This window comes from Actinotignum timonense, assembly GCF_900155575.1.
Taxonomy (GTDB): domain Bacteria; phylum Actinomycetota; class Actinomycetes; order Actinomycetales; family Actinomycetaceae; genus Actinotignum; species Actinotignum timonense.
In genome coordinates this window covers 1860037-1975379 of the sequence record NZ_LT706966.1, presented here as the reverse complement: position 1 = coordinate 1975379, position 115343 = coordinate 1860037, and the positions used below count along the sequence as shown (strand labels likewise).

The following is a 115343-nucleotide window of genomic DNA, read 5'->3' as shown; positions in this document are numbered from 1 at the left end:
GGCAGCAGCACCGTGTCATGATTGCCCGCGCGCTGGTGCGCCGCCCCGATCTGCTGGTTCTTGACGAACCGCTGGCCGGGATCGATGCCCGCGCCCGCGCCGACCTGGCCGAAATCCTCACCCGCCTGCACGGCTCGGGTCTTACTCTCGTCATGGTGCTCCACGAACGCGGGGAACTCGCCCACCTGGTGGGTCGCGATATTCAAGTATCCGATGGCTACGTGCACGGGGGAGTGGCGCAATGATCGCAGATATTCTTTCCTCGCCCCTCATGATGCGCTCGCTGCTGGTGGCGGTGCTCGTGGGGCTGGCCGCGCCGATAGTGGGCAGCTACCTCGTCCAACGCGGCATGGCCCTCATGGGCGACGGCATCGGCCACGTGGCCCTCACCGGGGTGGCCCTCGGCTGGCTGACCGGCACCTGGTTGCACGGGCAACCCGAACGTTTCGCGGTACCCGGCGCCCTTATTATCGCGGTGCTCGGCGCGCTCATTATCGAATGGGTGCGCTCCTCGGGAATCACCTCGGGAGATACCGCGCTCGCGATTCTGTTTTACGGCGGTATTGCGTGCGGGGTACTGCTTATTTCCCTCGCGGGTGGTACGACGGCGAACCTCAACTACTACCTCTTTGGCTCGGTTACCACGGTCACGGGGCAGGACGTGTGGTACACCGTGGCCCTCACCGTGGTTATCCTCGCGGTGGGTATCGGGCTGCGCGGCCCGCTCTTCTCCGTGACCAATGATGAAGACTTCGCGCGGGCCTCGGGCCTGCCGGTACGGGCTTTTAACATCCTCATCGCGGTCACGGCGGCCCTCACGGTGGCGGTCTCCATGCGGGTGGTGGGAATTCTGCTGGTCTCGGCCATGATGATCGTGCCGGTGGCCACCGCCCAACTGGTGTGCTCCTCCCTGGCGCACACCCAGCGCCTGGCCATGGGGCTCGGATGCGGGGCTGCACTTGTCGGATTGGTCATTACCCGCTATGTTTCTGCCTCTCCCGGGGCTATGATCGCGGTGATTCTCATTGCCGGGTACGCAGTTGTGGCAATCATGTCCACACTGGTACGGCGCAACCACAGGAGGGTTCATGAACGCGTCTAAACCGCGGGTAACTGCCCAGCGGATCGCCATTTCGAAGATGGTGGAGACGATCCCGGAATTCGTTTCCGCCCAGGAGCTCCACGAAAAACTTTCCCGGGAAGGCCGGCGCATCGGCCTGGCCACCGTGTACCGCACCTTGCAGGCGATGGCGGACGAGGGGATTCTTGACACTATGCAGGAGGGCACCGAAACCCTCTACCGCTATTGCGAAACCGAAGAGCACCACCATCACCTCATGTGCCGGCGCTGCGGGAAAACCGTGGAAATCGCGCTGGAAGGGGCCGAAGATTGGGTGCGTTCCATCGCCACCGCGAACGGCTTCTCGGATGTGGATCACACCCTTGAACTCATCGGGGTCTGCGCCGATTGCGCCGGGCAGCATAACGGCCGGAACCGGGAAGGAATGGGCCGCTAAGCATGGATTCCTTCTCATTCCTGGCCGGGCGTTCCTTCGCCTTCGTCTATCTTTTCCTCTTCCTCGTGGTGTCCTTGCGTTCCAGCGCTACTTTCTGGTTGGGCCGCTATGCCGCCTACCTGGTGGCCCGGCAGCGCGAGCCGCGCAACCGCCTCGCCCACCGGGCCTGGGCCTGGGCGCATGACGAGCGCGTGATCGCGGCCTCGCAGCGGGTGGCGCGGCGCGGCTGGCCCCTCGTCACCCTGTGCTTCTTCACCATCGGGGTGCAAACCGTCATCCTTATCGGTGCTGGGCTCACCCGCATGAGCGGCTGGCGTTTCACCCTGGCCGCGCTGCCCGGCTGGCTGGGCTGGGCGGCGATCTACTCCACGGTGGGCATGCTCGCCCTGCGAGCGGTCTGGGCCGCTATTTTCGGTAACCCGTGGGGAATTGCCGCAGTGGTCGTACTGGGCGTCGTCGTCGCATATTTCCTTTTCGTTTTCCGCACCGGCCGGGACCGCGCGGAAACGGGCGCGGCGGTAGACTAGACGGGCCACGCATCATCCGGATGCGCGCAATAGAAAGGAACAACGTTGGCTAAGCCTGCTCCCTCCCGTCTCGATAACGTTATTTCTTTGGCCAAGCGCCGCGGTTTCGTATTTCCCGCCGGGGAAATCTACGGCGGCACCCGCTCGGCCTGGGATTACGGCCCGCTGGGAACCGAGCTGAAAGAAAATATTAAGCGCCAGTGGTGGCGCTACATGGTGCAAAGTCGCGATAACGTTGTGGGTATCGACTCCTCCATTATTTTGCCGCGGGAAGTGTGGGTTGCTTCCGGGCACGTCGGCGTGTTCAACGATCCGCTTATCGAATGCCTCAACTGCCACAAGCGCCTGCGCATGGACCAGCTCCAGGAAGCGCTGGCCGCCAAGAAGCATATTGACGACCCGGATTCCATTCCCACCGCGGAGCTGGGTTGCCCGCATTGCGGCGTGAAGGGCCAATGGACCGAGCCGCGCGATTTTAATATGATGCTGAAAACCACCCTCGGCCCGGTGGAAGACGAATCCGGCCTGCACTACCTGCGCCCGGAAACCGCCCAGGGTATTTTCGTGAATTTCGCGAATGTGCAAACCACCTCGCGCAAGAAGCCGCCCTTCGGCATCGGCCAGATCGGCAAGTCGTTCCGCAACGAAATCACCCCCGGAAACTTCATTTTCCGCACCCGCGAATTCGAGCAGATGGAACTGGAGTTCTTCGTCAAGCCGGGGGAGGATGAAGAATGGCACCAGTACTGGATTGACCAGCGTCTGGATTGGTACAAGGACCTGGGGATTAACCCGGAGCACCTGCGCCTGTACGAACATCCCAAGGAAAAGCTCTCCCACTACTCCAAGCGCACCGTGGATATCGAGTACAAATTCGGTTTCCAGGGTTCGGATTGGGGCGAACTGGAAGGCATCGCCAACCGTACCGATTTCGACCTCACCACCCATATCAAGCATTCGGGCAAGGATCTGTCCTACTTCGACCAGGCCAGCGGGGAGCGCTACGTTCCCTACGTGATTGAGCCCTCGGCCGGGCTGACCCGCTCGCTCATGGCATTCCTCGTGGATGCTTACGTGGAGGATGAAGCCCCCAATACCAAGGGCGGGGTGGATAAGCGTACCGTGCTGCGCTTGGATCCGCGCCTGGCACCCGTCAAGGCCGCGGTGCTCCCGCTCTCGCGTAACGAGAAGCTCACGCCCCTGGCGGCGGATCTTGCCGCGCGCTTGCGGGCCTCGTGGAATGTTGATTTCGACGACGCAGGAGCGGTCGGGCGCCGCTACCGCCGCCAGGATGAAATTGGCACCCCGTACTGCGTGACCGTGGACTTCGACACCCTCGAAGACCAGGCGGTGACGGTCCGCGACCGTGACACCATGGAGCAGGTCCGGATCCCGCTGGAGAAGGTGGAGGGCTTCCTGGCCCAGAAACTGGTGGGCTGCTAGAGGCTCGCTACCCGCACGCGCAAGGCACCGCGCGGCTGGGCGAGGGCAACCACATCGCCGTCGCTCAGCGCGCTGCCGCGCCGGGTTTCCACCTGGCCGTTCACGCTAATATCGCCCGCTTCAATAAGCTCGCGGGCTTCGGCACCGGAGGCGGCCAGCGATGCTAATTTCACGAACTGGCCGAGCTTAATCGGCAAACGAACCTCAATGCTGGGGATATCGGCTTCGGTCACGATGGTCCTTTCACGCGGGCGGAGTGCTGCCTTCTACTTTAGCGCGGCGCTGCTAGCATAATGACCATGCCCGCGGCCGGGCGCGGAGGGAGAACACGTATGGATGCACTGCCGGTGATCTTCGGTAATGAGGTGGAAGCCTATAGTTTCGCGCGGCTGTTCCACGAGACCTACGGGGTGACCTCGCTCGTCGTCGCCGAATACCCGCGCGGGCATATTAATAATTCTTCCATCCTCTCGGTGCGCTACTGCGAACGCCATATTATGGAGGACGAAGAAAAATTCGTGGCGCTGCTCAATTCCCTGGCCGCGGAGTTCGCGGATCGCCGCCTCATCTGCCTCGTCAATGTTGATGAGGGCGTGGATGTTATTGTGCGCAACCGGGATCGCCTCGCCTCCAACTGGTTCTTCCCCTTCGCCGCGCCGGACGTCGTGGACCTCGCCAATTCGAAAGAGGCGATGGCGCAGGTGTACGAAAAGGTGGGGGAGGCGGCCCCGCGGCGCGCCGTCGTACATCTTTCCCAACCCGAGACCTGGGACGCGGCGCTCGCTACGCTGCCCTTCCCCATCGTCGTCAAACCCGCGCGCGCGGATAACCCTACCTCGCTGTACGCCACGGGCCTGAAAAAGGTGGAGGTATTCGACGACGCCGCGCCGGCCCGCGCGAAATTTGCCACGCTTGCCGGCCGCCAGGTCGATATTGACCTCATCGCTCAAGAACTTATTCCGGGAGATGACACCACCCAGTGGGTTGTCAATGGGTATATCGATTCGCGCGGGCACCTGAGCGCTATTGGCTCGGGGAGGGTGCTGCTCGGGCTGCATGAGCCTTCGCTCATCGGCAACGCCGGGATTATTCTCACCGATCCGGAGGGGTTCCTCACCGACCGCGCCGAGCGGATTGTGCGCGAGGTGGGCCTGCGCGGCTTCTTCTCCATGGACGTGAAAATTGATCCGCGTACCGGCAGGGCCTATTGGCTGGACCTCAATCCGCGGGCCGGGCGCGGGCACTACTACCTTAAAGTGGGCGGGGTGAATCTGGCGCGCGCCCTGGTGGCGGATATGGCCGGGGAAACCGCGCCGCTCCAGCGGGTCAACCGCGCCGGGATTTTCGCGATTATTCCCGCCTGGCTGGCGGGGCGCCACTACCTGCGCGATCCGCAGCTGGCCGAGCAGGTGCGGCGGGTGCGGAGGCACGGCCCGGTGATCAACCCGATCGCCTACAGCAAGGACCGCCACCCCAAGCGCACCCTGTTCCGGATGCTCTCCGATATTCGCGCGGTACAGAAAATGCGGCGCTTCTATCCGCATCCCACCGAATCTGGATTCTAAGGCTAAGCTCGAAGCATGCGTTTCTTCCCCCCGCGCCGCCCTAGCGGACGGCATTTTGTGGCCGCTGACCGTGCGGACGCCCGCCCGGATCTAGCGGAATCGGCGGCCGCCGGCCCCGAGTCCGAAACTTCCGCCAGCTCGAGCGAGAATACCGCGAGCGAAAAAAGCGCGAGCGCCGCGCGGGCCTCCATCATTATGTTCTTCGGCACGCTCGTCTCGCGTATCCTCGGCCTGGTGCGCTCCCCGATTCTGCTTGGCGCGGTGGTGGGCCTGACCTCGCCGGCCGGCAACGCTTTCGGGATTGCCAATAAACTCCCCAATCTTATTTACATGATTATTGTGGGGGGCCTGGTCAATGCGGTGCTGGTGCCGGCCATTGTGCGGGCCACCAAACGGGGGGAAAAAGAAGGCGCTGCCTTTNACCGCGAGCGAAAAAAGCGCGAGCGCCGCGCGGGCCTCCATCATTATGTTCTTCGGCACGCTCGTCTCGCGTATCCTCGGCCTGGTGCGCTCCCCGATTCTGCTTGGCGCGGTGGTGGGCCTGACCTCGCCGGCCGGCAACGCTTTCGGGATTGCCAATAAACTCCCCAATCTTATTTACATGATTATTGTGGGGGGCCTGGTCAATGCGGTGCTGGTGCCGGCCATTGTGCGGGCCACCAAACGGGGGGAAAAAGAAGGCGCTGCCTTTATTAACAAGCTCCTCACCGTGGCGATTGTGGGGCTGGGTGCGGTGACCGTGCTCATCACCCTGGCGGCTCCCGCCGTGGTCAAGGTCATGGCCGCCACCATGTCCGAGGACTGGTATCGCCTCACGGTGGCCTGGGCCTACTGGTGCCTGCCCCAAATTTTCTTCTACGGCATGTACACCGTGATCGGGCAGATCCTCAACGCCCGCGAAAACTTCGGGCCCTATATGTGGGCGCCGGCTCTCAATAACGTTGTGGCGGTGCTCGGGATGCTCGCCATCCTCGCGCTGTTCGGTTCGGCAACCCCGGAAGACGCCCTGGAAGCGGGGCGCTGGACCGCCTCGCGGGTGGGCTGGCTCGGCGGTATTTCCACCCTGGGGATCGTCGCCCAAGCCCTCATCCTCATCTGGCCGCTGCGCCGCCTGGGTATCCATTTCCGTTTTGATTTCCGGTGGCGCAATTCCGGGCTGGGAGCGGCCGGCCGGGCTTCGTGGTGGATGCTCCTCATGATGGTCACCTCCATTATTCCGACGGCGCTCATCTCCAATGCCGCCGCCGGGGCCTCTGACCGGGCCATTCGCATGGGGATGAACTCCGAGTACGTGGCGGGCAATTTCGCCTACGACACCGCCTACACGATCTACTCCCTGCCCACCTCACTCTTCGTGGTTTCCATCGCCACCGCGGTCTTCACCCGCATCTCGCGGGCCGCGGCAGACGGAGACCAGGACCGGATGCGCCGCGACGTCTCCCGCACCCTACGCATCGTCTCCACCATCATGTTCCTGGCCGCCATCGGCCTCATGGTTTTCGCGGTGCCCGTCTCCCGCCTCTTCGCTATTACTTCGAGCGCGGAGCAGGCCGTCACCCTCGGGAAAGTGGTGGCCTCCATGGCCCTCGGGCTTTTCGGCATCGGCGCGGTGAGCGTGCTCGACCGCGTCTACTACGCCTTCGAGGACACCCGCGGCGCCTTCCTCATTAGCTTGCCGTTCCAGGGAGCCTCCTGCGTGCTCACGGTTTTCTGCGCGCTACTCCCGCCCCAGCACGTGGTGTGGGCGGTGGGTATCGTGGGCTCACTCGCCAATATTTTTGCGGTCATCGTGATGCTGTGGCACCTCTCGCCGCGGATGGGTGGGGTCGACGGCGCAGTCCTGGCTTCCTTCCATCTCAAACTCTTGGGGATTTCCGGCTTGGCAGCCGCGGCCGGCTACGGGGCGGCCCGCCTGGTGGGCCCCGTCTTCAGCCCCATGAGCCCCGCGCAAGCACTCCTGGCCCTCATCGTGGGGGGAAGCGTCATGGTGCTGGTCTACGTGGGTGGCATGAAGCTGGCAAAAATGGAAGAAATCGACGTGCTCTTCCGCCCCGTGGGTAGGATCCTGGCCCGCCTACGCCGCCGCTAATCAGCTTAGTGGCAGCTAGCCGGGCTGCGCCGGCGGCGCAGCCCCGTCGTCGTACCCGGTGCGGCCCGGTAGCGTGCCGGAACCGCTAGATCAAAGCGCCCGTGAGCTTAGCTTCCGGGCGCAAGGCCAGTGCGAAAGTGCCGATGAATTCCTCCACGTTCCCGTTGAGCTTGCGCTTGTACTCGAGCACCGGGTAATCGGGGCCGGTGGCGTCGAAAATACCTGAAATTCCGAGGGTGTTGTAGGTAGAAATATCGTGGGCGGCCGCCCAGCGCAGCAGGGTCGATTCCACTGGATAATCACGGTTATAGGTGGTGAAATCCTTGTTGAAGCCGCGGAGCAGCTGCACCAGCTCATCACCCCAGCGGAAAGCCAGAACCCCGGCAAAAGGCACATTATTGCCGTAACGCTGCGCCAAATCGCGGGCCTCGGTTTCCTGCTTGAGGAGGGAAGCGCGCTGGCTGCCGAGCTCCTTGAGGGCGCCTTCCTTTTTGCGGGTGCGCGGCTCGGTGGAATTCTGCGCGATCTGCTCATCGAGGCGGGCAATATTCGCGGTGATCTCCTCCAGGTAGGTGGCCGGATGCGCGTAGGCAATCGCGAGGAAAGCGCGCTCGGGGCCCAGCTTCTCCATCATCCCGGTATACAGCTGCGCGGAATAATCCGAGATTTCAGCCATCTCGGTGCGTTCGCGCGAGGATTCATAAAGCTGGTGGAAGGTATCCCACAGCTCGACCCCGCCGGTATGCACCTCCACGCCGTAGCGCCCCACGTGCTTGACCTGGCGGCGCATCGTTTTCGTGAGGGAATCAGCGATCTCCTCGAAAGTCTTCCCGGCAATATCTTTCGTATAAATAAAATGAATATCGGCCGGGTCATTGGGGTCCACGGGAATATGCTGGAACCCGGCCGCGCGCAGCTGCTCGGTCACCCGCGCCCCCAGGGGCGAATCCGCAATTTTCGTGGTGTCCTCATAGAAAGCGGCGGGCACATTAGGGGTGATGCGCAGCGCAATCACCCGCTTCTTGGTGGCAAGATACGCGGCGAGCTGCGCGAAAAAGAACTCCACCAGCTCGGTATCCTCCCAATCCAGGGTGGGGCCATTGGTAATAATGGCGCGGGTGAACAGCTTTTTCCACGGCTGGTAGGTAATAAGGCCGACGCCGCGCACCTGCGCGCCCTCACGCACCCCCACATAATCAACGGCATCGCCTTGCTCGGTGCGCCACTGGCCGTATTCGGGAAGCTGGGCGAGGAAAAGCCGCGGGCTGTGGCGGGTTGCGGAAGCGTATTCCTCGGTGGTCAAGGTGGTGAAATGCATGTATACAGTCTAGCGATTGAGTATCGCGGCGGCGGGAGGAAACACCGGTTCCCAGGTGTGGTGGTACGGCGCGGGCGCCCCGTCCCGCCGCGCCGTCTCCCGCCGTACGCACCGTACCCGCGCCGCCACGCCTCGTGGCACCAGGGCGCGCGCTTCTCCCACGGGCGGCGGCGGGCCGGTAGCCTGAAGGCGTGCATCATCATTCAGATATTGAGGTCCCGGCGCGAGTGCGCCGCAAGGTCGGGCGCGTACTTGCCGCTATTGTTGTTCCCCTCGCGCTTCTCACCGCGATTGCGCTGGTGGTGCTGTGGCCGCGCGGGGAGTCCCCGGTGGGCTCTATTCCGCTGAATTCCCCGGGCGTGCAGATGGTGAGCGGGCCGATTACCTCGGTGGGGCAGACGGATGCCCAGGGCCAGACCCCGGTGGAGATGGAGGTTGAGGGCGTGCCGGTTCCCGTGCACGTCCCCGCCGAGGTGGTGGCCTCCGGGCTGGAAGTGGGCGACGTAATCGAAGCCCGTTTCAACCCGGCTATGGTCACCTCGGGCACCGCCCATATTTTCGTTGATTTTGAGCGCGGGATGCCTCTGGCGTTGCTCGCCGGACTGTACGTGCTGGTCATTGTGGCGGTGGCACGTTGGAAGGGGCTGGCGGCGCTCGCGGGCCTAGGGGTGTCCCTCCTGGTGGTCGGCTTCTTTATTATTCCGGCGCTGGCCGGCGGCGGGAATGCTTTCGCGGTGGTGCTCACCGGGGCTTCGGCGATGATGTTCGCCTCGATTTATTTGGCTCACGGTATTTCTATCCGCACCACCACCGCGATTATCGGCACTTTCCTCGGGCTTCTTATCACCACGGCGGTGGCGGTGTGGGCGGTGGGCGCCCAAAACTTGAGCGGTACGGGCGGGGAACAAACCGCGATGCTGTCTTGGAGCCTGGGCGGTATCAATATGCGCACGCTGCTGCTGGCGGGGATTATTCTGGCCGGGCTGGGGGCCCTCAATGATGTCACTATTACCCAGGTTTCCACCATTTGGGAGTTGCATGCCGAATCTCCGAGTACGCCGCGCCGCCGCCTCATCAGCCGCGGGATGGCCATCGGGCGTGACCATATTGCCTCGACCGTTTACACGCTGGCTTTTGCCTACGTGGGGGCCTCGCTGCCCCTTCTTATTCTTGCCTCGATTTACCAGCGGTCGTTCCTTGACCTCATGCAGGTGGAGCAGATAGCGGAGGAGATCACCCGCACCCTGGCCGCTTCCGTTGGCTTGGTCTTGGCGATTCCTTTGACGACGGCGGTAGCCGCGCTCCTCGCCCCCGTGGCACCGGGGCGGGATCGGGTGAGCGCCTAGCTCGTGGCTTGAGTGGTTAGATCTGAATGCCCCTTCAGAAGCGCCAATTCTTGAGCAGTTAGTTCTGTACCGGTATCGCGTGGGGTAGCTGCAGTAACGTCCGGTGTTTCCACGGGAATAATTCCTACTGCATGAATTTCTTCTACCAATGTTTGGTAGTCAGTTCTTCCCGTCAGGAGTGCTATAGCCGCTGGGCCGATAGCACCCCAGCGGTACCCCTCAAGGGTCCGGGCAAGGAGATGTTGGGGTGCGCGTGGCTGTTGCGAAAGTGCGCTTAGAAGCCGGTATTCAGAAAGCCACCCGAATTTCGTGGCAAGTGCAACTGCGGGGATGGCCCTCCATTCCTGGCAGGTGGCCTGGTCAATAGCGTCTACGTCGCGAAGTTGGATTGCCGCCACAGCAGGTGTCACAAGATAGTTTTGGACTACATCGGATAGTAAGGCCGCGCTAGGTTTTTTGTCGCGTGCTACAGCAGTAGCTGCATCCAAGGGGAGTAGCAGGTGCCGCGCAAAGGCATCCGCTTGAATCTCTTGCGGAGCACGTTTTCCCCACTCTTGCGTTGTGGTGAGTTTACGATCAAGATGCCCCAACTTAAGATGCCCTAGTTCATGAGCGAGCATAAAACGTAACTGCAAGGGGTCATCGGCGCAGCCTACTGCAATTAGTTGCCTCTGCTTCAAGCTCATTATCATTCCGTGGCCCGGTGCAGGGGTATTGACAAAGGCGACACCTATGTTCATATCGTGTTCAACGAGACGGGTCACACTGAGAATCGGAGCGCACCCTAAATCGTATTCCCGGCGGAATTGAGTTGCTGTTTTCCGGGCAATTTCTTCGTTAGTCATGCCATCTCCGGAATCCCGATGTCATCAAGGCGCTGAGCTAAACCAAGCGCGTAAACAAGGTAGTCAGCCAGAGCTTCGGAGCTCGCCGCGTCAGTACAGTCGGCGTAGGTTACTGTGTTGCGAATGGTAGGAGTTCCTTGCAGGTCATCAACAAGAACCCCGCAAGCATCCGCAATAAGGGTTAGTTCGATGAGTGCCACCGGTCGTACCCCTGTTTCAATCCGGTGGATAGTGGGCTGGGATAAGCCTGAACTTGCAGCTAGATCACGTTGTGACATCCCCACGCGCGTGCGTGCAGCGACGATACGCTCGCCAATGAGGGCTTCGCTAGTATTCACGGTGAATCACGCTCCTTATATTTTGATTCTACCCGAACCACGGAATGTTGGACCCGGGTGGTCCGATGGAAAGTCAAAGGAGTATTCTTTGGGGTAAGCAAACCATCAGACCTGTCTTTACAACTGCATTTCTCCCTGCTAGCATGAAACAAAAGATGAGGGGGAATGCTTGACCTGGAATGTGGCGTTACCCCCGCTCACGCGGGGAAAGCGGCCTATCTAGGCAATCCATCAGACCTTGATCTACCCACGCCTTGGCGTGGAAACCGCTTACTAAAATCCTAGTCGATGGAGACGAATATGGCAGACCAACACACATCGGAACCTCAGCCGATTTTCCTAACGAAAGTGCCGGTTCATTCACTCCTCTCACGCGTCGCTTTGCACAAACCACAAAACGGGTGGTCAATTAAAGACCCACAGGTCCGCCACCGCGCCATTATGGCACTCTTCCCACAAATTAATGCGGAGCGCCCCCGAGCGGAGATGGGTATCCTCTTCCGCTTAGACCACGTTCCGGGAGATGCCCCATTCTTCCTCATCCAATCCCGCGAACCTGTTCCACAACTCAACCTCCCTCATGAAGCCACGATGAAAAAGGTAGCGTTGCAGGAGCTACCTTCTGGAATCTCGGTGACCTTCCGCATAGCAGTGAACGCAATTCAACGTATCGGTTCCGGCGGCACACGGTCGATTCCGCTTGAGGGGGAAGAACCCATTCCCGGAGTTCCAAGCCTCTCTGAATGGCTGAGCGCAAAACTAAGCCCGGCGCTAACGAATATAGAGATAATTGACTCGCGGCGCGAAGTTCTCACCACTGGTTCTGGGAAAAATAAACGAGCTGTCCAGGTCGATACAATCGACGGAGCTGCAACCGTGGGCGACGGCGCAGCACTACTCACAGCCCAAACCAACGGGGTAGGGCGTGCAAAAAGTTATGGCTGTGGCCTCCTCTCCGTCCAGGTACTCTCATGACGGGCACACATCCCAGCGTATGGGCCAAGCAGCGCGGCATGGAAAAGCCCTACCCGCTTCTCGCCCACTTGCTGGATACCGCAACCACTGCCGGTGTGCTCTACGAGGTTTGGTTACGGCCAGGCCTGCGTGAAGTGCTCGGAGCTGCCGGGAAACGGGAAATAGTGGAATGGGTAGCCGGATCGCACGACATCGGAAAAGCCTGCCCAGTATTCCAGTATCAGCCAACACAGCGAGAGCCTCAATGGAATGAGATTCGGGCTGCCCTGTGTGCCGACGAGCCCCAGCTTGGTGATATCGCCAAGTGGTGTCGAGACTTTTGTGAGGACTACAGGCCTGACATCTACCACCACCAGAAAATATCAGCACTCCTGCTTCACCGAAACAGGATCAAGCCAGATGCAGACGCAGCGCTGTCGTGGGAATATCTCCCGGCACTCGGTCACCATGGCCGCTTCGAGACTCCATCTTGGAATGATCGAGAAACTAAAGACTTTTTCGAAGACATGGAAGAAACCGGCTGGCTTGCCCTGGCCGATGATCTCCTCACCTGCTTAGAAGAAGGCATCGGCATAACCCGGGCTGATTTTCCGGCCGAGCTTTCACCAACCGCAACAATCTTACTCTCCGGCCTCACCGTGCTAGCCGACCGCATTGCCTCGGGAACCGAATGGGTGACCGCCCAACAGGAACTCCTCGCGGCCGGCAAACTCGCCCTTGATAATCCAGCCGGGTGGATCACCGCGTGCCGCTCCCGTGCTCGCGCACGCATCGAAGAAACCGTCGGGGTGTACCACGGCTGGGAATCCGCAGAGCAAAGCCAACGGGCAATCCTCGGCAACCGCACGCCCCGCCCACTCCAAGAGGAAGCCACCCGGGTAGGTGGCGGACTGTGGAATGTTATGGCGCCCACCGGCGTGGGCAAAACCGAAGCGGCCCTACTCCGGCACGCCACCGCGAACGAACGCCTTATTTTCCTGCTTCCCACCCAGGCAACCTCGAATGCGCTCATGCGGCGTATCCAGCGCTACTACGCAGGTACTCCCAATGTGGCTTCGCTCGCGCATTCCCTCGCCTCCACCGAAGATTTTTATAATCAACCGGTCACCATGGGGAATGATTGCAGTGAAGTCCCGAGCAAAGCCAGCATTACCTACGTGGAGCACGGAGCTAGCACGGCAGGACTTTTCCCCACCGAATTCGTTAGCTCCGGAAGCTCCCGCCTCCTGGCACCCGTATGCGTCGGCACTGTAGACCAGGCACTCCTGGGCGCCCTACCTGCAAAATGGACACACCTGCGGCTCCTCGCCCTGGCCAATGCCCACGTTGTTGTGGATGAGGTTCATACGCTCGATCAGTATCAGAGCGGTCTCCTCAGCAACCTTCTGCTCTGGCTGCGCGCCACGAACACCCGGGTCACTTTCCTTTCCGCCACCCTCGCCAGCGATCAACGCGCCACTTACGTCAAGTCCTACACCGGCCAGCCCCCGGAAAGCGAAGCGCACTTCCCCCTCCTGGAAAACCTGGATACCAACGGAACCCAGTTGCGGAGTATTCGCCCCGACGGCCCGCCCCGCACCCTCGTGATTGACCGCAGTACCGAAAAGTACTGTCAGCTCACCACCGCCCACCGCGATTGGGTGCGCGAACAGCGCCGGCGTTACCCCCAGGCCCGCATCGGAGTCATTTGCAATACGGTTGCGCGCGCTCAGGAGCTCACCCGAGCTCTCTCCGCCGAGGGCAACGTTGTTATCCTCCATTCCCGCATGACAGCTGAGCATCGTCGTCGTAACGCTGAACTCCTCGAACGCGAAATCGGATCGGGCAGCGCGGGCGCCGCGCTCACGGTTATCGGAACTCAAGCAATCGAGGCATCGCTGGACATCGACCTCGACCTGCTCCGCACCGAGCTATGCCCGGCCGCATCCCTCATTCAGCGTGCCGGGCGCCTGTGGCGTTCCGCCGATCCGAACCGCGCCACCCGAGTGCCGGGACTGAGCGGGCCGCGAGTGTCCGTCGTCGCTATTAATGGCAGCGAGGGGCAACAGCTACCGTACCTGGCAAGCGAACTGGCCCGGGTGGAGAAATGGCTCAAGGAGCACAATACTATCCGAATCCCGGAGGATTGCCAGGAATTTGTGGATACCGGGACCCTGCTGCTGGCGGATATCGCGGAGGATAATACGGGCGAACTCAATGAATTCGCAAAGAAAGCGCTGGCGGCAATCCGTGCCCGAAACGCTGGTTACGATATGAAACGTTGCCTGAACGAAGACTCTCGGGTGAAATCTTTCGCCGCCATGACCCAGAGCCCGCAAAGTTCTGAGGACGAGCAATCAACCAGACTCATCGAAGTAGAAACTACCCGCCTGATTGTATGCGGCGATCCGGATATTATCCCCGGCGCGTGGACCGGGGACCCTGAAGATTTGATGAAGCTACGCGGCAGTGATCACGAAGGTATACGCCGCGCCTTGCGCGCATCTGTTCCGGTCACCGTCACCGATCGTGCGAAAACACTGTTTACGGATGCGGCATCGCTTGAAAATGCGCCGTCGCTACTCTGCCGCTACCACGTTTTAAACGACGGCGCAGCTCATTACGACCCGCTCATCGGGCTCGTTTTGCAGGGTAGCACTCCGGATCCCAATTGCTCTGGCACGCCGGTACCACCCGCCACCGGGAAGGAGTGAACATGGCTTACTCAGATGAGGCTCTGGCCTTCCGCACTATCAAGGCGAGCGAGCAGGTGCGCCTCGAGGACCGGGTTTCTTTCCTCTATCTCGAATACGCGCAAATTCGCCAATCACGCACGGGCGTGGTGGCCTACGATGCCGGCCGGGAAGGAAAGAGCGGGTCCTTGGAAGGAACCCGCGCCCGGGCAATCCAACTCCCCGTCGCCGGGTTAGCAGTGCTTACTTTGGGGCCCGGCACCTCGATTTCGAGCGCGGCGCTCACTTCCTGTGCCCGTGCCGGAACCACCGTTCTTATCACCGGTGGGGGCGGAGTACCGCTCTATACCCACGCCACGCCGCTGACCTCGAGTGCGCGGTGGGCCATTGCGCAAGCTCGGTTGGTGAGTAACGAAGCCCGGCAGCGCGAAGCTGCGCTCGTGCTCTACAAAAAGCAGCTCGGTGTGGAGAATGCGCCTGGTAGTTCTATCGCGACGATGCGAGGGCTGGAGGGGCAGTTCATGCGCAATACCTACCGCACCATGGCCATGAAATACGGGACCGGTCGCTTCACGCGAGATACTTCCTCGGACGATCCGGTCAATGCCGGCCTCAACTTAGCGAACTCAATCCTCTACGGGTGCGCAGCTTCCGTGTGTGCGGCGCTGGGAATCAACCCGGCGCTGGGGATTATTCACCGCGGTGATGCGCGTTCCTTACTATTTGACCTCGCGGATCTGTACAAACCAAGCGTAACGATTCCCCTAGTTTTCGCGGCGGCGCGTGAAGAAGACCCCATGACGGCGGTCCGCAAAGCCGTGCGGAGAGCTATCGTGGACCACCAGGTCCTTCCCGATATGCTCGCCACCATCATGGACATCCTCCAGCCTTTCCTGCCCGCACGCGACGACGACCGGCTTATCTCCGGAAATAACGTCGAAGTTTCCGGCCATATCCAGTACGGATAGGAGAGCGGGATGTTCGTTGTTGTTAATGCGGTCGCTATCCCGGATCACCTGCGTGGATACTTGAGCAGATTTCTTTCCGAGGTGACCACCGGATTGTACGTGGGAGTTGTTTCCGCGCGAGTGCGGGACAATTTGTGGGAACGCGCCGTATCCGCCGCGGGTACCGGCAGCCTCACTCTTATTTATAACGACGCCGCCCGTGAGCAAGGCTTCGCTCTGCGCAGCACGGGAACCGGCAGTCGCCCAGTCCTTGATCTGGACGGCATGCTGCTTATCGGGACGGGTGCGGAGGATGCGTCTGGGTAGGATGGAGGTGACATGCCAGTATCTTGTGAAGACATGAAGGAGGGATTGAGATAAATTTGAGAGGTGGGAGCTGACATGGTTGCAATATCCGGTGCATTCTCATATCCCGGACAGAGCCACGAATCTGGAACTCTGTTCCACTGTTATTTCCGGGTCCGCCGCCGATAAACGACCAGGTCAGGCAGTCTGTTCCCCGCGCGCATGGGGGTATTTCCGCCGTGAACGCGCTCTCCTCAGCTCTCAAGGGCTGTTCCCCGCGCGCATGGGGGTATTTCCGACTAACGAAAGGTATACATAATGTTTCACACCTGTTCCCCGCGCGCATGGGGGTATTTCTGCCTACGGGCCGCTACTTTGCGCGCACGGCAACTGTTCCCCGCGCGCATGGGGGTATTTCCCTGAATCCAGGTCCCCTGCGTCTTCGCGTACTCTGTTCCCCGCGCGCATGGGGGTATTTCCGCATCGGCGGGTCGCCGCGTGAAAGTGAATCGCTGTTCCCCGCGCGCATGGGGGTATTTCCTGGTGCGCGCGCTCTTGTTAGGCAGTAGGGAACTGTTCCCCGCGCGCATGGGGGTATTTCATAGCAACTCTCAGCTTTGGAATAATTGACTGCACTGTTCCCCGCGCGCATGGGGGTATTTCCGTGCAGCCGCTCCACGTGGCGGGCACGCTCACCTGTTCCCCGCGCGCATGGGGGTATTTCCCTGCATGCAACGCACGCGCATTAATTACGCGGCTGTTCCCCGCGCGCATGGGGGTATTTCCGCTCGAGGTGGTGAGCTGGCCGTTGGCGTCGCCTGTTCCCCGCGCGCATGGGGGTATTTCCGCTCGAGGTGGTGAGCTGGCCGTTGGCGTCGCCTGTTCCCCGCGCGCATGGGGGTATTTCCCCTGAGAAAGGAGAAATAATGTCTACACGTAACTGTTCCCCGCGCGCATGGGGGTATTTCCAACCGGACGCGGCTCGTCGCTGACCGCGAGGCCTGTTCCCCGCGCGCATGGGGGTATTTCCAAATACGAGGATCAATGTAACGAGGCTTGCTGCTGTTCCCCGCGCGCATGGGGGTATTTCTAACGTAGCGCAGTGACGGGGCCAGTAAGTCACGCTGTTCCCCGCGCGCATGGGGGTATTTCCGCATGCGACTGCGTATCGGGTTTTCGTGGACCCTGTTCCCCGCGCGCGTGGGGGTATTTCCGCGTGAAAGAATCCGCGGCCGGCCTGGTGGAACTGTTCCCCGCGCGCATGGGGGTATTTCCCCCTATCCCGAATTACATCCTATGCGACCGGTCTGTTCCCCGCGCGCATGGGGGTATTTCCCCCTATCCCGAATTACATCCTATGCGACCGGTCTGTTCCCCGCGCGCATGGGGGTATTTCCTCGGAAGGCTTCGTGACCATCAACGGCAACCGCTGTTCCCCGCGCGCATGGGGGTATTTCCGCTCAGTAAGTCGTGTGTTTCGCTCCAGCATCGCTGTTCCCCGCGCGCATGGGGGTATTTCCGCATCGGCGGGTGGCCGCGTGAAAGTGAATCGCTGTTCCCCGCGCGCATGGGGGTATTTCCCCCCAGCGCCGCCGGTGGGTGAGGCTGGGAGTCTGTTCCCCGCGCGCATGGGGGTATTTCCATACGCAAACCGCCCGGCGCATTCGCGATCTCCTGTTCCCCGCGCGCATGGGGGTATTTCCCCGGAATGTCTTGCGAATAGAATATTCCGGCCCTGTTCCCCGCGCGCATGGGGGTATTTCCGCCAAGCAAGCTCCCCTGCGTTCACTGCGATGCTGTTCCCCGCGCGCATGGGGGTAATTGTCAAGCGCAAGTTAAAACTGCACGCCTAGCGCAATACGAATTGCACGCCTAGCGCAAGGAAATGCACCCCCAGCGCAACTAAAACTGCACGTCCTCACCGAACAGGAAATCTCGTCCGGCGCCCGAATGCCCCTACCGGTACCATCACTCAACGCCGCCTTCGGCGGGCGTCGGTACCAGCCGGCACCCCCCAAGTCCTCCCAAACCACCCCGAAACCCTGTTTCTGATACCCGCAGGGCGGGCGTAGCCCTCCACTCAACGTTCGCCGGCAATTGTTCTCCGCGCGAGTGGAGGTAATTCCATTGAGCGGCAGTCCCTAGAGTTCGTGAAATACTCATCCCCGCGCAGGTGGGGTGGTAATTTCTATCGACGAAGACTGTCTATGAGGTGAGACAAAGCCAATGGTGGAACCACGGGCACCGGCGGGATAATACGGGAGCGTGGCATTGGTGACATGCTGCACCTAGCGGCGTCCGATTTCTCGGCAGCTACCGTTGGTTTCTGCCAGGGCACAGAAAGTTTCACGATAGTCACCGTAGGTAAACTCTAGATTTCCCGAAACCGCCAAACCTTTAAGGCGCAGTATTTCCTTGTGTGGCTTAACAATTCAAGCCCCTCGATATCCTATGTAAGTGAAAACCAGGAAACCGAAGCAGGGACAAATAACTATTTATTCACCTTTGCCGTATTCGGCATAGCAGTTAACAATGAAGGGTAAGTGGGTCGATCTTCGGAAAGTGTAAGTCTCACATAACCAATTTTCCCGTGTTTTCGCTGTATATGCGCTGGTAGGGGAGGTGGCTGCGCCGTCGTTCCACAAGCCTGGGACTTAGTTCCTTGAATAACTATGTTGGAACTACGTAAAAATGAAACAAGCAGCCGCGCGAAAACAAGAAAACACGCCTTTTCGCGGCCGGAATGCGGCGATGATGATGTCTCGCGCCCCGGTATGGCTGAGCCGATGGAGGGAGGACATGATGCGTATACGCAAAATTGGCGCGATGGCCGGCGCACTTGTGCTGGCTTTGCTTGCGGGGGGGGGGGTGCTTACTCGCAGGCTCAACCGGCCGATAGTCCGGCCGCGCGGGTAGAGTGCCCGGCCAAGGAACACCCGGATTTCATCACCCTGGAGCTGTGGGGCACGCAGTTCACGCGCGATGCCGAGGGTAATCTACTAACGGACGCGCCGAAGGAAACGATCAAGTACGCGGTCTTCAAGGTCTACCAGGATCGTAGTGAACAGACTTGGATCAATCCGCGTTACGAGGCGTATAAGGGTGAATTCGAGGTTATCAATTACCCCTCAACCGTTGATGACTGGAATTTCACCTTCAGCGTCCCCAAGTACGAGCTTGCGGGCACCTGGACGGACAACGAAGTTGATTACAATATCACCGAAATTCCCACGCCCGGGTACCGCAGTGATGTGGGCATGAATCCGGATGGCACCCTCAAGTTCACGAATACCCTGGCCACCGATGTTTCGGCAACGAAGGCCTGGCAGGATAACGATAATGCCAAGCAGACCCGCCCGGAGAACATCACTTTCGTTCTGCTCGGTGATGGCAAGGAAGTCGCCCGTAAGACTGTTGGTGAAGCGGAAGGTTGGACGGCCACCTTCGCTGAAGTGGATAAATGCGCGGATGGCTATCTCATCAATTACGAGATCGCGGAAGTTGCCGTTGAAGGGTATAAGTCGGCCGTGACGGGCAATATGACGGATGGCTTCGTGGTGACGAACTCAATCGTGCCGCCGCCTCCGACCCCGACTCCCACGCCTACGGAGTCGGAGACCCCGGAGCCCACTCCGACGCCCACGGAATCCGAGACTCCGGAACCGACGCCCTCGTGTTCGGAAACTCCGGAGCCTACCCCGACTCCCTCGGATACGCCAACCCCAACTCCCACGGAAACGCCGACGCCTACGCCCCCGGTGACGACGCCTCCAGCACCACCAACACCCACGCCGACCGTGCCGGCAACCCAGCCGCCGACGCCGCCGGCCACAACGCCGCCGACGCCGCCGGCCACAACGCCGCCGGCAACCACGCCGCCGGTTCCCTCGCAAACTCCTACTCCCACAACCACGCCCACGCCGCGCGAGCGGCTCGTGAAAACGGGAACGTCCATGGCCGGCCCGGCCGTAACGCTGGCGGGCCTCGCGTGCCTGGCAGCGGGAGGAGTGATGGTGGTACGACGGCGCAGCTAAGCACCGCGTACTCAACGCATTAATGTGACTCATCGTGGGGCGGCGACGCCAATAAGTCGCCGCCCCACTCCCATACACCCGCGAATCCCCGCGCACTCCCGCGCGCCCCCACGCGCACCTACGCAACCTCCCGCGCGCGCCCCACTCCCATACACCCGCAAGGTCTCTTCACAAATGTACATTTAAGTGCCATAGTGGCTTGGTGATGGGGGCACAGGTGCCCCGTTCAGTCTCGCTCACCGCGGCGCCCGCCGCACCGATGACTGAAAAAACAATCACGTTTCATCAATAACTACAAAGGAGTAACCGTATGTCGATTCGCGTTGCCATTGTGGGAGTAGGTAATTGTGCGTCCTCGCTGGTGCAGGGCGTCACTTACTACCACGGCGCATCTGAAAGCGAAACGGTCCCGGGCCTTATGCACGTGGTATTTGGCGATTACCATATCCGCGATATCGAGTTCGTGGCGGCCTTCGACGTCGATGCCAAGAAAGTCGGCACCGACCTGGCCACCGCGATTAACGCCAGTGAAAATAACACAATTAAAATCTGCGATGTGGCACCTACCGGGGTGGAGGTGCTGCGCGGCCCCACGCTCGATGGCCTGGGGGAGTACTACCGCGCCACCATTACCGAATCCGATGCCGAGCCCGTTGATGTGGTGGCTGCGCTCAAGGAAGCGCGGGCCGATGTGCTGGTCTCGTACCTCCCGGTCGGCTCCGAAGAAGCCGCGAAGTTCTACGCGCAGGCCGCCCTCGATGCCGGCGTCGCCATGATTAATTGCATGCCGGTCTTCATTGCCTCCAACCCGGAGTGGGCCCAGAAGTTCACGGACGCGGGTGTGCCGATTGTGGGCGATGATATTAAGAGCCAAATCGGCGCCACCATTACCCACCGGGTGCTCGCCCGCCTCTTCGAGGAGCGCGGGATTTCCCTCGACCACACCTACCAGCTCAACGTGGGCGGCAATATGGACTTCAAGAACATGTTGCAGCGCTCGCGCCTGGAGTCGAAGAAAATCTCCAAAACCCAGGCGGTCACCAGCAATATCACCCAGCAGCTCGACCCGCACGATATCCACGTGGGCCCCTCCGATTGGGTGCCCTGGCTCGAGGACCGCAAATTCGCCTTCGTGCGCCTGGAAGGCCGCAATTTCGGCGATATTCCGGTCAAGCTGGAATACAAGCTTGAGGTCTGGGATTCCCCGAATTCAGCCGGGGTGGTCATCGACGCAATCCGCGCCGCCAAGATCGCCCTCGACCGCGGCATCGGTGGCCCGCTGCTGTCCGCCAGCGCCTATTTCATGAAGTCGCCGGCGCAGCAGCGCCCCGATGAAGAGGCCCGCGCCGCGGTGGAAGCCTTCATCCGCGGGGAAGTGGAGCGCTAAGCCCGGCTAGATGGCGCTAAGCCCGGCCCGCTATCGAGCCGGGCCCGCCTCAGCGCCCCCCGGCATCCCGTGCATCCGCACCATCTCAACAAATGTGGCGGCCGTTTCCCCTACCAGGAACGGCCGCCACGTTGTTTACAGTAGTGCAACAATTTTCGCACAGCTCGCGTCCGCGCAGGTAGGTACGACGCCGCAGCTCACCGGCCTACAGCCGCTCGCGCCATCACCGTTTCTTTAATGATTTGCCGCCGCGGCATCCGCCTGAGCGCCAGCTTCCGCATCTGGCTTTTCCGCATCCGCCACCTTCATAACATTCCAGCCTTGCTTAATAAGCACAGCCTGGAGGGGGAGCCGGCCATAAGCAACCGCCTTGAGCGGCCAGGGCTTCTTCCGCCACTGGTAGGCCATGTTGATATTCGCCGGGAAAACGGCGAGGAACAGCGCGATGGCCGCCGCGCCGCCGAGCTTGCGGGTGCGGTGGTGCGCAATAAGCCCGGCCGTCACCAATTCCGCCACACCGGAGGCCAGCGTATAGGCACGCGCCTCCCCGGGAAGTTGGGGCGGGATGATGGAATCGAAGGGCTCGGGAGCGATGAAGTGCAGGGCTCCCATGCCGGTGAGGAGGCCGGTAAGAAGCTGGGGATCTTTGCGTGACATAACTTGATCGTAGACCTGGTATGAGGCTGTATTCAATTATTTCGCGACCGGTTCTCACGGATGGGCACCACATACCGCCGCGAATTTGTCGCTAGACAACCATGGACACGTCGCGTACTTTTTGTCAATTTTCGTGTGGTGCTCATAACATAAAGTTCTTTACTAATCGGTGAAAATTCATTTCAAATCAACGATGTAGGTCAAGGGTCCTAGAAGTCGCCATGCTACGTTGATGCGAAAAAATGCGGGGGGGGGGGTGCCATTTTCGGGGATTTTTAGCGCCATAGTACGCCAATTTTCCAAGTGTAAAGATTTGCAAAAAATTTTCAGGCTGGGAGCCGTCTGGGAACTTTGGCGGAGATGAATCACGTTTCACCTTACTGGACAGTAGGTAGTTCCTCCCGTAGCTTGTTAAGGCGATTGATAACTATTAGTTATATGGCGGGCTGATCAACCACTTCCGGTGATCAATTCTTCGTGTAATGGACAGGATGAGCGTGAATTTTCGGGCGATACCGGCAACGGTTGCAACGATCGTGGCCGCACTCATGACCAGCCATGCCACGGGTCTCCCATTTTCGGGTACCCCGGCGCCTCATCCCACCCCTGGTATCGCCACCGCTCAAGATGCCAGCGATCAGCCCACCTCGGAAGCTACGGAACCCGGCACCGCCGCCGCGGATCCTGCACAGCCTAATCTCGCCAGCCCGGCTGCGCCGTCGGCCTCCACTGAAACAGGCGCCACCGAAGAAAACGCGACCGAAGAAGGCAGCGCAGGCGCAACAGAAGGCAACCAAGAAACCACCCCGGCACCGGATACCGATCCGAATGCCGCGGGCGCAACCGATACCACCACTCCGCTGGACCGGGCGCAGAAGAGCTGGCGCGAACAGCTTGGAATCCTGGAACAGCCGGAAGGCACCCCGCGGGATGGCTCGGCCAGCCCGCTCGCCGCGCCGCCGAGCCGCTTCGCGCCGCGCAATGTGGCCCCGAGCCGCATGGAGCAGTGCACCGGCCGTGGTTTCTACTCGATGGGCTCCGGTAAAGGCGAAATCAACCGGATTACTTTCCAGCCCAACGGCCAGCTGGGTTCCGAACCGGTGGGCCGCGTGGAATGGAAGAAGGATACCGGCGCGGGCCGCAATCTCGGCTACGATGCCCTGGCCATCGCTGCGGACGGTTCCATGTGGCATGCCGAGTTCCAGGGTTCTACCCAGCCGGGAACAAACCCGAATACGTGGATTAGCCACGGGCGCATCAGCAATACCGGGGACAAGGGCTACCAAAGCCTCGAGCGTTACCAGATCATCAATCCGCAAATGCCGATCAAGGGTGGAACGATGTCGCCGGACGGTAAGTACGTCCTCATCGGTGACACCGCAAATGCTGGCCCCAATTACAAGTCGAAGCGCAAGCTCATGGTGTTCGACCCGGCTACCAAGCGCCTGGTGACTCTTGGTTACCTGAGCTCCAGCAGTCTGTCCTCCGCGGTTTTCTCCGACATGATTTTCGATAAGGACGGTAATCTTTATCTACTGGCGGGTTCCGCGGAGGGGCGCCTCAATAACCAGGGTCGCGATTTTTCCGGCTTGACCCAGATGCGCATTGATCGTATCGATGCCGCAGATTTCCAGGCTGCCTACAACCGGGCCATTGCGCAGGGTCAGTTCGCGACCGCGAATAATGCCCGCAATCCGCAAATCAATCTCAATACAATCCGCAATAAGAATTTCCCGGAGCTGCCGGCCCAGCTCATTCGCTCTTTCCACATGAATATCATGATGTTTGAGCCCGGCGGGCTCGCTGCGGGCTCCAACGGTTCGTTCTATATCTCTGGGCGCTATACCGGGCAGAACCCGGGTGCTAATAATGGGCGCGGCGGCTTTGCGCGCAGTGCGATCTACGAAGTCGATATCATTTCCGGCGAAGTGAAGAACGGCGGCAAGCCCGTCTTCAAGACGCCTGACCCGGCCGCTAACGATATGTACAACGGCCAGTGGGCTGATCAGTTCATCGTCGATTTGGAAGGCTGCGCGGATCTTCCTACCATTAGCGCGGAGAAGAACATCACCAAGCGCCTGAATGAGCGCGACCAGTTCACAGTGACCGTGGCGGAGAAGAACCCGGGTACGAATCCGCTGGGAGGCGCCCCGTATTCCGAATCCGTTACGACGACGGGCCAAGCCGATGGTCCCCAAACGCCGACGCGCAAGATGCTGCGTGGCCGGGATCGCGTGTATGTGCTCAAGGAGCAGATGGCCGGCGGTTCGGCGTCGTCGCTCAGTGACTACAACAAAGTGTGGAGCTGCACGGACAAGCTGGGGCGGAATGTTCAGGTGCGCGGGCAACGCGAGGAAGGCGGTGCTTTCCTCGGGGAAGTGACCTCGCCTGCCGTGAGTGGAAATCTCACGTGCTCGGTATTGAATAGCCCGAAGGTAACTTCGCTGACCATCCAGAAGCAAGATGCGGATTATAGTGATCCGCTGCCCGGTGCCGTTTTCGACCTGTGCGAGGATACCAACGGGAACGGACGCTGCGATGCTGGCGAGCCGCGCCAGGGCGAGCGCACCACGGATCAATACGGCCGAGCCAGGTGGGATAATGTGCTCATTGGCCGGCGCTACGTGGTGGATGAAGTTTCTGCCCCGCGCGGTTACCGGCCTGCTGGCGCACCGCAGGTTGTGACGACCAAGCAGCAGAATCCCCCGGTCATTATTAAGAATGATCGTGTGCGTGGCACCATCGTCTGGGAGAAGAAGGAAACCGGGTCAGAGAAGTACCTCAAGGGATCCGTCTGGACGATACGCGATCAGCATAGGCGTCCCTTCGAGGTGACCGATTGCGTGGGGGAGACCGCGCAGGCGTGCCCGGTAACCAAGCTGTGGCAGGATCAGGATCCGCGCCCGGGCAAATTCCGCCTGGAGAACGTGCCCTGGGGTACCTACACCCTAGAAGAAAAGACCGCGCCACTGGGCTACGTGAAGTCCACCGAGGTGAAAACCGTGGAGGTGAGCGCCACAACGGTCACGAATGACCGCAACGAGCCCGTGGAACTGAATCTCGGCGCGATTTACAACAAGCTTCGTGAGGCACCGCCGCTTCCACTCACCGGTGGGTGGAGTGATAGCGCGTTCCGCACGGCAGGTTTCGCGGTGCTCGGGGGAGCTGTGCTCCTGGTGAGCATCGTGATGATCAGACGGCGAAACCGGGGGTGAGCGTGGAATAAAGGCTCAACCACTGAGAACTATCTGCGCGGGTAACACCGCGTATCTACCGCCGCCCTTGGGGCAAATATAACCACACAACTAATTGAAGCAATATGTGCTGCAATCACGGAGAGGACTACCATGCAGCTGAAGAAATCTATCCGCGCGGTGCTCGCCGCCCTGATCACCGCCCTCCTCGGCGCGGCCGGTCTGGTGCTCGCACCCGGGGCCCACGCTGCCCCGCAGAACGACAATCTCGGTAACCCCGATCTCACCCGCAAGGGCTCGATTGTGGTTCACAAGTACGAGAATCCGGCCTGGAACCAGGCGAATAACGGTCGTCCGCTGACCGCTCCCGATACCGCGAAGGCTATGGACGGCGTTGAGTTCATTCTCCAGAAGGTTAGCGGTATTGACCTGACCAACCCCGACGAATGGGGAAAGATCTCCCAGCTTCAGTACGACGAAGCTGCGAAGAAGGTTACCTACAATGGCCAGGACGTTACTCTCGACGCTAACGAAACAAAGCAGGTCACCGCTGCTGGTGGCACTGCCACTTTCGGTGACCTCGCTGCTGGCGTGTACCTGGTTCGTGAAGGCGATACCGGTACCCACAAGGTGATCAAGAAGGCCCAGCCCTTCTTCGTCTCCATCCCCTTCCCCTCCAAGGAAGGTCAGACCGCTAAGTGGCTCTACGACGTTCATGCTTACCCGAAGAATACCGTGTCCGATGATGGCACCAAGACCCTGAAGGATGAATCGGCCCAGAAGGTTGGCGACAACGTTGACTGGGAGATTAAGTACGCTGTTCCCGCCCTCGGCGTGAACGAAACTTACACCAACGTCGGCATGGAAGATCAGCTCGACGCTCACCTCAAGTACAAGAACGCCGTGGTGACTCTTGGTGGTGAAGCACTTACCCAGGACGCCGACTACACCGTGACCGTGGAGCCTGCCGATAAGGGTGAAACCGATACCGCTGTGAGCCAGAAGGTGACCATCAAGCTGACCCCGGCTCGCCTCGCTAAGGTGGCTGCTGGTCAGGAATTCAAGGTTGTCCTTTCCACTCAGATCACCGGTGTTCCGCAGAACGGTGAAATCCCCAACTCCTTCGGTCCGATTGTCAACGATTACCAGCCTGGTGTCACCACCACGACCTCTGACCGCAAGGTCAAGCTTGGTGAGCTCCTCGTTCTCAAGCGCGATAAGGATGATCAGAAGCCTCTGAAGGACGCCGAATTCGCAGTGTTCGCGACGAAGGAAGCCGCGACCGCGGGCACTGATCCGATTGCCAAGGCCGTTTCTGGTGAGGACGGTCAGGTTCGCTTCGTTGGCTTGGTGCTCGGCACCGAGGACAGCAAGAAGTTCTACCTTAAGGAAACCAAGGCTCCCGCCGGCTACGTAATCAACACGGAAGTCAAGGAAGTTACGGTGAACAAGGGCAAGGCAACTGAGGTTGCCCTGACCATCGACAACACCAAGCATGACGGCCCGAACCTGCCGCTGACCGGTGCTGCTGGCCAGCTCATGCTCACCCTGGGTGGCCTCGCGCTGCTGGGTGCTGCGGGTGGCTTGACCGTCGCTCAGGTTCGCCGCAACCGCGCGGTGAACGCCTAAGCACAGAACTGACCGCGTAACATACGCGGCCTACCGAACGGGTGGGGAGGTGCCATCTGGTACCTCCCCACCCGGGTCTGTATCTCATGAAGAAAAACCTGCTGCTGCCCTACCTCATCGGGCTCCTTGTTATCCTCGGCCTCACCTTGCTGGTGTATCCGCACGCCGCCGCCTGGCTCTCTCAATACGAGCAATCCAAAATCACCGGCGCGTACTCCGATCAAATCGCCACCGCCCAGCCTGATAAAGAAACCCAGCTTGCCGCCGCGCACGCCTATAACGAAGCATTCAACGCCGGCGCGATTCTGGAAGCAAACGAACGCAAAGCCACCGGCACCGGCGACACCACCGCCGCGGACGGCATCTGGCCCTACGAAAAGATTCTTGCTGCGGACTCCGAAGGCCTCATGGCCCGGCTCCGCATTCCCAATATCGACGTTGATTTACCCGTCTACCACGGCACCTCAGATGAGGTCCTCAACCGCGCGGCCGGCCACCTGGAAGGCACCTCGCTGCCGGTAGGCGGGCCGAGTACCCGCGCCGTTATCACCGCGCACCGCGGCCTGGCCAACGCGCGCATGTTCACCGACCTCAATAAGGTCAACGTAGGGGACACCTTCACCATCGAAGTGTTCGGTGACGTACTCACCTATCGCGTCCGTGATACCAAAGTGGTGGCCCCGGAAGATACCGATACCCTGCGGGTAGAAGAAGGAAAAGACCTCGTCACCCTGGTGACCTGCACCCCGCTCGGCATCAACTCCCATCGCATCCTGGTCACGGGAGAGCGCATTATTCCCACCCCGGTGGCAGACGTGAAAGCCGCGAATAAGCCCTCGGATCTGCCGCGCTTCCCATGGTTTGCCATTGCTTACGGCGTGGCTGTGCTGGGCACCATCGGGGTGCTCGGGCGCATGACGTGGAAAGAACGCCGCCGCGCCAAGAACAACGCCGCGAGTTCGGAAGCATAACGCTTGTGGCACAGCAAACGGGAGGGATACTACTCAGTACCCCTCCCGTTCAGCTAAGCCAGTTCCTCTTCAACGCGCAGAAACTCATCCCGGCCAATAGTGAAACGCCGCTTGCTTACCGGCGCGGGCGGGGAGGGAAGCGCAATCGCGTCAAGGTAAAAATCATTGACCCGCACCAGCAGCTGGAGCCGGCCCTGCTCCACCAGGTAGAAAGCACGAGGATGCGGGCCATCCAACCAGCCGCGATACACATCCAAATCCAGGACACTCAGCACAAAGAAGCCAGCTGCCTTCAACCGGTAGTGGCTCGGCCGAGCCTCCAGGTACCAAATCCGGGCATCTGGGAAAAGCTCACGCACCTGATCATCCGCATCGCGCCGCTCAGCCGCCGCGAGCTCGGACTTGTGCCGCTCCGGATCAGCCACCAGCCTACTGCGGACGTTCTGCGTAGCTCGGCGCAGCACCACCATGCCAAATTCGTCCATCGGCGTTTCGGGATTACGCATCGAGGGTCGCTTCGCCATCACGCACCTTTCTTTCCGTGCTTCGTGGCAGCACCAGCATTCGTAGAAGCCGCATCGCGCCCGCCAGCGCCATTGCCCACGGTAGCCATATTACGCGCGGCCTGAGTATCAGCTGCCGGAACGGCAGCTGCGGCGTCGTCGCCCTCACTAGAGCAGGGCGCGGGCAGGCTCCATTGCAGCGGAATCGCCCCGCGGCTGCGGTCCGGATGCTGAATCACGTCGAGGAGTCCCAGGATGGTGGGGGTGAGCGCCGTCGTTCCTGTATACGCAAGATAGCGGGACTGCCAGCGCGGCTTGAACTTTTCCTTGTAGGAACGCAGGCCCTTGAAATTGTAGAGGCGGTCGCCGAAGTCGTAGATCACGCGCACCACCTTTTCGCGCGCCCGCGAAAAACGCGTGGTGCCCGTATTGGACATGGGCGCCATCCCCAGGTTCACATGGGTGTAGCCGTTTTCTTTCGCCCATTCGATCAGCGAAACGAAAATGCCGTCCATGGTGCCGCCCGGCGCGTCGGGGCGAATGCGCATGAGGTCCACGGACGCAACCCCCGGCGCCATCGGCATGAGGCTCGCGAATCCTTCGATACGTTCCTCCCCACGCACCAGCAGCACCGGGGTGCGACCAATATAGGAGGCGTCGAAGAAACCGAGGGAGAAGCCCATTTCGGAACGTTTGCCCAGCCAGGCATCCGAAACTTCGCGCAGCTCCCCGATGAATTCGGGAGTGTAAGGCGGGAAATGCACTTCGAAATGCGTGCCTTTTTCGCCCATGCGGTTGCGCATGCGCCGGAACACCTTGCCCTTATTGCCCACATTGGAGTAGGTGGCCAGGTCCACGGTGGCGTCCTCCCCGATTTTCACGAAGGAGAAACCGATATTCGCGCAGGCCCCCAGGTAAATATCCGCGATCTCGTAAATCGCCACCGAACAGCCGTGTTCATCGGCGTAGGTCACGAACTCCTCGAAGAGCTCCTCGAAGGAGGCCTCGTCCCCAAAGGGATCGCCGAGCACCAGCATGGAGGAACGGTAGGGGCGGTAGAGCAGCGCCGCGCGCCCGTTCGAAGAATAAAAGACCTGCTTATCGCCCAGATAGAAAAGATGCGTGAAGGCATTACCGGCATTGTGCTCGCTCATGAACGTTTCGAAACGATGCACGTCATCCGGGGGGGGCAGCTCAAAATGCGGGGCGCGTGAACGCGAGAAAAGCAGCGCGAGGGAAATGAGGGAAACGAAGCAGATCATGCTCACACCGGTGAGCAGCGCGTGGGCGGTGGGGTATACGTGCGCCTGCGGGGCGCCGTGGATCCAGCGCCAGGCGAAAATTCCGAGGGGGATCCCCACCGCGATGACCGCGGAAAACGCGAAAGAACGCCATTCGAAGGGGAGCGGGTCGCGGTTGAAAGCCCCGCGCGCCAGGTAGAGCAAAATCGCGAAAAGAATAATGACGATAATTGCGCCGGTATCCAGGCCGCGCGCCACCGAGGCCACCGCCGCCACGCCCAACAGAATCAAAATAATCGGGAAAATGCGGCTCACCCGCTGGCGCACCCCGCGCGCCAAAATAAGCAGCATAATCCCCACCAGCAGCGAAACAATACGCGAGGAGCGAATCATTTCGTGGGGGAGGAAGACATGCAGCAGCGCCACCCGCGCGTAAAACGAGGGCGCGAAAGCATTGACGATGGAGAAAATCCCCAGAATCACCACGCCGGTGGAAAGCGCGTTAATGAGCCAGCGTTCGCGTTTCTCGCGATCCTCCAGGCCCAGGCGCGGGTAGGCGTATTCGGCCAGCCAGTACACGGTGGCCGCCAGCCACGGCAGCGCGTAGTAGGTGACGCGGTAGACGATAATCGCGAGCACCAGGGTCGAAGAATCAAAACCGAGGTGCTGGAAGAACACAATAACGGTGAGATCGAAGGTTCCCAGGCCGGCCGGAATGAAGCTGAGCAGGCCCACCAGGGTGGCGGTGGCGTACACAAACACGGCCTGCACGAAAGAAACCTCACCCAGGAACGTGCGCACGCAAATCCAGAAGAACACCGCCGCGGCCAGCCAATCCGCAACGGAAGCAAAAAGCATCTGGAGTTTCTGCCGGAAATTCTGGGTGCCGATCGCGGTGGTGCGCAAGTCAATCTTCCAGAAATGCACTTTGCCAGCCAGGAAATACACCGGGATATACAGGCAGGCCACCACGGGTACCACCAGGAAACGCCCGTCGTAGCGGAAGGCGAAAGGCAGGGTGGCTAGCAGCATGGCGAACAGCCCGAGCAGGTTCGCGGCCCATACCGCAACGCTCGCATCCACGGCGGCTTTGGTGGAGGCCCCGGCCCGCTTGTAGTAGCGCGAGCGAATCGCCCCGCCGGTCAGCCCGCCCAGCCCCGCAAAATTATTAAAAGCCTGGGCGATCCACCCGATTTTCGCGGCGGTTCCCACCGGGATCTCCACCCCGAAATGCCGGGAGGCGAAGATGTCATAAATACCGGTGGCGGTAAAAGCCAGAAAACCGAGGGCCACCAGCTCCACGAGGATAATCGGAGGTGTCGAGCTGAGCACTTTCGCCATCTGTTCACCGCTCAGCTCCTTGAGCTGGCTGTGAGCCACGGCCGCCACGCCGGCGATCACCAGCACGTAGAAAGCGATTTTGAAGGGGCGGGGGTGGGAGCGGATGAAGGCGACAAGTCGCGACACCGGGGAACCTTTCTTCGACGACGACACCCCGGCCCGCGTGCTCACTTTCGCGGCGCTGACCGGCCCGGGGGCTTCCTGAACCTTTCTCATTATGCCCTTAAGCCAGGCATTCGTGCCGGCCAACGGGTGCGGTTCGGGTGCGCAAATCCTGTGACAACTGTGCAAATTGGAGGGAGTTGTGATGTATGTCTTAACCGACACGCGGCGATTTCGCAGAAAATTCTCACTTTGGCGCCAGTTTCCGCTACATTTTTGCTTAGTGGTTCTTATGAGCCATGTACCTGAACAGATATCGAGAGGTATTTTCATGTCCGTTAACCGCACAGAGCTCATCGCAGCTATCGCCGACCGTTCCGGCCTGTCCAAGTCCGATGCCGATAAGGTGATCGCCGCGCTCCAGGAAGTGCTCGTCGATTCGCTTTCCAAGGGCGAAGCCGTGAAGATCACCGGCCTGCTCTCCGTGGAGCGCACCGAGCGCGCCGCCCGCAAGGGCCGCAACCCCCGCACCGGTGAAGAAATCGAGATTCCCGCCGGTTTCGGCGTGAAGATCTCGGCTGGATCCAACCTCAAGAAGGCTGTGTCCAACAAGTAGCCTGAGTTGCTTGTGAGTATCGCCTCCTCGGTTTTGCCGGGGAGGCGATTCTTGTGTAGGGGCGTGTTGAGGTACGACGGCGCTGCCGGGCTCCGGGTACTTTCGCTTTCCACGTGAGGCGCCCCGGTGCGGCTTCCCCGGGCCGGCGCGGGCCGTACAATAGAGCCCATGAGTACTTCCCTTCCCGATCCTTTAGGAACTCCGGGCGCGCCATCGGCCCCGGCCGGCCCGGCCACGGAATCTCAGCAATCCGTCGGGGTGCTGGAACGCACCGAAGAACGCCTTTCTCACGGTGATGAGGAGCGTTTCTCCCACTACGTGCGCAAGGACCGCCTTATGGCTTCCGCCGTGTACGGCCAGCCGGTGGTGGCGCTGTGCGGGAAGATTTGGATTCCTTCGCGCAACCCGGATCGCTATCCGGTGTGCCCCACCTGCAAGGAAATCCGTAAACAGATGGGCAACCAAGGCTCCGGATGGCCCTTCGGGCCGGACGTGCCGGGAAGTGGCAAGTGAGTCTGCACCGCTCGATTCCCGCTTCTACCCCGCATACCCCTTCCGTTTCCGCCGCTTCGAATCTCCCTCCGGCTTTCCCGGCCCGCGCGGCCTGGGGAACCACCTCGAGCCTGCGCTCCTGGCAGGCCGAAGCGCTGCGCCTCTACCTGGAGCGCATGCCCCGGGATTTCCTCGCGGTAGCTACCCCCGGGGCGGGTAAAACCACCTTCGCGCTGCGCGTCGCCGTCGAAATGCTCGCGCGCCACGAGGCCCGCACCATCACGGTGGTCTGCCCCACCGAACACCTGAAAACACAGTGGGCGCAGGCCGCGGCGCGCGTGGGTATTCAGCTGGACGCCGATTTCACCAACGCCCAGCGCACCGAAGGCTCCTTCTTCAACGGGGTGTGCGTGACCTATGCCCAGGTGGCCGCTAACCCGGCCCTGCATCGCGAACGCACCAGCGCCCGGCCCACCTTCGTGATCCTGGACGAGATTCACCACGGCGGGGATGCTCTCTCCTGGGGGGATGGCATTCGCGAAGCCTTCACTCCGGCCACCCGCCGCCTGGCCCTCACCGGCACGCCTTTCCGTTCGGATACCTCGCCCATTCCTTTTGTGACCTACGAACCGGATGGCTATGGGAACTTGCGCTCCAAAGCCGATTACACCTACGGTTACGCCCAGGCGCTGCGCGACGGGGTGGTTCGGCCGGTTATTTTCCTGTCCTATTCGGGGCAGGTGCGCTGGCAAACCAAGCAGGGTGACGTGGTGGCCGCGACCTTAGGCGAGCCACTCACCAAAGATATGACGGCGCAGGCTTGGCGTACCGCCCTCAATCCGGGTGGGGAGTGGATCCCGGAGGTGCTGTCCGCCGCGAACGAACGCCTCACGGTGGTGCGCCGCTCGCTACCCGATTCGGGTGGGCTGGTGATCGCCTCCAACCAGAAGGATGCCCGCGCGTACGCGCAGATCCTCACCGAGATCACCGGGGAAGCACCTACCGTGGTGCTCTCCGACGATGCCGGCGCGAACGAAAAAATCGCCACCTTCGCGGATTCTGATTCGCGGTGGATGGTGGCGGTGCGGATGGTATCCGAAGGGGTGGACGTGCCGCGCCTGGCCGTGGGCGTGTATGCCACCTCGGCTTCGACCCCGCTCTATTTCGCGCAGGCGATCGGGCGTTTCGTGCGGGCCCGGCGGCGCGGGGAAACCGCCACGGTGTTCCTGCCTTCGGTGCCGGTGCTCCTGGAGCTGGCCGCACAGATGGAAAAAGAACGCGACCACGCCATTTCGAAACAGGCGGAGGTGGCCGGCTGGGATGATGACCTGCTGGAGGCCGCCAACCGGGAAGAAAAGGCCAGTGAGGAACTGGAGGGCCCGGGTTACGAAGCCCTGGAATCGGGGGCGCTTTTCGATAGGGCTCTTTTCGACGGCGGTGAATTCGGGCTCGGGGCGGCCGTCGGTTCGGAAGAAGAAGCAGATTTCCTAGGGATTCCCGGGCTGCTCGAACCCGAAGAAGTGACCACGCTGCTGCGCGCCCACCAGGCCGAACAGGCAAAAAAGGCCCGCTCCCAGCGCCCGGCCCCGGGCGCCGATGAGCTCACCCGCCGGCGTACCGCCCGCAAGGAACTCACCCAGCTGGTGGCGGCCTGGGCGAAGAAAACCGGGGACCCGCACGCCCTTATCCACACGGAGTTGCGCCGCGCCTGCGGCGGCCCGGAAGTCGCCCGGGCGAGCGCCGACCAGATCGAAGCGCGCGTGAAAACACTGCGGCGCTGGTTCGTAGGCCAGCGCTAAGCGCTCTGGCCGCTTCGAACCAGCGCCGCAGCGAGCAGGAAGGCGAGCGGGAATTAAGCCGCGGCGTCGTCGCCAGGGAAAATATCCACCATGCGGGTGGGGATCGCGGGTTCCCCGGCGGAGAGGCGCCAGCCGTCGTAGGGGAGGGCGTCGCGCGAGGTGTCGTGGCGCAGGCGGGCGGCGGAGAGGACTTCCGTGCCGCAGTAACGTTCGTCGATGGTGCCGGCCTCTACCAGATGGACCTGGAGCGGGCGGGCGCCCTGTTTCTCCAGGTAGGCCAGGCCCTCGGCGAAACTCGAGGCGCTCACCACCAGTTCCTCGGTGGCGTGCCCGCCGCTCTCCAAGCGCCCGGCAACCTTGAGCCCGCCCACCGAAGCCTTATTCTCCGAAGCCTTGGCGACCTCCTCGGGCCGGCCGTCCGCACCTTCGCGCTGGACTAGCTTGTAGACCATTTGCGCGGTGGGAACCCCCGAGCCGGTGACCAGGCGGGTGCCCACCCCGTAGCCGTCCACCGGGGCGGAATTGAGGGAGGCGATCGCGTACTCATCAAGATCCGAAGTGACGGTGATCTTCGTGGAGGTGGCACCCAGGCGATCCAGCTGTTCACGTACCTTGAAGGCGGTGGCGATCAAATCACCCGAATCAATACGCACCGCACCGATCTCACCGCCGGCCGCGCGCCCGGCCGCCACCGCATTCTCCACGCCCTGCGCGATATTGTAGGTATCCACCAGCAGCGTGGTGCCGGTGCCCATGGCTGCGATCTGAGTATCGAAAGCTTCGCGCTCCGAATCGTGGACCAGAGTGAAAGAATGCGCCGAGGTGCCCGAAACCGGAATCCCGTACTGGCGCCCGGCCTCCAGATCCGAGGTGCCCACAAAACCGGCGATATAGGCCGCGCGGGCCGCGGAAACCGCGCTGCGTTCGTGGGTGCGGCGCGCCCCGAAGTCCACGCAGGGCCGCCCGTGCGCGGCAATCGTCATACGCGAGGCAGCCGTGGCCACCGCCGAGTCATAGTTGAAAATAGAAAGCGCGAGGGTTTCCAGCACGCAGCACTCCGCGAAGGTGCCCACCGCGGTGAGAATAGGGGAACCGGGGAAGTACATTTCACCTTCCGCGTAACCCCAAATATCGCCGGAGAAGCGGAAGGTGCGCAGCCACTCCAGGGTGGAATCAGAAACGATCTTATTGGCGCGCAGGTACTCAATTTCTTCTTCCCCGAAGCGGAAATTCTTCAGGGCGTCGAGCAGGCGGCCCGTGCCGGCCACCACCCCGTAGCGGCGCCCGCCCGGGAGCCGGCGCGCAAAAATCTCAAAAACGGCCCGCCGTTGGGCCTTTCCCGACTGCATGGCCGCATCCACCATGGTCAGCTCGTACATATCAGTGAGCAAAGCAGTTGAAACACTCATATGCCTGAGTCTACCCGCGCCCACCTGAGCTGGCCGGGGATGATAGGCCGCGCCGGCAGAAGCTGGCGGAGGATGATGGGCCGCGCCGATAAGCGCTGCCCGGGGATGATTCGCCGCGCCGATAAGAGCTTGGCACTAGGATGGAGATATGAGCGCGCACACATCTCCTGAAGATTTAGGGGCCAGCAGCCCGGCGAGCCGCACCGAAAGCCTCACGCTTTTCGAAGCGGTCACCGGCCCGGCCCGCGCCTGGCGCACCGTTGTGCACGATGATCCGATCAACCTCATGAGCTATGTGCAGTGGGTGTTCCAATCCTACTTTGGCCATTCGGCCGACCGCGCCCTCACCCTCATGTTAGAGGTCCATACCCGCGGGCGCGCCGTCGTATCAACCGGACCGCGCGAGCAGATGGAAACAGACGCCCGGGCCATGCACACCTACGGACTGCTCGCCACCATCGAAGAAGAACCGGAAGGTGGGAGATAATATGCTGCCCTTCCGCCCCGCCCGCGGCGGCTACCGTGCCAGCGTTGACGCGACCGAACGGCAACTTTTTGCCGGACTTGCGCGCGACGTCGCAACTCTGCTCGGCTACAACCTGGACGAAGAAATGCAAGAAAGCAGCGCGGATGTAACCGGGCCCGGCGCCGCGCACGCACCTGGCGCCCGCGGCAATGGTACGCCTGGCTCCCGCGGTAACAGCGCACGCGGCGTGGAAGAATCCAGCGATGTGCTCGCCTCCTACGAACGCGAATTAGCCGACCTGGAAACCACCCGCTGCTACACCCCTGCCTGCGATATGGATACCGCCCTCGCCCGGCTCCTGCCGGATATGTCCGAGGAACCCGAGCTCGCTGACGAATTGCGCGCCCTTACCGAATCCGCCGTCTGCCACACAAAAATCCGCAACCTGCTGGTTTTCTATACCTCCCTGGCGAGCGAGGCTGTATGGGTGAGTAATGAAGATGCCGGTAGCTGGCTGGCCGGCGCGAATGATATTCGGATCGTGCTCGGCACCCGCCGCGATATCACCACCGCGGCGGAATCCGAGGCCGTGACCTCCCGCGCGCTCGACATTATGGAATCCGAGCGCCCCCAAATCGATACCACCGACGACATGATCGGCGTGCTCTACGTAATTATTGCGTGGTGGCAAGATTCACTCATCACTGCCATTCAGAACAAGGACCTGCGGCGGTAACTTGACAGTATGGATTCCCGTCCCATTGGTATTTTTGATTCCGGCGTAGGTGGCCTCACGGTCGCGCGCGCGATTATTGACCAGCTTCCCGGCGAATCCATCACCTATATCGGGGATACCGCCCACTGCCCCTACGGCACCAAAACCATTCCCGAGGTACGCGCTTACGCCATGGACATCATGGAGAAACTGGTGGGCTCCGGCGTGAAAATGCTGGTCATCGCCTGCAATTCCGCCACCTCCGCCGCGCTCGCGGATGCCCGGCAGCGCTTCGCCACAGAGATGGGGATCCCGGTGCTGGAGGTGATCCGCCCGGCGGTGCGCCGCGCGGTGCGGGCCACCCGGAACGGGAAAATCGGGGTGATTGCCACCCCGGCCACCATCGAATCGGGGGCCTACCAGGATGCTTTTACGGCCGCCCCGAATCTGGAACTGACCACCCGGGCCTGCCCGCAGTTCGTGGAGCTGGTGGAACAGGGGCAGACGGCCGGTGCCCAGGTGCAGGCGGTTGCCGAACACTACCTCGCTCCGGTGCGGGCGGCCGGGGTGGATACCCTGGTGCTGGGCTGCACCCACTACCCGCTGCTCGCCGGTGTGATCTCCTACACCATGGGGGAGGACGTGACCATCGTGTCCTCCGCGGATGAAACCGCCCGCGATGTTTACCGCGAACTAGCCACCCGCGATATGTTTGCCGGCCCGGGAACCCCCCGGCGCCGCTTCTACGCCACCGGCGACCCGGTGAGTTTCGGGCACCTCGCCCGCAGATTCCTCGGTCCGGAAGTAGGAACCGTGCTATCTACGGAGGAACTCTCGGCATGAGACTGACGATCATTGGATGCTCCGGCTCAATGTCCGGGCCGGAATCACCCGCCTCGGCCTACCTAGTGCAGGCGGAAGGAATCGACGCGAACGGCGCCCCGCGCACCTACACCTTCACGCTGGATTTCGGCCCCGGCGCCATGGGCCATCTGCTGCGCTATACCGACCCGGCACTCCTGGACGCCATGGTGATTTCCCACCTCCACGCCGACCACTGCGCCGACCTCATCGGGATGCAGGTCTACCGGCGCTGGCATCCTTCCGGCCCGCTGCCCCGGGTGGCGGTGTACAGCCCCGGGGATGCGCGGCGGCGCGCCCGCCAACTGGGCGACGACGGCCCGGAAGAAACTTACGACGACGTTTTCGACTTCCGCCAGGTCCGCGCCGGGGATACCTTCCGCGTTGGCCCCATGACCATCCAGGCGTTCCCCGCCCTCCACACCGTGGAAACTTTCGCCTACCGGATCACCGGCCCCTCGGATCTGCGCCCCGGGGAGAACGTGGTGCTCACGTTCACGGGGGATACGGATATGTGCGACGGCGTCGTCGCCGCGGCGCGCGGCGCCGATTTACTCCTTTCCGAATGCGCTTATGAAGATGGGCGGGATACCGTGCGCGGCATTCACCTCACGGGTTCGCGGGCCGGGGCGCTGGCCGCGCAGGCCGGGGCCCATGAGATGCTCCTCACCCACCTCCAGCCGTGGACAGATCGGGAATCCGTGCGGGCCGCGGCGCGGGAAGAATACGAGGGCCGGGTGGCCTGCGTGCGAGCCGGGGAAGCCTTCCGGATCTAAGCGGGGTGCGCGGATCTCAGCAGGCTTGGGCAGGGCTCCGCGGGCGTGGTTTGGCATCAGCTGGCTACGCGGATTTTTCATGTTGTAGCGGCGCGGTAGCCTTAAGCCATGACTGAAAAGAACTCCAGCGCCACGCGAGCGGACGGGCGTGCCGTAGATGAGATGCGCCCCGTCACCATTGACCGCCACTATTTTGAGACCGGGGAAGGCAGTGTGCTGGTGCGCTTTGGGCGTACCACCGTGCTCTGCGTTGCTTCCTTTGAAGAAGGGGTGCCGCGCTGGCGCAAAGGCAGCGGGGAAGGCTGGGTAACCGCCGAATACTCCATGCTTCCGCGCGCTACCTCGGAGCGTTCCCCGCGCGAATCCGTGCGCGGGAAAATCGGGGGCCGCACCCATGAGATTTCGCGGTTGATTGGCCGCAGCCTGCGCGCCGCCGTTGATATGAAAGCCCTGGGGGAGAACACCATCACCCTGGATTGCGATGTGTTGCAGGCCGACGGCGGAACTCGCACCGCGGCTATTACCGGCGCTTTTGTGGCTCTGGCGGATGCCATCTCCTGGGCTCGGGCACGTAAGTTGGTGCGCCGCCCGGTCCTTACCACCTCGGTTTCCGCGGTTTCGGTGGGCATCATTGACGGCCAGCCGCGGCTCGATCTTCCTTATGAAGAGGACGTGCGCGCTGATACCGATATGAATATCGTGGCGCTGGGCAGCGGGGATTACGTGGAGGTTCAGGGAACCGCGGAACACCACCCCTTCAACCGCGCTGATCTTGGGGTTCTCCTTGACCTGGCGGATAAGGGCACCCGCGAGCTTCGTGAACTCCAGCATCGGGTGCTCTTCGAGGGGGAGAATCCGGTACGTAGCGATGTGTTTACCGGCGGTGACCAGTGGAAGTAGCGCAGCCGCGGCGCGTCGTCGTCGCTACCGGAAATGCCCATAAAGTCACGGAACTTCGCAATATTCTGGCGCCGTGGTTGCAGGAAATTGAGCTTGTCTCCGGCGCGGAGTTTGCGGTGCCTGAACCGGTGGAGGATGGCACCACGTTCGCGCAGAACGCGCTCATCAAAGCGCGGGCCTACGCGCGGGCTACCGGCCTGCCGGCTATTGCCGATGATTCGGGCCTGTGCGTAGATATTCTAGGTGGGGCGCCCGGGATTTTTTCGGCGCGCTGGAGCGGTCACCACGGGGACGACGCCGCGAACCGCCAGCTCCTCCTCGCCCAGCTCGCGGATGTGCCGCTGGCCAATCGTGGCGCTCATTTTCATTGCGCGGCCGCGCTGGTGACCCCGGAAGGCCATGAGGAAGTACGCGAAGGCGAAATGCCGGGCATCCTCCTCACCGCCGAGCGCGGCAGCGGGGGCTTCGGCTATGACCCGATCTTCGCGCCGGCCGGCTCCAGCCGTTCCAACGCGGAATTGAGCCCGGAGGAAAAGGATGCTATCTCCCACCGCGGCAAGGCATTTGCTCAGCTGGCACCGGTGATCGTGCAGGTGCTAGCCGAGCGGGCTTAGCAGCGGCCAATATAGCCGAGCGCGGCGCGCAGGAGCGCGGCGTGCCCATCGGACATTTCCGCCTGCAGCTCCGCGGTGCGCGCCTCCCCGGGCGTGAACCAGGTGAATTCCAGCGAGTCATTTCCCGGGTCGCAATCCCCGTGAATGGGGATGATATAAGCCAGGTCTACCCGGTGCTGGCGCGCATCGTAATACCCGGCCTCCGGTTCGGGAGTGGGGAAGTATTCGGTGACCGTGAACGGCGCCAGGTACGGCGGCAGTTGAGGAAGTGCCACCGAACCGAGGTCTTTATCGATATGCCGGATAAGCGCGGCGCGCACCGGTTCGTGGAACAGCACCCGCCCCGAGGGGAACTCCCGCAAAATCCCCTCAGAATCGGCACGCAGCAGCATCCCGATAGCGATCACCCGCCCGGTTTCATCCAGACGAACCGGGACAATATCCACGTACACCATCGGGACCTTGTGCCGGACAAATTCGAGTTCCTCGGGGCTGAGCCACGGACCCATATCAGCTGCGTCGACTTCACTCATGTTCTTAATTTTGCCGGGCTTCGTCCCCGCGTGGACCACTCCACGCTACCCGCGAAACATCTGCATTTTCGCGTAGAGCGCCGGCGCGGGCGGGGTGCGGCGCGCTGTGCGGAAGCTAGACTGAGTGGCATGCGCCAAGCTCGATACCTCAACTACCTTGCCCTCGCCATTCTTGTGCTGGGCGTGGTCACCCTCGCTGTGGGCTGGTATATCGCCATCAGCGGGCATGCCCTTCCGCAATACGGAGTGATTCTTGCGCTCGGGACGGTCGGTGCGGTTGCGTGTGGGCTCGGATACTGGAGCGAACGCCCTTGGATATTCGGGGCCGGCGCGGTTTTTATGCTGTGGTTCGCGCCCACACCCCTGGGTCTGTGGCCTCTCGGGATTGGTATCGCCATGCTCATCGCGTGGGCCGTGCTTATTGTGAAGGAAAATAATGTTAAATTCTGGTGATCGTGCCCCGGATTTCACTTTGGACAGCACCGCGGGAACCTTCCGCTTGTCTGAACATCTGAACGACGGCGCCCGCGGAGTCATCGTGTACTTCTACCCGAAAGCTAATACCCCAGGGTGTACTACCGAAGCCTGCGATTTCCGCGATAACCTCAATTCTCTGCGTTCGGCTGGCTATGCCGTGGTGGGAGTTTCCCCGGATTCGCTCACTTCGCTGGAGAAATTCCGGGAGAAGCAAGGCCTCAACTTTGTGCTCGCCTCCGATCCGGATCACGCCGTGGCAAGCGAATGGGGCGCCTGGGGAGAAAAGCAAAACTGGGGTAAAACGGTTATCGGAATGCGCCGCTCCACCGTGGTGGTCAATCCGGATGGCACCGTGGCAGCGGCTTTCTACAATGTGAAAGCCACCGGGCATGTGGCGCGGCTGCGCCGCGATCTCGGTATTGACGAATAAGCGGGAGAGATGCGGGGCCGGAACGCTGGCTCCGGCTTTCTGATCTTCCGGTTGCTTTCCGAATTTTCTCACACCGGGAAATCCGCTAGGATAGACCGGTACGCGCGCGTGGCGGAACTGGTAGACGCGCTGGATTTAGGTTCCAGTGCCTTTGGGCGTAAGGGTTCGAGTCCCTTCGTGCGCACTCTTCTCTCATCATCACCACATCATGACCAATAAAAACTTCGCATCCCTGTTTTATTTGTGTTCTCGAATTAATATTTGCAGTCCCTACCTTTCGATGACACCTCCTACCACGTCGTGATAATAAAACTCTCACGTTGACAAAACTACTATTCTCCGAGTATGTTTTGAAACAAAACAAAGGGTGAGTGTTCAAAGAAGTTCACCTCCCTTTGTGACAAGGAGGCTGCAATGATGCACATAGCTACAGGTGACTTCGAGGATCGCCATCGGGTGATCAACCGGCGTGGTACCTGGTCCGCTAAATGGGAAACCTTGCCTGCCGACCATATCTCCCTATCTGTTGCGGAAATGGAATTCGCGTGTGCCCCGGCAATTCGGTCTGCGCTTGAGGACGCCGCTGTTCGGGGGATCTACAGCTACACCGAGGTTTTCCCTGATTTTGCGGGCGCGTGTGCATCATGGTTTATGCGCCGGCACGGTACCGAGTTTGGCGAAGAATCCGTCGTTTTCGTTCCCCGCATTGTGGAAGCAACAGCGATGATCTGCGCCCATATGCTGCCGGCGAGAGCGAAGGTCATCACGCTCTCGCCGGCTTATGACCCCATCATGGAAGTGGTGCGCCGCTGCGGCTGCCAGGTGACCGAACCAGCGATGCGCTACGCGGATGGCACGTGGCAGATTCCCTTTGACCAGCTTGCTTCCATGCTGCCCGATGCTGATCTTTTCATTCTCACCAATCCCCACAACCCAACTGGGCGCGCCTTCACCCCAAAGGAACTTGACCGGCTCGCCGCACTGCTGGCCCAGAGCTCATGTCTTGTGCTTTCTGACGATATCCACTGCGATATTCTGCGCGCCGGGCAGCAATGGTCACCGCTAGCACGCTACGCGGATGCGGGATTGCGGACCCGCCTCATCACAGCGCTTTCACCCTCAAAGAGTTTCAATATCGCCGGCCTAGAAGCCTCGGCACTCATCGTTCCGGATCCCGCGTTGCGCTCCAGAATACGGGACGGATTACGCGCGGCAGGTTTCCATAACCCCAATTATTTCGCTATCCCCGCAGCGATAGCCGCCTGGACCCAATGCGAGGAATGGCTCGATACCACGCTCGCCTATATCGATAATAATATGGCGCGCTTCGTCCCGCGCATCGCGGCGCTATTCGCAAAGGAAAAGCCCGTGATTCCCGAAGCGACGTATCGGGGGTGCGGACGGTTTCCTAGAGATTTTTAAGGAGAACGTTCAATGAGTAAGCGTACGTACACGAGAGAGCAGATCCGTAAAGCCCTCACCACCTACCAACGCACGCAATCGGTAACCGCCACAGTCCGTAAACTGGGCTACCCAGGCCGAGACACGCTCTACAAATGGATCCGGAATAGCAACGAGAAACCAGAGCAGAGAAAACCGAAGAAACACGCCCCTAACCAGAAAATATCAACGGACGTGAAAGTAACTGCCTGCAAGCGATTCCGCAGCGGGGAAAACGCCTACACTATCGCCCAGGATCTAGGAATCGTGAACTGCACAAACATCTATGCTTGGGTTAAAAAGTGGGATGCGGAAGGCAGTCTAGGACTCATGAACGAGAAAGAATGCGACCAGATCAAAGCGAAAACCCGCCACCAACTGGAAGCCCAGCTACCCCAAGACCCGGAAGAATTACGTGCTCTTGTAGCCGATTTAATCGTGCAGAAACGCGTCTTGAAAGCCCAGCTCGAGCTAGCAAAAAAAGGAAAAGCCCGCACAGGCGGGCGCAGTGAAGCGGTAGAGAAAACACGGGTAGCTAACCAGCTACGCTCTACCACGCCGCTAGCCATGGTCTTAGATACCTTGGATTTGCCGGCAAGCTCGTACTATTACACCGCTAAACAGCTAGAGCGGCCTGACAAGCATGCTCGCTTGCGTGAGTTGATCGCTCAGATCGCGCGCGAGGGCTTGTATACGTATGGGTATCGGCGTATCCGTTTAGCGCTTAGAAAGCTTGGGTATGTGGTCTCGGAGAAAGTCATCCAGCGCTTGATGCGGGAAGAGGAAATCCCGGTCAGGTATGCCAAAGCACGCCGGAAGTACTCTAGTTACGGCGGGGAGATCAGCCCGGCACCGGAAAACCTAGTCGAGCGTGACTTCCACGCTGATGAGCCCGGACGGCTTTGGCTCACGGATATCAGCGAGTTCCACGCAGCTAACGGGAAGGTTTATCTCTCCCCGATTATTGACTGTTATGACGGGAAAGTCGTGGCGTATACGAGGGGATTACACCCAACCTCAGTGTTGGCTGATTCCTCCCTTGAAAACGCCCTGGCAACCCTCCCGCACCAGCGTCTAAACGAGCTACAAGCCGGCCAGAGTGAGCATCCACTCGTGATCCATTCGGATCGGGGAGTCCACTACCGGTCTGTGTCCTGGATTGAGCTTACGCGGCGTTACGGGTTGACGCGGTCGATGTCGAAGAAGGGGTGTAGTCCGGATAATTCTGCTTGTGAGGGGTTTTTCGGGCGGATGAAAACCGAGATTTATCACGGGAAGAAGTGGGCTACAACCGATGAGTTATGCGAGGCGATAGACGAGTATATGTTCTTCTATAACCAGAAGCGTATTACCTTGAAGTTCGATGGTTTAACGATTGTGGAGCATCGTCAAGCGGTTTTAAGCGATAATGTCCAATAAACAGTCCGCAGCCCCATCTGTTCTGGTGTGACACCAGAGTGCTAGGTGCGGCTGCGGCCAGAGAGGTATGCGCCGCAGCCGGAGTACACCCTTCATACGGCGAAGGCTTCGGAGCGCAATGGCGGGATTATCTGCGTTTCAATCTGGCAGCACCCCAATCACTTCTCGATACCGCATTACAACGCTGCGAAGCGGCGGCGCAGAAACTGAAATAAATATCCGCGCGGGCAGCGCTTCTTGACCCGAGCTGTGGTAGGTCCCTGTTCTCCATAGGGCACCCGCCGCATATTCACCGAGGAATTGTCGTCATCGACACAGCGAAAGGATCAATGATGACTTCGGAAAACAATCCCGGCACCGAGGCCGAGATACACATGAAGAAAAAGAAGCCAACGGTCTTCCTGGCGCTTTTGCCGGTGATTTCCCTGGCATTGTTTATCGGCGGGGGATACATCGGCTTTGATTTGCCTGTTGAACCCATGATTATCGCAGCGGCAGCGGTCGCCGCCTGCGTTGCAAAATATCTGGGATACAGCTGGGATGAGATGATCGAATCCGTAGCTGAAAAGACCGCGAAAGCCTGGCCGGCGCTCCTCATCCTCCTCACCGTCGGGTTACTCATCGGCGCGTGGATGATCTCAGGAACAATCCCGTATCTCGTGTACTGGGGCCTGGCCATTATTGACCCGCGGTGGCTGGCCCTGGTCGCCCTGCTTGGCACCGCCGTCGTATCACTCTGTACCGGAACCTCGTGGGGATCCGCAGGCACCATCGGCGTCGCCTTTATGGGTATCGCCATAGGCTTGGGTGCTGATCTGCCAATGATCGCGGGAGCGGTTGTTTCCGGTGCCTACTTCGGTGACAAGTTCTCCCCGCTATCCGATTCGACAAATATCGCCGCGATGATTACCCGCGTACCGCTGTTCACCCATATCAAGAATCTGACATGGACCACCGGAACCGCGCTCATCATCGGTGTGATTGTTTTTGCGATCGTGGGGATCAAGGGATCCGCCGCTGGAGTTGATACCTCCGCAGTGCAGGAAACTCTTGACCAATTAGCGGCCGGCTTCCACCTCACGCCGTGGCTTCTGGTGCCTCCTATCGTTGTTCTTGTTGGTGCGGCGCTGCGTTTCCCGACGATTCCTGTCATGATGGCGGGTGTTGCCCTCGGGCTTTTCAATACCTTCGTCTTCCAGAAGTCGAGTATCGCTGATGCCTTCACTGCGCTCGTCAAAGGCTTCAACCTGGAGATGATTCAGCGGCCCGAATGGGCCAGCCTGACCCCCAGCGATGACATGGTGACCCTGCTGGAACGCGGCGGAATGAACTCTATGCTGGGAACCCTGGCTATCTGCTTCTGCGCCTTGGCGTTCGCTGGAATTATGGGTGTTTCACACTCACTCGATTACCTTATTGAGAAGCTGCTGCACCGCGTCAAGTCGCGCTTCGGCTTGGTCGCCAGCACCATCGGCGTGGGGCTGGGAACCATTTCGGTGACCTGTAACGGCCAAATCTCCGTCATTATGCCCGGCGAAGTACTGCGCCCGGCATATGTGCGCCGCGGCTATCACCCCATGACATTGGGGCGTACCCTCGAGGACTCTGTGACCGTGACCGAAACGCTATTCCCGTGGACAGCGGCCGGTGCATACATGGCAGCAACCCTCGGGGTAGAAACGCTGCAATACGTTCCGTGGGCTGTTGTTAACTGGTCGGGCATGATCGTGGCGCTTATCTTGGCCGCAACCGGCTGGGGTATTCAGATGCTCAGTCGTGAGGAACAGCTGCGGATGCTCGAAGAAGACGATATGAACGAGAGCCATATTATTCGCTACGGCGATGGTACTCCCGGCCCGAGCGCAGCAGATCCGGAAGCTGCCCTGGTTGAATCCGCTGGTGGTACCGGCGCACATAGAGCAGAAAACTAGCGCGGAAGGGAAAGATAAACCCGCTATCGAGTGCGATAATCTACTGGCACAGGGCCGCCCGCATGACCTCCACGGGAATGTCGGTGCGGCCCAGCCAGATTTCTTCGGCGAAAACGCCCTGCCACAGCAGCATATCCAGGCCGGATACGCATCCCGCGCCGGCGCGGTGAGCTCGCTGCAGCAGCTCCGTCTCCAGCGGTTCGTACACCGCATCAAAAACAATATGGCCCGGGTGCAGCCAGCTTTCGGGGATCAGAGCACCCGGGTGAGCGCTCATCCCCACGCTCGTGGCATTGACCAGAAGGGAAGCAGCCTCAACCTCGCTGCGCAGCGCGCGCTCATCGGCAAGGTCAAAAAGCTGGGCATCCACACCGGTTTCGGCACGCAAACGAGCCAAAATCTCGATAGCGCGCTCGTAATTCTGCCCGCGCCGCGAAAATACCCGGATGCGGGATACCCCTTCGAGGGCGGCCCGGGTATAGATCGCGCGCGAAGCTCCACCCGCCCCTAAAATCACCACGGAATCGCCAGGATCGTATCCCGCTGCCCGGACCGCAGCAAAAGCACCGCGGCCATCGGTATTGTGACCAACCGTGCTCCCATCCTCGCGGATGTGAACAGTGTTTACAGACTCCATGAGGCGGGCATCGTCGGAGAGCTCATCAACGCTCTCGTATACGGTAGTTTTATGCGGCATCGTCACGTTAAAACCGCCAAAACCAAGGTCGCGCAAAGCTGCGACCGCCCGCGCACCCGCATCCGGAGCGATATCGAAAGCTAGGTAAACAGCGTTTACACCCAGGTGGGTGAAGGACGCATTATGCATGGCGGGGGAGCGGGAATGGCCCACCGGGTGCCCGATAACGGCATAACTAACCGTGCGCCCATCAATCCCCATTGCGCTACTTCTCACCGCCGGCCGGCTCGCCAGGTTGCTGCCCGGAGCGCTCCCCGAGCTGCCCGGCCGTGCCACGCCCACCGCGTTCGCCGCGCCGCCGCAGCCGCTCGAGCCGGCGCTGTACCCGCCGTTCTTTTCGGGCCGCCCGCCGGCGTTCCTTCGCCTCTGATTTCTTCGTGGACTCGGAATGATTCGCCCCGTAAATACCATCCACCACATCGCGGTAGCGTTCGAGCACCACTTCGCGGCGCACCTTCAGTGACGGCGTGAGCAGGCCATTCGCCTCGCTGAAATCGCCGGGTACAATCACGAATTTCCGGATGGATTCCGCTCGCGAAACCTGCGCGTTCGTGCGGTCAATCGCGCGCTGGAGCGAAGCATTGACGGCCTCGGAATTCATGGCCTCGGCCGGACTCATCTTCGGTAAACCGTGCGAGGAAAGCCAGGAGGGAAGCATCTGCGCGTCCAGAGTAATGAGCGCGGAAATGAAGGGCTCCCCGTCACCCAAAACCACCACATTGGAGATAAGGGGATGCGAGCTCAGCTTATCTTCCAATACCGCCGGCGCCACATTCTTGCCACCGGCGGTCACGATAAGATGCTTCTTCCGCCCGGTAATAGTGAGGTTGCCGCGCTTATCGAGCGTCCCGAGATCCCCGGTATGGAACCAGCCGTCCGCAAAGGCAGCCGCGGTAGCTTCGGGATTGTTATGGTAACCGCGGAAGACAGAGTGGCCCTTGACCAAGACTTCGCCGTCGTCGGCAAGTTTAATACGCATGCCCGGAAGCGGCCATCCAACGGTACCCAGTACGGGATTTGCCGCGCGCGTGGCATTTGCCGGACCGGTGGTTTCCGTGAGGCCGTAACCTTCCACCACCGTGAGCCCGATGCCGCGGTAGAAGCGCCCCAGGCGGGTGCCCAGCGGCGCCCCGGCGGAAATCGCGAAACGAATCCGCCCGCCCATTGCCTCGCGCAATTTATTGAAAACCAGTTTGCGTGCCAGCGCGCGTTTCACCGCGAAAATCGGGCTGCGCCGGCGCCGGGTGCCGTTCTGCACCGCAATATCGGCCGCCCACCGGAAAATCCGGCGCCGCAGGCCCGCCCCGGCTTTCGCCTCGGCCGCGTTATAGACCTTTTCCAGCACCCGCGGAACCACCAGCAGCAGGGTGGGTTTGAAAGTCTCCAGGTCGCTCATGAGGTTCTTGAGATTGCCCACGAAGCCTACCGAAATGCGGGTGGCTAGCCCGAAGTAGGCGCAAATCCGCCCCATCACATGGGCCATGGGGAGGAAGAGCAGCAGCGAAGCCTGCGGATTATTGAGGATCTCCGGTTCGTAATGCCAGGTTCCCAGCACGGTACGCGCGAAATTCCCGTGGGTGAGCTCCACGCCCTTGGGATCCCCGGTGGTGCCCGAGGTGTAAATAATGGTGGCGAGCGAATCGGCCGTGACCGCCGCGATGCGGGCGTCCAGATCTTCTTCGGGAACGTCAAGAGCCGCGGCATTGAGCGCGGCGCGCCAATCTTCCGTCATGACGGTTGCGGGCGGAATCGCGGGCGGGGTCACCGAATCCACCAGTTCCGCGTGGGCACGAGTATCGGTGAAAATATGGGTAATCTGCGCATCGGCAACCATCCACGCGATCTGCTTGGCGGAACTTGTTTCATAAATAGGAACCGGCACCACCCCGATATGCAAAGCGGCCGCGTCCAGCAGCGCCCATTCGTAGGAGGTGGCCGCGAGGATACCGATACGTTCGCCGTGGCCGAGCCCCAGGCCGATGAGCCCGCGGGCGGTGAGCCGCACCTGCTCGAGGAATTCCGTAATCGTCAACGGTTTCCAGTTCCCACCAATCGAGCTCTGGATATGCACCGCGATATCACGCGGATGCTTGCGTTGCCGCTGCGCGAGCAGCCACGGAACCGTGTGATACGACTCGTTCTTGAAAGGAGCTTTTTGCGATAGGGAACCATCGCGATGCTTCTTCATCTATCCTCCTGCATGGGCCTGCCCGCGGCGCGGGTGCGGTCCTCGGTTGTGTAGTTGATGCTCGCTTTATTTAGTTCGCCGCGAGGACCGGGTTGCGCAGCACCCCGAAACCTTCGATTTCACATTCCACGACGTCGCCCGCTTTCAGCGGGGGCTCACCGTTAAAGGCACCGGGCAGAATAATATCGCCGGGAAGCAGGGTGCAGCGCCGCGACGCCGCCGCCACCGACTGCGCCACAGAAAGTGGATAATCGGAGGTCCGCGCCCGGGTGTAGGTTTCCCCGTTCACCCGCGAGGTCATCGCCAGATCGCTCACATCAATATCGGTGAGGATATAGGGACCCACCGGCAGCGCGGTATCAAACATCTTCTGCGCCCCGTTCACATCCCCGCGGGCGGTCACATCATTAATAATGGTGTAACCGAAAACGGCCTCCAGCGCGCGATCCTCGGGAACATCCTTGGCAACCCGGCCGATAATAATTCCGAGCTCGACTTCGTGGGCGAGGCCTTCGCTGGCCCACTCCGGAATAATAATCGGATCATCGGGCCCGCATACAGCCGTATTGGGTTTCATAAAGAAGAAAAGATCAGCGGCGGTGGCGCCCGGCGCGGTTGCATTACCGAAGCCAATCGCCTTCGAGCGCGGAATCATGGGGGAGAGGAGCACGGCATCGGCGGCGGCCACCCGTTCCCCGGTGGGCTGAATTTCTCCGAAAATCGGATCATCGGCGAGGATAACGAAGTCATCGGCGCCTTCGTCGTAGACCGCGTAGCGCGGCCCCTGGCTCAAACTCAAGCGTGCTATTTTCATATCATTAACCTTAGTATTTCACCTAGACTTTAGCGACAGGCGCCCCGAAGGAGCGTTGAAATTGGCTTGCGGTTGCGTTACGCCGCGCGTTCGCGCCCGTGGGTGACGCGGCGCCCCGAAGGTGCGTTACGCTCCCGCTTCCAGCAGCCCTTCGATTCGGTCCAGGGCCTCCAGGGCAATCGCCCGCGGGGTGGCCAGCACCATGCGGCCCCATTGCTCAAAACCGGCGCCCGAGGCCAGCCCGGGCGTGAGCGCCACATTGGCCCGCTCCAAAATAGTGGCGACGGCGCCCTTCGGCTCGCGCCCCTCCCGCCGGGCACGTTCCTCCTCCGCGCGCACACATTCCGCCTCGGAAAAATCGAGGAAAGCAATATAGGTGCCTTCCACGTGGGCCATGCGCACCCCGGGCCAGGCCCGGACCCGCTCTTCCACAATCCGCAGGGTTTCGCCAATATAGGAACACACCGCGCGATTCCAATCCAGCGCCTGCGTAAAGGCAATTGTGGTGGCCCGGGCTCCCAGCGTGGAAGTCGGGGAGCTCCAGGCATTGGCATGGGGCGCGTAGCGGGCTGCGTCGTCGTTATAAAAAATGAGCTGCGCGGCCTTGAGGCCGGGGATATTCCAGCCCTTCGTCGCGCTGATCGCGCTGATCGTATGCGCGCGGGTGGCCGCGCTGCGCGGGCCGTAAGGAACGTAGGTGCCGTCGATGAGTACCGGGGCGTGAATGGAATCCTCAAAAACGCGGGCCCCGCACCGCTCCACCACGGCAGCGACCGCGTCGAGTTCCGGACCGGTCAAACATCGGCCCGCCGGGTTCCACGGATTGCACAAAACCAGGAGGGAACCGGGGGTGAGCGCCGCTTCCAGCCCCTCGAGGTCCAGTTCCCAGCGCCCCTCGCGGAAAATCGAGGGCACCTGGCGTACCTCCCGGCCGTACTCACCGGGAAGTGTGAGGAACGGCATATATGCCGGAGTGGGGACAATAACCGGGGCGTCCGGGGCTGTGAACTGGGTAATCGTGATCCGCAATGCGCTGAGAACTTCAGGAATGAGGAACATGCGTTCCGGGTCGGGTGCCGGGCCGAAGTGGCCGAGCCACGTGGAAACTGCGTTCATAATCCCCGGAATTTCGCGGGGAGGAAGGTAGCCGAGGGTGCCGCGCTGCGCTGCGCTCACCAGGTAATCGCGAATTTCCGGCGCGATTCCCAAGTCCATTTCGGCCACCCACATGGCGATAGCATCCCCGAAAGCAGACCACTTATGCGAGCCCTGCGCGATGAGATCGGAGACGGTGCGAGTGTCGAAATCATATGTCATATCCGTAGCGTATCCTTAACCCATCATGGCTATCACAACTGCTACCGGACGCGAGATCCGAGTTCGTTTCTGTCCCTCACCCACCGGCACCCCGCATGTCGGTATGGTACGCACCTGCCTCTTTAACTGGGCCTACGCCCGGCACGTGGGTGGAACTTTTATTTTCCGCATTGAAGATACCGACGCAGCCCGTGATTCTGAAGAGTCGTATCACCAGATTCTTGATTCCCTGCGCTGGCTCGGGCTGGACTGGGATGAAGGAGTTGAAGTGGGCGGCCCGCACGGCCCCTACCGGCAATCCCAGCGCGGGGATATCTACCGCAAGGTCGCGGCCCAGCTGCTGGAGCGTGGCTATGCCTACGAATCTTTCTCCACCCCGGAGGAAATCGAGGCGCGCCACCGCGAACGCGGGGAGGATCCCAAGCTCGGGTACGACGGCTATGACCGCAACCTCACCGAAGAACAAAAGGCTGCCTACCGGGCGGAAGGGCGCGAACCGGTGCTGCGCATGCGCATGCCCGATGAGGATATTACCTTCACGGATGTGATCCGCGGGGATATTACTTTCCGCGCCGGCTCCACCCCTGATTATGTGATTGTGCGCGCCAATGGCGATCCGCTCTACACCCTCACCAATCCCATTGACGATGCCCTCACGGAAGTGACGGACGTGCTGCGCGGGGAGGATCTGCTCTCCTCCACGCCGCGCCAGATCGTGCTCTACCGCGCCCTGGAAGAACTGGGCATCGCGAAGTGGACGCCGCGTTTCGGCCATATGCCCTACGTGATGGGGGAGGGCAACAAGAAGCTGTCCAAGCGCGATCCGGAATCGAATCTGCTGCTCCACCGCGAACGCGGCATGATCCCGGAGGGCCTGCTCAACTACCTGGCCCTGCTCGGGTGGTCGTTCTCCGCCGAACGCGATGTGTTCAGCAAGGAAGAACTTGTGGAGCATTTCGATATCCACAATGTCAATCCGAACCCGGCACGTTTTGATGACAAGAAGTGCGTGGCCATTAACGCGGACCATATCCGCCTCCTTGACGTGGCCGATTACACCCGCCGCCTCGTTCCCTATCTCGGCGAGGTGCTGAGCGGCGGCACCTATGAGGAGCTCACGGATCGCGAACGGGAAATTCTTGACGCGGCAGCGCCGCTGGCGCAGACCCGCATGCAGCTGCTGGGGGAGGCCCGGGATCTGCTCGGCTTCCTTTTCGTGAGTGCGGCGGAGCTGGATTACAACGAGAAAGCCCTCTCCAAGTTGCGTGATTCGGCGCCCGAAGCGCTACGCGGGGCTCGCGAGGCCCTGAGCGCGCTGGATGATTTCACGCCGGAAGCCATTAAGCCCGCCCTCGACGCGGCGCTGGTGGAGGGCCTCGGTATCAAGCCGCGCTTCGCCTTCGGCCCGCTTTTCGTGGCGATGACGGGCACGAATGTGTCCATTCCGGTGATTGATTCCATTGCTATCCTCGGGCGTGAGGAAGCGGTGGCGCGCATTGACCAACTCCTGGAAAAAATTTCCGGGTAGTTGAGAGACTGACGGGGAGGGCCGTGATGGTGGTAAGTACGACGCCGCCGCCGCGGCCCGCCGCGTTTTTTCCCGCGCCGGGAACCTACCTGCGTGCCTGGGGAAGGGCCTGGGAGCGGGTAGCTGCGGGCGCAGGCGGCCGGATCTTCTTCGAGCCCCTCACCATGGATGATGGCAGCGTGGAGTGCGTCCCGCGGGTGGAGCTATGCGGTGCGGAAAATCCCCAACCATCCTGGCCGGTAGCTGAGCTGGGGCGTTTCCAGCGCGCGAATCTGGCGCTGGGGGAGTTCTCCATCCATTTTGCTTTTAACGCGGATATTGAGCGCGTTCTTGCCTCGGATTGGGCGTTGAGTGCGCGCGATGCCGCTTCGCTGGATTCTGCACTTCAGCAGCGCATTCCACCCGAATGGGAAGCTGGCTTCGCGCCCCAGCAGTTGCGCTTCCACGAGGTCGCGCTGCCCAGCCGCCGCCGCAGCCACCGCGCGCGCCGCAGCCGTAGGCCGCTCGGCTGGGATATCAGTTCGCAAATCATCGAGATCCTCGGCCCGGCGGATAGTCCGGCACGCCCGGAAGACTATCTCGCCTTCAGCTACCTCAGTTTCGACGTGGGCGAGTTCTTCACCGGTCACTCCCTCGGGGAGTTTTCCAGCACCTGGTCGTTTTTCGGCGACGACGCCGGCGACTACCCGCGCTCCCACCTGCTCGCTACCGACCTCCCGGATGCGGCGCAGCCGGATCAGTCGCGGATCTACCGGATTGTCACTGCGGCTGACTGGGTCACGCTGGTTGAACGCTACCCGCTCCGGATCCCCCTGGATCGGATGTGGAGCCCGGAGACCCTTGACGGCCTGGATACGTACACGGTTAATTGGACGCGGGCCCGCCGCGACTACGACGCCGTGGACATCACCATCGCCGGGGCTGTGCGCGCCATGTTTTCTTCGCTGCCCGCCTGCGATGGATATACGATGCTCACCGGTTGCACTCCCGGTTCGCGTATCTGGCTGCGGGTGCCGGAGTCATTGCGGGAGGAAGCCGAGCGGCAGGGCCGCGTGTGTGAATGGTAGTGGCGGGTTTCGGCATCGCTTGCGCGGGTGTAGTTCGCGCTGGCCGGCCGTTTGCACCGGCGCGGGGTGCAGTTTGAACGGGTGTGCCGCCTGAACTAACGCGGGCCGAGAACGTGGTGCGTCACACGTCCAGCGGATTTGCTAGCTTGAGGAGATTCCACTAAGCTCTTTATCTGTCGTCCTCGGGAACGTAACGATTCTGAGGTCCACACCCTTGGGGTATGGTGTAATTGGCAACACAGGTGATTCTGGTTCATCCATTCTAGGTTCGAGTCCTGGTACCCCAGCGATGATGCTTCGGCATCCTCATAGGCCCCGTTCGTCTAGCGGCCTAGGACGTCGCCCTCTCACGGCGGTAACACCGGTTCAAATCCGGTACGGGGTACAGTACAAGGCGGGAAAGCTTCGGTTTTCCCGCCTTGAGTCGTCTCAGCTCAGCCGCAGCCTCTAGGATGAGAATGTAGGGAGGTGGAGGGTTAATAGACAAAAATAGTTGCTAATGACGGCGTGTCGTTGGCTTGGATCCGGCCCGGAACTACCCTGAACCGCGTCCCGCAAACAAAGTGTGCGGGAGAGCACCGTTTCGGGGCGGTTCTGTGTCTCTTACGCACATCCTGTGGGAGGCGATGTCCCGGACTCACACTTTGCCTCACTGTCCCGCCTAGCCGACCGCCGCGCCGGCGAGGAGGGCATGTTTTTCCGGGATGTACTTCGCATGTACGACAAGTGCAGTACAGCTCTGAAAACACATACCACCCCAGCAGGTGCTGGTGTGACTATTGAAGTTAGTGAGATCCATGAGGCTCTGGCGGGAAGGTCGCCGCGTTTGTCCGAAATCAAAGTTACAGCAACAGCAGCCCCGTCCTGAATGTGCACTGTGGTGCCTACAAGGTTCGGGACGCCCACTTTGACGTGTCTACCCACGGGTTTGCCTGCGGTGCATGGTCGCCCGGATTCTCTGTTGGCGTAGAAAGCGAAATTCCGGGTATTAGCAACCATTTCTATCTACTTACCCGCGAAGAGCGCGTCATTTACGCATGTCATCAATCACGTTGTACATAACATCATCGTCAAATCCGGTGTCACTCGCTGCCACGGGCTTACCTTCAACAAATTTCAACGTGGCCTTACTACCAGCCGGCACCGTAGATATCCCTTGCGCATCAGCACACCGCGCCCTTGCCACTGCCCGCAAGAATGAGGGATCGCGCATCAGCCGGGTTTCCCATTCCCCGCGCCCCGCTCCGCTATCCTCGCGGGCCGGAGTGAATACCACCTGGATCGCCGGACCGGCGCATTCCTCCAAAGCTGAAAGGTAAACATGGCGTAATTCCCCGTAACTTTCGGCGGGGAACTCGGGTGGGAAGAAAACGACGTCGTTTGGAAGAAGCACCCCAAGAGCATCCGCACGTTCCACGCGCCGCGCGTGCGCAGCTACCACATCCGCATCGGTACCGGAGTTCGCGTGCCGCGCCGCACCTTCCCCGAGCTTTGCACCAAGCTCCGCCAGGTAACGCGAGGCCGCCACAAGCGGATCACCCCGGCGCGCGTAACGCAGCGGTACCCCAACACGCGCGCAAAATTCCAGCGCACAATCAATCACCAGGCCGCGCCCGCGAAAATCGCGACCGTAGCGCGGCCCGGCAATACCCGCCGGCCGATACCCGCGATCCTCCATCCAGGAGAATTGCGCGGCCAATTCCGTGAGAATATCTTCGCGCACGAGCTGCGGGGGAGCGGCGCTTTCTTCCGCGGAAAGGTAACGCCCGCCGCGGTCCGTCAAACTTGAGGCATGCGGGCCGACGGCGCGCCACGGAGCCCCGGGCCCCTGCGAACTAATAGCGAAACCAAGCAAAATCCGCCCCGGATCGATACCCACGGCCGCCAAAGCACGCAGGGCATGATCCGCCGCGGGAGCCGCCACCAGAAGCGTGGCGCAGGTGGCGTGTCCGCGTTCCAGCATCTCGATAATGAGGTTATTCAGGGCACGATTGCGCCCCAGCCCATCCGCGCACACCGCCACGGTGCGGGCCGAGGAGCTGGGCTGGGGTGCAATCATGTCGCCAAAAATATCCATCTCACGTTACCGAAATATGAACAAAAAATGAATGGGAGTCCGCGCCGCTGGTGCGCGGGAGCGAAAAGACTAATCTTCGAGGTTGTCACGCCCGGGCAGCCAGGTATTTCCCTTCTTGCCCCAACCGTGCTCACGCTTGGCCCGCTTGGCCGCGGCTTCCTCGCGCCCGGTGAGCCGATCCACGTACAAATGCCCGGTCAAATGGTCGTATTCATGCTGGAGAATACGAGCGAACCACCCGGTTGCCTCAATTTCGTAATGCTCGCCCTTTTCGTTTTGCGCCCGTAGCAAAGCGTGCGGGGAGCGCGCCAGGGGATACTGTTCGCCGGGGAAGGATAGGCATCCTTCTTCGAAAGGCTCTTCATCCGGATTAACAGGTTCAATAAACAACGTGGGATTAATGGCAACGCCGCGCTCGGGAGCCTCATCCTGATCGGCGTAAACCCACACAAAAATCTGTTTGCCAATGCCCACCTGCGGCCCGGCCAGCCCCACCCCGGGAGCGGCAACGGTGGTCTCATACATATCTTCGACCAGCTGAGCCAGTTCCTCGTTAAATTCCGTAATGGGCTGGGCCGGACGATGCAGAACGGGATCGCCGGTGATGTAAATAGGAAGAATAGCCATGCTTTAGTTTAAGGCCCGGGAGCGCCCAGGCAAAGAGCATTCCGTTTTAAAAATTTCGAGTGGTCTTTTTCTGTCGGAGGCGGGCGCTAAGCTGACGCTAGGAAAAGGAACGACGCCGCACCTACCCCGCCACCGGTGGGGTAGCCGGCCAAGGAGCTCCGCCGTGAGGGGATCTCTGTGCGAAAGTGAGGGCTTATGCGCATTGCGCTCGTCTCGGATTGCTTCTTGCCGCGCCTGGGCGGGATTGAAGCTCAAACCCGGGATCTTGGCTTGGCCTTGCAGGGGGCGGGCCATCGCGTGCTGGTCATCACCGCCACCCCGCGTGATACGCCTCCGGCTCCCGGAAGCCCGCCGGATCGCGATATCGTGGCGAGCCTTCCCGTCCAGCGCATCACCTCAGCGCTCTTTGGTAGCCTCCCGGTCTCCCCGGGGCACGGCGCCCAGCTGCGTGCCTCGATGCGGGGCGCGGATGTGGTGCATATTCAGGCCGGAGTTGTGTCACCTTTTGCCTGGGCCGCGATGCGCATCGCCGCGGCGGAAGGTATCCCCGCTACCGTCACCTGGCACTGTGTATTGGATCCGGTGGAAAAGCTGCTTGCTCCGCTGCGCTGGGTCACGGCGCGCGGCGTGGTTCATAACGCGGTATCCACGTGGGTGGCCGGGCAGGTATGCCGGGCCGTGGGCGGCGATGTCGCGGTTATTCCTAATGGTGTGGATCTGGGGGAGTGGCGCGCGGTTGCCGCTTATCGCCTCGCGCGTGCGGAGGCGCTCGGTGGTGCAGAGGGCGGCTGTGATGCCGGCGCAAGCGGCGGCTCGGGCGAGCGGCTTGAGGTTGTGGCAGCGCGGCGCCTGGCCCCGCGCAAACGCAATGCGGCTCTCATTGATTGTGTGGCCGGGGCGCGCCAGCTCACCGGGCGGGATATTCACCTCACCATATACGGGGATGGCCCGCTGCGCTCCCAATTAGAACGGCGCGGGCGGGCCCGTGGGAACCCCGGCAACGGCTCCGGGCCCGGGAATGGCTGGCTTCATCTTCCCGGCCGCACGGACCGGGGCGGGCTCATGGAGGCCTACCGCCACGCGGATATCTATCTCACCAGTTCACGCCGGGAAGCCTTTGGGATTGCCACCCTGGAGGCGCGGGCAGCTGGCCTGCCCATTGTTTCTCCAGCCGGCACCGGAGCTGATGATTTCCTGGAGGACGGGCGCTCAGCGCTCCTGGCAGAAACCGATGCGGATATGGTCGCGCAGCTGGCCCGCCTGGCGGAGGATACCGCGCTGCGCACCCGCATAGCCCACCACAATGCGAGCGTGGCGCCCGGATACGGCTGGGAGGAGGTGGTGCCCCTGGTCCTCGCCGAATATGAGCGAGCCATCCGGAACAGCAGCGGGCGATAGTATTCGACTACTCGCTACTACCTTTACTCGTTAATGCCCTCGGTTGTTTGTAGAACATCGGTGAGGCGGCCAGCTGCGGCCACCACCGCAGCCGAATGCACTCGCCCGGGCTGGCGGCCCATCCGCTCCAGCGGCCCAGAAATCGACACCGCGGCAATAACCCGCCCGCTCGGCCCGCGTACCGGCGCGGAAATAGAAGCCACCCCGGCTTCACGTTCGCCCACGCTCTGCGCCCAGCCGCGCCGGCGCACCGCGGAAAGATTCGTGGCCGTAAAGGAAGCGCCCTGCAAACCGCGATGCAATTGATCGGGCTCCTCCCAGGCAAGCAGCACCTGAGCTGCAGAGCCGGCCTTCATCGATAGAGAAGCACCCACCGGGATGGAATCGCGCAAGCCCATGGTACGTTCAGCATTCGCCACGCAAATACGCTGGTCGCCCTGGCGCCGGTAAAGCTGAGAAGATTCCCCGGTATGGTCACGCAGCGCGATAAGCACCGGATTCGCCGCGGCAATAAGGCGATCTTCACCGGTAGCGGAGGAAAGCTCACCCAGGCGCGGCCCTAAAGAAAAACGCCCTTCGTTATCGCGGGAAACGAAACGGTGGTATTCCAGCGCGACGGCCAGGCGATGCGCCGTCGGCCTTGCTAAATGGGTGGCGGTCACCAATTGCGCTAATGTTTGGGGGCCGGCCTCGAGAGCATCGAGCACGGCGGCAGCCTTATCGAGAACGCCCACACCACTTCCCTCCGGGGCGGGCGCAGGCTGAGCGTGAGGAGAATCAACCATACCGAGATTTTCTCATCTCAATAAGTGAGATGCAAATGTCCACACTGTGGTGCCGCGCGCAGCGACGCGCCTTTTACGTGCCGCGCGCAGCCCCGCGGCAGTCGCACCACATGAGCAGCGGTGTCCAGTATGTGAGAATTTCATCTTGCCATGTGGACGCATCTGGGTAAACTAGCCCGCGGACCACCACAACCGATCACCGTTGGAAGAGTAGAAGAGTAACCGCAAAAAGAATCCGGGAAAATTCCCCGGAATGACGAAGAGGAGGGTAGAGATGGGACGCACGCTCGCAGATAAAATCTGGGACGCCCATCTGGTTCGGCGTGGCGAGGAAGGCACGCCGGACCTCCTCTATATTGACCTGCATCTCATCCACGAAGTGACCAGCCCGCAGGCCTTCGACGGGCTGCGCCTGGAAGGCCGGCCGGTGCGCTGCCCGGAGCGCACCGTCGCCACGGAAGATCACAACGTCCCGACCATCGATATTGATCGCCCTATTGCTAATACCACCTCGCGCAAGCAGGTGGACGCCCTGCGCGCGAACGTTGCGGAATTTGGCATTCCGATCTATTCCCTCGGCCACGCGGACCAGGGAATCGTTCACGCGGTCGGCCCGCAGCTGGGCCTGACCCAACCGGGTATGACGATTGTGTGCGGGGATTCCCATACTTCCACCCACGGTGCCTTCGGCTCCATCGGGATCGGCATCGGCACCTCGGAAGTCGAGCATGTCCTCGCCACGCAAACCCTGCCCCTCCAGCGTTTCAAAAATATGGCCATTACCGTCAATGGCACCCTGCGCGAAGGCACGACCGCGAAAGACATTATCCTCGCCGTCATTGCCAAAATCGGAACCAATGGAGCATCCGGGCACATTATTGAATATCGCGGGGAAGCCATCCGGGCGCTGTCTATGGAAGCGCGCATGACGATCTGCAATATGTCCATTGAGGCGGGAGCGCGCGCCGGGCTCGTCGCCCCGGACGCCACCACTGTGGACTACGTGCGCGGGCGCCCCCACGCCCCGCGCGAGGCGGATTGGGACGCGGCGGTGGCCTACTGGTCCACGCTGTATAGCGATCCGGATGCGCATTTCGATACCGAAGTGGTTCTTGAGGCATCCGAAATTGAGCCCATTGTCACGTGGGGAACGAATCCCGGGCAGGGGGTGCCGCTGTCCGGCGTCGTACCTAATCCGGACACACTGCCGGAAGAAAAAGAGCGCCAAGCCGCACGGGAAGCCCTCGACTATATGGACCTGCGGCCGGGTACGCCCATGCGTGATATTCACGTGGATACCGTTTTTATCGGTTCGTGCACGAATGGTCGCATTGAAGATCTGCGCTCGGTTGCCTCGGTGTGGCGCGGGCGGCACAAAGCCAAAGACCTGCGCGTCATGATCGTGCCGGCATCGGCGCGGGTGCGCCTCCAGGCCGAAGCTGAAGGCCTGGACGAAGTCTTCCGCGCTTTCGGCGCCGAATGGCGCAATGCGGGCTGTTCCATGTGCCTGGGCATGAACCCGGACCAGCTCACCCCGGGGGAGCGCTGCGCTTCGACCTCGAATCGGAATTTCCGCGGCCGGCAGGGCCCGGGCGGGCGCACCCACCTCGTTTCTCCGCTGGTGGCCGCCGCTACCGCGGTGACCGGCCATATTTCCCATCCCGCCGACCTCGCCCCTACAGCGTAGAAAGAACACGCCCGTGGAGATTTTCACCCAGCACACCGGCATCGGCGTCCCCCTGCGCGAAACCGAGGTGGACACCGACCAAATCCTGCCCGCCCGCTACCTCAAACGCATCACCAAAAGCGGCTACGAGGACGCCCTCTTCCACGAACGGCGCAAAGACCCCGCCTTTATCCTCAACCAGGCCCCGTACGCGGCCGGCTCCATTCTGGTGGCCGGGCGCGATTTCGGGACCGGATCCTCGCGCGAACACGCCGTGTGGGCGCTACGAGACTACGGCTTCCGCGCCGTCCTCAGCCCGCGTTTCGGTGATATTTTCCGCGGCAATATGGGAAAACAGGGCCTGGTTGCAGGGCAGATTAGCGACGACGCCGCCAGCCGGCTGTGGGAACTTTTAGAAGAAAAGCCGGGCCGGGAGCTGACCGTGGACCTCGAAGCCTGCGAGGTGCGTTGCGCCGATATCACCTACCCCTTTGAGATCGACCCGTATACCCGCTGGCGCCTCATGGAAGGCCTGGATGATATCGCACTGACCCTGCGTGATATCTCCCTCATCGAGGAATACGAAGCCCGCCAGCCGGGTTTCACTCCGCGTACCCTGCCGCAGCGGCACCTACCCGAGGTGCCGGTCCGCTCGGCGCGCCTGGAGCCAGATTCGCAGGCATAACGCCACCCGGATATCCTCATAACTCCGGAAACCGGCCGCGGGCCGGTATGCTGGCTGGGTACCTGTGACACGCGAGAAAGGCGGAGAGTATGGTGTCCCAACTTGTGGTTCGCGGAGGAGTCCCCCTGAGCGGTGAGATTACTGTGCGCGGCGCAAAGAATTTTGTGTCGAAATCCATGGTTGCCTCCCTGCTCACCAAAGAAACATCCGTGCTGCGCAATGTGCCGCAAATCCGTGACGTCACCGTGGTTTCGGAGCTGCTCGGCCTGCACGGTGTAGAAGTCAACTACCAGCCGGAAGCCGGAACCGTGGAGATCACCCCCGGTGATATTCACCTGCCCCACGATCCGCACGAAGTGAACGCGCTGGCCGGCTCCTCCCGCATTCCGATTCTTTTTGCGGGCCCGCTGCTGCACCGCCTGGGCGAAGCCTATATTCCGGATCTGGGCGGGTGCCATATCGGCTCGCGTCCGGTGGATTTCCACCTGCGGGTGCTGGAAGAATTCGGCGCCAAGCGCGTCCAGGAAGAAACGGGTATGCACCTGGTGGCGCCCAAGGGCCTGCGGGCCAAGCCGGTGCGCTTGCCCTATCCTTCCGTGGGGGCTACCGAACAGACTCTCCTCACCGCTGTCATGGCGGAAGGCGTGACCGAGCTGTCCAATGCTGCGGTGGAACCGGAAATCATGGATCTCATCGCGGTGCTTCAAAAAATGGGCGCGATTATTTCTGTGGATACCGACCGGGTTATCCGAGTGGAAGGCGTGGATGAACTGGTGGGATACTCCCACACCTCGCTACCCGACCGCATCGAAGCGGGTTCCTGGGCGGCGGCCGCGCTGGCCACCGGCGGTGATATTTTCGTGCGCGGGGCCGAACAGCAGTCGATGACTTCTTTCCTCAATCTTTTCCGGAAAGTCGGCGGGAAATTCGATGTGCGTGACGACGGCATCCGTTTCTGGCACCCGGGTGGCGCTCTGCAATCCGTATCTTTTGAAACGGATGTGCACCCTGGTTTCATGACCGACTGGCAGCAGCCGCTCGTCGTCGCCCTGACCCAGGCCGAAGGCATGTCCATCGTCCACGAAACCGTTTACGAAAACCGTTTCGGCTTCACCGAAGCGCTGCGGGATATGGGCGCCAATATCCAGACCTACCGCGAATGCCTGGGCGGGCACGAATGCCGATTCGGGCAGCGCAATTTCTACCACTCGGCCGTTATCCAAGGGCCCACCCCGCTGCGGGCCACCGATATTGTGGTTCCCGATCTGCGCGGGGGCTTCTCCCACCTCATTGCCGCGCTGGCGGCCGAAGGGGAATCCCGGGTCTCAGGGGTGGATATTATCGACCGTGGCTACGAAAAGTTCCTGGATAAACTCCAGGCCCTCGGTGCGGACGTCACGCCGCTGGATGCCTAAGGATTAGTTATTGGCAACGTCAATAACAATCCGCTTGGGGCTCTCCAGCACCTGAACCCGGTAGGGCCGGTCCTTATCCAGCCCGATATGGACCTGGTGCATGCCCTCAAAAGCGTGTTCCACGTGGACGCCCTGCACTACCTTGGCACCCCCGAGGTTCGGCACGGACAGATCCGCAGCCTGCGCAGGATCCTCCGGGTAGGTCACCCCGGAAATGCTCAGGGTGAGGAAGCGCTTGCCGGGAATATCCAGGGGCCGCCCCGAACCGTCCTGAATGGCCTCATCACCGAAGAAACTGAACCATTCCAGATCCGCATCGCTATCGTATTCCACCACCACGCGATCCCAGCCCTCGTGGCCGGCCACCCGCACTGCGGTAGGCACCGCGGAATTCTCGGTGAGCTTGGGATAATTCGGGGACTGCGAATCCCCTTCGATAAAGCCCTTGAGGGAGCTTTCCGCAGCCTTGGGTGTGAGGCTGGGGGACTGGCTCACCGCCGGGGCAGACGAAGCGGCAGCCGGGGTGGACGGCGTGGCCGCGCCATCACTGGCGGGAGCGCCCTTCCCGGTCCCGGAGCAACCGGCCAGCGTGAGAGCGGCAGCGCCTGCGAGCAGGAGAAACGACTTCATTGTGTTCTGTGTCATATGTTTACTGTAGTAGGCCGCGCCCGGGTTTGTCACCTTGCCGCGCGGTCCGGCGTACTACCCTGGGAACAGCACTGAGTAGAAAGGTGTCCATTCGTGGCCACACATCACGTCGCCCTCATCTACGGGGGCGTATCCGGAGAACACTCCGTCTCTTGCCTCACCGCGGCGTCCGTCCTGGGAGCCATTGACCCGGAGCGCTACAGCGTTATCCCCATCGGCATCACCACCGAAGGCATCTGGGTTCCCATGAGCACGGAGGAGGTGGCTGCCGGCGCGGACGTGGAATACCACGGAGAACGCGTGCTGGCAGATTTCGGACCCGGCGGGGGATTTGTGGTGCGCGGTGAAGATGGCAGTTCGCGCAGCCTCGGGCCTATCGACGTGGCCTTCCCGCTGCTCCACGGCCCCTTCGGTGAAGATGGCACCATCCAGGGCACCTTCGAAATGATGGGCATTCCCTACGTGGGTTGCGGAGTTTTCGCCTCCGCCGCGGCCATGGATAAGCACTATATGAAATTGGTGCTGGAATCTGCCGGCCTGCCGGTTGCGCCTTACGTGCTCGTGGAACCCCAGCGCTGGAACGCCGATCCGGAGGGCGTGCGCGCGGAAGTAGCCGAACGTTTGCAGCTTCCCGTGTACGTCAAACCAGCTCGCGCGGGATCTTCACTGGGCATCACGCGGGTGGCTGAGCTTTCGCAGCTCGACGCCGCCATTGCCACAGCGCGCGCCGTCGACCCTAAAGTCATTGTGGAAACGGGAATCCCGGGCCGTGAAATCGAGTGCGCCGTCCTCGGTGGGCGTGGCGGTACCGCGCCGCGCGCGTCCGTACTCGGCGAAATCGTTTTGGACGTGCAATGGTATGACTACGCCACCAAATACGTGGCCACCGAAGGCTTCCACATGGAAATTCCCGCCGCGCTCCCGGAGGCGGACGCGGAGAAAATGCGAGGCCTGGCGCGGCGCGTTTTCGAGGTTTTCGAATGCGAAGGCATGACCCGCGTGGACTTCTTCTACACCGCCACCGGGGAGATGTACGTCAACGAACACAATACAATTCCCGGCTTCACCGCCGTGTCCATGTACCCCATCCTGTGGGAGAAAACCGGGCTGGCCTACCGCGATCTCATTTCCGAACTCATCGACCTCGCCCTCGCGCGCGGGGTAGGGCTGCGCTAAATGCCCCGGCCAGCTGCCAGCCATACGCCCGGGCCCCTGGTGCGCGACCTGAGCGAAGCGGAACTCCTCGCCCAGATCGTGCCGCTGCTTCCGCGCGGAGAAACAACAATCGTCCCCAGCGGGGATGATAGCGCGGTGCTCGGTCTGAGCGACGGCCGGGTCACGGTCTCCACCGATATGCTCGTGGAAGGCGTGCATTTTCGGCGCGACTGGTCCAGCGGGAGCGATGTCGGCTGGCGGGTGGCCGCCCAAAATATTGCCGACGCCGTTGCGATGGGAGCGCGGCCGCGGTCCCTCGTCGTCGCCATGGAACTGCCCGGGGACGTGCCGGTCGCCTGGGTACGGGACCTTGCGCGCGGCCTGGCCGAATGTTGCGGCCCGCTCGGATGTGGGGTCGACGGCGGAGACCTCGTGGGCGGGGGCCATATGGCCATCAGCGCCACCATTCTGGGTGATCTGGAAGGGCGCACCCCGCTGCAACGCTCGGCGGCAGCGCCCGGACAGCCCCTCATCCACTGCGGGAATCTAGGGCGGGCCGCGGCCGGCTTCGAACTGCTCAGCCGCGGCTTTGCGCCGGAACGGAGCGCTTTCCCGGATGCCGCCACCCGCCTCATTCAGGATTTTCTACGCCCGCGGCCGCCTGTGACCGAGGTGCTGCGCGCGGTTCGCGCCGGCTTGCGCGGGGCGATGATGGACGTATCCGATGGTTTGCTTCGCGATGCGCAGCGGATAGCCGCCGCTTCCGGGGTGCATATCGATATTCATTCGGAGACGCTTTCCCGCCACGCTCATGATCTCCTTGAGGTGGCCCGGCACCTGGGCCGTTCCGATCCGCTGGAGTGGGCTTATAGCTGCGTACTTACCGGGGGAGAGGACCACGGTTTCCTCGCCACGATGGACGTGAGCCCGGAACGGGCTTGGGGTGCGCGCATCCCGCATCTCCCGGAAGGCTTCAGCCTTATCGGGGCGGTGGAAGCCGCCCATCCGGGCGGATTGGTCACCGTGGACGGGCGTGCCTGGACGCGGGGGAGCGGCTGGGATCATTTCCGGCGCGGCTGAGCGCCACCGTTAATCCTCACGCCGAACTAGACCGCAGCTCGGAGCATTTCCGCCGTTGGTGAAGATGCTGGTAAAGGTCGCTGCGCCGTTATCCGGATAGGCGAATTTTTTGCGCGAAATCAGGACGTTCTCCCCTGGAATACTATGCTGCCGCTCGCAAAAATAAGAAGTGGTGCGGCGAACCGCACCGCATCAACTGGGAGTAAGGATGCTCCCGCTGAAATAGGAGGAGAAAATGCGAGCAGCGACAGTTCGAGAAACCTCGGACGGCTACGTTGACATTAAGGACGTGGAACTGCGCCCGATTAAGGCCAACGAAGCACTCGTCGATATCGAATACTGCGGCCTGTGCCATACGGATATCCACGTGGCGCTCGGAGATTTCGGTGACGTGCCCGGCCGCATTATCGGCCACGAGGGCGTGGGCGTTGTGGAACAAATCGGTGAGGATGTCACCTCGCTCAAGGTAGGCGACCGCGTGTCTGTCGCCTGGTTCTTCCGCGGCTGTGGCCACTGTGAATACTGCGTGACGGGCGACGAAACCCTGTGTCGGAACGTGGAAAATGCCGGTTACAGCGTTGACGGTGGCATGGCTGAAAAGTGCATCGTCGTGGCAGATTACGCCGTCAAGGTTCCCGAAGGGCTGGATCCGGCCGAAGCTTCGTCCATTACCTGCGCGGGCGTGACCACATACAAGGCCCTCAAGAATGGCAATATTCGCCCCGGCCAGTGGGTGGCGATTTACGGCGCGGGCGGGCTGGGTAACCTGGCCATCCAGTACGCCAAGAACGTTTTCCGGGCTCGCGTGGTGGCCGTGGATATCAATGATGAGAAGCTGGAATCGGCAAAGAAGGTCGGCGCTGACCTCGTTGTCAATTCCTCGGATATCAACTCCGGGGAATGGATCCAGAAGGAAGTGGGCGGCGTGGACGTCGCGGTGGTGACCGCGGTATCTCAGGTTGCTTTCGGCCAGGCCGTGGACGCCATGAAGGCCGCCGGCACCGTGGTGTGCGTCGGGCTCCCGAAGGGCACCATCGACCTGAATATCCACCGCACCGTTCTGGACGGCATTAAGGTGGTGGGCTCCCTCGTGGGCACCCGCCAGGATCTGGCAGAAGCCTTTGACTTCGGGGCCCAGGGCCTCGTCAAGCCGATCGTGGCCACGCGTCCTCTCGATGACATCAACGATATGATTGACGAAATGCTGGCCGGCAAGATCGAAGGCCGCATGGTTGTTGATTTCTCCAAGTAGTAGTCGCCCAAGTCATCTGATGAGTTAAACCGGAAGGCCGCACATCTCAAAAGGATGTGCGGCCTTCCGGTGCTGGCACTAGCTAACTCACGGGAGCGAGCCAGAGCCCAGCGAAGCCACAGTACTTAGGCGGCGCGCTGCACCTTGCCGGCCTTGAGGCACGAGGTGCACACGTTGAGGCGCTTGGGGGCGCCCTTCACAAGCGCGCGAACACGCTGAATATTCGGGTTCCAGCGGCGGCTAGTACGCACGTGCGAGTGCGAGACGCTCTTCCCGAAGCCCGGGTGCTTGCCGCAGACGTCACAAACAGAAGCCACGGTGTTCTCCTTCGGTTGATCATGGATCCGCTCGCGCACCTGCCGCTGTTCGGTAGATACACCTGAGCGCATAGGAAAATTACAACTCCACTAGTATAGCGGTCAGGAGAGCGCTTGCCAAAGGTTCCCTCCGTGGCGTAGGGCACGTGCGGCGGGAGTGGCGGCGTCGTCGTGACAAACAATGCACAGCCGTAACGGTGCCGGTCCGCACCACCGCGTGCCGTGCGTGCGACGTGCCGTGCTGGCAACGTGCCGTTAGGGAAAATATAACGCGGGTGTTAATGTGAAGAGTATGGACAGCGCGCAGGCGGCGGCACAGACGCGAGGTGGCAGCCCGGCCGTGGTATCGGACGGGTGGACCGCGCTCAGCGTGCCCCTTGAGCGCGCCCTGGGCAAACGCAGCGCCACCTCGTTCGCGCGGCTCGGCCTGCACACGGTGGGCGAGCTGCTCTACCACCTGCCGTTCCGTTACGCGCGGCGCGGCGAACTCCTCCCCATCGAGCAGGTGCGCGAAGGCGAGGACGTCACCGTGATCGGCCGGGTGGTGGGCGCGGAATTGCGGCCCATGCGCGCGCGGCGCGGCTTCATCCTCTCCGTTCTTATGACCGACGGCGCCCGCGAACTCAGCCTCACCTTCTTCGCGAAGTCGCAGCGGGTTTTGGCCTACCACGAACGGCGCCTGCAACCCGGCACGGTCGCCACCTTTTCGGGGACGGTGAGTTCCTATCGCGGCACCCTGCAACTCACCCACCCGGATTACGATCTGGTGGAAGACGAGGGGAGCGTGGATGTGGAGCGCCTGCGCCGCCCCATCCCCATCTATCACGCCAGCGCCGCGCTGCCCTCCTGGAAAATCGAGCGGGCGGTCAGCACCGTTCTCACCGGGCTGACCAGCGCGGATGTTCCCGATCTGCTTCCTGCCGGCTATCGGCGCGCCCACGGCCTGCCCACCCGGCTCGAGGCGCTGCGCCGGGCTCACCGCCCCGAGGAGCCCATCACCGCCGCGCTCGCCCAGCTGCCGTTCCGCCACGAAGAAGCCCTGGTGCTCCACACCGTCCTTGCCCGGCGCCGTGCCGCCCGCGCTGCGCATCCCACCACCGCCTACCCACCGCGCAGCGGCGGACTCCTGGATGCTTTTGATGCCCGCTTGCCATTTGAGCTCACCGCCGGGCAGCGCGCGGTGGGGGAGGAGATTTCCGCGGACCTGGCCGCCACCACCCCGATGCAGCGCCTGCTCCAAGGCGATGTGGGAAGCGGGAAAACCGTGGTGGCCCTGCGTGCCATGCTCCAGGTGGTCGATGGCGGAGGCCAGGCAGCCCTCCTGGCGCCCACCGAAGTACTGGCCGCCCAGCACGCCCGCAGTGTGCGCGAACTGCTCGGGGATCTGGGCGCGGGCGGGATGCTGGGCGCAGCCGAGCACTCCACCCGGGTGGAACTCCTCACCGGATCGCTCACCGCCAGCGAGCGCCGCGCCACCCTGGCCCGCATCGCCTCGGGAGAAGCCGGCATTATTATCGGCACCCACGCGCTGCTTTCCGATACAGTCCAGATTCCCTTCCTAGGCCTGGCGGTCGTGGACGAACAGCACCGCTTCGGGGTGGACCAACGCGATAGCCTCGCGCGCGGCGTCCACACCCTCGTCATGACCGCCACCCCCATCCCGCGCACCGTCGCCATGACCGTTTTCGGAGATATGGCCGTCTCCACCTTGCGCGAACTGCCGGGCGGCCGCGCCGGGGTGAGCACCGTCGTCGTTCCGGAAAACCGCGCGAACTGGATCGCGCGCATGTGGTGGCGCGCCCGGGAAGAAACTGCGGGCGGCGGGCGCGTGTACGTGCTCGCTCCCCGTATTAGTGAGAACGACGACGCAGCCGCCCCCGCGGAGGACCCGGGCGGCGAAAGTACGCTGGCCACCGTCACTGAACTGGCCGAACGCCTGCGCGCCCTGCCCCAATTCGAGGGAATCGCGGTAGGGGAGATGCACGGGCGGCTGAGCGCCGCGGAAAAAGACGCCGCCATGGCGGATTTCGCGGCCGGGCGAGTGCCGGTGCTGGTTTCCACCACCGTTATCGAAGTGGGGGTGGATGTTCCGCAGGCCACCATGATGATCATTATGAATGCAGAACGCTTCGGGCTGTCCCAGCTGCACCAGCTGCGCGGGCGCATCGGGCGCGGGAGCAAAGCCGGGCTGTGCCTGGCGGTGAGCGGTGCCCCGGAAGGAAGCCTGGCCGCCGAACGCCTCGCGGCTTTCGCCGCCACCACGGACGGTTTCGCGCTGGCCGAAAAAGATGTGGAGCTGCGCTCCGAAGGTGATGTGCTGGGGACCCGGCAGGCGGGAACCACCTCCCACCTGCGTTTCCTCTCCGCGGTGCGCGACGCTGATATTATCGCTACCGCGCGCGCCGCCGCTACGGACCTCGTGGAACGCGGCGCGCCGCCGGCGGAGCTGGAACGGGCCGCGGACGCATTGGATACCGAGCGAGCCACCTACCTGGAAAGGGGATAAGCAATGACACGTATTGTTGCCGGAACCGCCAAGGGGCATATTCTGCGGGTGCCGAGTTCGGGGACCCGCCCCACCTCGGAAAAAGCTCGCGAAGCGGTGTTTTCCCGGCTCGACCATCGCGGCTTTATTGCTGATGGGGAAGTCCTGGATCTTTTTGCCGGCTCGGGTGCGCTGGGTTTGGAAGCGAAAAGCCGCGGGGCGCGCGCCGTCGTGCTGGTGGAATCGGAAGGGCCGGCGGTCAGCATTATTCGTGACAACGCCGCCCGCGCCCACCTCGATGTGACCGTGGTCCGGATGAAAGCGGAAAAGTATCTCTCCCAGGAACCGAATTATCGTTTCGATGCCGTTTTCGTGGACCCGCCCTACCGCTATACAGAAGCACAGATCACGAAGGTGCTCGAAGGCTTGGCCCCGCATGTAGCAGCGGACGCCGTCGTCGTAGTGGAACGCGATAGCTCTTCACCGGAACCGAGCTGGCCGGAGGGGTGGGAACTCGATGATTCGCGCCGTTACGGGACCGCGACCCTGTGGACGGCGCAGCGCAGCGCGGATGCGCAATAATCGCGCGTCGACTAGGCCGAGCGCCTCAGGAAAGATTAGGCTATAACTATGACGCTTGCAGTCTGCCCCGGATCCTTCGATCCCGTCACTTTCGGACATCTCGACGTTTTTGCCCGCGCCGCTTCCCTCTTTGACGAGGTTGTTATTCTGGTCGCGCATAACTCTTCGAAAAATCCGCTTTTTTCGCCGCGGCAACGCGTGGAGTTCATTCGCGAAGAAGTGCGCCACATGGCCAATGTGCGGGTGGAAGATTTCGGCGGGCTGCTAGTGGATTTTTGCCGCGATATCCGGGCGGACGCCATCGTCAAGGGGCTGCGTTCCGCGGTGGATCTTGATGCGGAATACCCCATGGCGCTCATGAACCGGGAAATATCGGGGATCGAAACGGTGTTCCTGGTGGGGGACCCGGCGAAAGGCCATATTGCCTCCTCGCTGGTCAAAGATGTGGCACGGCACAAAGGTGACGTGCAGAGTTTCGTTCCCGCGCGGGTGGCGCGGGCTTTGGAAGAGGAGATGCAATGACTCAGGATACGCGCGGGCAATCGGTGGTGGAGATCCTCGATGAGCTCCTCGCCCTGGTGGATAACGCCCGGTCCATCCCCATGTCCGCCTCGGTGATGATCAACCAATCCGAGGTGCGTGACCTGCTCCAGCTCGCCCGCGATGCGGTACCCGACCAGGTGCTCCGCGCCGATGACGTGCTGGCCGATATTGATTCGGTGCGTGCCTCCGGCCGCCAGGAAGCTGCCAGTATTATTGCTTCGGCCCGGCAGGATGCGGAAAATATCGTGGCCGAAGCACGCGCCCAGGCCAGCCGGCTCGTCTCCAATGACGCCATCACCATCGCGGCGCGCTCCACGGCCGCCCGGATTGAGGACGAAGCCAAGCAGAAGGCCGAACGGCTGCGCGACGGCGCCAACCACTACTCCGATTCCACCCTCGCCACCCTGGAAGGCCAGGTCAACGGGGTGGCAGCCGCGCTGGAAGAAGCCGTGCGGGCCGCGCACGAAAAAATGGATGCGGCCCTCGCGCAGATTTACGCGGGCCGGGAAGTCCTCGCCAGCCGCCAAGAAACCACCGACGCTGTTTTTGATCATTCCGAGGAGGAATAGTGGACCTTCGCAGTCCTTTTGTTGTGTCGCTGCACGATTTACCGCGTAGCGACGGCTCCCTCATGCCGGTGCGGGAAACCTTTGCCGCCCCCGCGGATATGGGCATCGAGCTCATGACCGTCCCCACCGGCTCCGAGCTGGATGTGGACCTCAGCCTCACCTCGGTTTCCGAAGGCGTGTACATCGGCGGGCAGGTGCATTTCACGGTTGCGGGCCAGTGCTCGCGCTGCCTGCGCGATATTCACGAAGAACGCACCCAGGACGTATCCGACCTGGCCTACTACCCGCAGCGGCGCGCCGAACTCATCGCCGAAGGGGATGAGGACGCCGAAGAACACCCGGTTATTGAGGATGACCACGTGGATTTGGAACCGGTGCTGCGCGATGCCATCGTGCTCAACCTGCCCTTCCAGCCATTGTGTTCGCCCACCTGCCAGGGCCTGTGCGCCGGCTGCGGGGAACGCCTGGAAGACCTGCCCGAAGGGCACCACCACGAGGCCCCGCCGCTGCGCTCAGATGCCCTGGACGCACTGGAAGCCCAGCTGCGAGCACAGGAGTAAGTGGAATACATATGGCCTATCGCGAATTAGTGGAACAGTGGGGAATTGACCTGCCCCGGCCGCTGCTGCGCCGCGCCCTCACGCATCGCAGCTTCGCTTTCGAACACGACGAACCCCATAACGAACGCCTGGAATTCCTAGGTGACTCCATTTTGGGCCTCATTATCGCGGAGAAAGTTTTCCGGGAATACCCGGATGCTTCCGAAGGTGATATGTCCCAGATGAAAACCTATGCGGTTTCCGAAAAGGCGCTCGCCGATGTGGCGCGACGCATCAACCTGGGCGATTCCCTGCGCCTGGGCCGCGGGGAAGACCGCTCCGGCGGGCGCAATAAGGACTCCATCCTTTCCGATACCGTGGAAGCGCTGATCGCCGCGACCTACCTGGAACACGGGATGGAACCTACCCGCGAGATCGTGGACCGGCTTCTCGATTCCAAGATCAAAGACGCCTCCGTGCTGGGCCCGAATCTCGATTGGCAAACGAGTTTCGAGGAGCTCGCGCACGGCCTGGGCTGGGAGGGCACCATGGAGTTCGAACTCAGCTCCACCGGCCCCGATCACGCCCGCGTTTTCACGGCCGTTGCTTCAATGGCCGGGCGCGCATGGGGCAGCGGCGAAGGCACCTCGCAAAAGAACGCACGCCACGCCGCCGCGGAAGCCTCCTACCGGATTCTCGCCGATCTGATCGAGAAGGGTGAAGTCCAACCGGTGGCTGAGGATAAGAACGACGACGCAGCTCCCGGCACGGGTGCATCCGCCACCGAGGGCACTGCCGGCGCGGAATCCTAGTAGGTAGGCGTGCCCGAACTTCCCGAAGTTGAATCCATCCGGCGCGGGCTGGCCGAACACCTGGTCGGCCGCCGCATCCTTGCCGCCCGCGCTTTCGGCACCCGCGTGATCCGCCGAGCCCCGCAGGGCCTGGCCCCGGTAGTGGGCCGCACCGTGCGAGCGGTGGTGCGGCGCGGAAAATTCCTGTGGTGCGATATGGGGGAGGACCTGGCCCTCCTCGCCCACCTGGGCATGTCCGGGCAGTTCCGGGTGGATGAGCCGGGTGGGGAAGAAAGCTCGGCCGGGCAGCGCCGCCACCTGCGGGCCCGTTTCGAACTCGATAATGGCCTGATCCTTGACTTCGTGGACCAGCGCACTTTCGGCTACCTGGCACCGGTCGCTTTCCAGGCCACCGCTGATGGCCAGCCGGGCGGGGCGGGATCCAAGCGCGCCGTCGTACCCGTGCCCGTGGCGCATATTGCCCGCGATCTTCTTGACCCCTATCTGGACGAAACCGCGCTGCGGGGCGTTCTCAGCACCACGCGACGCGCGCTCAAACGCGTGCTCCTCGACCAGGAGATTGTTTCCGGAATCGGCAATATTTACGCCGATGAAATGCTCTACCGGGCGCGCATCCACCCGGAGGCGACCGCGCTACCCGCGGCTGCGGCACAGGCACTGCTCGACGCCGGGCGGGAAGTACTGGAGGCCGCGCTGGCCGCCGGCGGAACTTCGTTTGACAGCTTGTATGTGCATGTCAATGGGGAGAGCGGCTATTTTGAGCGGTCCTTGCAGGCCTACGGGCGGGCCGGGCAGCCCTGCGCGCGCTGCGGTGCTCCCTTGCAGAAAATTACCCTCGGGGGCCGTTCCACCACGCTGTGCCCGGTATGTCAAGTCGCTCGGATTGGGTAGAATAAGGGCGGATTATTGACCGATGATGGTGATGCAAAAAGGAGGGCCGGCGCGTGGCACAAAATATTCGCGTCATGATTATTGATGATCATGAAGTGGTACGGCGGGGAATCATTGAGGTGGTTGACCGTTCGGAGGGCCTCGAGGTGGTTGCTGAAGCCGGATGCGTAGAAGAAGCGGTGCGGCGCGGCGGCCTGGTGCTCCCCGATGTGGCGCTGGTGGATTTGCGCCTCCCGGACGGCACCGGAATTGACATTATTAATCAATTCCAGGAGGTCAGCCCGGATACCAAGTGCATCGTCCTCACCTCTTTTGATGACGACGACGCCCTCTCCGAATCCCTCAACGCCGGCGCGAAAGCGTACCTTTTGAAGTCGGTGCGCGGGGCGGAGATCTCGGACAATATCAAAGCCGTGGCCGAAGGTCGCGTTCTCCTCGATGAGCGCACGGTCTCGCGCCGGCGCGCCGATCATGATGACCCCACCGCCGATCTCACCCCTTCGGAACGCAACGTTCTTGAGCTGATCGGGGATGGGCTATCCAACCGGGAAATCGGCGAGCAGCTCGGGGTGGCGGAAAAGACGGTGAAGAACCACATCACCTCGCTGCTGTCCAAGATGGGCTTGCAGCGGCGCACCCAGGTGGCCGCGTGGGTGGCCGGCCAGCGTGCCACCGGTTGGCGTAACCAGTAAGAACGCTTGTGGTGGCGCAGCGGCTGTGCAGTCACCCGCTTGATCCAGCAGTCATAGTGCCCGCTTAGGTGCTTGCGCCTGTCGCCCTCACCTAAGCGGGCATTTAGCCGTCAATAAGGGCCCGCCAGCGCACCACGGTACCGCGGTCGCTTCCCGGAGCGATGGAGAAGGTGCCGTGGTGGCGCCGGGCCCGGGCGGCCAGATTAGACAGCCCCGAACGCCGGCTCAATTCACCAATGCCCACACCGTCATCGGCAACTTCCACGCTAATATCGCGGTCGGTGACGGTGACCGTCACGGTGATGGAATGGGCGTGGGCATGGCGCACCGCATTAGAGAGGCATTCGCGCACCACCGCGATAACGTCGTCGCTAATATCCGAACCGATGGCATCATCGATTTCGGTGTGGGTACCGCTATCAATATCTTCGCCGCGCACGGTAATCCGCAGGCTCGGGGTGAAACCGAGCTGCGCCGTGACGGAGCTGACCTCGCGGCGCAGGCGTGAAACCACCGGAACAGACGTATCCGGGCCGCGCAGCGAGTAAATAATCTGGCGGATCTGCGCCACGGATTCGTCAATCGACTCGATAGCGTTATCGAGGGAATCGAGCACGTTATCGGCTACCGCATCCTCGGTTGCCAAATCATCGCGCAGTGCGGACAGGCGCATCCCGGAAGCAAATAACTGCTGGATCGCGAAATCGTGCAGATCGCGCGAAATACGGGAGCGTTCTTCCAGCTGGGCCGATTGGGCTTGCACATAGCGGGCATCGGCCAGTTCCAGGGCGAGGGCGGCCTGGTTGGCCACGCTTTCCGCCATCGTCAAATCAACCATGTCGAATTCGGCGCGTCCGCGCAGCCGCGCCAGGATAATAACGCCGCGTGCGGTATCCCCGCCGGCCATGGGCGCGTAAAGAAGCGGGCCGAAACGGTCGAGGGGGTTATCGGGGGAGGGAGCCGCGGTGCTCGTATCGATAATGCGCCCGAGCCCGCTTTGGGCCACGGCCCGCGCCCGGGAATCCCGCCCGAAGGTGGTGCCCACCAAGTCCTGCCCGGCATCCCCCGCCACAAATTCGCAGGCCCAGGTATCGGCCACCGAGGGCAGAATAATGAGGGCCAGATCGGCATCCGCTACCCGCCGCATTTCGGTGGCGATGAGCTGGAGGGCCTCTTCTTCATCGCTTCCTTGCAGCAGCGCGATAGTGATGCGCCGCGAGGCGGAAAGCCACTGCGCACGGGAATTCGATTCCTCGTACAGGCGCGCATTTTCGACGGCGATGGTGGCCGCGCGCGCCAAGAGCGCAATGAGGTTAATATCGGATTCGCTAAAAGCCCCGGGCTTGTTAAAGAAGATCACTCGGGCGAGCACCCGGTTCCCGGTCATGAGGCGGGAGGTGAGGAAATTCGTGATACCCGGGCCGTAGATGCCGTCCTGGTGGCTGGCGGCGCTGAGCGGAGTGCTGCCAGCGGCGGGCTCCGGGGTGATGCCGCTTTCGTCGTGCACGGCGCTCACCGCTTCGGCGCGATCCCACATCACGGTATCCTCATCGCCCAAGCTGGTCAGGTCCCGATCCAGGCTGGTGGGGGTGAGGCTGGCAGCCGCGGGCAGCGGCTGGCCCAGGGTGACAATGCTCGTCACCTTTTCCGCCGAATTGAATATAAGAACGGCGGCGCTGGATGCCCCGGTTAGTTTCAATCCGGCGCCGGCCAGATTTTCGAGCACCTGGGTGCGATCCAGGCGCGCGGTCAAGGCCAGCGCATTGAAAATAACCGTTGTGGTATCCAGCATCCTTATTCCTGTTTCGCCGCCCATGCGTATGAGGCGAGCCTTTCGGTGAGCTCCTCGTGGGTGCCGCGCGCGCTCACGTGGGCGATACCGCCCTCATCGCGGGTTATCACAATAACCTCGTCGGCCGCATCGAGGGGCGTGAGCCGGTGCGTCACCAAGATAATAGTACGCGGGTCGGCGCTATTCTTACCGGCCCGGAGCAAATCGCGGATAAGCTCATCGGCAGTTTCCGGGTCGAGGTGCTCACCGGGCTCATCCAGGAGCAAGAACTCCGCGTCAGAGGCCAGTGCGCGGGCAAGGAGCAGGCGCCGTCGTTCTCCACCGGAAATCGTGGCGGCGTCCTCTCCGAGCAGGGTGTGTACCCCGCGCGGAAGCTGGGTGAGCCAGGTGCCCAGGCCCGCCCGTACCAGCAGCTCCACCGCTTCTCTTTCGGTAACCGAAGGGCGGGCCACCCGCAGGTTTTCCAGCACGGTTGTTTCGAAAACGTGGGCGTCTTCCGCCGTGAGGGTGAGGGTGTGGGAGACGGTGCGCCGGTCGAGGGTGGAAACTTCATGTCCGTCCAGGCGCACCGAGCCGGCGTGCGGGCGCAGCATTCCCGCCAGGGTATAGAGCAGGGTCGATTTCCCAATTCCGGAATGCCCCACGATGGCGATGGAGGAACCGCGTTCCACGTGCAGCTCGAAAGGTCCGGCCACATCCGGGCCGCCTGGCCAGCCGATAATAAGGTCGGTGGCATGCAAGCCGCGTTCCGCAACCGGGGCCGGGGCTTCCGGTTCTTCGCTGCGCTGGGCACGGTCGAGGAGCTCGAGGATCCGCTGGGCGGCTTTGGCCGAACGCACCAGCTGGATAGCGGCTTCCCCGAGGCCCTGGGTGGCTTCGAAAGCGGCGAGCGGGGTGAGCACGCAGACCGCCAGCGCGGTGGCGGAGAGGGTGCCGGCATCCAGGGCGCGGCTCCCGATAAGAATCGCACCCACCACGGCAATCCCCATGGCGAGGGTATCGAGGGCGATAGCGAGGGCTTGGGGGCGGGCAGCGGCATCGCGGTGGCGGAAGATGCGCTGTTCGGTGGCTTCCTGCACGTCCTCCATGGCGCCCACCCGCCCGGCTACCCGCAGCTCCGCGGCGGAATCCAGCATGGTCAGCGCGGTAGCGGAGATCTCGGTTTCGTCACGCACCTGCGCTTCTTCGGCGATGCGCCCGCCGCGCATGGCCAGGTAGGGCGCGAGAATCCCGGAAATCAGGAGGCAGCCGGCCAGCAGCAGGCCGATGGGTGGACACAGAATCCCCACGATCAGGCAGGAGACCAGGCAGACGATCCCGGCAACCGCGCCCGGTTGCACCGCTTTGACGACGACGTCGCCAACGGAATCGACATCCCGGCCGGTACGGGCGAGCAGGTCACCGCGCCGCACCGAAGTGACGACGTCGGTGGGGGAATCGGCCAGGGTCGCGTACACGGCAGTACGCAAATTGGACATCCCGTAGAGGGTCACCCGGTGCGAGAAAATCCGATTAACATAGCGCAGCAACGCCTTGGAGACCCCGAAGAAACGCACCGAGGTGGTGGCTACCCCGAGGGCAAGGACCGGAGGCATTTGGGAGGCGCGGGTGATAAGCCAGGCAGAAACGGCGGCTAGGGCCACCGAGCTGCTCAGCCCGGCAGCACCCGCCGCAACGGAGCCCCAGAATCCGCCCTTATCCACGCGCAGCAAGCGCAGGGCACGGATGAGAGCGCGGCGTTCATCTTGAGGGAAAGTACTCACTTGGTCACCTCGGTTGTCTGGGAGTTGGTGGATGCGGTGGCGGACGGTGCGGCGGCGGCTTGCGTTTGCGCGGCGGCTTGCGTTTGCGCGTGCGCGGCGGCCGGCCCGGGGACCGGCCTTGCGGTGGCGGGAGACGTGGTGGCCGGTTGCGCCGTCGTCGATACAACGTCAATAACCGCGTCGGCAAGATCTAGAAGCGCGGTGCGGTGCGCGATCACAATAACCGTGCGGCCCTGCGCGCGCAGATGCGCAACAGATTCGACGACGCGCTTTTCGCTACGGGCATCCAGGTGGGCGGAAGGTTCATCGAGGAGCACCAGCGGGCGCTCGGATACCAGGGCGCGGGTGAGGGCAAGGCGTTGGCGCTGACCCACGGAAAGGCCCACCCCGCCCTGCCCGATGAAGGTATTCCAGCCGTCGGGAAGTTCGGCGATGACCTCGTCGAAACCGGCGAGGGCGGCGGCGCGTTCCAGGGCCGGGCCCGGAGTTACCCCGATATTTTCCTCCACGGTTCCCGGCACGATCACCGGGCGTTGGGAAACCCAGGAAATCTGCGCCCACAGGCTTTCTTGGCGGATATCTGCGAGCGGGGTGGTGCCGATATGCACGGTTCCGCTATCGGGGGTAATGAAGCGGAGGAGCACATTCGCCGTCGTCGTTTTTCCGGAACCGGAAGCCCCGCGCAAAGCAGTGACGTGCCCGGGAAGTATCTGGGCATTCAGATGCGAGGGAGCGATGGTATCGCGGCCCGGGGCGAGCACCGAAAGATCGGAAATGGTGATGGGGGAGGTGGCTAGATCCGGGCAGTCGAGCGTGCCGTTTTCCACGGGCAGGGGTTGTTCGAGCAGGTCGAAAACCTGGGCGGAAGCGGCCACCCCGTTGGAAGAGGCGTGGAATTGGGTGCCCACTTCCCGCAGCGGTTTAAAAACTTCCGGGGTGAGCATAATAATCGTCAGGCCGGTGAAAAGGGAGACGTTTCCGGCCACCATGCGCAGGCCCACCTCCACCGCAACGAGGGCGGTGGAGAGCGTGGCGAGGAATTCCAGAACAGCACCGGAGAGGAAAGCAATATAGAGAGTCTGAAGTGTTTTCTTCGCGTAATCATCCCCGAGGTGCTTGACGCGCCGGGCCGGGCCTTCTTCACGCCCGAGCGCCTTGAGGGTGGAAAGGCCGCCCAGGAGGTCAAGGAGCTGCTGGCCCAGGCGCTGCATGGAAGCGAGGCGTTCATTGGAGAAAGCTTGGGTCATGCGCCCGATGAGGATCATGAAAATCGGGATGAGGGGGATGCAGGCCACGATGGCGATAGCGCTCACCCAATCGAGGAAAAGAATAACGACGAGCGCGAAGGGCGTGACCGTGCAGGTGAGGATGAGCTGAGGGAGGAATTTGACGAAATAGGGTTCCAGGTCGTCCAGCCCGGAGGTCACCAGGGTGACGGTGGTGGAGGTGTTTCCCGCGGCGAGCCAGCGGTCGCCCAGATCACCGGCGCGGCGTAGTACCCGGGCGCGAAGATTAGCGATGGTGCGCAGCGCGGCGCGATGGCCGTAGGATTCGCGGATATAGATAAGAAGGCTACGTGCGTTGAAGGCCGCTGCCACCCCGAACACCGGCCAGCCGATATCACGGAAAGTGAGATCGCCGTCTGCCACCGGGGCGACCGAAGCGGCAATAAAGAAGCATTGCGCGAGCACGAGCGCTGTTTCGAGAAAACCAACGCCGCCGAGTAGGGCGACGTAGCGGCGCGCCGTAGGCGCGAATTTCATGAGTCGAGCATCAACGGGCTTCATTCTTCTCCTTGCACTCTGCTTTATAGTAGCCCGCCCGGTCTTGCTTACCCGGCGGCCACGCGAATTCGCGAGGCCGCTACGGCGGTTTTATGAGCGAGTTTGTGAAGGTGGGGGTTTATGAGGGGAGGCCGCGCGCACGGTGCGTGCGCGCGGCCTCCCGATCTCACGTGCTACTTAGCGAACCTCGAACTCGCGGATCTTCTTCGGTTCCAATCCCACGGGTTCCTCGGGGATTTGGCCAGCGTCAATGCGCTTGCGGAACACGGAGTATGCCCACACCGTGTAACCGAGGACGATCGGAACGAAGATGAGTGCCGCAATGGTCATGATGGTTTGCGTCGGCGCGGTGGCCGAAGCCTGCGCGATCGTGAGGGAGTAGGCCTCGTTGATCGACGACTTCATGACGTAGGGGACCATCATCGCGAAGATGGTGGATACCGCCCCGGCAATTGCCGCGAAGTGCAGCCCGAAGGCCAGAATTTCACGGTTGGCCCAGGTGGCTACCACGGTGGCAATGAGGAGCAGCGCGCAGATAGCCAGCGGGATAATCGCCAGCACCTGCGAGCTGTACACGAAGTAGGCCCACAGTGCCCAGACCGCGGTGATCGCCGTGGAGATCACGGTGGTGCGCTTCGCCAGGTTAATGGAGCGCAGCTGGAGTTCACCGGCCGTCTTAATCGAGAGCCACAGCGCGCCGTGGCTGAAGAACAGCGAGAGGGTCACGAGCCCGCCCAGGATGGTGAAGGGAGTGAGCAGCGAGAAGAACCCGCCGGTCAGGTAGTGGTGGTTATCCGCGAGGGCTTCCCAGGTCACCGCATCGGGTGCCACGGCCACGAACTCACCGGAGGAGTAGTTGCCTACTTCGATTTTCATCCCGGCTACGAGGTTGGCGAAAGCCACCCCGAAGAGGATCGAGACGATCCACGAGACGATGCAATGCAGGGTGTCCCAGGTGTTGCGCCAGCGCTCGGTGCGGATCATCTTGCGCCATTCCAGGGCGCAGATCCGGATAATGAGGCAGACGAGCACGAGGACGAGGGCGATGTACATACCCGAGAACATGGTGGCGTACCATTCCGGGAACGCCGCGAAGGTAGCGCCACCTGCGGTGAGCAGCCACACTTCGTTGCCATCCCAGTGGGGTCCAATCGAGTTGATCATCGCGCGGCGTTCACGTTCATTACGCGCAAAGGTCTTGAGGAACATCCCCACGCCGTAGCCGAAGCCCTCCAGAGCGAGGAAACCAATCCACAGGACCGCTACGAGGATGAACCACAGTGTCATCAAAAATGTTTGTTCCATGAGGTCCTCCTAGTAAACGAAATTCGGGGTAGATTTCGCATCGTATTCGACGACCTTCTTGTGGGTATTGATACCCTCGCGCAGGTAGCGGCCCAAGAGCCACACCCACACCACGCCCAGTGCCGAGTAGAGCACAGTGAAGATCGTTAGCGAGAAGGCCACGCTGCCACCATTGACGGAGTGGGAAACGCCCAGATCCGTCATAAGGAGCACGCCGTCGATTTGAGTCGGGTACACGATCCACGGCTGGCGGCCGATTTCGGTCAGGATCCAGCCCGCGGAGTTCGCCACGAATTGCAGCGGAATCATCCACAGCCAGAACTTACCCCAGCTTTCCGAACGCATGATCCGATCCCCGCGCAGCACCCACAGCCCAAGGGCCGCGATGAGGATGTCGAGCAGTCCAACTCCGACCATCACGCGGAAGGAGTAGTAGGACGCCAGAACATTCGGGGTGACCTGCTGGTTTTCGAACGCGGTATCGAATTTCTCCACGAGTTCCGCATTGACGTTTTCCATCTGGTGGATGCGATCCCGCACCCGCTCATTAGCTTCGCTAATGGATTCCAGCCGCGATTCGGGGCCGGACCAGTGGTTGGTCATCATGAAGGATTCCAGGCCGGGAATCGGTACGTAAATGGAGGTGGCATCTTCGCAGCTATTACCCCACATCACGAGGGACAGCTTGGCGTTTTCTTCACCCTGGCACACGCCCATCATGGCCGCGGCCTTGGGCGGCTGGATCACGCCGAGGTGCTGGCCCATGTAGTGGCCGGAGAGCGCGGCGATAATCGCGGCAACCAGGGTGACCTTGAGACCGAGCTTGGCGGTGGGCTTCCAGTATTCGCGCGCCTCGACTTCATTGCCGGAGAGGCGAATAGAGCGGGCCATCCACCAGAAGGCGAAGCCGGCCACCACAACGCCGGCCAGAGTGAAGGCGGCGCCCATGGTGTGGAGGAAGGTGAGTACCCAGGTGGTATTGGCGAACAGACCGAGGAAGCCCGCCATGCCGTCCAGCTCAGCGCGCCCGGTTTCCGGGTTGAAGACCGCGCCGTGCGGATCCTGCATGAAGGAGTTCGCGGCCAAAATCCAGGCCGCGGAGATCACGGTACCCATGGAGAAAAGCCAGATGGTCAGGTTATGCACCTTGGGGGAGAGGCGGCCCTTGCCGAAGATCCACAATCCGAGGAACGTGGACTCCAGGAAGAACGCCAGGAGAGCCTCGAAAGCGAGCGGGGCGCCGAAGATGTCACCGACGAAACGCGAGTACTCCGACCAGTTCAAACCGAACTGGAATTCCTGCACGATACCGGTGGCAACGCCGAGCGCGAAGTTGATGAGCAGGATCTTGCCGAAGAAATCGGTAATCCGCTGCCACTTCGGATCGCCCGTTTTGCGGGCCTTAGTTTGCATATACGCAACGATGACAGACAGGCCAATGGTCAGGGGCACCTGAAGCCAGTGGTAGACGGTTGTAATACCGAACTGCCATCGCGCAAGGGTGATCGGATCCACCTTTTCACCTTTCCGATGTGTAACACGTGTGATCGCGCGTGGAGCGCTGCGGTGGTCCCGTAGCAGCGCGATCATTTTTTCACCCTCGATCCTACTCACCGCAGCGGCAATAAGAGGTATCGAACACGAGGGACTTTTGTCCGGCGCGGCGCTCATGTGCCATCTGGCACACAGGTTAGCGACACCTGTCAAAAAATAAGGACGAAAGTCCTGACCGGCCTCATGTGGTGGCGATTGGGCATCCCACTGAGGTGCTGCCTTTGCGGAGAATGCGGGAATCTCCCAGCGCCGGCCCGGGACTCCTCATGTAGAATCGGTACCAGTGTACCGGGCGCTACCGTATCGCCCCGGTGGTTTGAGGCAGTGAAGAACCTGGCCGGCAGATTGTGAGCGCCGGATATGCCCTCGAACGTAGATGTGCTTGCGCGGCATTGGCCGCAATGGTGACAGGCCCGCACGGGATACGGGGTGCGCGCCTGTCGGGAAGTGTAGACGAATGGCGAAAGAAGCCACCGCGTCGGAGCACGGCACCGTGAGTGCGGCTGCGGCGAGCCCGTTTTTTATTCCGGCACCAGAAGAAGAGGTGGTGGACATCCCGCGCTTCCGTATTAATACGGATATTCCACTCTTCCAGGAACCCGACGCTGCCAACGCCATCCGGGTCACCTACCTCGTTGATGACGATTCTTCCAGCGGCGCAGATTCCGATTCTGGCGATAATTCTTCCTCCCGGCGCACCCGCCGGCGCGAACGTGGCGAGCATGATTCTTCTGCCCGCACGCCTCGAAGTGCGGAGCACGACGACGCCGCCTCTGAAGAAGGCGAGCACGAAGAAACGGATGATACTTCGGTAGCGCCCACCCGCAGGCGTCGTCGTAGCCTTTCTTCCGATGATGAAGTGGCGGCGCCCCGGGGCTCCACTCGCCTGGCCGCCAAGCGGGCCCGGCGCCGCGAAAACCGCGAGGGTTCGGCGCGCCGGCGCGGTTCCCTTACAGAAGTGGAATACCTGGCGCGGCGCGAATCGGTCCAGCGTGACATGATCGTGCGCGAACGCGATGGTCTCAACCAAATCGCGGTGCTCGAAGATGATGTGCTCGTCGAGCATTACGTGGCGCGGCATACCCAGATTTCCATGGTTGGCAATGTGTACCTGGGGCGGGTGCAAAATGTGCTGCCCTCGATGGAAGCCGCTTTCGTGGATATCGGTAAGGGTCGTAACGCGGTCCTTTACGCCGGGGAAGTGGATTGGAAAGCCGCCGGGGTTACGGGTAAAAACCGGCGCATTGAGCAGGCCCTGAAATCCGGGGATACCGTGCTGGTGCAGGTCACCAAGGATCCTATTGGCCATAAGGGCGCGCGCCTGACCAGCCAGGTTACCCTGGCTGGGCGGCATCTTGTTCTTGTTCCCGGTGGGGATATGACCGGTATTTCGCGTAAGCTTCCCGATTCGGAACGCTCGCGGCTCAAGAAGCTTCTTAAAGAAATTGTGCCGGAAGATCACGGCGTTATTGTGCGTACCGCCGCCGAAGGTGCGAGCGCTGAACAGCTCCAGAATGACGTGGATCGCCTGACGAAGAGCTGGAAGGAAATTCAGCGCAAGGCCAAGGCGGCGAAAACCGCCCCGCAGGTACTCAAGAGCGAACCGGAACTGGCCGTGCGGGTGGTACGCGATATCTTCAACGAAGATTTTGATTCCCTGCGCGTGCAGGGTGAGGATGCCTGGGAAACGATTTCCACCTACGTGGAAGAGCTGTCCCCCGAACTCATGGACCGGGTGAGCCGCTGGGATGATTCCCGCGATATTTTCGAGGCCTACCGGGTGGAAGAGCAGCTCGCCAAGGCTTTTGATCGCAAGGTGTGGCTGCCCTCGGGCGGAACCCTCGTTATTGACCGCACCGAAGCCATGACGGTGGTGGACGTGAACACCGGGAAATTCACCGGATCGGGTGGCTCGCTAGAAGAAACGGTTACCCGCAATAATCTGGAAGCGGCCGAAGAAATCGTGCGGCAATTGCGGCTGCGCGATATCGGCGGGATTGTGGTTATTGACTTTATTGATATGGTTCTGGAATCCAACCGTGACCTGGTGCTGCGCCGGCTCATCGAGTGTCTCGGGCGTGATCGCACCCGCCACCAGGTAGCGGAAGTAACCTCCCTGGGCCTGGTGCAGATGACCCGCAAGCGCGTGGGGCAGGGCCTCGTGGAGGCTTTCTCTACTGTTTGTGAGGCCTGTGAAGGGCGCGGCTATATTATTCATGATCACCCGGTGGAGGAAAACGAAGAACCTCACGCACCCCGCAAGCGCAAGGCGCGGCGGGAAGCCTCGGCGCCGCAGCGCGAGGCGGCTGTGCAGATGATGAATTCCATCGCCGCTGCCGGGCATGCTGATGCGCAGCAGAAAGATAGCCAGGAGAAGGCGGACAACCAGGAGAAAACCGACAAGCCCGCCGAATCACGGAAATCCGCGAAGCGGGAGAAGTCGGAAAAGTCGGAGAAATCTGAAAAGTCGGAGAAGCCAGATAAACAGGATAAGTCCGAGAAGCAGCCGGCTACGCGGCGTCGTCGTAGCTCGCGCAGCGCGGCAGCCACCGCGGATACCTCGAGCGTTACCACCAAGGATGCGGCTGTCACGGGCGGCGCACGCACTGCATCTGGTACCGCAACTAACGGAACCGGCACCGCAAGCACGGGCACCGCGCGGAAGACCGGCATGGTTATCTCCTCCGGTGTGGTGAGCCCCACGCACGCGGCCGCTTCGACTAGCGCCCACGCAAAGACGGTGTCGCCGTCGTCCTCTATCCACACCGGATCGAGTGAAGCGGCTAACGGTACGCGCGGGGGTACCAAGCGGCGCGCCGTGGTTTCTTCCGGACCCATCTCCACCGGCAACGGGGCGGGGGTTCTGAGTTTCCCGGCGAGTTCCCAAGGGTAAACCGGGGTGGTGGAATGCGCCGCGCGCCTAAGGTACGTGGCGCATCCCATAGCGATACGGCCGGTCTCATGCGCAGTCTCACTTGTAAGAAAGCGGGTCAACGCAGTAAAGTAGATGGTCGGTGCTTAGGCACTCAGTCGTTTAAGTGCGCTGTCCAGCGCGAAAAGTAGCCGTAATCAACAGGAGCAAACGTGGTGTACGCGATCGTCAAGGCCGGGGGCCGTCAGGAAAAGGTTTCTGTCGGAACCGTCGTGGTTGTTGACAGGATGGAAGGTGAAGTCGGCGATACCGTCGAACTCGAACCCATCATGCTCGTTGACGGGGATAAGATCACCACGGCTGCCGATGGCATTTCGGCGAAGGTTACCGCGGAAATTGTGCGCGATGAAAAGGGACCGAAGATCTCCATCATCAAGTTCAAGAACAAGACGGGTTACCGGAAGCGCCAGGGGCATCGTCAGCCCCTGACCCGCCTCAAGGTCACCGGCATCCAGTAGGATCTGCCGCGTCAGCAGCTAGTTTTGAGATAGTAAGAAGGTAGACAGATGGCACATAAGAAGGGCGCCTCTTCCTCGCGCAACGGGCGCGACTCCAATGCCCAGCGCCTCGGGGTGAAGCGGTACGGCGGTCAGGTTGTATCCGCCGGTGAAATTCTGGTTCGCCAGCGCGGCACGAAGTTCCATCCGGGCAATAACGTCGGGCGCGGCAAGGATGACACCCTGTTCGCTACCGCGGCCGGGACGGTCCAGTTCGCTACCCGTCGCGACCGCAAGGTCGTTGACGTTGTGGCCCAGGCTTAAGGCGCAGCGGCCCTAGCGCCGCACGCACCTATGATGAGGGGTGGGGGATTCAACCTCCACCCCGTCATTCGTTAACGCGGGCGGAGTGCGGGCGTTCGGCTATGCGCACCGGCGCCCGGCTGTTTGCGGCGCCCCGGCTCGGGGAGCCCAGCTTTTCGCACCCGCACCGCGTTATCACTACAGGAAAAGGGGAGGGCACACGTGGCCTCGTTCGTCGATAAAGTGACCTTGCACCTGCGCGCCGGCAACGGCGGAAACGGGTGCGTTTCGGTGCGCCGGGAGAAGTACAAGCCTCTCGGAGGGCCCGACGGCGCCAACGGCGGCCACGGGGGCTCCATCATCTTTGAGGTTGATTCCCAAGAATCCACCCTCATGGACTACCACCACACCCCGCACCGCAGCGCCGAAAACGGCCAGCCCGGCGCCGGTGATAACCAACGCGGCAAGAACGGCGCGGACCTGATCCTCAAAGTCCCCGCCGGAACGGTCGTGAAAAACAGCGAAGGTGATGTGCTCGCGGATCTGGTGAATCCCGGGGATTCCTTCGAAGTGGCGCGCGGCGGCGTGGGCGGCCTGGGGAATGCTGCCCTGGCTTCCCCGCGGCGCAAGGCCCCCGGCTTCGCCCTGCTCGGGGAAGCCGGCGAGGAACTTGATGTTGTTCTCGAATTGAAATCGGTGGCCGATGTGGCGCTGGTGGGCTTCCCCTCCGCTGGGAAGTCCTCCCTTATTGCGGCCATGTCCGCGGCCCGCCCGAAAATCGCCGACTATCCTTTCACCACCCTCGTGCCTAACCTCGGCGTGGTGACCGCCGGGGAAGAACGCTACACCATTGCCGATGTGCCCGGCCTTATTCCCGGAGCGTCGGAAGGGCGCGGGCTCGGCCTAGAGTTTTTGCGCCATATCGAGCGCTGCGCGGTCATTGCTCACGTTATTGATTGCGCCACCCTGGAACCGGGGCGCGATCCGCTCACCGATCTGGATACCCTGGAACACGAACTGGCCCGGTACGCGGCGAATATTCCGCCCACCGAAGGCCAGCTTCCCCTCACTGAGCGTCCGCGGGTGGTTATTCTCAATAAAATCGATGTTCCGGACGCGCGGGAACTCGCCGAATTTGTGACCCCGGAGCTGCGCGAACGCGGCCTGGATGTTTTCGCTATTTCCACTGCCAGCCACGAAGGTCTGCGCGAGCTTTCCTTCTACCTGGCGCGGGTGGTGCGCGAAGAAAAGGCCAATCGTGAGGTTACCGAAACGGTGCGCCCGGTGCTCCATCTCACTCGTGAACGCGATGACCGTTTCACCATCGTCAAGCGGCGCGACGGCATGCAGGAGTTCTGGAATGTGCGCGGGCGCCAGCCCGAGCGCTGGGTGGGGCAAACGGACTTCGCCAATGATGAAGCGGTCGGGTACCTCGGCGAGCGCCTGCACCGCCTGGGCATCGAAGATGAACTGGCACGTCTGGGTGCGGTGCCGGGCGATATGGTGGTGATTGGTCCGCCGCAGACCGGCTTCGTTTTCGATTGGGAACCGACCGTTGCCGCCGTCGCCGAAATTTACGGGCCGCGCGGGCGGGATATCCGGGTGGAAGCCGAACGCTCGCGCCCCACCCGCCGCGAAAAGCGCGCCGATTTTTACGAACGTATGGATGCCAAAGAGGAAGCCCGGCAGGAATTGCGTTCCGAGCGGGAGGCCGGCATATGGACGGACCCGCAGGCAGGCACCCCGGAAGGGGACTAAACTATCCTGCGGTGTCCCGAAGCATCAGATAAGAAAGAGTGACTCGTGTCCGGTACCTCATCCGCCCCGCTGACCCGGCGTGACTGCCTTGAGAACTCCCGTCGAATAGTCATCAAAGTTGGTTCCTCCTCCTTGACCGGGCCGGACGGTGCCCTGCACCAGGAAACCCTCGATCTTCTTGTTAATACCATCGCGGAAATGCACGCCCGCGGGGTAGACGTGGTACTGGTGTCCTCCGGCGCGGTGGCGGCCGGCATCGGCCCGCTCAAGCTGGGCCGCCCGCGTTCCCTGCGGGAAAAGCAGGCCGCGGCCATGGTGGGCCAGTCCCGCCTCATGGCCGCCTACGAAGAACGTTTCGAAGCGCACGACATCAGCGTGGGCCAGGTGCTCCTCACCGCCTCCGACGTCACCAACCGGCGCCACTACGCCAATGCGCTCACGGCCATGCGCACGCTCTTACGTTTACGGGTGGTTCCGATTGTTAATGAGAACGACGCCGTGGCCACCGACGAATTGCGCTTCGGTGACAATGACCGGTTAGCCGCGCTCACCGCCCACCTGGTGGGGGCCGGCACCCTTATTTTGCTCACCGATGTGGACGGCCTGTACACCAAACCGCCGAGTGAACCGGGGGCCACCCGCATTACCGAGGTGACCAGCGAAGATGACCTGGCAGGACTGCGGATTACCGGGCGCGGCTCAGCGGTGGGAACTGGGGGAATGCGCACCAAAGTAGCGGCTGCCGAGTTAGCCACTTCGGGCGGGGTCGGCGTGATTCTCACCCATGTCGATAATGTGCAGCGCGCCGTGGCCGGGGAAAACGTGGGAACCTGGTTCGTGCCGAGCACCAGGCACGTATCCGCGCGCGGGCGCTGGATGGAATTCGCGGCGCGGGCCCGCGGCCGGGTTACTTTGGACGACGGCGCCGTTGCCGCCATCACCGGCAACCACGCATCCCTCCTCCCGGTGGGAGTCATCGGGGTCTCGGGCCGATTCGCTGCCGGGGACATCGTGGAATTATGCGATGGGCACGGCGAGGTTATCGCCCGGGGCCTGAGTGCCTACAGCGTCGAGGAACTCATTGAGCTGGTCGGTAGCACCCGGGCGCGCGGAAAGAAGCCGGTGGTGCACGCGAACGATATCGTGCTGCTGGGTTCGTAGCGGGGTTTTCCTGCCGGGGTGCCTTGCGCAGTGGGCGGGCGTGTTCCGCAACAAGCGTCCATTCGGCAGCGAGCGTGCTTCAATGCCGAGCCGGTGGCGCGCGCAACGCGCGGGCAATTCTGTGTTTCGCCTTACTTTACGGACCTGTAACTATGTGGAAGCTGCATAAAGTTTCACGGCGGGCGCGGCCGGGGATTATTATTTGCGCTGGTCATAGCGTTGTTCGCACACAAGCTAGCGAAATATTACACCACAATGACCGAATAGTAATCTGAATAATTGAATAGTGACTTGCGCAAAGAACCGTCGTGTTCGTCTTGCCTATTGGACAATAAAGATCTAGCGTTATCGCAAGTGCTTATATAGCACCCTCGCAATCGCTCGGAACTACCCGAGCCGACGAAGAACGGAGAATTCGATGTCGCAGTTTGTCACGCTCCAGGATGTCACCTCTAGCATGCTTGCCGACTATCGAATTACCAAGGCGCATTGGCGCCGCTGGCATCACCACTTTATGAGCGCGCGCCTTCTTGCGCCGGCCAGTGCCCCCTCTGCCCGTCTTCGTCCTGATAGTGAGTACTAATGACCATCCAATTGACCACCCTGTGCACCACCACGAATGAGGAAGTTTTAAGAGAAACATTTTTAGGAGTCGATCTCTCGGCGCTCGGCGGCGGGGAGAGTCTGTGCGGCGACGGCGCAGCTACGCGCCCAGCCCACGGGGCTTCCATCGCCCACCTGGCCTCCTGCGCTGATGCGGCCTGGAAAGGCGGACTCGATTTCGTCCAGTTCTCCGGAGAATTTGTGCTTCCCGGCTCCCGGGTCGCCTCCGCGATGGAAACGGCAAGCCGCTTAGGGCCGCGTGCCCGCGGTGATATCGCGGTGGAAGTTCCTGCTACCTCCCAGGCCCTGCGCGAAGCGGTAGCCAGAACCCAGCAAGATACTTCTGATACTCCGGCTCTGGTGAGCCTGCCCATCACCCCGGCTACCGATCTCGCGGCCCTGCGCAGCGATGTGGAAAATGCGATTGCGGCCGGGGTGCGCCTCATGCCGCACGTGCGCGCCGAAGATGTCCCGAATCTGAATCTGCGCGCGATCTGCGGTATTTCTCCGATGATGCGCCTTTCCGCTCCGGATGCGCACCGTGCCCGCGAGGCCCGTTTCGCTTTGCGTACGGCGGCGGAAGAATACGATACCGACCTGCAGGTTCTCCTCGATATGACCGTTATTATTTCGGCTACCCGCACCGCGGCCCGCGAGCGCCTCTTCCTTGTCCAAGCCCTGGGCGGCCCAGACTTCTCCCGCAGTGCTCACGTGGTTGGCACCGTATATGATGTTGCGGATACCACCGAGTCCTGGCTGGGTATGGGCGCGGCAGATGGCATTATTTACCGGCCCACCTCCATCCGCACCGATTTAGCCTCGCTGGTGCGCGGAGTGCTCCCAGTCCTCTTTGGCCGGGCAGAGATTTCCTAAGCTGTACCGATAGTAGCGGGGCCTTCCGAGAGTAGCGGAGTTTCCCGAACGCAACGAGGGGCGAACTGGAAATGACCAGTTCGCCCCTCGTGGCTTGGAGCTTCGCGTGCGTGGCGCTGCATGTCTAGGCGCCTCGCGCGCGGTAGTTGCCCGGCTAGCGGCCAGCTACCGTGCTTACTCAGCCTGCTTGGCGGATTCCTCAGCTTCGTGAGCGGCAAGACGAGCGCGAATCTCATCCATATCCAGCTCCTTGACCTGCCCGATGAGATCCTCCAGCGGGCCGGCCGGCAGTGCCCCGGCCTGCTCAAAGACCCGGATGCCATCCCGGAAAGCCATAATGGTGGGAATCGCCTGAATCTGGAAATGCGCGGCGAGCTCCGGGCTATCCTCGGTGCTCACCTTGCCGAAAGTAATATCGGGGTGCTTTTCAGAAGCCTTTTCGTAAATCGGGCTGAAAGCACGGCACGGACCGCACCAGCTCGCCCAGAAATCCAGCAGGACAATGCCTTCATGCACGGTATCGTTGAAGTTTTCCGCGGTGACAGTAACGGTTGCCATGGTTCTCCTCGAGTTAGTGGAAATCTCGCTACCTGCAACGCGCCAAGCGCGAGAGCTATTCCCATGAGATAGTCCATTCGGTAACGGGCGCCTTCCTGGCCTAAAGTAGAGACTATGACCGCAACGTTAACCGAGGGCGTGGCTGATGTGGCCCGCCGCGCGCGCCAGGCGGCGCGTTCTTTGCGGGGGGCGCAAACCACGTCAAAAAATGACGCCCTTCGCCGTATCGCCGCGATTTTGCGCAGCGAAACCGCTCGTATTGTGGAGGCGAATGCCCAGGATGTAGCCCGGGAAGAAAGCCGGCTTTCCCCGGGCATGATTGATCGCCTCCTCCTGACTGCCGAGCGCATCGAAGGGATTGCCCAGGCGGTAGAACACGTGGTGGGCTTGGCTGATCCGGTGGGCGAAGTGGTACGCGGTTCGCGCTTAGCTAACGGGATGCGTTTGCGGCAAGTGCGGGTGCCCATGGGTGTGATCGGGATGATTTATGAAGCCCGGCCCAATGTCACGGTCGATGCGGCCACCCTGGCCCTCAAAGCCGGATCCGCGGTGATTTTGCGCGGGGGGAGCGCCGCCATCCGCACCAACGAAGTGCTGGTCGAACTCATGCGCCAGGCGGTAACGGAGGCCGGGTTCCCGGCCGACTGTGTGCAGACCATTGATGCTTTCGGGCGCGCAGGTGCCGTCGAACTGATGAAATTACGCGGCCTGGTGGACCTTGTTATTCCGCGCGGGGGCGCCGGCCTTATTCAGACGGTCGTGCGTGAATCCCTGGTCCCCGTGATCGAAACCGGGGTGGGAAATAATCATGTGTACGTGGATGCCAGCGCGGATGTGGAGCGGGCTAGCGCCGTCGTCGTTAATTCGAAAACGCATCGGCCGAGCGTCTGCAATGCGGCCGAAACGCTTCTGGTCCACGCGGATATCGCACCGGAATTTATGCCGCGGATTCTGCGCGAACTTCATGAGCGCGGCGTGACCTTGCATTGCGATGCGGCCGCGCAGAGCTTCGCGGGGGATATTCCCACGCAGGCTGCAACGGAAGAAGATTGGGAAACGGAATATTTGGCGCTGGAGATGGCCGTCGGGGTGGTGCCTGATCTTGAGGCGGCGCTCGCGCATATTGCCCGCTATTCCAGCGGCCATACCGAAGCTATTGTGGCCGAGGATCAGCGTGCCATTAATCGTTTCACCTCCGAGGTGGATTGCGCGGCGGTCATGGTTAATGCCTCGACGCGTTTCACGGACGGTGGCGAATTTGGGTTGGGCGCGGAAATTGGTATTTCCACCCAAAAATTGCATGCGCGCGGGCCCATGGGTCTGGAAGAAATGACCACGACGACGTGGATTGCAGAGGGCGAGGGGCATGTCCGATAAAGACGAACCGGTGCAAATTCCTTTCGACGAACGCAAGCACCGGCGTCGGCGGATCGGGGTGATGGGCGGAACTTTCGACCCGATTCACCACGGTCACCTGGTGGCAGCCTCGGAAGTGCAGCATCGTTTCGGGCTGGACGAGGTGGTTTTTGTGCCCACCGGCCGCCCGGCTTTCAAGCAGGGGCAGCACGTGAGCCCGGCCGAACACCGCTACCTCATGGCGGTTATCGCCACCGCCTCGAATACTCGCTTTACGGTATCGCGGGTGGATATTGAGCGGCGCGGCCTGACCTACACCGTGGATACCCTGCGGGATTTGCGTGAGGTCTACCCGGATGCGGATCTGTACTTCATTACCGGAGCGGATGTTATTCCGGAGATTTTGCGCTGGAAGAACGCCGAGGAACTGTGGGGGATGGCGCGTTTCATCGGGGTAACGCGCCCCGGGCACAATATTGACGTATCCGCGCTTCCTAAACACGCCGTGGAAATTGTGGAGGTTCCCGCCATGGCGATTTCTTCCACGGATGTGCGCGAGCGGGTGAAGGCCCACGAGCCCATCTGGTATTTGGTGCCCGAAGGCGTGGTGCAGCACATTAGAAAATACAAACTTTATGCCCAGCGCGAGGCACCGGGTAAACTTGACAAAGGACAGTCGTGCCGAGAGGAGAAGAAATGAGCGAGGGCGGGCGGCGCCTCACACGCAGCGAGATGCGCGAGCGCGGACTCCTAAAACCTCTCGAAGAAGGCGAAGCTTCGCCGGTAGAAGAATTGCGGCGCACCCGGGATATTCCGGTGGTGCGGGCAACGCGGCGGCGCGCCATTCTGGCCGAGCGTGCCGAAGCGGTTGAGGCAGCTGGGGCGGCTGAAGTTTCAGAAGCGGCTGAATTTTCAGAAGCGGCTGAAGGTGCTGACGTAGCTGAAATGGTGGCACCGCTGGCGGAAGACGAGGGCGCTCCCACCCAGGCATACGAACCTGTGAGCGCGGCCAAACCCCGCGCGATCCTTGAAGAATCCGCGCCCGCGGGGGAGCGCATCTCCGTTTTTGACCGTTTCGAAGCCGATACCGAGGCAAGTATTGGCGAAGAAGAACACTCGCTCATGCCGCCGTTTGCGGCTTCGGCAGCAGCTGCCGCGGTGGTCCCTGCCTCGCAAGTGGCCCCGGAATCGGTATCGGCTTCCGAGCCTGCTCCGGAACCGGAAGCGGCAGCGGAGTTTTCCGAAGGCGGCAGCCTGCGCGAACGTTTGCTTGCTCGCACCCAAAGCGATGCTTTGCGTGCCTCGGTTACGGAGCAGGAGCCGGTGCCGGCGGTGGTCGAAAATACCGGGAACGACGCCGCAGCGCCGTTCCCGCCCGCTTCCGTTCCCGCGGCGCAGCCGGATCCGCTCGCGCACGAATATGTAGACGAAGATGAACTTGACGACGAATCCTCCCCGCGCCGCTGGACGATGACCATGCTGCTGCTCATTGTAATTAGCGTGGTGCTTGGCCTGGTTATCGGGTTCTTCTTCCTCCAGCACGGCGCGCAGGCCGCGCCTGGTGATCTTGTGGCATCCAGCATTACCCCCGATATCAAGGAGATCTTGTGACAGCTTCGGACCGCGCGATTGAGCTCGCCCGTATTGGAGCCGCAGCAGCGGCAGAGGTGAAAGCAACATCGATTGAAGCTCTCGACGTTGGTGAGCGTTTCGGCATTTCCGATGTTTTCCTTATTATTTCCGGTGATTCGGAGCCGAAAGTGCGCGCCATCGTGGATCGCGTGGAGGAGAAACTCGACGAAGCCGGCGGGCAGCGCTTGCGCCGCGAAGGACTCACCTTCGACCCGCGCTGGGTGCTCCTGGATTACGGCGAACTCATCGTGCATATTCAGCGCGATGAGGACCGTGATGATTACGCCCTCGCGCGCCTGTGGGCCGATTGCCCGCATGTGGATCTTCAGCTAGATGATGAAGCTGTTATTACCGGAGCGCAGGTGCCCGCGGTGCCGGAGGTTGCTGCGGAATCCGAGGAACAAGGGGAACCCGGGGACTCCAGGGACTCTGAGGCGGTCGGTACCGCTGAGGTAGATGCATGAGTGCAGATCGCATCCTGCTCTGGCGCCACGGGCAAACTGATTACAACCTGGCCTGGCGAATCCAGGGCTCCACAGATATCCCTCTCAATGCGGTAGGCCTGGGCCAGGCACGTTACGTGGCTCCCTATATCGCCGCTGCCGGCCCGGCCCGCTTCGTGGCGTCCCCGCTGCAGCGCGCCTATGCCACCGCTCTCGAGGCCGCCAAGCTGGTAGGCCTCGAGGTGGCAACCGATACGCGTCTAGAAGAACGCTGTTTCGGACTTTTCGAGGGCCTGACCCGCACCGAGATTGCCGAACGCTACCCGCGCGAATTCGCGCAGTGGCGGGCGGGGGAGGAACCCGTAGGTGTCGGTGTGGAAACAAAGGAACACGTGGGCGCACGCGTGGCCGCCGCGATTAGCGAAGCCAGCGCGGATATGGACGGTGGCCTGCTGGTGGTAACCGCGCACGGCGCGGCGATCACCTGCGGACTCGGGGTACTCCTTGGGTGCGGGGCACAATGGCAAGGCCTGGGCGGCTTGGATAACTGCCACTGGGCCATGCTGCAGCGGCGTAAGAATGCGGAGTCGCAATGGCGCCTTACCGGCTTCAACCGTTTCCTCGCCGATGAGCACGATCCGGTGAAAAACTTTGAGGTCGAAGGGCCGGAAGGCTAAGCACTCACCTGCAAGAATGCGATGCTCGACACAAAATCCGGTTCCGATTTGCCAAGCGTTTCTTCTCCGACTAAAGTTCTATAAGTCGCTTGGGGCTATGGCGCAGTTGGTAGCGCGCTTCCATGGCATGGAAGAGGTCAGGGGTTCGAATCCCCTTAGCTCCACCAAGATGAAATTTCGTATTTTCACCCGATTCATACACTCGGTTACTATCGTTGCTATGAGCACAGCGGAATCCACCATCCCCAGGAATGAGTGCTAATGCCACGCCATCAGCTGGGAGTATTAGACGCATCCGGGCACATCACCTATTGCGAACGTCAATTTGCCCGGCCCACGAATGTTCTTTTCGACGTGGACGGCACCCTCACGGACGCTAGCTCACGGGTACTCCCGGAAAATATCCGCGCCCTGCAACAGCTCCACGCCGCCGGCATCCCGATTACCCTGGCGACCGGGCGTATCATCGCCGGGGCGGCCGATATCCTCACGGAAGCCGGGGTACCCGGATGGGTGGTGGCTGAAGGCGGCTCCATCGTCTGGGACGGGCACGCGGTAGTGCGCCGCCACCCGCTCGGCACCGCTGCCTATGCGCGCGCCATCCGCTTCGCGGAGGACCACCGCCTCGGCATAGTCGTCAATGGCAGCGAGAGCGTCGTCGTACAAAGTTTTGGGGCGCCCCTGTATGAGGACGTTATTTGCAACGCTTCCGCGGGGCGGGAACCGCTCCGCGGCGACGTCGCCGGCCTTGCGGCCGATACCATCACGAAACTCTCCTTCTCCGGAACCGAAACTGAACTGGACCGGCTTCGTGGACTCTGGCAGGAGGCGTTCCCCGGGGCGGTGCGTGGGCACGCGAATTTTGTTGATGTGGTGGCTCCCGGGGTGACCAAGTGGGAGGGAATTGAGCTGGCGCTGCGGGCGCGCGGGCTGGACGCGGCACACACTTTAGGGGTGGGGGACTCCGCCAATGACATTCCCTGGATGCGTGAAATCGCGCTGAGCTGTGCAATGCCGCAGGCCAGCGCCGAAACTACGGCCGCGGCTCGCTGGATCCTCCCCGCGGGTCCCGCGCCGGTTGCCGATCTGGTGGCGGCTGTGCTGCGGTGATATTTGCTGAGTGTCACTATTTTGCGCGTAAGTGAAGTATTGGAAACTAGCTCACATATCCACTATGTTATGGGGTATGAGTCACAATATTAAAGGAAGTGCGTTACCGCATGTGGTCATCGTCGGAGGTGGCTTTGCCGGTATCCAAGCGGCACGTGGCCTTCGCGAGGCACCCGTGCGGGTAACGCTCATTGATAAGAATCCGTACACCACGTTCAAGCCGCTGCTTTTCCAAGTGGCTTCGGGCGCGCTCAACGCGGGGGATATTACCTACAACCTGCGTGCATTGCGGAGCAAGCAGAAGAATCTGCGTTTCGTGCTCGGGGAGCTCCAGCACGTGGATACGGATAATAAAATCATCGAGCTCGATGACGAGCGCACGATGGCTTATGACTACCTCGTCCTCGCCACCGGTGTGAGCGCTGCTTACTTCGGTATTAAGGGCGCCGCGGAGCACACCTTGCCGATGTACACACGCGATGAAGCGCTTCAAGTACGCGACCGGCTTTACGGGCTGCTGGACGGCATGGACGCCGCCGAAAATGCCGGGCCATTCCGGGTTGTTGTGTGCGGGGCGGGCCCCACCGGCGTGGAAACCGCCGGCGCCATTGCCGAACTGCGCAATTTCGATTTCGAGACGCTCTATCCCAGCATCGATACCGAGCAATTTGAGATCATCCTCGTGGATATGGCACCCACGGTCCTCGGGCCTTTCGATGAGAAGAGCCGTAACGCCGCCCACCGCGCTCTCGAAGATCGCGGCGTGAAAGTGCTCCTCAACCAGGCCGTTTCCGCGGTGGAGGACAACCGTATCCTGGTGAAGAACACCAAGACGGAAGAAGAAGAGTGGATTGACGCCTCGCTGATCGTTTGGTCCTCCGGGGTGGGGGTTCCGCCCGAGGTCAAGGAATGGAGCGTGCCGCAAGGTGCGCGCGGGCGCATCCAGGTGAACGAACACTTCCAGGTGGAAGGGGTCGACGGCGTTTTCGCTGCCGGCGACGTTGCTGTGAGTGGCGAACGCGGGCTTCCGCAGCTGGCCCAACCTGCTATCCAGGGCGGGCGGCATATCGCCAAGGTCATCTCCAATAACCTGGCGGGCAGGGAAACCGAGCCTTTCGAGTACTTCGACAAGGGCACCATGGCCACCGTGGGCGTTGGTTTCGCGGTGACCGAAATTCCGCATCTGCCGGCCATTACCGGGAAGTTCTCCTGGCTCATGTGGAATGCCTTGCATATCCAGCAGCTCCAGTCCGGGCGGGAAATGTTCGCGACCTTTGCCAACCTCGCTTCGAAGTACTTCCTCTTCCCCAAGCGCCACGATGTGATCGTGGGGGATATCCACCCCTTCTCGCGGCGGGCGCGCCAGGGTACCGTAAGTGCCTCTCCGAAGCTGGATAGCGAAGAACTGGAGAAGGTCGGAGCGTAGGACACTGCGGTGATATCCGTAGTGCGGCGCCGATCCGGAACGTAGCGGGCCGGGGGGATGGCTACCTCAAGATTTTTCTGTCGTAACCTCATGCCATCATTCAGGTATGAATGAGATACTGCCAGAAGATGTCCAGGTAGCCCTATCCCTCGGCCCGCCCTCAGGTCCCGTGCTGGATCTGTCCTATTCGCGGTGGCCGCTACGAATAGCTACGCTTAGTTGGTACCTACCCGCCTCCGGCGGGTAGTGAGATGAATACGCGCGTTTCCACTTTCTTGGTATTTTAAGTGTGAAGTGCCTCGGGTCATGATCGCGTCGTGGCCATCGCTCGTTACGGAAGGAATACTCATGAGCGAACAGAATAACCAGTTCCCTGATAATAACCCCGGTTATGGTCAGCAGAGCGCCCAGCCGGAACAGCAGTCCTACCAGCAGGGCTTTGACCAGCAGAATCAGCAGAGCCAGCAGAATCAGGCGCAGGGCCAGCCCTATATCCCCGCCCCGCAGCAGGGCCAGTGGGCACCGTCAGCTTACTCAGCGCCGGGCTACGGCTACCCGCCGCAGCCCCAGCAGCCGCACAACCCTTCTGGTTTCGCGGCGCTGTTCTCCACGAACTTCTCCACTCGGGTAGCGCGTTCTATCGCGCCGATCATCATGATCATCGCCTTTATCGTGGCCGGCTGCCATGTGCTCGTCTCGCTTTTCGCGATGATTAGCGTTTTCGGTGAATACACTCCCACCACGGTTGCGCTCGCCGGAGTCCTCAGCTTCCTCCTCAGCCTCGTGGTTGCTGTTCTTATTATTGGCGGGGCCCGGTTGCTCTGCGAAGCAGCCATCAAAGACGAACAATAAGCAGGTCTAGCACGCCTGGCCAGGCCGCGCGCTTCTCACCAGCCAGCTGCCCTGCCGCGCGAAACCCACCAGCGGGCTGATACATCGCGATGTATCAGCCCGCTGCGTCGTCGTAAGAATACGTGGGTATTGGACCGGATCTGTGCATTAAGCCGGCCATTATTTCGCATCTGCCCGGCCCATGCACCATACTGTGGCTATGACGTCTTACCGCCTTATTGCTTTTGACCTGGACGATACCCTGGCACCCTCCAAATCCGCGCTGCCCGAACGCATGGCGCGGGCCCTGCGGGCATTGCTGGATACTTACGAGGTATGCGTGATTTCCGGCGGGCAATTCGGGCAGTTCGAAAGCCAGCTCCTGGAAGGGCTGGACGGCACTCCCGCGGAGCTCGCGCGCCTCCACCTCATGCCCACCTGCGGAACCCGCTACCTTGTTCACGATGCGGGGCAGTGGCGCGATGTGTACGTCCGCAACCTCACCGCGGAAGAACGCCGGGACGCGGCACTGGCCTTGGAAGAAGAAGCGCGCCGGCTCGGCCTGTGGGAAAGCACTACCTGGGGGGAGATCCTGGAAGACCGCGGCTCCCAGGTCACGTTCTCCGCGCTCGGACAAAGTGCACCGCTGGAAGCGAAACGCGCCTGGGATCCGAGCGGGGAAAAGAAAAACGCGCTGCGAGAAGCTGTCGCAGCGCGTCTGCCGCACCTGGAAGTGCGCTCGGGCGGTTCAACCTCCGTGGATATTACCCGCAAAGGCGTGGATAAAGCCTACGGAATCGCAGAACTCTCCAAGCAAACCGGCATCCCCATCGCGCAGATGCTTTTTGTGGGGGACCGGCTCGATCCGGCCGGTAACGACTACCCGGTGACCCGGCTCGGCATTGATACCCACGCGGTACGGGACTGGACCGACACTGCCGAATTCATTGAGAACCTGGTGGGGCTGGCCTAAACCGCTGCGCGCGGGCCGCAAGCCTTGCCTGCAACGCGGGTCTAAGCGAGTTCGCCTAGGCGAGGGAACCGAGCTGCTCGGGAACAAAAGCCTCCCAGCCCTGTTCGCGTAGGGCCGCGCGCAATTCCTCCATGGCCGCGTCCAATTCGACTCCGGGCACATCCTTGCGTGCAGACGCAAAACTGGTGACGTTTTCGGAATCGGCGGGAATAACGTGCAGGTGGGTGTGGGGCACGCCCAGACCGGCGATGACCAGCATCGCCCGATCCACCCCGAAAGCCGCGATCTGGGCTTTACCGATCCGCTTGGCAACGATGAAAAGATGCGCCGCCGTGTCATCATCAAGATCGGTGAAGCGATCAATTTCCGCGCGTGGCACAACCAGAACATGCCCGCGGGCGTGCGGTTCAAGAGTTGCGAAAGCAACGCACACGTCGTCGGCCCAAACGAAACGACCCGGAATCTCGCCGGCAATAATTTTTGAAAAGACGCTCATGGCACCAGTCTAGCCGCCGGCTTTGCTGGCCCGTGGATGCCGGCTGCACGGGCCGCGGCCGCCAGCGCCGCCTTCCCGCTGTGGACGACCTGAGATTTGTCGTAGGAGAGAGCTACAATTGACCGAAGTCGACCGTCGAAAAGGAGTACCCTTGAGCGCTGAGGATATGACCCAGTTCCGCTACACCGCGGAGCTGGCAAATGAGATCGAAGCCCACTGGCAGGAACGCTGGGAAGAGGAAGGTGCCTTCTACGCCGCGAACCCGGTTGGGGATCTCGCGGGTGATACCTCGGCGCCGAAGTTCTTTATCCAGGACATGTTCCCCTATCCTTCCGGGCGCGGCCTGCACGTGGGCCATCCGCTCGGCTATATCGCCACGGATACCGTGGCCCGCTACCACCGCATGAAGGGTGAGAACGTCCTCTACACCATGGGCTATGACGCCTTCGGACTTCCCGCCGAACAATTCGCGGTACAAAACGGCAAGCACCCGGCCATCACCACCGCGGAAAATATTGCCAATATGGCCGCCCAGCTGCACCGCCTCGGGCTCTCCCACGATTCGCGCCGCGTTTTCTCCACCACCGATATTGAGTACGTGAAGTGGACCCAGTGGATTTTCACCAAAGTATTCAATTCCTGGTTTGACCCGGATTACCCGCGCCGGGACGGACGCGGCAACGGAGCTGCCCGGCCCATCGAGGAACTCGAAGCGAAATTCGCTAGCGGGGAAAAGGCCACTCCGGACGGTCGGCCCTGGGAGGAACTCTCCAAGAAAGAAAAGGCGGAGGCGCTCAGCGAATACCGCCTGGTTTACATCAAGGAAGCACCCGTTAATTGGTGCCCGGGCCTGGGAACGGTGCTCGCCAATGAGGAAGTGACCGCCGAAGGGCGCTCCGAACGCGGCAACTTCCCGGTGTTCCGGCGCAATCTCGCCCAGTGGATGATGCGGATCACCGCCTACGCGGATCGCCTCGTCAGCGATCTGGATACCATCGACTGGCCGGATAAAGTGCGAGCCATGCAGCAGAACTGGATCGGGCGCTCCCACGGCGCCACGGTTCGTTTCGAACTTTCTGACGGCTCCGGGCGGGTCCTGGATGTGTATACCACCCGCCCCGATACCCTCTTCGGGGCCAGCTTCATGGCCGTTGCTCCCGAACACGCCGCCCTGGGCGGGACCGAGCCGGGTGCGGAAGCCGATGCGCAGGCCCTCCAGGTTCCCGATAGCTGGCCGGAAGGCACCCGCGAAGAATGGACCGGCGGATACAACACCCCGCGCGCAGCGGTAGCGGCCTACCGGGCGCGCGCCGCCGCGAAATCCGATATGGAACGCACCTCGGATACCCACGAAAAGACCGGTGTTTTCTCCGGGCTCTTCGGGATCAACCCGGTCAATGGCGCCAAGGTTCCGGTTTTCGTGGCGGATTACGTGCTGGTCGGTTACGGAACCGGCGCCATTATGGCTGTTCCCGCTCACGATGACCGCGATTGGGCTTTCGCGCGCGAATACAATCTGGATGTTATTCGCACCATCGGCCCGGCGGAGGATCCGTACGGCCCGAACCTGGACGAAGGCGCCTACACCGGGGACGGCATCCTCGTCGATTCCGCCAATGAGGACATCTCCCTCAACGGCATGAGCAAAACGGAATCCATGGCCGCTATTATCGCCTGGCTGGAAGAACGCGGCGCCGGAACCGCAACCGTCACCTATCGCCTGCATGATTGGCTCTTCTCGCGCCAGCGCTACTGGGGTGAACCCTTCCCGATCATCTGGGATGAGGAGGGGATTGCACACGCGCTACCCGAATCGATGCTCCCCTTGGAGCTGCCCGAAATGGAAGACTTCTCGCCGGCGTCTTATGATGCCGACGACGCAGATTCGCTGCCCCAACCCCCGCTGGAACGCAATCCGGAATGGGTGAATGTCGAGCTTGACCTGGGGGATGGCCTCAAGAAGTACCGCCGCGAAACCAATACCATGCCGCAGTGGGCTGGCTCGTGCTGGTACGAATTGCGCTATGTGGATCCCACCAATGCCGATAGCTTCTGCGCCCCGGAAAATGAAGCCTACTGGATGGGCCCGCGGCCCGAGTCCGGGAACACCTCCGGAGGGGTGGATTTGTACGTGGGCGGCGTCGAACATGCTGTGCTCCACCTGCTGTACGCACGTTTCTGGCACAAGGTCCTCTTTGACCTGGGTTATGTTTCTTCCTCCGAGCCGTTCCACAAGCTCTTCAACCAGGGCTACGTACAGGCCTATGCCTATACCGATTCCCGCGGGGCCTATGTGCCGGCCGATGAGGTAGAAGAACGCGAAGAAAATGGGGAAGCGGTCTTCTACTACCAGGGGGAGAAAGTCAATCGGGAATACGGGAAGATGGGCAAATCCCTCAAGAACATCATCACGCCCGATGATATGGCCGACCAGTACGGTGCGGATACCTTCCGTGTTTACGAAATGTCCATGGGGCCCCTCGATGTTTCCCGCCCCTGGGATACCCGCGCGGTGGTGGGTTCGCAGCGCTTCCTCCAGCGGCTGTGGCGCAATATCGTTGATGAACGCACCGGCGAGGTGACGGTCAGCGATACCGCTCCCGATACCGAAACCGCGAAACTGCTGGCCCGCACCATCGCGGGTGTGGCCGACGATTACGACCATATGCGTATTAATACCGCGATTTCCAAGCTCATCGTGCTCAATAACCACCTCACCGGGCTGGAGGCGGTGCCGCGGGAAGCCGCCTGCGCTATCGTGGCGATGGTGGCCCCGGTGGCTCCCCATATTGCCGAAGAACTCTGGTCGCGTTTGGGCCAGCCCGGCCTGGTGGCGCGCGCTGCTTTCCCGCAGGTCAGCGATGCCTCGCTGCTGGTGGATGACACCGTGACCTGCGTGGTGCAGGTGAAGGGTAAAGTCCGGGCCCGCCTGGAAGTACCCCAGGATATTTCCGATGCGGATCTGACCGCTCGGGCCCTGGCGGAAGAACGGGTGCAGTCCTTCCTGGACGGCGAACCGCGCAAGATTATCGTGCGGGCACCCGGACTCATTAATATCGTTCCGTAAAGCGGATACTGGTTTGGGCGCGGGGCCGGGTTCAGACCCAGAATCCGGCCCCGGTCCGGAAGCTAGTTCAAGCTCGGAACTCGGGCACCAATCCAAGGGAAGGAACCCGCGGGAGTAAGGAGGACATCGTGGCACGTATGCGCATCACGACGCACGACTTTGACGGTAAACCGGCATGGCTTCTCAGCGCGCCCGGCGGAGCCAGTGCCCTCGTGGCGGCGCGCGGTGCCACCCTCCTCTCCTGGAGTCCGGACGGCGAGGTGTTTTCCGGGTACCGCAACGCTGCCGAATTGGAGGAGGCAGCCGGTGGGCGCGGGCTTATTGAGGCACCTTGGGTGGGTCCGCTCGCCGGTGGGCGCTACACCTGGGATGGGCAAAGCTACCAGCTGGAGGCGGATACTGCCGGGCGCTGCCTGCGTGTCCACAACTGCGAATTCCAGCGCGAACGCTCCGCGGATGCCCTTATTTTGCGGGCGGAACTTCCCGCGGTCACCGGGTACCCCTGGCCGGTGGGCCTACAAGTGGTGTACGCGCTGGGGGATTCCAGCGCGGGCACCCATAATCTTTCCGTCAGCGTGGAAGTAACGAACCGCGGTGAAAGCTGCGCTCCGGTGGCGCTTGCGTGGAACGGGTACATGCGTTTCCCGCAGCTCGCCTCCGTTTCAAAAATGTCGGCAACGGTCAGCGCTCGCACTAAAATTGCCGCCGACGCCCAAGGAATCCCGGCCCCCGGAGATGCCGCGCTCACCGGGGTGAGCACCCCGGTCGAGTGGCCGGTGCTCGGAGCTAGCCGGATCGACTCCACCTTTACCTCGCTGGTACCCACCAGTGACGGCATCGTGGCAACCGTCCTGACCGATCCGGCCCGCGAACGCGATATTATCCTCGCTCAGGAACCCAGCGAAGCACCCTATGTGCGGCTGTGGACCGGGGATACGCTGGAGCGCGGGGCACGGGAAGCCCTCCTGGTGGCCCCGGCTTCCGCCCTTCCCAATGCTTTTAATCGCTCGGATCAGGTGGGCCGGGTGGCCCTCGCCCCGGGCCAGTCCCGCAGCCTTACCGTCACCATCAGCTATCCGGCCGGCGCTAGCGGCGCCGCCCGAAAATCGAATTAATAATCGAGCGGCCCAGGGATCGCCCGGCGCTGCGCACCACCGAATCGATGGCGGCATCGCGGCGCCGCGCCTGGCGCTCAGCTTCCTTTTCTGCATTCCGCTGGGCCCGCTGGGCGGCCCGCTCGGCTTCTCGTTCCGCGGCTGCCAGCTTTTTTCTGCCTCGCGGGCGGCTTTCTTCGCCGCGGCCTCCTCGGCCCGCCGCTGCTCTTCCGCTTCTTTAGCTGCCGCTGCCGCGGCTTCCAGCTGCGCGCGCCGCTCGGCAACCGCGCGGGCCGCTCCCTCGCTCGCGGCCTCCCCGGAAAGAGGAGCAGGCCGAGGTGTTGCTCCGAGGGCGGTGCGCAAGGCAGCCGGGCTGGCCGGGCCCATGACGGAGCGCGGCGCCCATAGCCGAGTAGGGGCCACCGCCGTAGGGGCGCCGTCGTCGCCCAAACCCGTGACCACAGCTTCACCGGTCCCTAGCGCGGGCAGCACGGCCGCAATATCCAGGGGCGAGAAGGGGAAAGTTTTTGCCGTTTCGTTGAGAACCTTGACGTCCTTGGGGGTGTGGGCGCGCAGGGCGTGGTGAATCCGGGTGCCCAGCTGCGCGAGCACCGATTCGGGGATATCCTGCGGGGTTTGGGTGACGAAGAAAACACCTACGCCCTTGGAACGGATGAGGCGCACCACCCGGGTTACTTCGTCCACGAAATTCCGGGACGCACCCGAGAACAGCAAATGCGCTTCGTCGAAGAAAAATACCAGGCGGGGCAGGGGAGTATCGCCCACCTCCGGCAGGTCGGAAAAGAGCCGGCTGAGCACCCACATCGTGAACGTGGAGAAAAGTTCGGGCATATCGCGCACGTCCGGTAGCTCAAGGGCGGAAATAACACCGCGCTCGCCTTCGTGGGCAATGAGTTCGCTCGGGCTAAAGGAGGGACGCTGGAAAAACACATCGCCACCCTGCGCGGCCAGGGCGGATACCTCGCGCAAAATCACGCCGGCGGTCGCGGTGGAGACCCCACCGATACCGGAAAGTTCCGCCTTGCCATCCGTGGTCAAATAATGGAGCACCTCGCGCAGATCCTCCAGGGTGTACAGGCGCAGATTCTCCTGCTCCGCCCACGCGAAAACCAAGGCCAGCGCCGATTCCTGGGTGTCATTCAATTTCAGGGCCCGCGCCAGCAGCAAAGCACCGAAATCCTCCACCGTGGAACGTAGCGGCACCCCGGTAGTTTCGGTGAGGGAATACAGATGCAGTGAGAACGAGGCCCCCGTCCATTCCTGCCCCAAGGCGCGGGTGCGCGCCGTGAGCTTATCGGAAGCCGTGCCCGCCTCGCACAGGCCGGAAAGATCGCCCTTAATGTCGGTAAGGAAAACGGCCACGCCGGCCGCGCTCAGCTGTTCAGCCAGCAGCTGGAGGGTACGAGTTTTCCCGGTGCCGGTCGCCCCGCACACCAGCCCGTGCCGATTGAAACTCGCGAAAGGCAGCCGCACCAGCACATCGGGCCGCGGATTCCCGGCCGGGTCCAGGTAGGCGCCCAGGGTGAGAGCCGGGCCGGCTACCTGGTAGCTGCGCGCCACCTCGTTCGCGTAATCGTCTTTATTGGGTTCCGGGGATTGTTCCGGGGAGTCTTGCGGCGACGACGCCGCCGGCTGCACGGGTGGGTGCGTCTCTGCCGCGGTGGCGGTTTCAGTGGTGTTCTCTGTCGGCGTGTTTCCCGCAATATCGGATGCGGCCTGAGCCGTGGTGGTGGGCGGGGTATCAGTGGCAATTGTGGCGGCGAGGGCGGCATCGAGGCGAGCCTGGGCGAGTTCGGCTTCCGCGCGGGCAGCTTTAGCAGCGGCTTCGGCCGCCTCGGCGCGCAAGCGGGCAATATCGGCGTCGTTCATACCAATATTGTAGAGCGGCGATGCCTGAAACTATCCACAGCTGGCCAAACGTCGGCGTTATCCCCACGTGTGCCGGGGCGCCGGCACCAGGTGCGCGCGGGCGCGCATGATAGGCCCATGACTACCTCATTACCGCACCCAGCCCCGCGCCTCAGCCTGCCCCGCACCGATCCGATACCGGAGGCAGGCCTGGATCCGAGTGCGGGCGGGCCGCCAGGTAGAAGTCGGGGTGGGCCGCCGGGCCGGAGCGCGGTACGGGATTTCGCGGCTCTTGCCCTCGGTGCTGGTACCGGTGAAGATATCGCCGTGCTCACCACGCCCGCGCAAGCATCGCGGTGGCGCTGGTCTCCCCGAACACTTGGCGCTTTCGCCGTTGCTCTGTTGGGTGGGCTCCTCATTCTTGGGGTGCTGGCCTGGCTTGGGCGCGGGGGCGGTCCGGCCTCCGCTAGCCCCGCCGCGGTACCACCGGGGAGCAGCGTGGCCGGCCCGGTTTCTACCACTGAAGGCCCGGCCGTGGTTTCCTCAGGCCCGCCAGCTACTCCGGGTGTATCTCAAGGCGGAGCGGCGCGCGGCGAATCTGGGCCGGCCACCCCCACCGCGGGCGAATCCAGTCCCACAACTATCGTCGCCTGTATTTCCGGTGAGGTGGCAACCCCGGGAGTATATAGCGCTCCCGGCGGAGCCCGGGTGAACGACCTGGTGGAATTAGCCGGCGGACTCACCCCGAGTGCGGACGGTGCCGCGATCAATCTTGCCGAACCCGTAACTGATGGCTCCCATATCCATATACCCGCACCCGGTGAAACACCGCGAGTGCTGTCCGGTTCGGGAGGCAACGCGAACCCGGGTGGGAGCGGTGGCAGCAAAGGCGGAAAGAATGGAGGCGCTGGAGGTGGAGGCGGCGGGGCCGCTGGCGGGGGATCCGGGAAAAGTAATTCCGGTGCTCTCGTTAACCTCAATACTGCCTCTGCTAGCGACTTGGAGACCCTTCCCGGGGTAGGCCCGGCCACCGCCCGGGATATTCTCAGCTGGAGGGAAAACAACGGTCCTTTTACCTCCCCGGAGGATCTTCTCGAGGTCCCCGGTATTGGGCCAGCTAAATTCGATAAGCTGTCCGCCTTGGTGACAGTATGACCGACGTTCGCGCCCGCGCCCGTACTCGTACCTGCACCCATACTCGTGGCAGCCAGCGCTGCTCGGCATCTGCGAACGCGGGCCACGGCCAAGATATGCGCCTTCTTCCACCGGCTGGTGCAGCTCTGGGCGGGGCGTGGGCGGCGCTGAATGGGTACGCGCAGTTCGCGTTCCTCGGCGCCGGCCTGTGTCTGGCGGCAGCCTGGGCGGTAGCCGGTCGTGCCCGTTTCCGTCCGCAGCTGCGCGGGAGGGCAAGCGGGGTAGTCTTGGGCATCCTCGCGGTGGCGTGCACGGGGAGTGCTACCAGTATCGCCGGGCTGCTCGTCCTCTCCGGGGCACATATCCCAACAACCAAGGCAAGCGTGGAACTGGAAGCCGTTATCGCGACCCGCCCGGAGCCCTCCACCACGCCGTGGGGAGAAGGAAAATGCACCGCGCTCCTGCGCCCTAGCACAATCACCACCGCGGGCCCGAACGGGGTGCGACTCGATGTCGGCCCGCGTGCGCGTATCCGCGCGGAGCTTCCCTGCACCGCATTAGCTGGCCAATATGTGATGGGCCACGGCCGCCTCACCGCGGTGGAAGGGCGGCGTGAAAGTGCCCGCTGGTCCGGGTCCGCACTCCAACTAAGTGGAAGCGGCGCACTCAGTGCGCGCGTTGTCCACCGCATCGATACTGCGCTCGCCGCGCTGCTTTCTGCCCGCCCGGAGCACGCCCGCGGCCTCATTCCCGGGGTAGCGCTAGGCGACGATACCCGGGTATCACCAGAACTTGAAGAAGCCATGCGCACAACCGCACTCACTCACCTCATTGCGGTATCCGGGGCCCATGTCTCGCTCGTCCTCGGCCTCATTATTATGGCGGTTGGCCGGGCCCGGCCCTTACGCACCGCCCTCGCCGGAGCGGTTGGTTTAGGCGGACTGGTGATTCTGGTGGGCCCCGCACCCTCAGTTATCCGCGCGGCACTCATGGGCCTGGTGGTGCTGGCGGCACTCGGAATGAACCGCCGTAGCCAAGCCATCAATGCCCTGAGCTGCGCGAGCATCGCGGCTGCCCTTATTGATCCCTGGCTCGCAACCGGCTACGGTTTCCTGCTTTCCGCCAGCGCCACCCTCGGAATTATCTGCGGGGGATACCGGCTTACCGACTACCTCACCCGGTTCTTTCCGGCCACCCTGGCCCGGGTCATCGCTATTCCTCTGGTAGCCCAACTATCTTGCCTACCCGTACTCCTCCTCTTTACCGAAGCCGGGTCGCTCTGGGCGGTGCCCGCCAATGCCCTTGTGGCACCCGTGGTCGCACCACTGACCATTTTCGGACTCGTCGGCGCGCTCACGGCCCCGCTATTCCCCATGCTCGCCAGTCTCGCCATCTCCGGTGCCGCTTTATCAACGTGGTGGATTGACCAGGTAGCCCGCCTGCTCGCCTCCCTACCCGGATCGGGAATTCCCCTCGTTCTTGCCGGCATCGGTCATATATGCGCGGTTCTGGCGCTCCTGGTGGTGCCCCGCCTGAGTGCGGTCATTATTCTTGTGGGCGCGCTCGCGGCTCTCGGGTTATCGCGCTGGCCCGGGAGCCCAGCGATTCCTCCCAACTGGACGGCGGTGCAATGCGATGTGGGCCAGGGATCAGCTTTCCTCTACCGGGTGCGCGGATACACAATCATGATCGACGTGGGGCCGCAAACCCCAGCTGCTGCCCGGTGCTTGGCAGATGCTCAGGTGAGCCATCTTGACCTGCTCATCCTCTCCCATTTCCACTCCGACCACGTAGAAGGATTACGTGACGTTCTCACATCCACCACCATCAGCGCGGTATGGATATCACCAAATTCCGCCCCGAAGCCCCAGTCTCGCACCGCCCTGGAACTGCTCGAATCGCACTCCATTCCGGTTAGTGTGGTAGCCGCGGGAACAACACTGCGGGTAGATAATGTGCCCATTGCTCGGATTCTCAGCCCGCGGCCGGGTGCGCGTAGCATTCCCGAGGAAGCTAATGCCGATTCCCTCGTTGTTCTCCTCGATGCCGAGGGAGTGGATAGCCCGCGCCGGGCCGGCGGTAGCAGCTCGGCCCGCGGCACTAGCTCGCCAGGCGGCACTAGCATGGTCAGCGGCAGTAGCTCACCCAACGGCACCACCATGGCCGCCCAGCGCATTGTGGTTCTCGGCGATGCGACTGCCCCGGCCCAGGAACGCCTCGTGGGCGCGGTTGGGCCGGTTGATATCGCCGTCGTCGCCCATCACGGAAGCGCGGACCAATCCGAGCGCCTCGCCCGTGAACTTGACCCCGCAATTGCCCTCATATCCGTAGGCGAGAACAGCTACGGGCACCCCTCCGCGCGCGTCTACGAACTCTATGCCGGCGCGCACATCTATCCGACTCTCACGTGCGGGGCAATAGCGTGGGCGGAAGGTGAGCTGGTATCGAAGTGCGCGGAACCGGTGCGGCCACCTGCCGTTCAGCAGGTGAGTTATGACATGAGAGAATGGAACCATGGCAGCCAAAGAACGCACGGTCGGGTACGACGCCCTCCGCTTAGAACCGGTCATCCTCATTATTAGTGCAGAGCCGGTGCTGGCCGAGCGCGCCTGGGCCCGGCTTGTAAGCCTCGCTCGCCAAGAACACCCCGAGGTGCAGGTCGTGCGCCTAGACGCCGCATCCTACGAGCGCGGCTCCCTCGCCCTCCACACCTCACCCTCACTTTTCGGGGACCACCGCATCGTCGTCGTGACCGGCGCCGAACACATGAATGACGCGTTCCTCGCGGAAATGCTCGCCTACCTCCCGCAGCCCAACGCGGATATCCCCGTGATTATCCAACACGGGGGAGGCACTCGCGGCAAAAAACTCCTCGACGCCATCGCGGCGGGGGGCTGGCAGGTAGCCCGCATCGAAAAAATCAAACGCGATGATGATAAAGCGCGTTTGGTGACGGCGGATGTGCGGGCCGCCGGGCGCAAAATCACGGACGGCGCGGTGCGGGCCCTCGTTGATGCCCTCGGCCAGGACCTGCGCGAACTCCTCAGCGCTACCGCCCAGCTCCTCGCCGATGTGGAGGGGATGATCACCGAAGATCATATTCGGGATTTCTACGCCGGGCGCAATGAAGCAACCCCCTTTGAGATCGCGGACGCGGCCCTGGCCGGGCGCACCGGCCAAGCTTTAGCGCTGGCCCGCCACGCCTTCGCCACCCGAGTCAACCCCGTCCCTATCGTGGCCGCGCTCGCGGCGAAACTGCGCCAGCTCGCCATCGTCCAAGCGCCGGGAATCAGCCAGAAGGAATTGAAAATGGCGCCCTGGCAAGCCCAACGGGCTCGCCGGGAAGCCCGCGGATGGAGCGACGCCGGGCTCGGGCACGCCATCCGAGCCGTGGCGCTCGCCGATGAACAGGTCAAGGGTGCCTCCCGCGATCCGCAGTACGCCGTAGAACACGCGATTATTGCTATCGGGCGCGCCCGGCGCGGCAGGTAGTATCCGGCGCGGTCGATACGCCGGGCCGCAGTCTCACACTTTCCGGCGCGCTCAGGCCCTTTCGGGAAACGTGGAATAATAAGGGATGTCCCGCGGCGGCGCGACAATGGCGTATCTGGAGCGCCGCCCACGCAGAACGCAGCACGGCAGTGCTGTACTGAGGAGCACTTTATGCTTGTTGGAATACCTAAAAGTACCCGCTCGGGTGACCCCCTGGTGGCGGGCACCCCCGATACCGTAGCCAAGCTCATCGCTTTGGGCTACGAGGTCGCGGTGGAAACGGGGGCGGGGGAGGCATCGTCCTACCCCGATAGCCAGTACGAAAGCGCGGGCGCACGCCTCGTCTCCGCACAAGAAGCCTGGGCCGCGGATATTGTGTTAGCCACCGACGCCCCGGATATCAGCTACCTTGACCGCATGAGCCGCGGCGCCACCCTCATTGCGCGCATGAACCCGGCCGGCTCACCCGAACTTATCGAGGAACTTTCGCGCCGCGAACTCACGGCCCTGGCGCTTGACGCAATTCCGCGTATTTCCCGCGCCCAGTCCATGGACGTACGGTCCTCCATGGCTAATATTTCCGGCTACCGGGCCGTGATCGAAGCAGCCTCCCACTTCGGGCGGCTTTTCACCGGCCAGGTCACCGCCGCCGGTAAAGTTCCCCCGGCCACCGTGTACGTTATCGGAGCGGGCGTTGCCGGGCTCGCCGCGGTCGGCACCGCCAATTCCATGGGCGCAATCGTTAAAGCAACGGACGTGCGTGCTGATGTGGCCGAACAGGTCCAGTCCATGGGCGCCGAATTCGTCGAGATCCCGGTGCGCCAGGAATCCGCGGACGGTTACGCCCGCGAAATGACCGCGGATCAGGCCAATGCCGCCGGGGTTGTCTACGCCCGGGAAGCCGCCGCCGCGGATATTGTTATTACGACGGCGCTCATCCCCGGCAAGCCGGCCCCGCTCCTTTTGGACTCTGAGGCAGTGGCCGCCATGAAACCCGGCAGCGTTATCGTGGATTTGGCGGCGGCCAACGGCGGAAACGTGGCCGGCACCCGCCCGGGAGAAATCGTCCACACCGCCAACGGCGTCACAATTATCGGCTACGAAGATCTCGCCTTGCGCCTGCCCGGCCAAGCTTCCCAGCTTTTCGGGCAGAACCTCGTCAACTTCCTCAAACTCACCACCCCGCAGAAGGATGGCCAGCTGGTCCTGGATACCGAGGATGATATTGTGCGCGGCATTCTGGTCACCCTCGGGGGAGCGGTGGCCTGGCCACCCCCGCCCATCAAGGTCTCGGCCGCCCCGGCCGCGCCCCCGGCGCCTCCCGCACCTCCGGTTGCGCCCGAACCGGCCCGCCCCAGCGCCGTGCGCTACCTGTGGGCCGGCCTGGCAGCGGCGGTAGCGCTGTGGATTCTCTTCACGGCCCCGCCGAGCATGACCTCGCATTTCATCGTGTTCATGCTGGCCTGCGTGGTGGGCTTCTACGTCATCACCTCGGTGACGCACGCGCTGCACACCCCGCTCATGTCCGTGACGAACGCGATCTCCGGAATCATCGTGGTGGGGGCAATCCTCCAGCTCGGTTCCGGGCATATAGCCGTGACCATCCTTGCCGCCATCGCCCTCACCATCGCATCCATCAATATTTTCGGTGGATTCCTGGTGACCGCGCGCATGCTGTCTATGTTCAAGAGGAGCTAAGCCGTGCTCACCACTATTAACGACGTTGTCACCCTCGCCGCCCCGAGCTTGGGCGGTCTCAAGGTCGCTGCTAGCGTGCAAACCGTCGCCTACCTGGTGGCGGCCCTGCTCTTCATCCTCGCCCTAGCCGGGCTTTCCAAACAGGAAACTGCGGCGAAAGGCAATATTCTGGGCGCCATCGGAATGCTGCTGGCCCTTGTTGCCACGATTATCGCGGTCCTCGCTTACCCCACGGAATCTTCTTCCGTTGTTATTGTGCTGGTGCTCGTGATTGCTCTCGTGGTGGGCGGCGGCATCGGGATCTGGCGGGCCCGCACCGTAGAAATGACGGGCATGCCCGAACTCATTGCCCTGCTGCATTCCTTCGTGGGTGCGGCAGCGGTGCTGGTGGGCTACAACTCTTTCCTCCAGCAACCCGGGGAAGATTTCTCCCCCACAAATGCCTTCCATATGGGCGAAGTGGGCTTGGCGGTGTTCATCGGCGCGATCACCTTCACCGGCTCGGTATGCGCCTACCTGAAACTCGCGGGGAAGATCCCCGGCAAGCCGCTGGTGCTTCCGGCCCGTAATCTCCTCAATCTGCTCGCGATCCTGGCGTGCCTGGGACTTATTATTTGGTTCGCCTGGACCCGCGGGGTGGGGGCCGGCCTCATTCCCCTCATCCTCATCACGATTATTGCGCTGCTGCTCGGAGCACATATGGTGCTCGCGATCGGCGGTGGCGATATGCCCGTCGTCGTATCAATGCTCAATTCCTACTCGGGTTGGGCGGCAGCGATGGCCGGCTTCACCCTCGGCAATGACCTCCTTATCATTACCGGAGCGCTGGTGGGGTCCTCGGGCGCGTACCTCTCCTACATCATGTGCAAGGCCATGAACCGTTCCTTCATTTCCGTGATCCTCGGCGGTTTTGGGTCCGACGGCGCAGTTACCGGGGAGGCGCGTGACTATGGCAGCCACACGGAAACCACCGCGGCGGAGGTGGCCCAAGAACTCGCGGACGCTAGCTCGGTGATTATTGCCCCGGGTTACGGTATGGCCGTGGCCCAAGCCCAATATCCGGTGGCGGAGCTGACGAAGAAGCTGCGCGATAACGGAACCGAGGTGCGTTTCGCTATCCATCCGGTGGCCGGGCGCCTGCCCGGGCATATGAACGTGCTGCTGGCCGAAGCGAAAGTCCCCTATGACATCGTGGAGGAAATGGACGATATTAACGATTCCTTCGCTGATACCGATGTCGTGCTGGTTATCGGGGCGAATGACACTGTCAATCCTTCGGCTTCCGAGCCCGGTTCGCCCATCGCGGGTATGCCGGTGCTGCATGTGTGGGATGCCAAGAAGGTGATCGTATTCAAGCGATCCATGGGCAATGCCGGCTATGCCGGAGTGCAAAACCCGCTGTTCTTTAATGAGAATACCGATATGCTGCTCGGCGATGCCAAGGCATCCGTGGATGCCATCAACGCGGCTTTCCCCGGTTAAGGTAACTCTGCTCCGCGTCCCAACCCGGGCGCGGCCGGGGCGAGCTGCACAACTATAACCGCTTAGGGAATCCCTCAGTTAGCGCAGGTGGCCGGAACACCTTTCAGGTTCCGGCCACCTGCGCTACATGTATATCGCGGAAATACCGGAATGCATGAGCCAAAATTCCACATATGAGACGGGGATCACGTTATAATGAAGGTGTCAATTACCGTGGAATGAAGAAGAAAGGAGGAAGGAATATGCGTTCGAAGAGGTATTTCTATTTCTCGCAACTTGCACTCGGAGCTACTCTGGGAGGCTGCATTGCGAACATATTGACAGATAACCGTTGGTACGATTTCACTCTGATTCCCGCCCTTGTCACTCTTGCGTTACTCGGCCTTGCGCTGTGGCAGCGGCACCGTGAAAACGAAGTACGCGCTACGCTGCGCCGTTTGGAAATAGAACGCCGCGGTTTGGAAGCGGAACGAGAAGGCGAGCACGAAGGAGAAGAATGAGAAAATTCGCGCCGGATGCGAACGGATATGAAAAGCGGCTGGAACGCCTGGGTTCCAGCCGCTTTTCTCTAAGCATCAGCGCGGTAGAGATAACAGATACAACCGCGCCAGAGGTCCGGCCTGCATGGCCGGAGCATAGCCTACTTGGCCAGTGCGTTCACGCGCTTAGCAAGCTTCGACTTGCGGTTCGCTGCCTGGTTGCGGTGAATAACACCCTTGGACACAGCCTTGTCCAGCTTGCGGGAGGCCGCGGCCAGGAGGGTTTCCGCCTCTTCGGCATTGCCGGCTTCCACGGCAAGGCGAGTCTTACGGATGTAGGTCTTCAGTTCCGACTTAACGGCCTGGTTGCGAAGGCGACGCTTCTCGTTCGTCAGAACGCGCTTCTTCTGCTGCTTGATATTAGCCAATGAAATATCTCTTTCGGTCAATCGCTAGGCGATAGATGAATATGGTCGGAGAGGGAAGCGTTCCTCGTAGGACTGCGGGCGTGGGGCACCCGTGGTTGTTACGAAAGAACAAGGACTTGCCACCCGACCGGTGAAAGTCCATCTCCAAACACTACCAGAATCAGGCGGTTTCGCGCGAGACCCCAGTGTGAATCCCCTCTCCCGCGCGCTTGTCCAGCAGCGTATTCAGGAACGTGGTGACAGCGGGAAGATTCGCGATGCGGCGCAGGGTGACGGTGGCACCTGACGTCGTCGTCACAAGAAGGGAACCGGAGGTCCCGGTACCTGAAGGTTGCGCATCCACCCGTGCCACCGCGGCGAGCGGAAGATCATGCCCGAGCTTCGTGAACACCCCGCGCCGGGTAATAATCCTGCGGTTGGTAATACTCACCGTGCTCATATACCACTGCAGCCACGGCCATCCGGCAATCGCAATAAGCGCGCCCGCCCCGACCGCCACCACCAGCCACCCGGCCAGCGGCTGCCACCGAGCCGGCAGCGCTACCACTCCGAGCATCGCGAGGAACACCACCGCCGCGGCACCGAGCGCCCGCGGCAGCAAATGCCGGGCATCGGGGTGCATGTGGACAAGGAGTTCTTCGCCGGTTCCGAGTAGTTTTTGCGACAGAGGCATACTAACCATCGTGCCACAAAGAAAACGCGGGCGTGTGAAGCGGCCGATAGCGTGGGGGAGAGAAACGCGAAGCTACGCGTTACGGTACGACGCCGCGCCCAACTGCCAGCCGGCGCCTAGCTGCCAGCGCCGCGCATTCCTCAGTTATCCAAGCCGTAGCCACGCGCGGCCAGCTCCAAGCAGGCCAGCGATTCGTCATGCGAAGTAGCCTGCACTGAAATCATGAGCTCATCGGCCTGCGCATCGCGGGCGAACTTTCGCAGATACTCACCCACCTCGGCCGCGTCCCCCACCGCGGTGTAGCGCAGCATATCGAGGATTTGGCGGGCTTGCGCGCTGTCCATCACCGCATCAAGATCCGCATCGGATATATCGCGGCCCGGCGCCCCGCGCAGCAGCATATTCCGGACCCGGGCCCGCTTGACCCGCTCGAATTCACGGGCGGCTGCCTCCGAAGTTTCTGCGGCGGGTCCACTCCCCCCCCCCACAACACATGGCGCGGCCCC

At 62.0% G+C, this 115343-nt stretch carries 98 protein-coding genes, 4 tRNA genes, 2 pseudogenes and 1 CRISPR repeat array (1 of these 105 running past the window's edge); of the genes and pseudogenes, 75 read left to right on the top strand and 29 right to left on the bottom strand.

Going from position 1 to position 115343, the window contains the following annotated elements:
* The 5 genes in view from CZ322_RS08425 to CZ322_RS08405 are tightly spaced (at most 45 nt apart) and all read left to right on the top strand, a layout consistent with a single transcriptional unit that may run on beyond the window.
* Positions 1–245, top strand: partial view of a metal ABC transporter ATP-binding protein gene (locus CZ322_RS08425; RefSeq protein WP_234984515.1) — the final stretch only. 559 nt of this gene lie to the left of the window's left edge; 245 of the gene's 804 nt are visible here — the last part of the coding sequence; the start codon falls outside the window, past its left edge; it ends in the stop codon at positions 243–245.
* Positions 242–1102, top strand: coding sequence for a metal ABC transporter permease (locus CZ322_RS08420; protein ID WP_087070932.1), 861 nt, complete (start codon positions 242–244; stop codon positions 1100–1102). The genes CZ322_RS08425 and CZ322_RS08420 overlap by 4 nt, the downstream gene beginning before the upstream one ends.
* The gene (locus CZ322_RS08415) at positions 1089–1517 is read left to right on the top strand and encodes a Fur family transcriptional regulator (RefSeq protein WP_087070931.1); all 429 of its coding nucleotides are present in this window, start codon (positions 1089–1091) and stop codon (positions 1515–1517) included. Before CZ322_RS08420 ends, CZ322_RS08415 begins: the two co-directional genes overlap by 14 nt.
* A gap of 2 nt (positions 1518–1519) precedes the next feature.
* Positions 1520–2044, top strand: a complete 525-nt coding sequence (locus CZ322_RS08410; protein ID WP_035276647.1) for a VTT domain-containing protein — start codon at positions 1520–1522, stop codon at positions 2042–2044.
* 45 nt (positions 2045–2089) lie between these two features.
* Positions 2090–3487 carry a glycine--tRNA ligase gene (locus CZ322_RS08405; RefSeq protein ID WP_087070930.1) on the top strand — a complete coding sequence of 466 codons (1398 nt, stop codon included), beginning with the start codon at positions 2090–2092 and terminating at the stop codon, positions 3485–3487.
* Here the strand turns inward: CZ322_RS08405 and CZ322_RS08400 are convergent.
* Positions 3484–3720, bottom strand: coding sequence for an RNA-binding S4 domain-containing protein (locus tag CZ322_RS08400; RefSeq protein WP_087070929.1), 237 nt, complete (start codon positions 3718–3720; stop codon positions 3484–3486). The two genes, CZ322_RS08405 and CZ322_RS08400, sit on opposite strands and share 4 nt — an antisense overlap.
* Positions 3721–3819: 99 nt before the next feature.
* Here CZ322_RS08400 and CZ322_RS08395 point away from each other — a divergent pair, with 99 nt between their 5' ends.
* Positions 3820–5052, top strand: a complete 1233-nt coding sequence (locus CZ322_RS08395) for a carboxylate--amine ligase (RefSeq protein WP_087070928.1) — start codon at positions 3820–3822, stop codon at positions 5050–5052.
* 466 nt (positions 5053–5518) lie between these two features.
* The gene (gene murJ / locus CZ322_RS08385; RefSeq protein ID WP_234984514.1) at positions 5519–7141 is read left to right on the top strand and encodes a murein biosynthesis integral membrane protein MurJ; all 1623 of its coding nucleotides are present in this window, start codon (positions 5519–5521) and stop codon (positions 7139–7141) included.
* Between the two features lie 85 nt (positions 7142–7226).
* Here murJ and CZ322_RS08380 read toward each other — a convergent pair whose 3' ends face one another.
* Positions 7227–8459 (bottom strand): lipid II:glycine glycyltransferase FemX, encoded by a 1233-nt coding sequence (locus CZ322_RS08380; protein WP_087070926.1) that lies wholly within the window; start codon positions 8457–8459, stop codon positions 7227–7229.
* Positions 8460–8650: 191 nt separating this feature from the next.
* Between CZ322_RS08380 and CZ322_RS08375 the strand changes: the two genes are divergently transcribed.
* A complete protein-coding gene (locus CZ322_RS08375) occupies positions 8651–9805 on the top strand; it encodes a YibE/F family protein (RefSeq protein ID WP_234984513.1) in 1155 nt (384 codons plus the stop codon).
* Here the strand turns inward: CZ322_RS08375 and CZ322_RS08370 are convergent.
* Positions 9802–10650 carry an ImmA/IrrE family metallo-endopeptidase gene (locus CZ322_RS08370; RefSeq protein WP_087070924.1) on the bottom strand — a complete coding sequence of 283 codons (849 nt, stop codon included), beginning with the start codon at positions 10648–10650 and terminating at the stop codon, positions 9802–9804. The two genes, CZ322_RS08375 and CZ322_RS08370, sit on opposite strands and share 4 nt — an antisense overlap.
* Complete coding sequence (locus tag CZ322_RS10340; RefSeq protein WP_087070923.1) at positions 10647–10988, bottom strand: helix-turn-helix domain-containing protein; 342 nt, start codon at positions 10986–10988, stop codon at positions 10647–10649. The genes CZ322_RS08370 and CZ322_RS10340 overlap by 4 nt, the downstream gene beginning before the upstream one ends.
* A 300-nt stretch (positions 10989–11288) precedes the next feature.
* On the opposite strand from CZ322_RS10340, the gene cas6e reads away from it, so the two are divergent.
* The 6 genes from cas6e to CZ322_RS08335 all read left to right on the top strand — a co-directional run bounded on the left by cas6e (position 11289) and on the right by CZ322_RS08335 (position 21309).
* On the top strand, positions 11289–11963 hold the full coding sequence (gene cas6e, locus CZ322_RS08360) for a type I-E CRISPR-associated protein Cas6/Cse3/CasE (protein ID WP_159455021.1): 675 nt from the start codon (positions 11289–11291) through the stop codon (positions 11961–11963).
* Positions 11960–14656: a CRISPR-associated helicase/endonuclease Cas3 gene (locus tag CZ322_RS08355; RefSeq protein ID WP_087070921.1), complete on the top strand. Its 2697-nt coding sequence runs from the start codon at positions 11960–11962 to the stop codon at positions 14654–14656. The genes cas6e and CZ322_RS08355 overlap by 4 nt, the downstream gene beginning before the upstream one ends.
* Before the next feature lie 2 nt (positions 14657–14658).
* The gene (gene cas1e / locus CZ322_RS08350) at positions 14659–15603 is read left to right on the top strand and encodes a type I-E CRISPR-associated endonuclease Cas1e (protein WP_087070920.1); all 945 of its coding nucleotides are present in this window, start codon (positions 14659–14661) and stop codon (positions 15601–15603) included.
* A 9-nt stretch (positions 15604–15612) separates the two neighbouring features.
* Entirely contained in the window at positions 15613–15909 is a 297-nt protein-coding gene (gene cas2e / locus CZ322_RS08345; protein WP_087070919.1) for a type I-E CRISPR-associated endoribonuclease Cas2e, read from the top strand.
* A 186-nt stretch (positions 15910–16095) separates the two neighbouring features.
* Positions 16096–17713: direct repeats of the CRISPR family, unit length 29 nt; unit sequence CTGTTCCCCGCGCGCATGGGGGTATTTCC.
* A 961-nt stretch (positions 17714–18674) separates the two neighbouring features.
* On the top strand, positions 18675–19922 hold the full coding sequence (locus CZ322_RS10025; protein ID WP_200807186.1) for a Cna B-type domain-containing protein: 1248 nt from the start codon (positions 18675–18677) through the stop codon (positions 19920–19922).
* A gap of 310 nt (positions 19923–20232) precedes the next feature.
* A complete protein-coding gene (locus CZ322_RS08335) occupies positions 20233–21309 on the top strand; it encodes an inositol-3-phosphate synthase (RefSeq protein WP_087070917.1) in 1077 nt (358 codons plus the stop codon).
* A 234-nt stretch (positions 21310–21543) separates the two neighbouring features.
* Here CZ322_RS08335 and CZ322_RS08330 read toward each other — a convergent pair whose 3' ends face one another.
* A complete protein-coding gene (locus CZ322_RS08330; RefSeq protein ID WP_087070916.1) occupies positions 21544–21966 on the bottom strand; it encodes a DoxX family protein in 423 nt (140 codons plus the stop codon).
* Positions 21967–22457: 491 nt separating this feature from the next.
* Between CZ322_RS08330 and CZ322_RS08325 the strand changes: the two genes are divergently transcribed.
* The 3 genes from CZ322_RS08325 to CZ322_RS08315 all read left to right on the top strand — a co-directional run bounded on the left by CZ322_RS08325 (position 22458) and on the right by CZ322_RS08315 (position 27760).
* Entirely contained in the window at positions 22458–25181 is a 2724-nt protein-coding gene (locus CZ322_RS08325; RefSeq protein WP_143231888.1) for an MSCRAMM family protein, read from the top strand.
* 132 nt (positions 25182–25313) lie between these two features.
* Positions 25314–26789 carry a SpaH/EbpB family LPXTG-anchored major pilin gene (locus tag CZ322_RS08320; protein ID WP_087070914.1) on the top strand — a complete coding sequence of 492 codons (1476 nt, stop codon included), beginning with the start codon at positions 25314–25316 and terminating at the stop codon, positions 26787–26789.
* Positions 26790–26875: 86 nt separating this feature from the next.
* Positions 26876–27760: a class C sortase gene (locus tag CZ322_RS08315; protein WP_087070913.1), complete on the top strand. Its 885-nt coding sequence runs from the start codon at positions 26876–26878 to the stop codon at positions 27758–27760.
* 53 nt (positions 27761–27813) lie between these two features.
* Here the strand turns inward: CZ322_RS08315 and CZ322_RS08310 are convergent, their stop codons facing one another.
* On the bottom strand, positions 27814–28284 hold the full coding sequence (locus CZ322_RS08310; RefSeq protein ID WP_087070912.1) for a hypothetical protein: 471 nt from the start codon (positions 28282–28284) through the stop codon (positions 27814–27816).
* A complete protein-coding gene (gene mprF, locus CZ322_RS08305) occupies positions 28284–31061 on the bottom strand; it encodes a bifunctional lysylphosphatidylglycerol flippase/synthetase MprF (protein WP_234984512.1) in 2778 nt (925 codons plus the stop codon). The genes CZ322_RS08310 and mprF overlap by 1 nt, the downstream gene beginning before the upstream one ends.
* 217 nt (positions 31062–31278) lie before the next feature.
* Here mprF and CZ322_RS08300 point away from each other — a divergent pair, with 217 nt between their 5' ends.
* From CZ322_RS08300 to CZ322_RS08290, 3 genes are all read left to right on the top strand, one after another.
* Positions 31279–31563 carry an HU family DNA-binding protein gene (locus tag CZ322_RS08300; protein ID WP_087070911.1) on the top strand — a complete coding sequence of 95 codons (285 nt, stop codon included), beginning with the start codon at positions 31279–31281 and terminating at the stop codon, positions 31561–31563.
* Positions 31564–31731: 168 nt separating this feature from the next.
* On the top strand, positions 31732–32076 hold the full coding sequence (locus tag CZ322_RS08295) for a DUF3039 domain-containing protein (protein ID WP_026429494.1): 345 nt from the start codon (positions 31732–31734) through the stop codon (positions 32074–32076).
* Positions 32037–33854, top strand: coding sequence for a DEAD/DEAH box helicase (locus CZ322_RS08290; RefSeq protein ID WP_234984511.1), 1818 nt, complete (start codon positions 32037–32039; stop codon positions 33852–33854). Before CZ322_RS08295 ends, CZ322_RS08290 begins: the two co-directional genes overlap by 40 nt.
* Positions 33855–33907: 53 nt before the next feature.
* Here CZ322_RS08290 and CZ322_RS08285 read toward each other — a convergent pair whose 3' ends face one another.
* Positions 33908–35263 (bottom strand): nicotinate phosphoribosyltransferase, encoded by a 1356-nt coding sequence (locus tag CZ322_RS08285; RefSeq protein ID WP_026429492.1) that lies wholly within the window; start codon positions 35261–35263, stop codon positions 33908–33910.
* Positions 35264–35411: 148 nt separating this feature from the next.
* Here CZ322_RS08285 and clpS point away from each other — a divergent pair, with 148 nt between their 5' ends.
* The 6 genes from clpS (at position 35412) to rdgB (ending at position 39595) form a co-directional block, all read left to right on the top strand.
* A complete protein-coding gene (gene clpS, locus CZ322_RS08280; protein WP_087070910.1) occupies positions 35412–35750 on the top strand; it encodes an ATP-dependent Clp protease adapter ClpS in 339 nt (112 codons plus the stop codon).
* The gene (locus tag CZ322_RS08275; protein WP_087070909.1) at positions 35740–36465 is read left to right on the top strand and encodes a DUF2017 family protein; all 726 of its coding nucleotides are present in this window, start codon (positions 35740–35742) and stop codon (positions 36463–36465) included. The genes clpS and CZ322_RS08275 overlap by 11 nt, the downstream gene beginning before the upstream one ends.
* Before the next feature lie 9 nt (positions 36466–36474).
* Positions 36475–37287 carry a glutamate racemase gene (gene murI / locus CZ322_RS08270; protein ID WP_087070908.1) on the top strand — a complete coding sequence of 271 codons (813 nt, stop codon included), beginning with the start codon at positions 36475–36477 and terminating at the stop codon, positions 37285–37287.
* Entirely contained in the window at positions 37284–38081 is a 798-nt protein-coding gene (locus CZ322_RS08265; RefSeq protein WP_087070907.1) for an MBL fold metallo-hydrolase, read from the top strand. Before murI ends, CZ322_RS08265 begins: the two co-directional genes overlap by 4 nt.
* A 108-nt stretch (positions 38082–38189) precedes the next feature.
* On the top strand, positions 38190–38981 hold the full coding sequence (rph, locus tag CZ322_RS08260) for a ribonuclease PH (protein ID WP_087070906.1): 792 nt from the start codon (positions 38190–38192) through the stop codon (positions 38979–38981).
* On the top strand, positions 38972–39595 hold the full coding sequence (gene rdgB, locus CZ322_RS08255; protein ID WP_087070905.1) for an RdgB/HAM1 family non-canonical purine NTP pyrophosphatase: 624 nt from the start codon (positions 38972–38974) through the stop codon (positions 39593–39595). Before rph ends, rdgB begins: the two co-directional genes overlap by 10 nt.
* Here rdgB and CZ322_RS08250 read toward each other — a convergent pair.
* The gene (locus CZ322_RS08250) at positions 39592–40128 is read right to left on the bottom strand and encodes a DUF4916 domain-containing protein (RefSeq protein ID WP_026429485.1); all 537 of its coding nucleotides are present in this window, start codon (positions 40126–40128) and stop codon (positions 39592–39594) included. The two genes, rdgB and CZ322_RS08250, sit on opposite strands and share 4 nt — an antisense overlap.
* 129 nt (positions 40129–40257) lie before the next feature.
* Here CZ322_RS08250 and CZ322_RS08245 point away from each other — a divergent pair, with 129 nt between their 5' ends.
* From CZ322_RS08245 to nhaC, 6 genes are all read left to right on the top strand, one after another.
* Positions 40258–40581: a hypothetical protein gene (locus tag CZ322_RS08245; RefSeq protein WP_087070904.1), complete on the top strand. Its 324-nt coding sequence runs from the start codon at positions 40258–40260 to the stop codon at positions 40579–40581.
* Positions 40565–41035, top strand: coding sequence for a thioredoxin-dependent thiol peroxidase (bcp, locus tag CZ322_RS08240; protein WP_087070903.1), 471 nt, complete (start codon positions 40565–40567; stop codon positions 41033–41035). The genes CZ322_RS08245 and bcp overlap by 17 nt, the downstream gene beginning before the upstream one ends.
* Before the next feature lie 102 nt (positions 41036–41137).
* Positions 41138–41219, top strand: a tRNA-Leu gene (locus CZ322_RS08235).
* A 230-nt stretch (positions 41220–41449) separates the two neighbouring features.
* Complete coding sequence (locus tag CZ322_RS08230; RefSeq protein WP_087070902.1) at positions 41450–42457, top strand: MalY/PatB family protein; 1008 nt, start codon at positions 41450–41452, stop codon at positions 42455–42457.
* Positions 42458–42469: 12 nt separating this feature from the next.
* Positions 42470–43894, top strand: coding sequence for an IS3 family transposase (locus tag CZ322_RS08225; RefSeq protein WP_087069845.1), 1425 nt, complete (start codon positions 42470–42472; stop codon positions 43892–43894).
* Between the two features lie 329 nt (positions 43895–44223).
* Complete coding sequence (nhaC, locus tag CZ322_RS08220) at positions 44224–45825, top strand: Na+/H+ antiporter NhaC (protein WP_087070901.1); 1602 nt, start codon at positions 44224–44226, stop codon at positions 45823–45825.
* 40 nt (positions 45826–45865) lie between these two features.
* Here nhaC and aroE read toward each other — a convergent pair whose 3' ends face one another.
* The 4 genes from aroE to CZ322_RS08200 form a co-directional block, all read right to left on the bottom strand.
* Positions 45866–46723 (bottom strand): shikimate dehydrogenase, encoded by an 858-nt coding sequence (gene aroE, locus CZ322_RS08215; RefSeq protein WP_087070900.1) that lies wholly within the window; start codon positions 46721–46723, stop codon positions 45866–45868.
* A gap of 4 nt (positions 46724–46727) precedes the next feature.
* Complete coding sequence (locus CZ322_RS08210) at positions 46728–48710, bottom strand: AMP-dependent synthetase/ligase (protein ID WP_087070899.1); 1983 nt, start codon at positions 48708–48710, stop codon at positions 46728–46730.
* A 70-nt stretch (positions 48711–48780) separates the two neighbouring features.
* Positions 48781–49524: a fumarylacetoacetate hydrolase family protein gene (locus CZ322_RS08205; protein WP_087070898.1), complete on the bottom strand. Its 744-nt coding sequence runs from the start codon at positions 49522–49524 to the stop codon at positions 48781–48783.
* 126 nt (positions 49525–49650) lie between these two features.
* Positions 49651–50841, bottom strand: coding sequence for a MalY/PatB family protein (locus CZ322_RS08200; protein ID WP_087070897.1), 1191 nt, complete (start codon positions 50839–50841; stop codon positions 49651–49653).
* Between the two features lie 25 nt (positions 50842–50866).
* Here CZ322_RS08200 and gltX point away from each other — a divergent pair, with 25 nt between their 5' ends.
* The 4 genes from gltX to CZ322_RS08180 all read left to right on the top strand — a co-directional run bounded on the left by gltX (position 50867) and on the right by CZ322_RS08180 (position 53821).
* Positions 50867–52369: a glutamate--tRNA ligase gene (gltX, locus tag CZ322_RS08195; RefSeq protein WP_087070896.1), complete on the top strand. Its 1503-nt coding sequence runs from the start codon at positions 50867–50869 to the stop codon at positions 52367–52369.
* A gap of 23 nt (positions 52370–52392) precedes the next feature.
* Positions 52393–53436 (top strand): hypothetical protein, encoded by a 1044-nt coding sequence (locus tag CZ322_RS08190; RefSeq protein ID WP_143231887.1) that lies wholly within the window; start codon positions 52393–52395, stop codon positions 53434–53436.
* Between the two features lie 215 nt (positions 53437–53651).
* Positions 53652–53723: transfer RNA gene (locus CZ322_RS08185), tRNA-Gln, on the top strand.
* Positions 53724–53748: 25 nt separating this feature from the next.
* Positions 53749–53821 (top strand) — tRNA-Glu (locus CZ322_RS08180).
* 642 nt (positions 53822–54463) lie between these two features.
* Here CZ322_RS08180 and CZ322_RS08175 read toward each other — a convergent pair.
* Both CZ322_RS08175 and def read right to left on the bottom strand, forming a co-directional pair.
* On the bottom strand, positions 54464–55513 hold the full coding sequence (locus CZ322_RS08175; RefSeq protein WP_087070894.1) for a ChbG/HpnK family deacetylase: 1050 nt from the start codon (positions 55511–55513) through the stop codon (positions 54464–54466).
* A gap of 69 nt (positions 55514–55582) precedes the next feature.
* Complete coding sequence (gene def / locus CZ322_RS08170) at positions 55583–56140, bottom strand: peptide deformylase (protein ID WP_026429473.1); 558 nt, start codon at positions 56138–56140, stop codon at positions 55583–55585.
* Between the two features lie 195 nt (positions 56141–56335).
* On the opposite strand from def, the gene CZ322_RS08165 reads away from it, so the two are divergent.
* Positions 56336–57538 carry a glycosyltransferase family 4 protein gene (locus CZ322_RS08165; RefSeq protein ID WP_087070893.1) on the top strand — a complete coding sequence of 401 codons (1203 nt, stop codon included), beginning with the start codon at positions 56336–56338 and terminating at the stop codon, positions 57536–57538.
* Between the two features lie 23 nt (positions 57539–57561).
* Here CZ322_RS08165 and CZ322_RS08160 read toward each other — a convergent pair whose 3' ends face one another.
* Positions 57562–58323 (bottom strand): IclR family transcriptional regulator, encoded by a 762-nt coding sequence (locus CZ322_RS08160; protein ID WP_051278627.1) that lies wholly within the window; start codon positions 58321–58323, stop codon positions 57562–57564.
* 274 nt (positions 58324–58597) lie between these two features.
* On the opposite strand from CZ322_RS08160, the gene leuC reads away from it, so the two are divergent.
* From leuC to murA, 3 genes are all read left to right on the top strand, one after another.
* Positions 58598–60010, top strand: coding sequence for a 3-isopropylmalate dehydratase large subunit (leuC, locus tag CZ322_RS08155; RefSeq protein ID WP_087070892.1), 1413 nt, complete (start codon positions 58598–58600; stop codon positions 60008–60010).
* A gap of 13 nt (positions 60011–60023) precedes the next feature.
* Positions 60024–60674 carry a 3-isopropylmalate dehydratase small subunit gene (gene leuD, locus CZ322_RS08150; RefSeq protein WP_087070891.1) on the top strand — a complete coding sequence of 217 codons (651 nt, stop codon included), beginning with the start codon at positions 60024–60026 and terminating at the stop codon, positions 60672–60674.
* 89 nt (positions 60675–60763) lie between these two features.
* Positions 60764–62089: a UDP-N-acetylglucosamine 1-carboxyvinyltransferase gene (gene murA / locus CZ322_RS08145; RefSeq protein ID WP_087070890.1), complete on the top strand. Its 1326-nt coding sequence runs from the start codon at positions 60764–60766 to the stop codon at positions 62087–62089.
* Positions 62090–62092: 3 nt separating this feature from the next.
* On the opposite strand, the gene CZ322_RS08140 is transcribed toward murA, so the two are convergent.
* Complete coding sequence (locus CZ322_RS08140) at positions 62093–62734, bottom strand: AMIN-like domain-containing (lipo)protein (RefSeq protein WP_087070889.1); 642 nt, start codon at positions 62732–62734, stop codon at positions 62093–62095.
* Positions 62735–62830: 96 nt separating this feature from the next.
* Between CZ322_RS08140 and CZ322_RS08135 the strand changes: the two genes are divergently transcribed.
* From CZ322_RS08135 to adhP, 3 genes are all read left to right on the top strand, one after another.
* Positions 62831–63913, top strand: coding sequence for a D-alanine--D-alanine ligase family protein (locus tag CZ322_RS08135; protein WP_087070888.1), 1083 nt, complete (start codon positions 62831–62833; stop codon positions 63911–63913).
* Positions 63914–64972, top strand: coding sequence for a thiamine-phosphate kinase (gene thiL / locus CZ322_RS08130; RefSeq protein WP_087070887.1), 1059 nt, complete (start codon positions 63914–63916; stop codon positions 64970–64972).
* A gap of 235 nt (positions 64973–65207) precedes the next feature.
* Positions 65208–66224 carry an alcohol dehydrogenase AdhP gene (gene adhP / locus CZ322_RS08125; RefSeq protein WP_026429465.1) on the top strand — a complete coding sequence of 339 codons (1017 nt, stop codon included), beginning with the start codon at positions 65208–65210 and terminating at the stop codon, positions 66222–66224.
* A 125-nt stretch (positions 66225–66349) separates the two neighbouring features.
* On the opposite strand, the gene rpmB is transcribed toward adhP, so the two are convergent.
* Positions 66350–66541: a 50S ribosomal protein L28 gene (rpmB, locus tag CZ322_RS08120; RefSeq protein WP_016442917.1), complete on the bottom strand. Its 192-nt coding sequence runs from the start codon at positions 66539–66541 to the stop codon at positions 66350–66352.
* Between the two features lie 292 nt (positions 66542–66833).
* On the opposite strand from rpmB, the gene CZ322_RS08115 reads away from it, so the two are divergent.
* The 8 genes from CZ322_RS08115 to CZ322_RS08080 all read left to right on the top strand — a co-directional run bounded on the left by CZ322_RS08115 (position 66834) and on the right by CZ322_RS08080 (position 73654).
* Positions 66834–69047 carry an ATP-dependent DNA helicase RecG gene (locus tag CZ322_RS08115; RefSeq protein WP_234984556.1) on the top strand — a complete coding sequence of 738 codons (2214 nt, stop codon included), beginning with the start codon at positions 66834–66836 and terminating at the stop codon, positions 69045–69047.
* A gap of 3 nt (positions 69048–69050) precedes the next feature.
* A complete protein-coding gene (gene rsmD, locus CZ322_RS08110; protein WP_087070886.1) occupies positions 69051–69608 on the top strand; it encodes a 16S rRNA (guanine(966)-N(2))-methyltransferase RsmD in 558 nt (185 codons plus the stop codon).
* Between the two features lie 48 nt (positions 69609–69656).
* A complete protein-coding gene (gene coaD / locus CZ322_RS08105; protein WP_087070885.1) occupies positions 69657–70130 on the top strand; it encodes a pantetheine-phosphate adenylyltransferase in 474 nt (157 codons plus the stop codon).
* A complete protein-coding gene (locus CZ322_RS08100; RefSeq protein WP_087070884.1) occupies positions 70127–70720 on the top strand; it encodes a hypothetical protein in 594 nt (197 codons plus the stop codon). Before coaD ends, CZ322_RS08100 begins: the two co-directional genes overlap by 4 nt.
* A complete protein-coding gene (locus CZ322_RS08095) occupies positions 70720–71280 on the top strand; it encodes a YceD family protein (protein ID WP_087070883.1) in 561 nt (186 codons plus the stop codon). Before CZ322_RS08100 ends, CZ322_RS08095 begins: the two co-directional genes overlap by 1 nt.
* 11 nt (positions 71281–71291) lie before the next feature.
* Positions 71292–72071 carry a ribonuclease III gene (rnc, locus tag CZ322_RS08090; protein ID WP_234984510.1) on the top strand — a complete coding sequence of 260 codons (780 nt, stop codon included), beginning with the start codon at positions 71292–71294 and terminating at the stop codon, positions 72069–72071.
* 9 nt (positions 72072–72080) lie between these two features.
* Positions 72081–72962 carry a bifunctional DNA-formamidopyrimidine glycosylase/DNA-(apurinic or apyrimidinic site) lyase gene (gene mutM, locus CZ322_RS08085; RefSeq protein WP_087070882.1) on the top strand — a complete coding sequence of 294 codons (882 nt, stop codon included), beginning with the start codon at positions 72081–72083 and terminating at the stop codon, positions 72960–72962.
* Between the two features lie 74 nt (positions 72963–73036).
* Complete coding sequence (locus tag CZ322_RS08080) at positions 73037–73654, top strand: response regulator (protein WP_039899046.1); 618 nt, start codon at positions 73037–73039, stop codon at positions 73652–73654.
* A 103-nt stretch (positions 73655–73757) separates the two neighbouring features.
* Here CZ322_RS08080 and CZ322_RS08075 read toward each other — a convergent pair whose 3' ends face one another.
* The 5 genes from CZ322_RS08075 to CZ322_RS08055 all read right to left on the bottom strand — a co-directional run bounded on the left by CZ322_RS08075 (position 73758) and on the right by CZ322_RS08055 (position 81813).
* Positions 73758–75446, bottom strand: a complete 1689-nt coding sequence (locus CZ322_RS08075) for a sensor histidine kinase (protein WP_159455020.1) — start codon at positions 75444–75446, stop codon at positions 73758–73760.
* A gap of 2 nt (positions 75447–75448) precedes the next feature.
* Positions 75449–77209: a thiol reductant ABC exporter subunit CydC gene (gene cydC / locus CZ322_RS08070; protein WP_087070880.1), complete on the bottom strand. Its 1761-nt coding sequence runs from the start codon at positions 77207–77209 to the stop codon at positions 75449–75451.
* Positions 77206–78996, bottom strand: a complete 1791-nt coding sequence (gene cydD / locus CZ322_RS08065) for a thiol reductant ABC exporter subunit CydD (RefSeq protein ID WP_087070879.1) — start codon at positions 78994–78996, stop codon at positions 77206–77208. Before cydD ends, cydC begins: the two co-directional genes overlap by 4 nt.
* A 174-nt stretch (positions 78997–79170) precedes the next feature.
* The gene (cydB, locus tag CZ322_RS08060; protein ID WP_087070878.1) at positions 79171–80298 is read right to left on the bottom strand and encodes a cytochrome d ubiquinol oxidase subunit II; all 1128 of its coding nucleotides are present in this window, start codon (positions 80296–80298) and stop codon (positions 79171–79173) included.
* Between the two features lie 9 nt (positions 80299–80307).
* Positions 80308–81813 (bottom strand): cytochrome ubiquinol oxidase subunit I, encoded by a 1506-nt coding sequence (locus tag CZ322_RS08055; protein WP_026429452.1) that lies wholly within the window; start codon positions 81811–81813, stop codon positions 80308–80310.
* A gap of 496 nt (positions 81814–82309) precedes the next feature.
* Here CZ322_RS08055 and CZ322_RS08050 point away from each other — a divergent pair, with 496 nt between their 5' ends.
* The 6 genes from CZ322_RS08050 (at position 82310) to CZ322_RS08025 (ending at position 89919) form a co-directional block, all read left to right on the top strand.
* Positions 82310–84745 carry an Rne/Rng family ribonuclease gene (locus CZ322_RS08050; protein ID WP_087070877.1) on the top strand — a complete coding sequence of 812 codons (2436 nt, stop codon included), beginning with the start codon at positions 82310–82312 and terminating at the stop codon, positions 84743–84745.
* Positions 84746–84936: 191 nt separating this feature from the next.
* Positions 84937–85242, top strand: coding sequence for a 50S ribosomal protein L21 (gene rplU, locus CZ322_RS08045; protein ID WP_016442902.1), 306 nt, complete (start codon positions 84937–84939; stop codon positions 85240–85242).
* 48 nt (positions 85243–85290) lie between these two features.
* Positions 85291–85545 carry a 50S ribosomal protein L27 gene (rpmA, locus tag CZ322_RS08040; RefSeq protein WP_026429451.1) on the top strand — a complete coding sequence of 85 codons (255 nt, stop codon included), beginning with the start codon at positions 85291–85293 and terminating at the stop codon, positions 85543–85545.
* Positions 85546–85746: 201 nt separating this feature from the next.
* The gene (obgE, locus tag CZ322_RS08035; RefSeq protein WP_087070876.1) at positions 85747–87282 is read left to right on the top strand and encodes a GTPase ObgE; all 1536 of its coding nucleotides are present in this window, start codon (positions 85747–85749) and stop codon (positions 87280–87282) included.
* A 45-nt stretch (positions 87283–87327) separates the two neighbouring features.
* On the top strand, positions 87328–88443 hold the full coding sequence (gene proB, locus CZ322_RS08030) for a glutamate 5-kinase (protein WP_087070875.1): 1116 nt from the start codon (positions 87328–87330) through the stop codon (positions 88441–88443).
* A 582-nt stretch (positions 88444–89025) separates the two neighbouring features.
* On the top strand, positions 89026–89919 hold the full coding sequence (locus tag CZ322_RS08025; protein ID WP_087070874.1) for a hypothetical protein: 894 nt from the start codon (positions 89026–89028) through the stop codon (positions 89917–89919).
* Positions 89920–90093: 174 nt separating this feature from the next.
* On the opposite strand, the gene trxA is transcribed toward CZ322_RS08025, so the two are convergent.
* The gene (trxA, locus tag CZ322_RS08020; protein ID WP_087070873.1) at positions 90094–90477 is read right to left on the bottom strand and encodes a thioredoxin; all 384 of its coding nucleotides are present in this window, start codon (positions 90475–90477) and stop codon (positions 90094–90096) included.
* 114 nt (positions 90478–90591) lie between these two features.
* On the opposite strand from trxA, the gene CZ322_RS08015 reads away from it, so the two are divergent.
* The 10 genes from CZ322_RS08015 to CZ322_RS07970 all read left to right on the top strand — a co-directional run bounded on the left by CZ322_RS08015 (position 90592) and on the right by CZ322_RS07970 (position 98925).
* Positions 90592–91854: a glutamate-5-semialdehyde dehydrogenase gene (locus tag CZ322_RS08015; RefSeq protein WP_087070872.1), complete on the top strand. Its 1263-nt coding sequence runs from the start codon at positions 90592–90594 to the stop codon at positions 91852–91854.
* On the top strand, positions 91844–92533 hold the full coding sequence (gene nadD / locus CZ322_RS08010) for a nicotinate-nucleotide adenylyltransferase (protein WP_035277256.1): 690 nt from the start codon (positions 91844–91846) through the stop codon (positions 92531–92533). Before CZ322_RS08015 ends, nadD begins: the two co-directional genes overlap by 11 nt.
* Entirely contained in the window at positions 92512–93444 is a 933-nt protein-coding gene (locus tag CZ322_RS08005) for a hypothetical protein (protein WP_234984509.1), read from the top strand. Before nadD ends, CZ322_RS08005 begins: the two co-directional genes overlap by 22 nt.
* Positions 93441–93929 (top strand): ribosome silencing factor, encoded by a 489-nt coding sequence (rsfS, locus tag CZ322_RS08000; protein WP_087070870.1) that lies wholly within the window; start codon positions 93441–93443, stop codon positions 93927–93929. Before CZ322_RS08005 ends, rsfS begins: the two co-directional genes overlap by 4 nt.
* Entirely contained in the window at positions 93926–94585 is a 660-nt protein-coding gene (locus CZ322_RS07995; protein WP_087070869.1) for a histidine phosphatase family protein, read from the top strand. Before rsfS ends, CZ322_RS07995 begins: the two co-directional genes overlap by 4 nt.
* Positions 94586–94676: 91 nt before the next feature.
* A tRNA-Ala gene (locus CZ322_RS07990) sits at positions 94677–94752 on the top strand.
* Between the two features lie 94 nt (positions 94753–94846).
* On the top strand, positions 94847–95695 hold the full coding sequence (locus CZ322_RS07985; RefSeq protein WP_087070868.1) for an HAD family hydrolase: 849 nt from the start codon (positions 94847–94849) through the stop codon (positions 95693–95695).
* A gap of 76 nt (positions 95696–95771) precedes the next feature.
* On the top strand, positions 95772–97121 hold the full coding sequence (locus CZ322_RS07980) for an NAD(P)/FAD-dependent oxidoreductase (RefSeq protein ID WP_234984508.1): 1350 nt from the start codon (positions 95772–95774) through the stop codon (positions 97119–97121).
* 348 nt (positions 97122–97469) lie between these two features.
* A complete protein-coding gene (locus CZ322_RS07975; protein ID WP_087070866.1) occupies positions 97470–97973 on the top strand; it encodes a DUF4282 domain-containing protein in 504 nt (167 codons plus the stop codon).
* 199 nt (positions 97974–98172) lie between these two features.
* Positions 98173–98925 carry an HAD-IIB family hydrolase gene (locus CZ322_RS07970; RefSeq protein WP_087071199.1) on the top strand — a complete coding sequence of 251 codons (753 nt, stop codon included), beginning with the start codon at positions 98173–98175 and terminating at the stop codon, positions 98923–98925.
* A gap of 55 nt (positions 98926–98980) precedes the next feature.
* On the opposite strand, the gene CZ322_RS07965 is transcribed toward CZ322_RS07970, so the two are convergent.
* The gene (locus CZ322_RS07965; protein WP_087070865.1) at positions 98981–99421 is read right to left on the bottom strand and encodes an HIT family protein; all 441 of its coding nucleotides are present in this window, start codon (positions 99419–99421) and stop codon (positions 98981–98983) included.
* A 166-nt stretch (positions 99422–99587) separates the two neighbouring features.
* Here CZ322_RS07965 and CZ322_RS07960 point away from each other — a divergent pair, with 166 nt between their 5' ends.
* Positions 99588–102488 carry a leucine--tRNA ligase gene (locus tag CZ322_RS07960; RefSeq protein ID WP_087071198.1) on the top strand — a complete coding sequence of 967 codons (2901 nt, stop codon included), beginning with the start codon at positions 99588–99590 and terminating at the stop codon, positions 102486–102488.
* A gap of 137 nt (positions 102489–102625) precedes the next feature.
* Positions 102626–103603 (top strand): aldose 1-epimerase, encoded by a 978-nt coding sequence (locus CZ322_RS10425; RefSeq protein ID WP_301575257.1) that lies wholly within the window; start codon positions 102626–102628, stop codon positions 103601–103603.
* Between the two features lie 195 nt (positions 103604–103798).
* Here the strand turns inward: CZ322_RS10425 and CZ322_RS07950 are convergent.
* A pseudogene (locus CZ322_RS07950) lies at positions 103799–105472 on the bottom strand (helicase HerA-like domain-containing protein); the annotation flags it as partial.
* A gap of 117 nt (positions 105473–105589) precedes the next feature.
* Here CZ322_RS07950 and CZ322_RS07945 point away from each other — a divergent pair.
* The 6 genes from CZ322_RS07945 (at position 105590) to CZ322_RS07920 (ending at position 113757) form a co-directional block, all read left to right on the top strand.
* Entirely contained in the window at positions 105590–106606 is a 1017-nt protein-coding gene (locus CZ322_RS07945; protein WP_087070863.1) for a ComEA family DNA-binding protein, read from the top strand.
* Positions 106603–109167 (top strand): ComEC/Rec2 family competence protein, encoded by a 2565-nt coding sequence (locus tag CZ322_RS07940; RefSeq protein ID WP_087070862.1) that lies wholly within the window; start codon positions 106603–106605, stop codon positions 109165–109167. Before CZ322_RS07945 ends, CZ322_RS07940 begins: the two co-directional genes overlap by 4 nt.
* Positions 109100–110077 (top strand): DNA polymerase III subunit delta, encoded by a 978-nt coding sequence (holA, locus tag CZ322_RS07935; RefSeq protein WP_087070861.1) that lies wholly within the window; start codon positions 109100–109102, stop codon positions 110075–110077. Before CZ322_RS07940 ends, holA begins: the two co-directional genes overlap by 68 nt.
* Before the next feature lie 171 nt (positions 110078–110248).
* Entirely contained in the window at positions 110249–111775 is a 1527-nt protein-coding gene (locus CZ322_RS07930) for a Re/Si-specific NAD(P)(+) transhydrogenase subunit alpha (RefSeq protein WP_087070860.1), read from the top strand.
* A gap of 48 nt (positions 111776–111823) precedes the next feature.
* On the top strand, positions 111824–113257 hold the full coding sequence (gene pntB, locus CZ322_RS07925) for a Re/Si-specific NAD(P)(+) transhydrogenase subunit beta (protein ID WP_087071197.1): 1434 nt from the start codon (positions 111824–111826) through the stop codon (positions 113255–113257).
* 218 nt (positions 113258–113475) lie between these two features.
* Positions 113476–113757, top strand: coding sequence for a hypothetical protein (locus CZ322_RS07920; protein ID WP_143231885.1), 282 nt, complete (start codon positions 113476–113478; stop codon positions 113755–113757).
* A 140-nt stretch (positions 113758–113897) separates the two neighbouring features.
* Here the strand turns inward: CZ322_RS07920 and rpsT are convergent, their stop codons facing one another.
* From rpsT to CZ322_RS07905, 3 genes and pseudogenes are all read right to left on the bottom strand, one after another.
* Positions 113898–114164 (bottom strand): 30S ribosomal protein S20, encoded by a 267-nt coding sequence (rpsT, locus tag CZ322_RS07915; RefSeq protein ID WP_016442875.1) that lies wholly within the window; start codon positions 114162–114164, stop codon positions 113898–113900.
* 160 nt (positions 114165–114324) lie between these two features.
* Entirely contained in the window at positions 114325–114837 is a 513-nt protein-coding gene (locus CZ322_RS07910; RefSeq protein ID WP_159455019.1) for a PH domain-containing protein, read from the bottom strand.
* 140 nt (positions 114838–114977) lie between these two features.
* A pseudogene (locus CZ322_RS07905) lies at positions 114978–115343 on the bottom strand (alkane 1-monooxygenase); the annotation flags it as partial.

Excerpts from the sequence above, each read along its gene's own strand:
- aroE (WP_087070900.1), bottom strand. The coding sequence starts at position 46,723 with ATGGGGATTGATGGGCGCACGGTTAGTTATGCCGTTATCGGGCACCCG.
- cydB (WP_087070878.1), bottom strand. The coding sequence starts at position 80,298 with ATGGAACAAACATTTTTGATGACACTGTGGTTCATCCTCGTAGCGGTC.
- bcp (WP_087070903.1), top strand. The coding sequence starts at position 40,565 with ATGTTAAATTCTGGTGATCGTGCCCCGGATTTCACTTTGGACAGCACC.
- CZ322_RS08320 (WP_087070914.1), top strand. The coding sequence starts at position 25,314 with ATGCAGCTGAAGAAATCTATCCGCGCGGTGCTCGCCGCCCTGATCACC.
- CZ322_RS08100 (WP_087070884.1), top strand. The coding sequence starts at position 70,127 with ATGACTCAGGATACGCGCGGGCAATCGGTGGTGGAGATCCTCGATGAG.
- CZ322_RS08355 (WP_087070921.1), top strand. The coding sequence starts at position 11,960 with ATGACGGGCACACATCCCAGCGTATGGGCCAAGCAGCGCGGCATGGAA.
- rpmA (WP_026429451.1), top strand. The coding sequence starts at position 85,291 with ATGGCACATAAGAAGGGCGCCTCTTCCTCGCGCAACGGGCGCGACTCC.
- CZ322_RS08290 (WP_234984511.1), top strand. The coding sequence starts at position 32,037 with ATGGCCCTTCGGGCCGGACGTGCCGGGAAGTGGCAAGTGAGTCTGCAC.
- rnc (WP_234984510.1), top strand. The coding sequence starts at position 71,292 with ATGGCCTATCGCGAATTAGTGGAACAGTGGGGAATTGACCTGCCCCGG.
- nadD (WP_035277256.1), top strand. The coding sequence starts at position 91,844 with ATGTCCGATAAAGACGAACCGGTGCAAATTCCTTTCGACGAACGCAAG.
- cas6e (WP_159455021.1), top strand. The coding sequence starts at position 11,289 with ATGGCAGACCAACACACATCGGAACCTCAGCCGATTTTCCTAACGAAA.
- CZ322_RS08080 (WP_039899046.1), top strand. The coding sequence starts at position 73,037 with ATGATTATTGATGATCATGAAGTGGTACGGCGGGGAATCATTGAGGTG.
- CZ322_RS08325 (WP_143231888.1), top strand. The coding sequence starts at position 22,458 with ATGAGCGTGAATTTTCGGGCGATACCGGCAACGGTTGCAACGATCGTG.
- CZ322_RS08015 (WP_087070872.1), top strand. The coding sequence starts at position 90,592 with ATGACCGCAACGTTAACCGAGGGCGTGGCTGATGTGGCCCGCCGCGCG.
- holA (WP_087070861.1), top strand. The coding sequence starts at position 109,100 with ATGGCAGCCAAAGAACGCACGGTCGGGTACGACGCCCTCCGCTTAGAA.
- CZ322_RS07945 (WP_087070863.1), top strand. The coding sequence starts at position 105,590 with ATGACTACCTCATTACCGCACCCAGCCCCGCGCCTCAGCCTGCCCCGC.
- rph (WP_087070906.1), top strand. The coding sequence starts at position 38,190 with ATGACTGAAAAGAACTCCAGCGCCACGCGAGCGGACGGGCGTGCCGTA.
- CZ322_RS08140 (WP_087070889.1), bottom strand. The coding sequence starts at position 62,734 with ATGACACAGAACACAATGAAGTCGTTTCTCCTGCTCGCAGGCGCTGCC.
- CZ322_RS08165 (WP_087070893.1), top strand. The coding sequence starts at position 56,336 with ATGCGCATTGCGCTCGTCTCGGATTGCTTCTTGCCGCGCCTGGGCGGG.
- CZ322_RS08295 (WP_026429494.1), top strand. The coding sequence starts at position 31,732 with ATGAGTACTTCCCTTCCCGATCCTTTAGGAACTCCGGGCGCGCCATCG.
- CZ322_RS08175 (WP_087070894.1), bottom strand. The coding sequence starts at position 55,513 with ATGGATATTTTTGGCGACATGATTGCACCCCAGCCCAGCTCCTCGGCC.
- CZ322_RS07960 (WP_087071198.1), top strand. The coding sequence starts at position 99,588 with ATGACCCAGTTCCGCTACACCGCGGAGCTGGCAAATGAGATCGAAGCC.
- CZ322_RS08335 (WP_087070917.1), top strand. The coding sequence starts at position 20,233 with ATGTCGATTCGCGTTGCCATTGTGGGAGTAGGTAATTGTGCGTCCTCG.
- leuC (WP_087070892.1), top strand. The coding sequence starts at position 58,598 with ATGGGACGCACGCTCGCAGATAAAATCTGGGACGCCCATCTGGTTCGG.
- CZ322_RS08205 (WP_087070898.1), bottom strand. The coding sequence starts at position 49,524 with ATGAAAATAGCACGCTTGAGTTTGAGCCAGGGGCCGCGCTACGCGGTC.
- CZ322_RS08160 (WP_051278627.1), bottom strand. The coding sequence starts at position 58,323 with ATGGTTGATTCTCCTCACGCTCAGCCTGCGCCCGCCCCGGAGGGAAGT.
- CZ322_RS08225 (WP_087069845.1), top strand. The coding sequence starts at position 42,470 with ATGAGTAAGCGTACGTACACGAGAGAGCAGATCCGTAAAGCCCTCACC.
- CZ322_RS07910 (WP_159455019.1), bottom strand. The coding sequence starts at position 114,837 with ATGCCTCTGTCGCAAAAACTACTCGGAACCGGCGAAGAACTCCTTGTC.
- cas1e (WP_087070920.1), top strand. The coding sequence starts at position 14,659 with ATGGCTTACTCAGATGAGGCTCTGGCCTTCCGCACTATCAAGGCGAGC.
- CZ322_RS08370 (WP_087070924.1), bottom strand. The coding sequence starts at position 10,650 with ATGACTAACGAAGAAATTGCCCGGAAAACAGCAACTCAATTCCGCCGG.
- murA (WP_087070890.1), top strand. The coding sequence starts at position 60,764 with ATGGTGTCCCAACTTGTGGTTCGCGGAGGAGTCCCCCTGAGCGGTGAG.
- CZ322_RS08245 (WP_087070904.1), top strand. The coding sequence starts at position 40,258 with ATGCGCCAAGCTCGATACCTCAACTACCTTGCCCTCGCCATTCTTGTG.
- CZ322_RS08415 (WP_087070931.1), top strand. The coding sequence starts at position 1,089 with ATGAACGCGTCTAAACCGCGGGTAACTGCCCAGCGGATCGCCATTTCG.
- CZ322_RS08265 (WP_087070907.1), top strand. The coding sequence starts at position 37,284 with ATGAGACTGACGATCATTGGATGCTCCGGCTCAATGTCCGGGCCGGAA.
- CZ322_RS08330 (WP_087070916.1), bottom strand. The coding sequence starts at position 21,966 with ATGTCACGCAAAGATCCCCAGCTTCTTACCGGCCTCCTCACCGGCATG.
- cas2e (WP_087070919.1), top strand. The coding sequence starts at position 15,613 with ATGTTCGTTGTTGTTAATGCGGTCGCTATCCCGGATCACCTGCGTGGA.
- CZ322_RS08410 (WP_035276647.1), top strand. The coding sequence starts at position 1,520 with ATGGATTCCTTCTCATTCCTGGCCGGGCGTTCCTTCGCCTTCGTCTAT.
- CZ322_RS07970 (WP_087071199.1), top strand. The coding sequence starts at position 98,173 with ATGACGTCTTACCGCCTTATTGCTTTTGACCTGGACGATACCCTGGCA.
- CZ322_RS08230 (WP_087070902.1), top strand. The coding sequence starts at position 41,450 with ATGATGCACATAGCTACAGGTGACTTCGAGGATCGCCATCGGGTGATC.
- coaD (WP_087070885.1), top strand. The coding sequence starts at position 69,657 with ATGACGCTTGCAGTCTGCCCCGGATCCTTCGATCCCGTCACTTTCGGA.
- CZ322_RS08420 (WP_087070932.1), top strand. The coding sequence starts at position 242 with ATGATCGCAGATATTCTTTCCTCGCCCCTCATGATGCGCTCGCTGCTG.
- CZ322_RS08200 (WP_087070897.1), bottom strand. The coding sequence starts at position 50,841 with ATGACATATGATTTCGACACTCGCACCGTCTCCGATCTCATCGCGCAG.
- CZ322_RS08050 (WP_087070877.1), top strand. The coding sequence starts at position 82,310 with ATGGCGAAAGAAGCCACCGCGTCGGAGCACGGCACCGTGAGTGCGGCT.
- CZ322_RS10025 (WP_200807186.1), top strand. The coding sequence starts at position 18,675 with ATGGAGGGAGGACATGATGCGTATACGCAAAATTGGCGCGATGGCCGG.
- CZ322_RS08310 (WP_087070912.1), bottom strand. The coding sequence starts at position 28,284 with ATGGCGAAGCGACCCTCGATGCGTAATCCCGAAACGCCGATGGACGAA.
- murI (WP_087070908.1), top strand. The coding sequence starts at position 36,475 with ATGGATTCCCGTCCCATTGGTATTTTTGATTCCGGCGTAGGTGGCCTC.
- CZ322_RS07930 (WP_087070860.1), top strand. The coding sequence starts at position 110,249 with ATGCTTGTTGGAATACCTAAAAGTACCCGCTCGGGTGACCCCCTGGTG.
- CZ322_RS08300 (WP_087070911.1), top strand. The coding sequence starts at position 31,279 with ATGTCCGTTAACCGCACAGAGCTCATCGCAGCTATCGCCGACCGTTCC.
- nhaC (WP_087070901.1), top strand. The coding sequence starts at position 44,224 with ATGATGACTTCGGAAAACAATCCCGGCACCGAGGCCGAGATACACATG.
- CZ322_RS08075 (WP_159455020.1), bottom strand. The coding sequence starts at position 75,446 with ATGCTGGATACCACAACGGTTATTTTCAATGCGCTGGCCTTGACCGCG.
- adhP (WP_026429465.1), top strand. The coding sequence starts at position 65,208 with ATGCGAGCAGCGACAGTTCGAGAAACCTCGGACGGCTACGTTGACATT.
- CZ322_RS07980 (WP_234984508.1), top strand. The coding sequence starts at position 95,772 with ATGAGTCACAATATTAAAGGAAGTGCGTTACCGCATGTGGTCATCGTC.
- CZ322_RS07985 (WP_087070868.1), top strand. The coding sequence starts at position 94,847 with ATGCCACGCCATCAGCTGGGAGTATTAGACGCATCCGGGCACATCACC.
- thiL (WP_087070887.1), top strand. The coding sequence starts at position 63,914 with ATGCCCCGGCCAGCTGCCAGCCATACGCCCGGGCCCCTGGTGCGCGAC.
- def (WP_026429473.1), bottom strand. The coding sequence starts at position 56,140 with ATGGCTATTCTTCCTATTTACATCACCGGCGATCCCGTTCTGCATCGT.
- CZ322_RS08380 (WP_087070926.1), bottom strand. The coding sequence starts at position 8,459 with ATGCATTTCACCACCTTGACCACCGAGGAATACGCTTCCGCAACCCGC.
- rsmD (WP_087070886.1), top strand. The coding sequence starts at position 69,051 with ATGACACGTATTGTTGCCGGAACCGCCAAGGGGCATATTCTGCGGGTG.
- CZ322_RS08250 (WP_026429485.1), bottom strand. The coding sequence starts at position 40,128 with ATGAGTGAAGTCGACGCAGCTGATATGGGTCCGTGGCTCAGCCCCGAG.
- CZ322_RS08115 (WP_234984556.1), top strand. The coding sequence starts at position 66,834 with ATGGACAGCGCGCAGGCGGCGGCACAGACGCGAGGTGGCAGCCCGGCC.
- CZ322_RS07920 (WP_143231885.1), top strand. The coding sequence starts at position 113,476 with ATGAAGAAGAAAGGAGGAAGGAATATGCGTTCGAAGAGGTATTTCTAT.
- CZ322_RS10425 (WP_301575257.1), top strand. The coding sequence starts at position 102,626 with ATGCGCATCACGACGCACGACTTTGACGGTAAACCGGCATGGCTTCTC.
- CZ322_RS08210 (WP_087070899.1), bottom strand. The coding sequence starts at position 48,710 with ATGAAGAAGCATCGCGATGGTTCCCTATCGCAAAAAGCTCCTTTCAAG.
- CZ322_RS07975 (WP_087070866.1), top strand. The coding sequence starts at position 97,470 with ATGAGCGAACAGAATAACCAGTTCCCTGATAATAACCCCGGTTATGGT.
- clpS (WP_087070910.1), top strand. The coding sequence starts at position 35,412 with ATGAGCGCGCACACATCTCCTGAAGATTTAGGGGCCAGCAGCCCGGCG.
- CZ322_RS07940 (WP_087070862.1), top strand. The coding sequence starts at position 106,603 with ATGACCGACGTTCGCGCCCGCGCCCGTACTCGTACCTGCACCCATACT.
- cydD (WP_087070879.1), bottom strand. The coding sequence starts at position 78,996 with ATGAAGCCCGTTGATGCTCGACTCATGAAATTCGCGCCTACGGCGCGC.
- CZ322_RS08025 (WP_087070874.1), top strand. The coding sequence starts at position 89,026 with ATGACCATCCAATTGACCACCCTGTGCACCACCACGAATGAGGAAGTT.
- CZ322_RS08315 (WP_087070913.1), top strand. The coding sequence starts at position 26,876 with ATGAAGAAAAACCTGCTGCTGCCCTACCTCATCGGGCTCCTTGTTATC.
- CZ322_RS07995 (WP_087070869.1), top strand. The coding sequence starts at position 93,926 with ATGAGTGCAGATCGCATCCTGCTCTGGCGCCACGGGCAAACTGATTAC.
- trxA (WP_087070873.1), bottom strand. The coding sequence starts at position 90,477 with ATGGCAACCGTTACTGTCACCGCGGAAAACTTCAACGATACCGTGCAT.
- CZ322_RS08285 (WP_026429492.1), bottom strand. The coding sequence starts at position 35,263 with ATGAGTGTTTCAACTGCTTTGCTCACTGATATGTACGAGCTGACCATG.
- mprF (WP_234984512.1), bottom strand. The coding sequence starts at position 31,061 with ATGAGAAAGGTTCAGGAAGCCCCCGGGCCGGTCAGCGCCGCGAAAGTG.
- CZ322_RS07965 (WP_087070865.1), bottom strand. The coding sequence starts at position 99,421 with ATGAGCGTCTTTTCAAAAATTATTGCCGGCGAGATTCCGGGTCGTTTC.
- gltX (WP_087070896.1), top strand. The coding sequence starts at position 50,867 with ATGGCTATCACAACTGCTACCGGACGCGAGATCCGAGTTCGTTTCTGT.
- CZ322_RS08395 (WP_087070928.1), top strand. The coding sequence starts at position 3,820 with ATGGATGCACTGCCGGTGATCTTCGGTAATGAGGTGGAAGCCTATAGT.
- murJ (WP_234984514.1), top strand. The coding sequence starts at position 5,519 with ATGTTCTTCGGCACGCTCGTCTCGCGTATCCTCGGCCTGGTGCGCTCC.